Source organism: Pseudonocardia sp. ICBG1293 (assembly GCF_020131355.1).
GTDB lineage: Bacteria > Actinomycetota > Actinomycetes > Mycobacteriales > Pseudonocardiaceae > Pseudonocardia.
Window position 1 is genome coordinate 166,879 of the sequence record NZ_JAHLEL010000038.1, and the last position, 114,259, is coordinate 281,137.

Annotated in this window: 108 protein-coding genes and 5 pseudogenes (2 of these 113 running past the window's edge); 75 read left to right on the forward strand and 38 right to left on the reverse strand. The window is 74.2% G+C overall.

What is annotated here, in order from left to right; genetic code table 11:
- Positions 1–70, reverse strand: the 5' end (the start) of a protein-coding gene (locus KPF47_RS14545) for a TetR/AcrR family transcriptional regulator (RefSeq protein WP_224389335.1). It extends 1,148 nt beyond the left edge of the window; 70 of the gene's 1,218 nt are visible here — the first part of the coding sequence; it begins with the start codon at positions 68–70; the stop codon falls past the left edge of the window.
- A 349-nt stretch (positions 71–419) separates the two neighbouring features.
- Here KPF47_RS14545 and KPF47_RS14550 point away from each other — a divergent pair, with 349 nt between their 5' ends.
- From KPF47_RS14550 to KPF47_RS14560, 3 genes are read left to right on the forward strand one after another with little or no spacing between them, the layout of a single operon-like run.
- Positions 420–911: a GNAT family N-acetyltransferase gene (locus KPF47_RS14550; protein WP_060713214.1), complete on the forward strand. Its 492-nt coding sequence runs from the start codon at positions 420–422 to the stop codon at positions 909–911.
- Positions 905–1,393 carry a GNAT family N-acetyltransferase gene (locus KPF47_RS14555; protein ID WP_060713213.1) on the forward strand — a complete coding sequence of 163 codons (489 nt, stop codon included), beginning with the start codon at positions 905–907 and terminating at the stop codon, positions 1,391–1,393. The genes KPF47_RS14550 and KPF47_RS14555 overlap by 7 nt, the downstream gene beginning before the upstream one ends.
- 47 nt (positions 1,394–1,440) lie before the next feature.
- Positions 1,441–1,860, forward strand: a complete 420-nt coding sequence (locus tag KPF47_RS14560; RefSeq protein ID WP_224389336.1) for a hypothetical protein — start codon at positions 1,441–1,443, stop codon at positions 1,858–1,860.
- Between the two features lie 11 nt (positions 1,861–1,871).
- Here the strand turns inward: KPF47_RS14560 and KPF47_RS14565 are convergent, their stop codons facing one another.
- A complete protein-coding gene (locus KPF47_RS14565; protein WP_224389337.1) occupies positions 1,872–2,942 on the reverse strand; it encodes a 3-deoxy-7-phosphoheptulonate synthase in 1,071 nt (356 codons plus the stop codon).
- Positions 2,943–3,142: 200 nt separating this feature from the next.
- Here KPF47_RS14565 and KPF47_RS14570 point away from each other — a divergent pair, with 200 nt between their 5' ends.
- On the forward strand, positions 3,143–3,937 hold the full coding sequence (locus KPF47_RS14570) for a carbon-nitrogen hydrolase family protein (RefSeq protein WP_224389338.1): 795 nt from the start codon (positions 3,143–3,145) through the stop codon (positions 3,935–3,937).
- A 79-nt stretch (positions 3,938–4,016) separates the two neighbouring features.
- Here KPF47_RS14570 and KPF47_RS14575 read toward each other — a convergent pair whose 3' ends face one another.
- From KPF47_RS14575 to KPF47_RS14585, 3 genes are all read right to left on the reverse strand, one after another.
- Positions 4,017–4,316 (reverse strand): 4a-hydroxytetrahydrobiopterin dehydratase, encoded by a 300-nt coding sequence (locus KPF47_RS14575; RefSeq protein WP_224389339.1) that lies wholly within the window; start codon positions 4,314–4,316, stop codon positions 4,017–4,019.
- 83 nt (positions 4,317–4,399) lie between these two features.
- A complete protein-coding gene (locus tag KPF47_RS14580) occupies positions 4,400–5,479 on the reverse strand; it encodes an ABC transporter permease (protein WP_224389340.1) in 1,080 nt (359 codons plus the stop codon).
- Complete coding sequence (locus tag KPF47_RS14585) at positions 5,476–6,606, reverse strand: ABC transporter ATP-binding protein (protein WP_224389341.1); 1,131 nt, start codon at positions 6,604–6,606, stop codon at positions 5,476–5,478. The genes KPF47_RS14580 and KPF47_RS14585 overlap by 4 nt, the downstream gene beginning before the upstream one ends.
- 4 nt (positions 6,607–6,610) lie before the next feature.
- Here KPF47_RS14585 and KPF47_RS14590 point away from each other — a divergent pair, with 4 nt between their 5' ends.
- Together KPF47_RS14590 and KPF47_RS14595 are read left to right on the forward strand one after the other, a co-directional pair.
- Positions 6,611–7,186, forward strand: coding sequence for an NUDIX domain-containing protein (locus KPF47_RS14590; RefSeq protein WP_224389342.1), 576 nt, complete (start codon positions 6,611–6,613; stop codon positions 7,184–7,186).
- A 78-nt stretch (positions 7,187–7,264) separates the two neighbouring features.
- On the forward strand, positions 7,265–8,248 hold the full coding sequence (locus KPF47_RS14595) for a hypothetical protein (RefSeq protein WP_224389343.1): 984 nt from the start codon (positions 7,265–7,267) through the stop codon (positions 8,246–8,248).
- Positions 8,249–8,503: 255 nt separating this feature from the next.
- On the opposite strand, the gene KPF47_RS14600 is transcribed toward KPF47_RS14595, so the two are convergent.
- A complete protein-coding gene (locus KPF47_RS14600; protein WP_224389344.1) occupies positions 8,504–8,653 on the reverse strand; it encodes a hypothetical protein in 150 nt (49 codons plus the stop codon).
- Between the two features lie 124 nt (positions 8,654–8,777).
- Between KPF47_RS14600 and typA the strand changes: the two genes are divergently transcribed.
- From typA to KPF47_RS14650, 10 genes are all read left to right on the forward strand, one after another.
- Positions 8,778–10,673: a translational GTPase TypA gene (typA, locus tag KPF47_RS14605; RefSeq protein WP_224389922.1), complete on the forward strand. Its 1,896-nt coding sequence runs from the start codon at positions 8,778–8,780 to the stop codon at positions 10,671–10,673.
- Between the two features lie 106 nt (positions 10,674–10,779).
- On the forward strand, positions 10,780–12,636 hold the full coding sequence (locus tag KPF47_RS14610) for an ABC transporter substrate-binding protein (RefSeq protein WP_224389345.1): 1,857 nt from the start codon (positions 10,780–10,782) through the stop codon (positions 12,634–12,636).
- Between the two features lie 320 nt (positions 12,637–12,956).
- Positions 12,957–14,660: an ABC transporter substrate-binding protein gene (locus KPF47_RS14615; protein ID WP_224389346.1), complete on the forward strand. Its 1,704-nt coding sequence runs from the start codon at positions 12,957–12,959 to the stop codon at positions 14,658–14,660.
- An 86-nt stretch (positions 14,661–14,746) separates the two neighbouring features.
- Positions 14,747–15,679, forward strand: coding sequence for an ABC transporter permease (locus tag KPF47_RS14620; protein WP_224389347.1), 933 nt, complete (start codon positions 14,747–14,749; stop codon positions 15,677–15,679).
- 21 nt (positions 15,680–15,700) lie between these two features.
- A complete protein-coding gene (locus KPF47_RS14625) occupies positions 15,701–16,675 on the forward strand; it encodes an ABC transporter permease (RefSeq protein WP_224389348.1) in 975 nt (324 codons plus the stop codon).
- A 3-nt stretch (positions 16,676–16,678) separates the two neighbouring features.
- Positions 16,679–18,757: an ABC transporter ATP-binding protein gene (locus KPF47_RS39690; protein ID WP_224389349.1), complete on the forward strand. Its 2,079-nt coding sequence runs from the start codon at positions 16,679–16,681 to the stop codon at positions 18,755–18,757.
- Between the two features lie 67 nt (positions 18,758–18,824).
- Complete coding sequence (tsaD, locus tag KPF47_RS14635; protein WP_224389350.1) at positions 18,825–19,940, forward strand: tRNA (adenosine(37)-N6)-threonylcarbamoyltransferase complex transferase subunit TsaD; 1,116 nt, start codon at positions 18,825–18,827, stop codon at positions 19,938–19,940.
- Between the two features lie 9 nt (positions 19,941–19,949).
- A complete protein-coding gene (mshB, locus tag KPF47_RS14640; protein ID WP_224389351.1) occupies positions 19,950–20,837 on the forward strand; it encodes an N-acetyl-1-D-myo-inositol-2-amino-2-deoxy-alpha-D-glucopyranoside deacetylase in 888 nt (295 codons plus the stop codon).
- On the forward strand, positions 20,834–21,223 hold the full coding sequence (locus KPF47_RS14645; RefSeq protein WP_224389352.1) for a hypothetical protein: 390 nt from the start codon (positions 20,834–20,836) through the stop codon (positions 21,221–21,223). The genes mshB and KPF47_RS14645 overlap by 4 nt, the downstream gene beginning before the upstream one ends.
- Positions 21,220–21,999: a hypothetical protein gene (locus tag KPF47_RS14650; RefSeq protein WP_224389353.1), complete on the forward strand. Its 780-nt coding sequence runs from the start codon at positions 21,220–21,222 to the stop codon at positions 21,997–21,999. The genes KPF47_RS14645 and KPF47_RS14650 overlap by 4 nt, the downstream gene beginning before the upstream one ends.
- A 19-nt stretch (positions 22,000–22,018) precedes the next feature.
- Here KPF47_RS14650 and KPF47_RS14655 read toward each other — a convergent pair whose 3' ends face one another.
- Positions 22,019–22,999 carry an N-acetyltransferase gene (locus KPF47_RS14655; protein WP_224389354.1) on the reverse strand — a complete coding sequence of 327 codons (981 nt, stop codon included), beginning with the start codon at positions 22,997–22,999 and terminating at the stop codon, positions 22,019–22,021.
- A gap of 128 nt (positions 23,000–23,127) precedes the next feature.
- On the opposite strand from KPF47_RS14655, the gene fdxA reads away from it, so the two are divergent.
- The 3 genes from fdxA (at position 23,128) to KPF47_RS14670 (ending at position 25,947) form a co-directional block, all read left to right on the forward strand.
- Entirely contained in the window at positions 23,128–23,454 is a 327-nt protein-coding gene (gene fdxA / locus KPF47_RS14660; RefSeq protein ID WP_224389355.1) for a ferredoxin, read from the forward strand.
- Positions 23,451–24,554, forward strand: a complete 1,104-nt coding sequence (gene dapC / locus KPF47_RS14665) for a succinyldiaminopimelate transaminase (RefSeq protein WP_224389356.1) — start codon at positions 23,451–23,453, stop codon at positions 24,552–24,554. Before fdxA ends, dapC begins: the two co-directional genes overlap by 4 nt.
- A gap of 205 nt (positions 24,555–24,759) precedes the next feature.
- Positions 24,760–25,947: a CynX/NimT family MFS transporter gene (locus KPF47_RS14670; RefSeq protein ID WP_224389357.1), complete on the forward strand. Its 1,188-nt coding sequence runs from the start codon at positions 24,760–24,762 to the stop codon at positions 25,945–25,947.
- 96 nt (positions 25,948–26,043) lie between these two features.
- Here KPF47_RS14670 and KPF47_RS14675 read toward each other — a convergent pair whose 3' ends face one another.
- From KPF47_RS14675 to KPF47_RS14685, 3 genes are all read right to left on the reverse strand, one after another.
- On the reverse strand, positions 26,044–27,012 hold the full coding sequence (locus tag KPF47_RS14675; RefSeq protein ID WP_224389358.1) for a CHAD domain-containing protein: 969 nt from the start codon (positions 27,010–27,012) through the stop codon (positions 26,044–26,046).
- Between the two features lie 63 nt (positions 27,013–27,075).
- Positions 27,076–28,011 carry a 2,3,4,5-tetrahydropyridine-2,6-dicarboxylate N-succinyltransferase gene (dapD, locus tag KPF47_RS14680; RefSeq protein WP_224389359.1) on the reverse strand — a complete coding sequence of 312 codons (936 nt, stop codon included), beginning with the start codon at positions 28,009–28,011 and terminating at the stop codon, positions 27,076–27,078.
- A 155-nt stretch (positions 28,012–28,166) separates the two neighbouring features.
- Positions 28,167–29,021, reverse strand: coding sequence for a hypothetical protein (locus KPF47_RS14685; protein ID WP_224389360.1), 855 nt, complete (start codon positions 29,019–29,021; stop codon positions 28,167–28,169).
- A gap of 30 nt (positions 29,022–29,051) precedes the next feature.
- Between KPF47_RS14685 and KPF47_RS14690 the strand changes: the two genes are divergently transcribed.
- Entirely contained in the window at positions 29,052–29,321 is a 270-nt protein-coding gene (locus tag KPF47_RS14690) for a hypothetical protein (protein WP_224389361.1), read from the forward strand.
- A gap of 62 nt (positions 29,322–29,383) precedes the next feature.
- Here the strand turns inward: KPF47_RS14690 and KPF47_RS14695 are convergent, their stop codons facing one another.
- Positions 29,384–30,241 carry a helix-turn-helix transcriptional regulator gene (locus tag KPF47_RS14695; protein ID WP_224389362.1) on the reverse strand — a complete coding sequence of 286 codons (858 nt, stop codon included), beginning with the start codon at positions 30,239–30,241 and terminating at the stop codon, positions 29,384–29,386.
- A 130-nt stretch (positions 30,242–30,371) separates the two neighbouring features.
- Here KPF47_RS14695 and dapE point away from each other — a divergent pair, with 130 nt between their 5' ends.
- The 8 genes from dapE to KPF47_RS14735 all read left to right on the forward strand — a co-directional run bounded on the left by dapE (position 30,372) and on the right by KPF47_RS14735 (position 35,857).
- Positions 30,372–31,445, forward strand: coding sequence for a succinyl-diaminopimelate desuccinylase (dapE, locus tag KPF47_RS14700; RefSeq protein ID WP_224389923.1), 1,074 nt, complete (start codon positions 30,372–30,374; stop codon positions 31,443–31,445).
- Positions 31,446–31,525: 80 nt separating this feature from the next.
- Entirely contained in the window at positions 31,526–32,308 is a 783-nt protein-coding gene (locus KPF47_RS14705; protein ID WP_224389363.1) for a TIGR00730 family Rossman fold protein, read from the forward strand.
- Entirely contained in the window at positions 32,308–32,904 is a 597-nt protein-coding gene (locus KPF47_RS14710) for a TIGR00730 family Rossman fold protein (protein WP_224389364.1), read from the forward strand. The genes KPF47_RS14705 and KPF47_RS14710 overlap by 1 nt, the downstream gene beginning before the upstream one ends.
- 4 nt (positions 32,905–32,908) lie before the next feature.
- Positions 32,909–33,895, forward strand: coding sequence for a glucosyl-3-phosphoglycerate synthase (locus tag KPF47_RS14715; protein ID WP_224389365.1), 987 nt, complete (start codon positions 32,909–32,911; stop codon positions 33,893–33,895).
- A 35-nt stretch (positions 33,896–33,930) separates the two neighbouring features.
- A complete protein-coding gene (locus KPF47_RS14720) occupies positions 33,931–34,293 on the forward strand; it encodes a DivIVA domain-containing protein (protein ID WP_224389366.1) in 363 nt (120 codons plus the stop codon).
- A complete protein-coding gene (locus tag KPF47_RS14725) occupies positions 34,268–34,843 on the forward strand; it encodes an SRPBCC family protein (RefSeq protein WP_374108848.1) in 576 nt (191 codons plus the stop codon). Before KPF47_RS14720 ends, KPF47_RS14725 begins: the two co-directional genes overlap by 26 nt.
- A 33-nt stretch (positions 34,844–34,876) precedes the next feature.
- Positions 34,877–35,518, forward strand: a complete 642-nt coding sequence (locus tag KPF47_RS14730; protein ID WP_224389367.1) for a DNA-3-methyladenine glycosylase I — start codon at positions 34,877–34,879, stop codon at positions 35,516–35,518.
- Between the two features lie 171 nt (positions 35,519–35,689).
- Positions 35,690–35,857, forward strand: a complete 168-nt coding sequence (locus tag KPF47_RS14735; RefSeq protein WP_010241564.1) for a DUF3117 domain-containing protein — start codon at positions 35,690–35,692, stop codon at positions 35,855–35,857.
- 82 nt (positions 35,858–35,939) lie between these two features.
- Here the strand turns inward: KPF47_RS14735 and glgA are convergent, their stop codons facing one another.
- Positions 35,940–37,103: a glycogen synthase gene (gene glgA / locus KPF47_RS14740; protein WP_224389368.1), complete on the reverse strand. Its 1,164-nt coding sequence runs from the start codon at positions 37,101–37,103 to the stop codon at positions 35,940–35,942.
- Between the two features lie 137 nt (positions 37,104–37,240).
- On the opposite strand from glgA, the gene glgC reads away from it, so the two are divergent.
- Positions 37,241–38,476 carry a glucose-1-phosphate adenylyltransferase gene (gene glgC / locus KPF47_RS14745; protein ID WP_224389369.1) on the forward strand — a complete coding sequence of 412 codons (1,236 nt, stop codon included), beginning with the start codon at positions 37,241–37,243 and terminating at the stop codon, positions 38,474–38,476.
- 53 nt (positions 38,477–38,529) lie between these two features.
- On the opposite strand, the gene KPF47_RS14750 is transcribed toward glgC, so the two are convergent.
- Entirely contained in the window at positions 38,530–39,162 is a 633-nt protein-coding gene (locus KPF47_RS14750) for an O-methyltransferase (RefSeq protein ID WP_224389370.1), read from the reverse strand.
- A 167-nt stretch (positions 39,163–39,329) separates the two neighbouring features.
- Between KPF47_RS14750 and sigE the strand changes: the two genes are divergently transcribed.
- From sigE to tatB, 4 genes are all read left to right on the forward strand, one after another.
- Entirely contained in the window at positions 39,330–40,004 is a 675-nt protein-coding gene (sigE, locus tag KPF47_RS14755; protein WP_224389371.1) for an RNA polymerase sigma factor SigE, read from the forward strand.
- Positions 40,001–40,651 carry an anti-sigma factor gene (locus tag KPF47_RS14760; protein WP_224389372.1) on the forward strand — a complete coding sequence of 217 codons (651 nt, stop codon included), beginning with the start codon at positions 40,001–40,003 and terminating at the stop codon, positions 40,649–40,651. Before sigE ends, KPF47_RS14760 begins: the two co-directional genes overlap by 4 nt.
- Before the next feature lie 127 nt (positions 40,652–40,778).
- Positions 40,779–42,353, forward strand: coding sequence for a S1C family serine protease (locus tag KPF47_RS14765; protein ID WP_224389373.1), 1,575 nt, complete (start codon positions 40,779–40,781; stop codon positions 42,351–42,353).
- An 18-nt stretch (positions 42,354–42,371) separates the two neighbouring features.
- Positions 42,372–42,818, forward strand: a complete 447-nt coding sequence (tatB, locus tag KPF47_RS14770) for a Sec-independent protein translocase protein TatB (RefSeq protein ID WP_224389374.1) — start codon at positions 42,372–42,374, stop codon at positions 42,816–42,818.
- A gap of 73 nt (positions 42,819–42,891) precedes the next feature.
- Here tatB and KPF47_RS14775 read toward each other — a convergent pair whose 3' ends face one another.
- A complete protein-coding gene (locus tag KPF47_RS14775; protein WP_224389375.1) occupies positions 42,892–44,295 on the reverse strand; it encodes an amidase in 1,404 nt (467 codons plus the stop codon).
- A 5-nt stretch (positions 44,296–44,300) separates the two neighbouring features.
- Positions 44,301–45,287 carry a D-2-hydroxyacid dehydrogenase gene (locus tag KPF47_RS14780; RefSeq protein ID WP_224389376.1) on the reverse strand — a complete coding sequence of 329 codons (987 nt, stop codon included), beginning with the start codon at positions 45,285–45,287 and terminating at the stop codon, positions 44,301–44,303.
- Between the two features lie 96 nt (positions 45,288–45,383).
- Between KPF47_RS14780 and KPF47_RS14785 the strand changes: the two genes are divergently transcribed.
- The 5 genes from KPF47_RS14785 (at position 45,384) to KPF47_RS14805 (ending at position 49,990) form a co-directional block, all read left to right on the forward strand.
- On the forward strand, positions 45,384–45,881 hold the full coding sequence (locus KPF47_RS14785; RefSeq protein ID WP_224389377.1) for a DUF3830 family protein: 498 nt from the start codon (positions 45,384–45,386) through the stop codon (positions 45,879–45,881).
- A 40-nt stretch (positions 45,882–45,921) separates the two neighbouring features.
- The gene (locus KPF47_RS14790) at positions 45,922–46,650 is read left to right on the forward strand and encodes a maleate cis-trans isomerase (RefSeq protein WP_224389378.1); all 729 of its coding nucleotides are present in this window, start codon (positions 45,922–45,924) and stop codon (positions 46,648–46,650) included.
- 3 nt (positions 46,651–46,653) lie between these two features.
- Complete coding sequence (locus KPF47_RS14795) at positions 46,654–47,331, forward strand: GntR family transcriptional regulator (RefSeq protein WP_308015400.1); 678 nt, start codon at positions 46,654–46,656, stop codon at positions 47,329–47,331.
- A 65-nt stretch (positions 47,332–47,396) separates the two neighbouring features.
- On the forward strand, positions 47,397–48,326 hold the full coding sequence (locus KPF47_RS14800; protein WP_224389379.1) for an AEC family transporter: 930 nt from the start codon (positions 47,397–47,399) through the stop codon (positions 48,324–48,326).
- A gap of 407 nt (positions 48,327–48,733) precedes the next feature.
- Positions 48,734–49,990 (forward strand): aspartate aminotransferase family protein, encoded by a 1,257-nt coding sequence (locus tag KPF47_RS14805; protein WP_224389380.1) that lies wholly within the window; start codon positions 48,734–48,736, stop codon positions 49,988–49,990.
- 78 nt (positions 49,991–50,068) lie between these two features.
- Here KPF47_RS14805 and KPF47_RS14810 read toward each other — a convergent pair whose 3' ends face one another.
- A complete protein-coding gene (locus KPF47_RS14810; RefSeq protein ID WP_062400483.1) occupies positions 50,069–51,217 on the reverse strand; it encodes an Mrp/NBP35 family ATP-binding protein in 1,149 nt (382 codons plus the stop codon).
- Between the two features lie 143 nt (positions 51,218–51,360).
- On the reverse strand, positions 51,361–52,425 hold the full coding sequence (locus tag KPF47_RS14815) for an IS630 family transposase (RefSeq protein ID WP_255658826.1): 1,065 nt from the start codon (positions 52,423–52,425) through the stop codon (positions 51,361–51,363).
- Between the two features lie 74 nt (positions 52,426–52,499).
- On the opposite strand from KPF47_RS14815, the gene KPF47_RS14820 reads away from it, so the two are divergent.
- The gene (locus KPF47_RS14820; protein ID WP_224389381.1) at positions 52,500–52,982 is read left to right on the forward strand and encodes a MarR family winged helix-turn-helix transcriptional regulator; all 483 of its coding nucleotides are present in this window, start codon (positions 52,500–52,502) and stop codon (positions 52,980–52,982) included.
- Positions 52,983–52,986: 4 nt separating this feature from the next.
- On the opposite strand, the gene KPF47_RS14825 is transcribed toward KPF47_RS14820, so the two are convergent.
- On the reverse strand, positions 52,987–53,526 hold the full coding sequence (locus tag KPF47_RS14825) for a DUF1003 domain-containing protein (RefSeq protein WP_224389382.1): 540 nt from the start codon (positions 53,524–53,526) through the stop codon (positions 52,987–52,989).
- Positions 53,519–54,835 carry a magnesium transporter MgtE N-terminal domain-containing protein gene (locus KPF47_RS14830; RefSeq protein ID WP_224389383.1) on the reverse strand — a complete coding sequence of 439 codons (1,317 nt, stop codon included), beginning with the start codon at positions 54,833–54,835 and terminating at the stop codon, positions 53,519–53,521. Before KPF47_RS14830 ends, KPF47_RS14825 begins: the two co-directional genes overlap by 8 nt.
- Before the next feature lie 66 nt (positions 54,836–54,901).
- Between KPF47_RS14830 and KPF47_RS14835 the strand changes: the two genes are divergently transcribed.
- The 7 genes and pseudogenes from KPF47_RS14835 to KPF47_RS14865 all read left to right on the forward strand — a co-directional run bounded on the left by KPF47_RS14835 (position 54,902) and on the right by KPF47_RS14865 (position 62,081).
- Positions 54,902–55,828, forward strand: a complete 927-nt coding sequence (locus KPF47_RS14835) for a PhzF family phenazine biosynthesis protein (RefSeq protein WP_224389384.1) — start codon at positions 54,902–54,904, stop codon at positions 55,826–55,828.
- A 165-nt stretch (positions 55,829–55,993) separates the two neighbouring features.
- Positions 55,994–56,953, forward strand: coding sequence for a CoA ester lyase (locus KPF47_RS14840; RefSeq protein ID WP_224389385.1), 960 nt, complete (start codon positions 55,994–55,996; stop codon positions 56,951–56,953).
- A gap of 40 nt (positions 56,954–56,993) precedes the next feature.
- Complete coding sequence (locus KPF47_RS14845) at positions 56,994–58,187, forward strand: acyl-CoA dehydrogenase family protein (RefSeq protein WP_224389386.1); 1,194 nt, start codon at positions 56,994–56,996, stop codon at positions 58,185–58,187.
- Between the two features lie 166 nt (positions 58,188–58,353).
- Positions 58,354–58,875 carry a general stress protein gene (locus tag KPF47_RS14850; protein WP_224389387.1) on the forward strand — a complete coding sequence of 174 codons (522 nt, stop codon included), beginning with the start codon at positions 58,354–58,356 and terminating at the stop codon, positions 58,873–58,875.
- 144 nt (positions 58,876–59,019) lie between these two features.
- Positions 59,020–60,180 (forward strand): annotated as a pseudogene (locus KPF47_RS14855) (carbon starvation CstA family protein); the annotation flags it as partial.
- A gap of 249 nt (positions 60,181–60,429) precedes the next feature.
- Positions 60,430–61,272 carry an IS5 family transposase gene (locus tag KPF47_RS14860; RefSeq protein ID WP_224386276.1) on the forward strand — a complete coding sequence of 281 codons (843 nt, stop codon included), beginning with the start codon at positions 60,430–60,432 and terminating at the stop codon, positions 61,270–61,272.
- Between the two features lie 215 nt (positions 61,273–61,487).
- Entirely contained in the window at positions 61,488–62,081 is a 594-nt protein-coding gene (locus KPF47_RS14865) for a plasmid pRiA4b ORF-3 family protein (protein WP_224386178.1), read from the forward strand.
- 31 nt (positions 62,082–62,112) lie between these two features.
- On the opposite strand, the gene KPF47_RS14870 is transcribed toward KPF47_RS14865, so the two are convergent.
- Positions 62,113–62,958 (reverse strand): IS5 family transposase, encoded by an 846-nt coding sequence (locus KPF47_RS14870; RefSeq protein ID WP_224386179.1) that lies wholly within the window; start codon positions 62,956–62,958, stop codon positions 62,113–62,115.
- Positions 62,959–63,154: 196 nt separating this feature from the next.
- A complete protein-coding gene (locus tag KPF47_RS14875; protein WP_374108783.1) occupies positions 63,155–64,378 on the reverse strand; it encodes an IS701 family transposase in 1,224 nt (407 codons plus the stop codon).
- Between the two features lie 285 nt (positions 64,379–64,663).
- Here KPF47_RS14875 and KPF47_RS14880 point away from each other — a divergent pair.
- The 5 genes and pseudogenes from KPF47_RS14880 (at position 64,664) to KPF47_RS39695 (ending at position 68,676) form a co-directional block, all read left to right on the forward strand.
- Positions 64,664–65,521, forward strand: a pseudogene (locus KPF47_RS14880) (IS5 family transposase).
- A 136-nt stretch (positions 65,522–65,657) separates the two neighbouring features.
- A pseudogene (locus KPF47_RS14885) lies at positions 65,658–65,804 on the forward strand (carbon starvation CstA family protein); the annotation flags it as partial.
- 124 nt (positions 65,805–65,928) lie between these two features.
- Positions 65,929–66,774, forward strand: coding sequence for a carbon starvation CstA family protein (locus tag KPF47_RS14890; RefSeq protein ID WP_224389388.1), 846 nt, complete (start codon positions 65,929–65,931; stop codon positions 66,772–66,774).
- A 2-nt stretch (positions 66,775–66,776) separates the two neighbouring features.
- Complete coding sequence (locus KPF47_RS14895) at positions 66,777–66,986, forward strand: YbdD/YjiX family protein (protein WP_224389926.1); 210 nt, start codon at positions 66,777–66,779, stop codon at positions 66,984–66,986.
- A 154-nt stretch (positions 66,987–67,140) separates the two neighbouring features.
- Complete coding sequence (locus KPF47_RS39695; protein WP_308015401.1) at positions 67,141–68,676, forward strand: methyltransferase domain-containing protein; 1,536 nt, start codon at positions 67,141–67,143, stop codon at positions 68,674–68,676.
- Between the two features lie 8 nt (positions 68,677–68,684).
- Here KPF47_RS39695 and corA read toward each other — a convergent pair whose 3' ends face one another.
- Positions 68,685–69,791 (reverse strand): magnesium/cobalt transporter CorA, encoded by a 1,107-nt coding sequence (corA, locus tag KPF47_RS14905; protein ID WP_224389389.1) that lies wholly within the window; start codon positions 69,789–69,791, stop codon positions 68,685–68,687.
- A gap of 367 nt (positions 69,792–70,158) precedes the next feature.
- Here corA and KPF47_RS14910 point away from each other — a divergent pair, with 367 nt between their 5' ends.
- Entirely contained in the window at positions 70,159–70,662 is a 504-nt protein-coding gene (locus KPF47_RS14910; RefSeq protein ID WP_224389390.1) for a MaoC family dehydratase, read from the forward strand.
- A 111-nt stretch (positions 70,663–70,773) separates the two neighbouring features.
- On the opposite strand, the gene KPF47_RS14915 is transcribed toward KPF47_RS14910, so the two are convergent.
- Positions 70,774–71,178 (reverse strand): NUDIX hydrolase, encoded by a 405-nt coding sequence (locus tag KPF47_RS14915; RefSeq protein ID WP_224389391.1) that lies wholly within the window; start codon positions 71,176–71,178, stop codon positions 70,774–70,776.
- Positions 71,179–71,287: 109 nt separating this feature from the next.
- On the opposite strand from KPF47_RS14915, the gene KPF47_RS14920 reads away from it, so the two are divergent.
- The 5 genes from KPF47_RS14920 to KPF47_RS14940 all read left to right on the forward strand — a co-directional run bounded on the left by KPF47_RS14920 (position 71,288) and on the right by KPF47_RS14940 (position 74,659).
- The gene (locus KPF47_RS14920) at positions 71,288–71,440 is read left to right on the forward strand and encodes a hypothetical protein (RefSeq protein ID WP_167379107.1); all 153 of its coding nucleotides are present in this window, start codon (positions 71,288–71,290) and stop codon (positions 71,438–71,440) included.
- Positions 71,441–71,444: 4 nt separating this feature from the next.
- Positions 71,445–72,002, forward strand: coding sequence for a PH domain-containing protein (locus KPF47_RS14925; protein ID WP_224389392.1), 558 nt, complete (start codon positions 71,445–71,447; stop codon positions 72,000–72,002).
- Positions 72,003–72,158: 156 nt separating this feature from the next.
- Positions 72,159–73,046, forward strand: a complete 888-nt coding sequence (locus KPF47_RS14930) for a PHP domain-containing protein (protein ID WP_224389393.1) — start codon at positions 72,159–72,161, stop codon at positions 73,044–73,046.
- A 57-nt stretch (positions 73,047–73,103) separates the two neighbouring features.
- Positions 73,104–73,985: a PD-(D/E)XK nuclease family protein gene (locus KPF47_RS14935; protein ID WP_224389394.1), complete on the forward strand. Its 882-nt coding sequence runs from the start codon at positions 73,104–73,106 to the stop codon at positions 73,983–73,985.
- Positions 73,982–74,659 carry a hypothetical protein gene (locus tag KPF47_RS14940; RefSeq protein WP_224389395.1) on the forward strand — a complete coding sequence of 226 codons (678 nt, stop codon included), beginning with the start codon at positions 73,982–73,984 and terminating at the stop codon, positions 74,657–74,659. Before KPF47_RS14935 ends, KPF47_RS14940 begins: the two co-directional genes overlap by 4 nt.
- 4 nt (positions 74,660–74,663) lie before the next feature.
- Here the strand turns inward: KPF47_RS14940 and KPF47_RS14945 are convergent, their stop codons facing one another.
- The 4 genes from KPF47_RS14945 to KPF47_RS14960 form a co-directional block, all read right to left on the reverse strand.
- The gene (locus KPF47_RS14945; RefSeq protein WP_224389396.1) at positions 74,664–75,998 is read right to left on the reverse strand and encodes an NAD(P)/FAD-dependent oxidoreductase; all 1,335 of its coding nucleotides are present in this window, start codon (positions 75,996–75,998) and stop codon (positions 74,664–74,666) included.
- Positions 75,999–76,091: 93 nt separating this feature from the next.
- Positions 76,092–76,709, reverse strand: a complete 618-nt coding sequence (locus tag KPF47_RS14950) for a PadR family transcriptional regulator (protein ID WP_224389397.1) — start codon at positions 76,707–76,709, stop codon at positions 76,092–76,094.
- A 46-nt stretch (positions 76,710–76,755) separates the two neighbouring features.
- Positions 76,756–78,006 carry a PQQ-binding-like beta-propeller repeat protein gene (locus KPF47_RS14955; RefSeq protein ID WP_224389398.1) on the reverse strand — a complete coding sequence of 417 codons (1,251 nt, stop codon included), beginning with the start codon at positions 78,004–78,006 and terminating at the stop codon, positions 76,756–76,758.
- Between the two features lie 8 nt (positions 78,007–78,014).
- Complete coding sequence (locus tag KPF47_RS14960) at positions 78,015–79,673, reverse strand: DEAD/DEAH box helicase (protein ID WP_374108849.1); 1,659 nt, start codon at positions 79,671–79,673, stop codon at positions 78,015–78,017.
- A 456-nt stretch (positions 79,674–80,129) separates the two neighbouring features.
- Between KPF47_RS14960 and KPF47_RS14965 the strand changes: the two genes are divergently transcribed.
- A complete protein-coding gene (locus KPF47_RS14965) occupies positions 80,130–80,786 on the forward strand; it encodes a ferritin-like fold-containing protein (RefSeq protein ID WP_224389399.1) in 657 nt (218 codons plus the stop codon).
- A gap of 85 nt (positions 80,787–80,871) precedes the next feature.
- Positions 80,872–81,102 carry a DUF3107 domain-containing protein gene (locus KPF47_RS14970; RefSeq protein WP_020625913.1) on the forward strand — a complete coding sequence of 77 codons (231 nt, stop codon included), beginning with the start codon at positions 80,872–80,874 and terminating at the stop codon, positions 81,100–81,102.
- A gap of 78 nt (positions 81,103–81,180) precedes the next feature.
- Here the strand turns inward: KPF47_RS14970 and KPF47_RS14975 are convergent, their stop codons facing one another.
- Positions 81,181–81,504: a DUF4873 domain-containing protein gene (locus tag KPF47_RS14975; protein WP_224389400.1), complete on the reverse strand. Its 324-nt coding sequence runs from the start codon at positions 81,502–81,504 to the stop codon at positions 81,181–81,183.
- On the reverse strand, positions 81,501–82,142 hold the full coding sequence (locus tag KPF47_RS14980; protein WP_224389401.1) for a TetR family transcriptional regulator: 642 nt from the start codon (positions 82,140–82,142) through the stop codon (positions 81,501–81,503). The genes KPF47_RS14975 and KPF47_RS14980 overlap by 4 nt, the downstream gene beginning before the upstream one ends.
- 162 nt (positions 82,143–82,304) lie before the next feature.
- Between KPF47_RS14980 and KPF47_RS14985 the strand changes: the two genes are divergently transcribed.
- Positions 82,305–83,219, forward strand: coding sequence for a diiron oxygenase (locus tag KPF47_RS14985; protein ID WP_224389402.1), 915 nt, complete (start codon positions 82,305–82,307; stop codon positions 83,217–83,219).
- Positions 83,220–83,233: 14 nt separating this feature from the next.
- On the forward strand, positions 83,234–84,145 hold the full coding sequence (locus KPF47_RS14990) for an alpha/beta fold hydrolase (protein ID WP_224389403.1): 912 nt from the start codon (positions 83,234–83,236) through the stop codon (positions 84,143–84,145).
- 27 nt (positions 84,146–84,172) lie between these two features.
- On the opposite strand, the gene KPF47_RS14995 is transcribed toward KPF47_RS14990, so the two are convergent.
- The 3 genes from KPF47_RS14995 to KPF47_RS15010 all read right to left on the reverse strand — a co-directional run bounded on the left by KPF47_RS14995 (position 84,173) and on the right by KPF47_RS15010 (position 87,653).
- A complete protein-coding gene (locus KPF47_RS14995) occupies positions 84,173–84,799 on the reverse strand; it encodes a TetR/AcrR family transcriptional regulator (RefSeq protein WP_224389404.1) in 627 nt (208 codons plus the stop codon).
- Between the two features lie 102 nt (positions 84,800–84,901).
- On the reverse strand, positions 84,902–86,701 hold the full coding sequence (locus tag KPF47_RS40125; protein ID WP_308015402.1) for an HAD family hydrolase: 1,800 nt from the start codon (positions 86,699–86,701) through the stop codon (positions 84,902–84,904).
- 7 nt (positions 86,702–86,708) lie between these two features.
- Positions 86,709–87,653, reverse strand: a complete 945-nt coding sequence (locus KPF47_RS15010) for a hypothetical protein (protein ID WP_224389406.1) — start codon at positions 87,651–87,653, stop codon at positions 86,709–86,711.
- 153 nt (positions 87,654–87,806) lie between these two features.
- Here KPF47_RS15010 and KPF47_RS15015 point away from each other — a divergent pair, with 153 nt between their 5' ends.
- The 4 genes from KPF47_RS15015 to KPF47_RS15030 all read left to right on the forward strand — a co-directional run bounded on the left by KPF47_RS15015 (position 87,807) and on the right by KPF47_RS15030 (position 93,663).
- Positions 87,807–88,796: an alpha/beta fold hydrolase gene (locus KPF47_RS15015; RefSeq protein WP_224389407.1), complete on the forward strand. Its 990-nt coding sequence runs from the start codon at positions 87,807–87,809 to the stop codon at positions 88,794–88,796.
- A gap of 61 nt (positions 88,797–88,857) precedes the next feature.
- Positions 88,858–90,030 carry an adenylyltransferase/sulfurtransferase MoeZ gene (gene moeZ / locus KPF47_RS15020; RefSeq protein ID WP_224389408.1) on the forward strand — a complete coding sequence of 391 codons (1,173 nt, stop codon included), beginning with the start codon at positions 88,858–88,860 and terminating at the stop codon, positions 90,028–90,030.
- Between the two features lie 226 nt (positions 90,031–90,256).
- Entirely contained in the window at positions 90,257–92,665 is a 2,409-nt protein-coding gene (locus KPF47_RS15025) for a hypothetical protein (RefSeq protein WP_224389409.1), read from the forward strand.
- Positions 92,666–92,835: 170 nt separating this feature from the next.
- Positions 92,836–93,663, forward strand: coding sequence for a TIGR02569 family protein (locus KPF47_RS15030; protein WP_224389410.1), 828 nt, complete (start codon positions 92,836–92,838; stop codon positions 93,661–93,663).
- Positions 93,664–93,985: 322 nt separating this feature from the next.
- Here KPF47_RS15030 and KPF47_RS15035 read toward each other — a convergent pair whose 3' ends face one another.
- Complete coding sequence (locus KPF47_RS15035; protein ID WP_224389411.1) at positions 93,986–94,843, reverse strand: IS5 family transposase; 858 nt, start codon at positions 94,841–94,843, stop codon at positions 93,986–93,988.
- A gap of 200 nt (positions 94,844–95,043) precedes the next feature.
- On the opposite strand from KPF47_RS15035, the gene KPF47_RS15040 reads away from it, so the two are divergent.
- From KPF47_RS15040 to nirB, 4 genes and pseudogenes are all read left to right on the forward strand, one after another.
- Entirely contained in the window at positions 95,044–96,417 is a 1,374-nt protein-coding gene (locus KPF47_RS15040; RefSeq protein ID WP_224389412.1) for a NarK/NasA family nitrate transporter, read from the forward strand.
- Between the two features lie 3 nt (positions 96,418–96,420).
- A pseudogene (locus KPF47_RS15045) lies at positions 96,421–98,567 on the forward strand (molybdopterin oxidoreductase family protein).
- A gap of 216 nt (positions 98,568–98,783) precedes the next feature.
- A complete protein-coding gene (locus KPF47_RS15050; RefSeq protein WP_224389413.1) occupies positions 98,784–100,223 on the forward strand; it encodes an FAD-dependent oxidoreductase in 1,440 nt (479 codons plus the stop codon).
- Positions 100,224–100,459: 236 nt separating this feature from the next.
- Positions 100,460–103,006, forward strand: coding sequence for a nitrite reductase large subunit NirB (gene nirB, locus KPF47_RS15055; RefSeq protein WP_224389414.1), 2,547 nt, complete (start codon positions 100,460–100,462; stop codon positions 103,004–103,006).
- 140 nt (positions 103,007–103,146) lie between these two features.
- On the opposite strand, the gene KPF47_RS15060 is transcribed toward nirB, so the two are convergent.
- Positions 103,147–104,379 (reverse strand): IS110 family transposase, encoded by a 1,233-nt coding sequence (locus KPF47_RS15060; RefSeq protein WP_224386690.1) that lies wholly within the window; start codon positions 104,377–104,379, stop codon positions 103,147–103,149.
- 217 nt (positions 104,380–104,596) lie between these two features.
- Here KPF47_RS15060 and nirD point away from each other — a divergent pair.
- From nirD to KPF47_RS15080, 4 genes and pseudogenes are all read left to right on the forward strand, one after another.
- Positions 104,597–104,884: pseudogene (gene nirD, locus KPF47_RS15065) on the forward strand (nitrite reductase small subunit NirD); the annotation flags it as partial.
- Positions 104,885–104,990: 106 nt separating this feature from the next.
- Positions 104,991–106,181, forward strand: coding sequence for a uroporphyrinogen-III synthase (locus KPF47_RS15070; RefSeq protein WP_224389415.1), 1,191 nt, complete (start codon positions 104,991–104,993; stop codon positions 106,179–106,181).
- Complete coding sequence (locus KPF47_RS15075) at positions 106,178–106,885, forward strand: sirohydrochlorin chelatase (RefSeq protein ID WP_224389416.1); 708 nt, start codon at positions 106,178–106,180, stop codon at positions 106,883–106,885. The genes KPF47_RS15070 and KPF47_RS15075 overlap by 4 nt, the downstream gene beginning before the upstream one ends.
- A 2-nt stretch (positions 106,886–106,887) precedes the next feature.
- Positions 106,888–107,679 carry a putative protein N(5)-glutamine methyltransferase gene (locus KPF47_RS15080; RefSeq protein ID WP_224389417.1) on the forward strand — a complete coding sequence of 264 codons (792 nt, stop codon included), beginning with the start codon at positions 106,888–106,890 and terminating at the stop codon, positions 107,677–107,679.
- Positions 107,680–107,856: 177 nt separating this feature from the next.
- Here the strand turns inward: KPF47_RS15080 and KPF47_RS15085 are convergent, their stop codons facing one another.
- On the reverse strand, positions 107,857–108,810 hold the full coding sequence (locus KPF47_RS15085; RefSeq protein ID WP_224389418.1) for a zinc-binding alcohol dehydrogenase family protein: 954 nt from the start codon (positions 108,808–108,810) through the stop codon (positions 107,857–107,859).
- Positions 108,811–108,890: 80 nt separating this feature from the next.
- Here KPF47_RS15085 and KPF47_RS15090 point away from each other — a divergent pair, with 80 nt between their 5' ends.
- Complete coding sequence (locus tag KPF47_RS15090) at positions 108,891–109,520, forward strand: TetR/AcrR family transcriptional regulator C-terminal domain-containing protein (protein ID WP_224389419.1); 630 nt, start codon at positions 108,891–108,893, stop codon at positions 109,518–109,520.
- A 7-nt stretch (positions 109,521–109,527) separates the two neighbouring features.
- Here KPF47_RS15090 and KPF47_RS15095 read toward each other — a convergent pair whose 3' ends face one another.
- Positions 109,528–109,809 carry an MGMT family protein gene (locus KPF47_RS15095; protein ID WP_224389420.1) on the reverse strand — a complete coding sequence of 94 codons (282 nt, stop codon included), beginning with the start codon at positions 109,807–109,809 and terminating at the stop codon, positions 109,528–109,530.
- Between the two features lie 44 nt (positions 109,810–109,853).
- On the opposite strand from KPF47_RS15095, the gene KPF47_RS15100 reads away from it, so the two are divergent.
- Positions 109,854–113,402 carry an ATP-dependent DNA helicase gene (locus KPF47_RS15100; protein ID WP_224389421.1) on the forward strand — a complete coding sequence of 1,183 codons (3,549 nt, stop codon included), beginning with the start codon at positions 109,854–109,856 and terminating at the stop codon, positions 113,400–113,402.
- Between the two features lie 64 nt (positions 113,403–113,466).
- On the opposite strand, the gene KPF47_RS40130 is transcribed toward KPF47_RS15100, so the two are convergent.
- On the reverse strand, positions 113,467–114,141 hold the full coding sequence (locus tag KPF47_RS40130; protein WP_224389422.1) for a phosphatase PAP2 family protein: 675 nt from the start codon (positions 114,139–114,141) through the stop codon (positions 113,467–113,469).
- Between the two features lie 10 nt (positions 114,142–114,151).
- Positions 114,152–114,259: the 3' portion of an LLM class F420-dependent oxidoreductase gene (locus KPF47_RS15110; protein WP_224389423.1), read on the reverse strand. Its footprint extends 741 nt past the window's final position; only the last 108 of its 849 coding nucleotides appear in the window; its start codon lies off the right edge, out of view; it ends in the stop codon at positions 114,152–114,154.

Below are 114,259 nucleotides of genomic sequence, written 5' to 3' on the forward strand. Positions count from 1 at the left end.
TCGTGCGGCGTGGTCCGGTGGACAGGGCGGACAGGTGCGTCCGGGCGCGGTGGCGTGGTTCGGGCAACATGTCTGGAGTTCGTACCGAATCGGGCGTCCGGTTGCCTGTCGGGCGGGATCACCGGCATCCGGCGGTGGTCCAGGCCGCGGAGCAGCAGGTACCGGCGGCGGCCGGACCGGCCACCCCCGGCCCGGCCCGGCCAGGGTGAGGACGAGAACGGCCCCGGCCAGCAGCAGGCGGGGCCCGGCGGGGCGGGTGCGGCGGCGCGGCACGGTCATGCCGGTCCTCTCGCCGGAGGGCGGGCCGGTGTTGCGCCGTCCGGACCACCGTCATCAGGATTGCCGATCGCCGGACACGCCGCGGCTCCGCTGCGGCGCGCTGCTACCTTCGGCGCCTCCGTCCGTCCGGGAGGCCATCCGTGATCACCGTCCGGGAGCTGGGACCCGACGCCTGGGAGACCTGGCGCGACCTGCGCCTCGCCGCGCTGGCCGAGGCCCCCGAGGCGTTCCACAGCAGGCTCGCCGACTGGCTGGGCGCGGGGGAGCGGGAGTGGCGCGACCGGCTCGCCGCGCCCGGCCGCTACCTGGTGGTCGACGTCGACGGCCGCCCCGCGGGGCAGGTCGTGGCCGTCCCGCCGGACGGCGAGGGTGTCGCCGACCTCATCGCCCTGTGGGTCGCCCCGCACGCGCGCGGCGGCGGAGCCGCGACCGCCCTCGTCGACGCCGTGCTCGACCGCGCAGCCGGGTGGGGCGCGCGGACGCTGGCCCTGCACGTGGTGATCGGCAACGACCGCGCCGCGGCCTTCTACCGGCGGCTCGGGTTCGTCGACCGGGGTGTCGTGGACCGACCCGACGGCATCAGCGAGACGCGGATGGACCGGCCCGTCGGGCGCCCGGCGTCCCGGTGCTGACGGTCCGTCCGGCGACGCCCTCCGACGACCCCGCCCTCACCCGGATCGACGCCCTGACCTGGACCGCGCAGGTCAGCCCCGCCCCGCCGCGGCCCGAGCCGTTCCTGGAGCGGACCCCGGTCGGGGAGGTGCTCGTCGCCGACGACGACGGCGTCGTGGCCGGGTACGTGATCGTCGGGACCGCACCGCCCGCCGTCCCGGCGCACGACCACGTCCGCCACGTCGACGGTCTCGCGGTGCATCCCGGGCACGCCGGCCGCGGTGTCGGCCGTGCCCTGGTCGACGCCGCGGTGGCCCGGGCCCGCGACACCGGAGGGCGCAAGCTCACGCTGCGGGTGCTGGGCCCGAACACCCGGGCGCGGGCGCTGTACCGGCGCTGCGGTTTCGTCGAGGAGGGCGTGCTGCGCGGCGAGTTCGTCGTCGACGGGACGCCCGTCGACGACGTCCTGATGGCACGGCACCTCGACCCGGCGCCGCCCTGACCGGCGACGGCCCGGAACTGTCGGGGGCCGGTCGTAGCGTCGTCGCCATGACCACCGCGCCGTCGTCGCCCCCGGCCTCGCCCCCCGTCCCGGCCCGGGTGGCCGCCGCGCTGCGTGCCTCCTGGGGGCGTGACACCTGCGACGTCGCGGACGTGGCGACCTGGTCGCCGGGCCGCCCGTCGCGGGGCCAGTGCGGGGCGACGGCGCTCGTCCTGCACGACCTGTTCGGCGGTGACCTGCTGCTGGCCGAGGTGTGGCACGCCGACGGCCGGCTGCAGGGCTACCACTGGTGGAACTGGCTGCCCGGCGGCGCCGAGGTGGACCTCACCCGGGACCAGTTCGGTCCGGGCGAGACGGTCCACCCGCCCCGGGTGGTCGTCCGGCCGGCCGGCCCGCCGCGACGGTGCCGCGCGCAGTACGAGCTGCTCCGCCGCCGGGTGCTCGACCTGCTGGACGGCCCGGGGTGAGCGGGACGGCCTCAGCGGCGGCCTCGGCGCACGGCGTCGGCGAGGGTGCCCAGCAGGTCGTCGGTGGTGTCCCAGGACATGCAGGCGTCGGTCACCGAGCGGCCCCGGACCATGTCCGGCCCCAGCTCCTGGCGGCCCGCCTCCAGGAAGCTCTCCATCATCAGGCCGGTGACGGCGCGCTCCCCGCCCGCGATGCGCTCGGCCAGGTCCGCGACGACGGTGGCCTGCCGCACGTGGTCCTTGCCGCTGTTGCCGTGGCTGGCGTCGACCACGACGCGCTCCGGCAGCCCCGCCGCGCGCAGCCCGTCGGCGGTGGCGGTCACGTCGGCGGCGGAGTAGTTCGGCACGGCCCCACCGCGCAGGATGACATGGGTGTCCGGGTTGCCCGTGGTGGTGACCAGGCCGGCGAGCCCGTCGGCGTTGACCCCCATGAACACGTGCGACGCCGCGGCCGCGCGCATCCCGTCGATCGCCGCGCGGATGTCCCCGTCGGTGGCGTTCTTGATCCCGACCGGCATCGACAGGCCGCTGACCAGCTGGCGGTGGACCTGGCTCTCCGCGGTGCGGGCGCCGATCGAGCCCCAGGTGACCACGTCGGCGATGTACTGCGGGGTGATCGGGTCGAGGAACTCGCAGCCGACCGGCATCCCGAGCGCCGAGATGTCGAGCAGCAGCTTGCGGGCGGTGCGCAGGCCGCGGTTCACGTCGAAGGTGCCGTCCAGGCCCGGGTCGTTGATCAGGCCCTTCCAGTCGACGGTCGTGCGTGGCTTCTCGAAGTAGGTGCGCATCACGATGCACAGCTCGCCGGACAGCTCCTCGGCGCGGGTGGCGAGGCGGCGGGCGTAGTCCAGGGCGGCGTCCGGATCGTGCACCGAGCACGGCCCGACGACGACGAGCAACCGGTCGTCGTGGCCGTCGAGGACGTCGGTGACCGCGGCGCGACCGCGGGTGACGGTGTCGGCGACCCGGGGATCGCAGGGCAGGTCGTGACGCAGCAGCGCCGGCGAGATCAGCGGGCTGATCCGCTCGATGCGACGGTCGTCGGTCGGGGCGACCTGCAGAGGGGTGGTGCTCGCACTCATCGGAGACGATGGTCCTTACCCGGCGGACCGCCCCGGATCACCTCGACCGAGCCGGTCCGACATGCCGGCTCGAGGGGATGGAGGTCAGCGCGCTACGGCACCTGCCAGCCCATCCCGGGCCGGCCGGCGAAACCAGTAGTACGCGTTCAGCACGCCACGACCGTACCCCACGTCTGCGGCAGGCGTGGTACCACCGGCACATGCGGATCGCCCTCGCCCAGATCGTGTCCACCCCGGATCCGGAGGAGAACCTCGCCGAGGTGGAACGCCGCACCCGTGCCGCCGCCGACGCCGGCGCGCAGCTCGTGCTGTTCCCCGAGGCCACGATGTGCTGCTTCGGGGTCCCGCTCGGCCCGGTGGCGCAGCCGCTGGACGGACCCTGGGCCACCCGGGTCCGCGAGGTCGCCCGTACGGCCGGGATCACCGTCGTCGCGGGGATGTTCACGCCGTCCGGGGACGGCCGGGTACGCAACACGCTGCTCGCGACCGGCGGCGGCGTCGACACCCACTACGACAAGATCCACATGTTCGACGCGTTCGGGTTCGCCGAGTCCGACACCGTCGAGCCCGGCACCGAGCCGGTGGTGGTCGGCGTGGGTGACGAGCCGGTCACGGTGGGCCTGTCCACCTGCTACGACGTGCGCTTCCCCGGCCTGTACCAGCGTCTCGCCGACGACGGCGCCACCGTCCTGCTGGTGCCGGCCTCGTGGGGTGCGGGTCCGGGCAAGCGCGAGCAGTGGGAGCTGCTGGTGCGGGCCCGTGCCATGGACACCGGTTCGTTCGTCGTGGCCTGCGACCAGGCCGACCCGACGACGGTCGGCCGCGAGCACGGCAGGGCCCCGACCGGGATCGGGTACAGCCTGGTCGCCGGTCCGCGTGGTGAGATCGTCGACGCGCTCGGGGCCGAGCCCGGTCTGCTGGTGGTCGACGTGGACCCGGCCGCGGCCGCGACCGTCCGCGAGCAGATCCCGGTACTGGCGAACCGGCGGTTCTGAACCGCGCCCGGCCGGTCCCGGTCCTGCGGACGCCGAGCGCGGTCCGGCCGCCCGCAGCACCGCGGCGCCCGGGGGTGGCTCAGCCGCCCGCGGCGCTGACGCGGTCGGAGATCTGGGCCGCGAGGTCGACGTCCTTCGCGGTCAGTCCGCCCTCGGAGTGCGTGGACAGCCGGAAGGTCAGCGTGTCGTAGCGGATGTCGATGTCCGGGTGGTGGTCGGCGGCCTCCGCGTCCTCGGCGACCCGGTCCACCACGTCGATCGCGGCCCCGAAGTCGGGCAGGGTGGCGGTGCGGACGATGGAGTCGCCGTCGCGATCCCAACCGGGCAGCTTCTGCAGCGCGTCGGCGATCTCGGCGTCGGTCAGCGTCGGGGTGGACATCGCCCCATCGTGGCGCAGACGGCGCACCCCGTCGCGGTGGGAGGTGTCCGGATGGTCCCGGTCCGGGCCCCGGGCCCGAGCGCTCAGCCGTCGCGGCGGGTCAGGGCGAACACGGCGACACCGGCACCGGCGACCACGAACCCGGCCGCACGCGCGGTGGTCGCCCACAGGGGCGACGGGTCGACGGGCGCCGCGAGCACCCCGGCGAGGACCTCGTGCCAGTGCCCGGTCGGCAGGACCGGGGCGACCGGCTCCCACAGCACGGTCGCCAGCGGTGCGACGGTCAGCGCGGCCAGCCCGGTCGCCACCACCCCCGCGGGTCGCCGGACCAGTGTGGACAACGCCAGGAGCAGCATCCCGAGCCCGCACAGCTGCACCGCGGCCCAGCCGGTGAGCACCAGTGCGCGGAGCAGGGTGGCGCCGGCCCCGAACGGGCCCGCGCCCAGGACGAGCCCACCGCAGACCAGGGCGACGACGACCGTCGTCGCGGCGGCGAGCAGCGAGGTGACCGCGACCGCCGCCGCCTTGAGCCCGAGCAGCCGCCCCGGCGTGACGGGGGACAGCCGCAGGGCGTCGAGGGTGCCGCGGGCCCGCTCCGCGGCGAACGCGTCGGCCGCGACGAGTACGACGGGCATCCCCAGCGCGAACGCCGCGGGCTCGGACAGGGCGACGGTCAGGGTCCCGAGCGCGAAGGACAGCCGGCCGGTGTCGGTGCCGAGCGCGATCGTGGCGAGCAGCGGCACGAGGGCGGCCGAGACGAGGACGACCGCGGTGCGCGGTCGCAGCAGGGCGAGCTCCAGCTCGGAGCGGAGCAGCCGTCCGAACGGGGCGGAGGTGGGGCGTCGCGGGGAGCGCCCGCCCACCACCCGCGACCGGGGCCGGGCGGGGCCGGCCGGGGCGGACCGCGTCCCGGCCTGCGGCTGCGCGGACGCCGGGCCGGTCGGGGGGACCGCCCGCACGCCGGGCGTGCCCGGCGCCCCGCCGGCCGGCCCGGGCGCCCGGCCGGCGGTGGGGCCCGGTGTGGTGCGGTGCGGTGCGGTCCGGTCGGTGCCGTGTTCGACGTGGTCGTCCCACGGGCCGGCGGCCGCGGGGTGCGCGGCCCAGTCGTCGGCCCGGGAGGAGGCAGCGCCCCAGGTGTGCTCGGGACGCACCCCCGCGCTCACCGTCGGGCTCCGTGCCCGGCGCCCACCGGGTCCGGGTCCTCGGTGAGCCGGGCGAAGAACTCCTCCAGCCGGGCGGCGGGCCGGGTCACCCTGTGCACGGCGACGCCGGCGTGGACCAGCGTCGCGACCACGTCGGGGGCTGCGGTCCCGGCCGGGACGAACACCCGGTCCCGGGCACCGTGCTCGGCGTCGATCCCCCGGGCCAGCAGGGCCGCGACGGCGCGCTCGCCGTCCGGGGTCGTCACGACCAGCGCCGACGGGCCGGAGTCGACGAGCTCGTCGAGCGGGCCCGCGCAGAGCAGGCGCCCGGCCTGCAGCACCGCGACGTGGCTGCAGGTCGCCTCGATCTCCCCGAGCAGGTGCGAGCTGACGACGACGGTCGCGCCCGCGGCGTTCATCTCCGCGATCAGACGGCGCACCTCGCGGGTGCCCGCCGGGTCGAGCCCGTCGGTCGGCTCGTCGAGGACGACGAGGCGCCGCCGGGTCAGCAGCGGCACGGCCAGCCCGAGGCGCCGTCGCATCCCCGAGGAGTACTCGCCGGCCCGGCGGTCGGCCGCCTCCGCGAGCCCGACCCGGCGCAGCACGGCGTCGACCGCGCCCGGGATGCGCGCCGAGTCCAGCAGCGGTTCGGCGGCCGCGGCCCGCAGCAGGTTCTGCCGGCCGGTGCGGTGCGGGTGCAGGGCCGGCGCGTCGATGAGCGCCCCGACGTGCGGCAGCACCTCCGCCGCGCGCTGCGGCAGCCGTCGCCCGAGCAGCTCGACCTCGCCGTGGGTGGGGGCGAGCAGCCCGAGCAACATCCGCATCAGCGTCGTCTTGCCCGCACCGTTGGGTCCGAGCAGCCCCAGGACCGAGCCCATCGGTACGTCGAGATCGACCCCGTCGACCGCGCGCACCGCCCCGAAATCGCGGGTCAGGCCGATGGCGCGCACGGCGGGCGGGCGGGCCGCGCAGGGCGGTCCGGCGGAGTCGTCGGGGGTGGACGTCGCGTACACGGCACCCAGCGTGACCGTGCGGCGGCGCGAGCGGGCCGTTTCGGCGAGATTGGCCGCGACGGGCCCGACCCGCCGCCGTGGGAGCGTCGGCGGGCCCGCGGCCCGGCCGGTCGCGGAGCCGGCTGCGAGGATCATCGGTGTGCCGGTGCTGAGCCTGGACCATCATGTGGACGGACCGCCCCGACTCGTCGCGGGGGTGCTGCGGGAGTCCGGTCCCTCGGCCCGCGCGGTCGCGCGGGTGGGAGCCCGGTTCACCGCACCGGCGGCGCTGCTCGTGGCCGGGGACGAGATCCGGGTCGCGCTGCCCGGCGGGTTCCTCGCGTGCCGGACCCGGATCACCCGCGCCGGGGCCGACGGCCTGTGGTCGGAGCTGGCGGCGGGTCCGGCGGCGGTGCTGCGGCACTCGACACGGGTCACGCCCGCCGCGGGGGGCGGCGTCGAGGACGGGGAGGGCGAGCCGCACGCACTGGCCCGGGAGTGCGCCGAGGAGCTGGGCGCCCGGGTGACCGTCGGGGAACGGCTGGGCACCGACCTGCCGATCGGACGGCGCGTGCTGCGGATCCACACCGCCCGGCTCGATGCCGGGTCCCCGGAGCCCGCGGCCCGCGAGCACCGCGCGCTGCGCTGGGTGGGGCCGCGGGAGGTGGCGGCGCTGGGCTGGCTCGACGCCGACCGGGCCGTCGTCGCGGAGCTGGTGGCCCTGCTGCGCACCTGACCCGCGGTCACCCGTGCCGGAACGGCGGTCGTCGCGGATCCGGTGGAACCGATCGGGCCCGGGCGTCGTCCAAGCCGCATGAACCGCAACGCCACCGCCCCCACCCCGTCCGCCGTCCGCACCGCACCGGTGGGCCCCGGGAGACGGCGCGACACCGATCCGCTCACCCGGCTCGTGGCCGGGCAGGACGGTCTGGTCACCCGCGCCCAGGCGCTCGCCCACGGCCTGTCCACCGACCAGGTCGACCGCAGGCTCGCCGCGCGGCGGTGGACACCCGTGCACCCCCGCGTCTACCGGGACGCCGCCCACCCGCCGACCGAGCGGTCGCGGGTCCGTGCCGCCGCACTGTGGGCGGGGGAGGACGCCGTGCTGAGCGGGGCCGCGGCGGCCTGGTGGTGGGGTCTGCTGCCCGGCGCACCCGAGGTCGTCACGGTCACCGTCCCGCGCAGGCGGGCGCCGCGGTCGCGCGCGGGGATCCTCGTCCGGCGCCGCGAGCTGGACCCGTGCGACGTCGTCGTGCGCGACGGGGTGGCCGTCGGCCGGCCCGCGGCCGCCGTGCTGGAGGCGGCCGCCGACCCGTCGGTACCGGGGGAGGCGCTGCTCGACCACGTCCTGACCACCGGCGTCCTCGACGTGGACGAGCTACTCGGGACGCACGCCCGCGCCACCGGCGCGCACGGGTCGGTGGCCGTCGGCCGGATGCTGACCGGGGCGTCGCGACGCGTCGCCGTCCGTGCCCGCCACGGGCTGCGGACGCTGCTCGTCGCACGCGGTGTGCGGGGTGCGCGGACCGACGTCGTGGTGGCCGGGGTGGTGCTGGACCTGGCGTTCCCCGCCGCCCGGCTGGTCGTCGAGGTCCACGACCCGGTCGACGCCGGAGCCGGCGCCGACGGCTGCGGACCCGCGTGGCGGCGGGCGGTGCTGCGCCGCCACGGGTGGCGCACGCTCGTCGTCGAGCCCGCGGAGCTCCGGTGCCCCGAGCAGCTCCTGGCCCGCCTGCGCGAGGCCGTCACCGGGCACCCGGCCGGTCCCGGTGGTGCCGCGGGCCGGGCCGCCGGGTGAACGGCAGGCGAACGCCACGACGCACGGTGTCGCCGGACCACCCGGCCGACTGTGATTCCGGCCATGCCCGGCCCGGCCGCCGGTCGTCTCGGCGCAGCGTACGGAACGGGTACGAAGATCCGTCCGAGGTCCGGGCACAGCCGGGTCCGGAGCTGCCGGACTCCGCCGCCCGGCCTGCCGCGGCCCTACCGGACCGGCGGTGCGCACGCAACCCGGACCGCGACGTCCTCGCAGGTCAACGGGTCATACGTCCGTTCAGTAGATACGCGCGATCTTGATCGCCCGGTCCAGTGCCTTACCGCTCAGATCGTCCGCACCCGCCTTGCGCAGGCGTAGCGCGACCACCGGACAGCTCTTGCACCGCTTCGGCTTGGACCGACAGCACTTCTTCTTGACCTTGCCCATGATGAGGTCAGGCTAACCTGCGCCCGGGGCGTGGTGAAGGACTTGCAGCGGATACCGTTGGGGTGTGACCATCCCTCGTTCCGCCTCGGCCCTCGACGCTCGTTCCTCGCTCGAGAGCGACGCCGTGCCCGATCGGGCAGGCCGACCCGAGCTGCGCAACGTCGCGATCGTCGCGCACGTCGACCACGGCAAGACCACGCTCGTGGACGCGATGCTCCGCCAGTCCGGTGCGTTCGCCGAGCGCGCCGAGCTCGTCGACCGGGTCATGGACTCCAACGACCTGGAGCGCGAGAAGGGCATCACCATCCTCGCCAAGCACACGGCGGTGAACTGGCACGGCACGACGATCAACGTCGTCGACACCCCCGGCCACGCCGACTTCGGCGGTGAGGTCGAGCGCGGCCTGTCCATGGTCGACGGTGTGGTGCTGCTCGTCGACGCCTCCGAGGGGCCGCTGCCGCAGACCCGCTTCGTGCTCCGCAAGACCCTGACCGCCGGCCTGCCCGTCATGCTCGTGGTCAACAAGACCGACCGCGGCGACGCCCGGATCGCCGAGGTCGTCGACGAGTCCCTGGAACTGCTGCTGGAGCTGGCCGACGAGCTGGAGCTCGACGAGTTGGTCACCGCGCACCTGCTCGACCTCCCGGTGGTCTACGCCTCCGGGCGTGCGGGCAAGGCCTCCCGGATCCGCCCCGCCGACGGCGAGCTCCCGGACTCCGACGACCTCGAGCCGCTCATCGAGACCCTGCTCGACGTGGTCCCGCCGCCCGCCGACGACGTCGACGCCCCGCTGCAGGCGCACGTCACCAACCTCGACGCGTCCAGCTTCCTCGGCCGTATCGCGCTCTGCCGCGTCCGCGCCGGCGTGCTGCGCCGCGGCCAGCAGGTCGCGTGGTGCCGCGAGGACGGCACCACCCCGCGCGTCAAGATCACCGAGCTGCTGCGCACCGAGGCACTGACCCGGGTCCCCGCCGACGAGGCGCGCGCCGGTGACCTGGTCGCCGTCGCGGGCATCGCCGAGGTCACCATCGGCGACACCCTCGCCGACCCGGAGACCCCGGTCGCGCTGCCCCGCATCCACGTCGACGAGCCCGCCATCTCGATGACGATCGGTACCAACACCTCCCCGCTGGCCGGTCGCGACCCGATCCCGGGCAAGAAGCTGACCGCCCGCCTGGTGAAGGGCCGGCTCGACGCCGAGCTGGTCGGCAACGTGTCCATCCGCGTGCTGCCGACCGAGCGTCCCGACGCCTGGGAGGTCCAGGGCCGCGGTGAGCTCGCGCTGGCCATCCTGGTCGAGACCATGCGCCGCGAGGGCTTCGAGCTGACCGTCGGCCGTCCGCAGGTGGTCACCAAGACCATCGACGGCAGGCTGCACGAGCCGTTCGAGCAGCTGTCGGTGGACGTCCCCGACGACAGCCTCGGCGCCGTCACCCAGCTGCTCGCCGCCCGCAAGGGCGAGATGGGCGACATGGTGCACGGTGAGGGACGGGTGCGGATGGAGTTCCGGGTGCCCTCGCGCGGCCTGATCGGCTTCCGCACCGAGTTCCTGACGATCACCCGTGGTGCGGGTATCGCCAGCCACGTCTTCGACGGCTACGCCCCGTGGGTCGGTGAGATCCGCACCCGCAACAAGGGCTCGCTGATCTCGGACCGCACGGGCCCCGTCACCCCGTACGCGATCGACCAGCTCGCCGACCGCGGCACGCTGTTCGTCGGGCCGACCACGCTGGTCTACGGCGGGATGGTCGTCGGGGAGTACACCCGCAACGAGGACCTCGAGGTCAACATCACCCGGGAGAAGAAGCTGACCAACATCCGCTCGTCGACGTCCGACGTGCTGGTCAAGCTGATCCCGCCGACGATCCTGAGCCTCGAGCAGTCGCTGGAGTTCTGTGCGACCGACGAGTGCGTCGAGATCACGCCGCAGAACGTCCGGATCCGCAAGATCGAGCTGGACCCGAACCTGCGGGCTCGTGCCCGGTCCCGCGCGAAGGCCGCGGCCAACGCCACGAAGTGACCCGTACGGCCCGTGCGCTGCGGTGTTGCGTATCGGTGAGCAGAGCGGAGACGCCCGCCGGACCCCGTCCGGCGGGCATGCCCGCCCCGGTGGGGATACTGCGGACGTGAGAGCACGTCGACGCTTCCGGGCGCTCCCGGCCCTCCTGCTGGTCGCCCTGCTGGCGCTGACGGGCTGCGCCGCGGACCCGCAGCCGGCGCCCCCGCCGGAGACGAACCGCCCGACCGAGCCGGTCACCGCGCCCACCCGGGTGGTGGTCGGGGTCGACGACCTCGGGCCCGGGTTCAACCCGCACCTCCGGTCGGACCAGTCGGCGGTCACCACGGCGATCGCGTCGATGACGCTGCCGTCGGTGTTCCGGCCCGACGCCCGCGGCGTGCCGCAGCTCGACACCACCGTCGCCACGTCCGCGACGGTCACCTCGCAGAGCCCGTTCACCGTCAGCTACGAGCTCAACCGCGACGTCGGGTGGTCCACCGGCGCGCCGATCGCCGCCGAGGACTTCGTCTACCTGTGGCAGCAGATGCGCAGCCGGCCGAACACGATCGGCGCCGCCGGCTACCGGGAGATCACCGACGTGCGCTCGCGCGCCGCGGGCAAGGCGGTCGACGTCGTGTTCCGCGAGCCCTACCCGCACTGGCAGGAGCTGTTCGCCGACCTGCTCCCCGCGCACCTGCTCAAGGACGCGCCCGGGGGCTGGACCGCCCCGTTCGCGGGCGGCGTGCCCGCGTCCGGCGGGCCCTTCCGGCTGATGCAGGTCGACCGCCTGCGCGGCGAGGTCCTGCTCGCCCGCAACGACCCGTACTGGGCGACCGCGGCAGTCGTCGACGAGATCATCCTGCGCCGGATCCCGGCGAACACCCTGCCCACGGCGCTGGAGAGCCAGGGCGTCGACCTCGCCCTGCCCGATGCCCGGCCGGAGATCACCCAGGCCCTCGAGGTCCTGGCCCGGGGCCCCAAGCCCCCGACGGTGCAGCGCGGGCCGCGTCCGGCCGTCGAGCAGCTCGAGTTCCGCACCGCCGACGGTCCGCTGGCCGACCCCCGGGTCCGCGAGGGTGTCGCGGCGCTGCTGGACCGGGACGCGATCCGCGAGCGCGTCAACCCCGACGCCGTGGCGGTGGACGCCTTCGGCGCGGCCCCGTCGGACGCCGGCTACGTCCCGACCGCGCCCGCGGGAGCCCCCGGCCGTCCCGACCCGGCCGCGGCCGCGGCGGCGTTCACCGAGGCCGGCTACGTCCGGGGTCAGGACGGCCGGTGGACCCTCGCCGGGCGCCCGCTCGCCGTGGTCATCGGTGCCGGAGCCGAGCGGACCGAGGACGTGGACGTCGCCCGCGTCGTGGCCGAGCAGCTCAAGGCGGGCGGGATCGGGGCCACCATCGTCGCCCCGCCGGCACCGGACCTGCTCACCGACCCGAGCGTGGCCCCGACGACGCCGACCCCCACCGCCACGCCCGCACCGGGCGCGGGCCCGGTCCCCGGCGACGGCGCCGCGCCGGCGACCACGCCGCCGGCGGCCCCGGCCACGACGACCGCCGCCCCGACGACGACGGGTGCCCCCGACTCCGGGGCGCCGGTCGCCGTCGACGTCCTCGTCGCCCCCCGTGCCGCCTACGGCGCGATCGGGCCCCGGCTGGACTCCGACTACGGCTGCCCGGCGGACGCGGTGCCCGGCGAGCTCCCGGGTGTCGCCTGCTTCCCCGCGCTGCAACCGCTGCTCGCCGAGCTGCTGGTCGCAGACAGCCCGGACCCGGCCGTCGTCGCGGAGGCCGAGCGGGTGCTGTGGCGCCAGCTGCCCGCGCTGCCGCTCTACCAGGCACAGGGTCTGGTCGTCAGCAACGCGCCGACCGACGCGGCCACCCGGGTCACCCCGGGCCCGATCGCGACCGGCCCGATGTCGGACGCCCGGACCTGGGCGGAGCCGGAGGGCTCCGGCGAACGCCCGACCGGCGACGACGCCGACTGACCCGGCCGGACGCGTCCGTTCGGACGCACTCCGCTGCTACCCGGTGACGGCGAGTGGTACGTAAGTACCAACTGTGTTTCGGCGTGCATCGAGGGCTGTGCGACGCAACGGTCCCGTTGTTACTGTCCGGTCCGGCTGCGAGTCCGTTACGCCGATCAACGGTCACCGTTTCACCACGATCGGCTGCGGGGCTCGCCGCTGGAGCGCCGCGATTCCTAGCGTGCCTCCCGACGGGCCCCGGCACACATCTGGCGGTCCGCCGCGTCCCGGACGGGTGCGACGACGGCGTGCACCCCATGACATCTCGAGAGGCACGGCAGATGAGGGGAAGAAGGGCGGCCGCCTCGGCCATCGCCCTGACCGCGGTCGTGGGGCTCGTCCTCACGGGCTGCAGCCAGCAGAGCAACACGGGGGGCAGCGGCGACACCGCCGCCGGGTTCGAGGAGACCCCGGACCAGCCGGAGGTGCCCGGCAAGCCGGGTGGCACGTTCCGGCTGGCCATCACCGAGCCGACCGCGATCGACCCGTACAACACCCAGGAGTCCGAGGGCACCCTCGTGAACCGGGCGCTGTTCACCGGGCTGATCAAGGTCCGGCCCAACGGCGACGTGTACGACGGCGTGGCGTCGAAGTGGACGCCGAACCAGAACTGCACGCAGTGGGTGTTCGACCTCAAGCCGGACCAGAAGTTCTCGAACGGCGAGGTGCTGAACTCCGCGTCGTTCAAGCGCGGCTGGGAGCGCACCGCGGCCAAGGCGTCGGCCTCGGAGGTCTCCTACCACCTCGACGAGGTCCAGGGCTACGCGGAGATCCAGGCCGGCACGGCGAACGCGCTGGCCGGGGTGGACGCGACGAACCCGAACCAGCTCAAGGTCACCCTGTCCAAGCCCGACTGCGAGTTCGAGCTGCGGACCTACCACCCGGCGCTGAGCCCGGTCCCGACGTCCGCGGGCGCGGCCGACAACAAGACCTACAACGACCTGCCGGTCGGCAACGGTCCGTTCAAGATGGACGGCCCGTGGCAGCACGACCGCGGCATCCGGCTGGTCCGCAACGACGCCTACACCGCGGGGACCAGGGCGAACCTCGACTCCGTCGAGATCACCATCGTCCCGTCCGGTGAGGGCGGCGGCGTCACCGCCGAGTACAACGGGTTCCAGAACGGCCAGTTCGACTGGGCGCGCATGCCCACCCCGGTGCTCAACCAGGCCAAGTCGACCTACGAGCCCCAGGGCAAGTGGCTGAACAAGAAGACCAACGGCAACAACTACCTGCTGGTCTCGGTCACCACGAAGCCGCTGGACAGCGCGGACGCCCGCAAGGCCGTCTCGATGGCGATCGACCGCAAGGCGATCGTGCAGGGCGTGCTGCAGAACTCGACCTCGCCCGCCGACGCGCTCATCCCGCCGAACTTCCCGGACGCCTACACCTCCGGTGTCTGCACCGCGTGCACCTACAACCCGGACGAGGCCAAGCGGCGCGCGCAGCAGGCCGGTCTCACCCCCGGTACCGAGGTGAAGCTGCAGTACAACACCGGTGCCGGCCACGAGGAGTGGACCGCGGCGGTCAAGCAGCAGCTCGAGCAGAACCTCGGGCTGAAGGTCACCTACACCGGTGTCCCGTTCCGTGACCTGCTCGACAACGAGCAGCAGCCCGAGGCCTCCGGCCTCTGGCGCGCGGCCTGGAGCGCGGACTACCCGACGCCGGGCAACTACCTGTTCCCGCTGCTGGCCACCCAGTCGATCGGGGCCACCTCGCCGAGCGAGCCGGCCCAGGGCGACAACCGCGGCCGCTACTCCAACCCGGAGTTCGACGCGCTGCTGGCGCAGGCCGCGCAGACCCAGGACGAGGCGGCCCGCAACGACCTCTACAAGCGGGCCGAGAAGATCGCGATCGGTGACGACCTCGCGCTGATCCCGCTCTGGTTCCGCCAGCAGTCCCGCCTGGTCAACACCGAGAAGTTCGGCAACGTGAACATGGACTTCTCCGAGGACCCGACGTTCGACACGATCACCCTCAAGTGACGTCCCGCTGACGCGGCCCGCGTCCCGGTGACCCCGGGACGCGGGCCGTCGTGCGGCGTTCCCACCACACGAAAGTCCGTGCTTCCATGGGCAGATTCATCCTCCGGCGGCTGCTCCAGGGGATCCTGGTCGTCGTCGTCACCGCGTTCCTGATCTTCATCGCCACGTTCTCGCTCGGGGACCCGTTCGCCTCCACCGGCGAGAAGGTCGTCCCGCCCGAGGTCGCCGCGATCAACCGCGCCAAGTTCGGTCTCGACCAGCCGCTGCCGGTCCAGTTCGTGAACTACCTCGGCAACATGGTCACCGGCGACTTCGGTCTCGACTTCGACCAGCGGCGCCCGGTCTCCCAGCTGCTCGCCGAGACCGTCCCGAACACGATCCTGCTGGCCGTCGTGGCGCTGCTGTTCCTCGTCCTGTTCGGGGTGACGGCCGGCGTGATCGCCGCCGTGCGCCGCTACTCGTTCTGGGACGTGTTCGTCACCGTCGTGTCCACCATCGGCATCGGTGTCCCGGTGTTCGTCGTCGCGATCTTCCTGGTCGCGAACGTCTCCGGGGTCGGTCCGTTCCCACCGGTGCCGCGCAGCTTCCTCGAGGAGGTGCCCTGGTACTGGGACGTGGTCCTGCCCGCGTTCACCCTCGCGATCATCGAGTCGGCGTTCGTCGCCCGGCTCATGAGGGGGTCGATGCTGGAGGTCCTGCAGGCCGACTACATCCGCACCGCACGCGCCAAGGGGCTGTCCGAGCGCACGGTCATCGGCCGGCACGCCATGCGGACCTCGCTGCTGCCGGTCGTCACGTTCGTCGGGCTCACCCTGGGCACCTACATCGGCGGCGCGATCGTCACCGAGACGGTGTTCCAGTACAACGGCGCGGGGTTCCTGCTGGCCCGCGCGATCACGAACAACAACGCGCCGGTCATCATGGCGGTGGTCGTCTACAGCGTGGTGGCCTACGTGCTGCTGTCCATGCTCGTCGACATCCTCTACGCCTACCTCGACCCGCGCATCCGCCTGAGCTGACTGAGTGAGGCGATCCCTCGCATGAACCCACCACCCACCCCCGGAGCGCCGGCCACCGATCCGGCCGCCGCGCTCGGACTGCCGGGCGGCGACCCCGCCGAGGCCGTCGCGCCGGCCCCCGGCGGTCCCCGTCGCGCGCGGTCGAACGGCCAGTTCGCCGAGATCTGGCGGCGCTACCGGCGCAACAAGCTCGCGATGGCCGGGCTGGTCATCGTCGCGTTCGAAATCGTCATGGCGATCATCTCGCCGTTCTCGACGCCCTACGACCCGTTCGAGCAGAACCTGCTCAACACCCTGCAGCCGCCGTCGGCGGCGCACTTCTTCGGCACCGACGTCCTGGGCCGCGACCTGTACTCCGGGATCATCTACGGCGTCCGGCTCGCGATGATCGTCGGTCTGTCCGTGGTCTTCTTCTCGCTGGTCCTCGGGCTGACCCTGGGCGCGCTCGCCGGCTTCAAGGGCGGCGCCTGGGACGCGGTGATCGCGCGGATCATCGACATCTTCCTCGCGTTCCCACCGCTGGTGGGCGCGCTGGTGATCGTCCGCGCGGTCGGCGGTGGCACGCTGCCGGTCGTCATCGCGCTGGTGGCCCTGGGCTGGATGACGACGGCCCGGCTGATGCGCGGTCAGGTGCTGGCCCTGCGCGAGGCCGAGTACGTCGAGGCCGCCCGCTCGATCGGGGCGGGCACCCGGCGGATCCTGACCCGGCACATCCTGCCCAACGCCGTCGCACCGGTGCTCGTGTACTCCTTCACCTCGATCGGCGTGGTCGTCGTCGCGATGGCGACCTTGTCCTACCTGGGGGTCGGCGTCCCGCCGGACGTCCCCGAGTGGGGCCGGTTGATCTCCCAGGCGTCCCAGTACCTGTCGGTGCCGGGCAAGAGCTTCCTGTGGATCTTCCCCTCCGCCGCCATCGCCATCACCACGCTGGGCTTCGCGTTCGTGGCCGACGGCCTGCGCGACGCCCTCGACCCCAAGCTGCGCGGGAGGAACTGACCCGTGACCGAGAACCGGAGCGAGCACATGCTCGAGGTCCGCGACCTGCGGGTGCACTTCGCCACCGACGCGGGCGTGGTCAAGGCCGTCGACGGTGTCAGCTGGCACGTCGACCGCGGTGAGACCCTCGCGATCGTGGGGGAGTCGGGGTCGGGCAAGTCGGTGTCGGCGATGAGCCTGATGGGTCTCGTCCCGACCCCGCCCGCGACGTTCCCCAGCGGCGAGGTGCTGCTGGAGGGACGCTCGCTGCTGACGATGCCGGAGTCCGAGCAGCGCAAGCTGCGCGGCAAGGACATCGCGATGATCTTCCAGGACCCGCTCACCGCGCTGAACCCGGTCTACAAGGTGGGCGACCAGATCGCCGAGATGATCCGGGCGCACGACCGGCAGGCCGGCAAGGTCACCGCGCGCCGCCGCGCCGTCGACCTGCTCGGCGAGGTCGGCATCCCGAACCCGGCCGCGCGGGCGTCGCAGTACCCGCACGAGTTCTCCGGCGGGATGCGTCAGCGCGCGATGATCGCGATGGCGCTCGCGAACGACCCGAAGGTCCTGCTGGCCGACGAGCCGACCACCGCGCTCGACGTCACCGTGCAGGCCCAGATCATGAACCTGCTGGAGAAGCTGCAGGAGCAGCGCGACACGGCGATCGTCCTGATCACCCACGACCTGGGCCTGGTCGCGGCGCACGCCGACCGGATCATGGTCATGTACGCGGGGAAGGTCGTCGAGACCGGCACCAACGACGAGATCTTCGCCGAGCCGCGGCACGCCTACACCTACGGGCTGCTCTCGTCGCTGGCGCGGATGGACCAGGCCCGGCCGGAGAAGCTGGAACCGATCCCCGGCCAGCCGCCCAACCTCGCGCACGTCCCGTCGGGCTGCGCGTTCCACCCGCGTTGCCGGTTCGCCACGTCGTCCTGCGCGGAGAGGACCCCGGAGCTGGTCCAGCTCACCGACCGGCCCGGTCACCTGCACGCCTGCCTGCACGCCGACGAGGTCGGCGAGGCCGCCGCCACGCCGCGCGAGCCGGCCGTGCCGGGATCCGAGGCGCACGTCGCGGAGACGGCGAGCGGCGAGCCGATGCTGCGCACCGCGGGGCTGACCAAGTCGTTCCCGATCCGCTCCGGCGTGCTCATCCAGCGCACCGTCGGTGTGGTGCAGGCCGTCGACGGCATCGACCTGGAGATCCCCGAGGGGCAGACGCTGTCGCTGGTCGGTGAGTCCGGCTGCGGCAAGTCGACCGCGGCCCGGGCGATCCTGCGGCTGCACGAGCCCACCGCGGGCAGCGTGCACATCAACGGCCGCGACGTGACCGCGCTCGGGCAGTCCGAGCTGCGCTCGGCCCGGGAGGACATGCAGATCGTCTTCCAGGACCCGTACGCGTCGCTGAACCCGCGCATGACGGTCCGGTCGATCCTGTCGGAGAAGTACGAGCTGCTCGGCGGCGAGCTCACCGACACCACGATCCCGGAGCTGCTCGAGACCGTGGGGCTCTCGGCCGAGTACGCCGAGCGCTACCCGCACGAGTTCTCCGGCGGGCAGCGCCAGCGCGTCGGCATCGCCCGCGCGATCGCGCTCAACCCGAAGTTCGTGGTGCTCGACGAGCCCGTCTCGGCCCTGGACGTGTCCATCCAGGCCCAGGTCCTGAACCTGCTCGAGCAGCTGCAGCGCGACTTCGGCCTGACCTACCTGTTCATCGCCCACGACCTGTCGGTGGTGCGCCACATCTCCGACCGGGTCGCGGTGATGTACCTGGGCAACGTCGTCGAGGTCGCCGACCGCGACGACCTGTTCGACCGGCCGCAGCACCCCTACACCCAGGCGCTGATCTCGGCGGTGCCCGTCCCGGACCCGGAGGTCGAGCGGGTACGGGAGCGGATCGTGCTGACCGGGGACGTGCCCAACCCGGCCGACCCGCCGTCGGGCTGCCGGTTCCGCACCCGGTGCTGGAAGCACCTGGAGCTGTCCGACGCCGACAAGGCGCGCTGCATCGACGAGAAGCCGGTCCTGGAGATCGCGTCCGGCCCGGGGCACCGGGTGGCCTGTCACTTCGCCGAGGAGCGCGCGCTCCTGCGGACCTGACCGAGCACGACCCGTCCGAGCAGGACCCCACGGCCACGACACGCCACCCGGTGCGAAACTGGGTGGCGTGTCGCTGGTTCTGGGGATCGAGACGTCGTGCGACGAGACCGGTGCCGGTCTCGTCCGGGACGGGGTGCTGCTCGGCGAGGGGCTGGCGTCGTCGGCGGACGAGCACGCCCGTTTCGGCGGTGTGGTCCCGGAGGTCGCGGCCCGCGCCCACGTGAGCGCGGTGACGCCGATGGTGCGCGCGGCGGTCGAGGCGGCCGGGGTGTCGCTGTCCGACGTCGACGCCGTCGCCGTCACGGCGGGGCCGGGGCTCTCGCCCGCGCTGCACGTCGGCGTCGCCGCGGCGAAGGCGTACGCGGCGGCGCTGGACGTGCCGCTGTACGGGGTGCACCACCTGGCCGGGCACGCCGCCGTCGACGTCCTGGAGCACGGGCCGCTGCCCGACCGCTGCGTCTGCCTGATCGTCTCGGGCGGGCACACCTCGCTGCTGGCACTGGGGGACCTGGCCCGGGACCCGGTCGAGCACCTCGGCGACACCGTTGACGACGCGGCGGGCGAGGCGTTCGACAAGGTCGCGCGGCTGCTGGGGCTGCCCTACCCGGGAGGACCGTCGGTGTCGCGGGCCGCGCTGGACGGTGACCCGGCCGCGATCGCGTTCCCACGCCCCATGACCGGCCCGCGCGATGCCGCGTTCGGGTTCTCCTTCTCCGGGCTCAAGACCGCCGTGGCGCGGCACGTGGAGGCGGCCCAGGACGCGGGCCGGGCGGTGCCGGTGGCCGACGTCGCCGCGTCGTTCCAGATGGCCGTCGTCGACGTCCTGGTCCGCAAGGCGCTGCGGGCCTGTGCCGAGCGCGGCGCGGACACCCTGCTCATGGTCGGTGGGGTCGCGGCGAACCGCGTGCTGCGCAGCGAGATGGAGCGCGCCTGCGCCGGTGCCGGGATCACCCTGCGGGTGCCCGTGCCCCGGCTGTGCACCGACAACGGGGCGATGATCGCGGCCCTGGGGGACCTGCTGGTCCGCGACGGGGTGGAGCCCGCGGGGCTGGCCGGGACCGCGGTGCCCACCGTGCCGCTGACCGGCGCGACGATCACGTTCCCGCCCGCGACGGGGGAGGCGGCGGAGTTCCCGCTGCCCGTCGTCCCCCACACCGCGGCGGGGTCGATCATCGCCCCGTAGGCTCCCCCGGTGCCTGCTCGTCGCCTCCTGCTCGTCCACGCCCACCCGGACGACGAGACCCTGACCACCGGTGGGACCGTCGCCCGCTACACCGCCGACCCGGACTGCGAGGTCACCGTGGTGACCTGCACCCTCGGCGAGGAGGGCGAGGTGATCGGCCCGGAGCTGGCCGAGCTCGCCCCGGACCGCGGTGACCAGCTCGGCGGCTACCGCATCCGCGAGCTCGACGCCGCGCTGGCGGCCCTCGGCGGCCCCCGGCACCGCTGGCTCGGCGGCCCCGGCCGGTGGCGCGACTCCGGCATGGTGCTGGTGGGGCACGGCACCCGCGCGGCGCTGCCGCCGGAGCTGCACCCGCGGGCGTTCGCCGCCACGGAGCCGTTCGGCACCCAGCTCGCGCAGCTGCTGGAGATCATCGACGAGGTCCGCCCGCAGGTCCTGGTCTCCTACGCCGCGGACGGCAGCTACGGCCACCCCGACCACGTCCGCGCGCACGAGCTGGCCGTCGCCGCGGCCGGGGCACGACCGGACGTGGTGGCCAAGCTGTACTTCGCCGTGCGGTCGAGCTCGCTGCTCGACGAGGGGCTGACCGAGCTGCTGTCCGCCCTCGGCGGGGACCCGGACCGCACCGGGCTGCGCTGGCCGGAGCCCGACGAGCACCCCGGTCACGACGCCGCCGCCGTCACCACACGGGTCGACGTCGGCGCCCACGACGCCGAGCGCGTCGCCGCGATGCGGGCGCACGCCACCCAGATCGACGTCCGCAGCGGCGACGGCTGGGTCGCGTTCGCGATGAGCAACGGGATCGTCCAGCCGCTGCTGGGCACCGAGGAGTACGTGCTGGCCGGCGCGCCGCCCGGCACGACGGAGTCGGATCTGTTCGAGGGGGTCGACGGGTGAGCGACGTGACGAGGCTGCCGCTCGCGCTGGTGCTGCTGGTGATCTCGCTGCTGCTGGTGGCCTTCGAGCTGATGTTCCAGATGCTCTACATCGGGCCGGTCCCGGTGCCGCTGGGCACGCTGATCGTGGTGGTCTCGCTGCCGTGGCTGGTCCACACCACGGCGACCGAGATCCTCCCGACCCCCGCGGGTGCCGCCGCCCCGCTGGTCGTGTGGTTCGGCGCGGTGCTCGTGCTCGGCTTCTTCGGACCGGGCGGGGACCTCCTGCTCCCGGTGAACTGGGAGTCGCTGCTGCTGCTCGTCGCCGGCGCCGTGACCGGCGTGGTGTCGTTCCGCAGGGCGCTCGACCGGCTGGCGGACGGCCGCGACCGGAAGGTGACCCGATGACGATCTCCGACGACGACCTGGTGCGGGTCCTGCGGCCGTTCGTGCGGGCCACCCGCCCGGTGCTGGACGGGCTGCGCGAGGCCGACCCGTTCGGGCTGCGGGCCAGGGTGGCGCCCGGTTCGGGCGGCCCGCAGGGCGCGACCGACGAGGAGCGCTCCCTCGCCGACAAGATCCTCGACGCGCTGGCGTCGGTGAAGGTCCCCGGTACCTCGGCGTGGGCGGCGATGGACGTCCCGGCCCGCAGCGACTGGTGGGTCTACCGGGTCGGCCGGTTCACGACGCTGATCGCCGCGATCCCGGGCCTGGGCGGCGCGCTGGCGCGCACGCTGCCGGTGTCCGACGCCGTCGGCGCGGCGGGCGAGGGGCTGCTGCTCGTCGCGATCGCGGGCGAGCACGGAGTGCGGTCGGAGGACCGGCTCGTGGAGCTGCTGGCGTCGGTGCTGTTCCGGCGCGAGCTCGACCTCGACGCCCGGGAGCTGTCCGCCGCCGAGGACGCCGCTGCCCAGGCCCGCGCCGAGGAGCTCACCGGCGACCTCGCCGGGGACGGCAGGCGGGCCACGCTCCAGCGCGTCGGCAGCGCGGTCTGGCGCCTCGGGCGGGCGCTGTGGGGTGTCGAGGACGAGCTCGACAAGCGTCCGCACGGCCGCTTCTACCACCAGTGGCTCGGCCTGCTGCCGGTCGTCGGCGTCGTCGGGAAGTACCTGGGGGAGTGGTCGGGTCTCAAGCGCGCCGCCCGGCAGGCCCGTGAGTGGCTGGCCCGCCGCGGGTTCGCCTGAGCCCGACCGTCCGGACGGGTCAGTCCGCGGGCACCAGGTAGTGGTAGCGATGGTGGTCGGTCCACCCGGTGCCGCGGTAGAGCGCGAGCGCGGCGGTGTTGTCGTCGGCGACGTCGAGCATCCCGTGCCGCGCCCCGTGGGCGGCGCCCCAGGCCAGCGCCTCCCGGGTCAGCCGGGACGCGTGGCCGCCCCGGCGCGCGGCCGGGACCACCCACAGCCGTGACACGTAGACGTGCGCGTCGACGACGGCGGCACGCACCGAGGCGACCGGTGTCCCGTCGCCGTCGTGCAGCGTCCCGAACCCGATCGGGACGGGGTCGCTCCGGGTCGCTGCGCTCTGCTCACCAGGACGCAGCACCCCGGTCAGCACCGCCCACGCGGGCGCGCCGGGCGGGGGCTCCGGCTCGCCCTGGGCCGCCCACCAGCCGGGCCCGGGCGTCGCGGGCCACCGCGGCGCCGGGCCGTCGGACGCGGCGCCGGTGACGAGCACGGTGCAGGTCCCGGGGCTCGCGTCCCGTACCCAGCCCGCCTCGGCCACCCGGTTCGACCAGGGCGCGTCCACCGGTGCCTGCACCGCCGGGGCGATGCCGTGCCGCCCGGCGAACCCCCGCACCCGTTCCAGGGCGCGTTCCACCGGCATCCCCGGGTCCCCGAGCGCGAGCGCGGAGTTCGCCCGCCGCGTCCAGCCGCCCGCCGCGCGCAGCAGCCAGCCGCCCAGCTCCTCGACGACCGGGGCCGGCCAGGCGGCCGCGCGCACCCGTTCCAACCGGTCCACGGCGGCCCGGGACGCCCGCCGCGCCGGGGCGGGCGGCACCTCCCGGACCGCGACGACGGCGTCGCGGCGCACCCGGACCGGCCCCGACCGGGTGTGCACGACGACGGCGTCGGGCCCGTCGTGCTCCAGCTCACCGACCGCGTCGGTCAGCCCGGGACCCGGCGCGGTCTCCGGTGCGATGCGGTGACGCAGGGACACGCGCCGTCCTGCCAGCTCGTCGAGCATGAAGCCGACCACCTCACTCCTGCCCCGCCGGGGGGCGCGGGTTAACCTGCGGGCGTCCCAGTTTGACCGGGCACCCTTCCACCACGTGATCTCCGGGTGCCCGCTGCTCCGAGTGGAGGACCACCGAAGTGACCTACGTGATCGCCGAACCCTGCGTCGACCTGCTCGACAAGGCGTGTATCGAGGAATGCCCGGTGGACTGCATCTACGAGGGTGGACGCATGCTCTACATCCACCCCGACGAGTGCGTCGACTGCGGTGCGTGCGAGCCGGTCTGCCCGGTCGAGGCCATCTACTACGAGGACGACGTCCCCGACCAGTGGGCCGCCTACACGAAGGCCAATGTGGACTTCTTCGACGAGCTGGGCTCGCCCGGCGGCGCCTCGAAGCTGGGCAAGATCGACCGTGACGTGGAGCCGGCCAAGAGCCTGCCCCCGCAGGAACACGACGAGTGAGCAGGCTCGACCTCCCCGATTTCCCGTGGGACTCGCTGACCGGGGCGCGTGAGCGCGCGTCGGCGCACCCGGACGGCATCGTCGACCTGTCGGTCGGCACCCCGGTGGACCCGGTCCCCGCGGTGCTGCGGGAGGCGCTGTCCGGGCCCGCCGCCGCCGAGCCCGGCTATCCGACGACACACGGTCCGGCGTCGCTGCGCGAGGCGGTCGTCGCCTCGCTGCAGCGGCGTTTCGGCGTGTCCGGGACCGACCCGGCCGCGGTGCTGCCCACGATCGGCTCCAAGGAGCTGGTCGCGTGGCTGCCGACGCTGCTGGGCCTCGGGACGGGCGACACCGTCGTCATCCCGGAGCTGGCGTACCCGACCTACGAGGTCGGGGCGCGGCTGGCGGGTGCCGGGCACGTCCGTTCCGACGGGCTCACCGCCGCCGGTCCGGCCCGGGTCCGGCTGGTGTGGCTGAACTCTCCGTCGAACCCGACCGGCCGGGTCCTGCCGGTCGAGCACCTGCGCAAGGTGGTCACCTGGGCGCGGGAGCGGGGCGCGGTCGTGGCCTCGGACGAGTGCTACCTCGGCCTGCCCGGGGACGCGGACCCGGCACCGCGGTCGGTGCTGCACCCCGACGTCTGTGACGGCGACACCACCGGTCTGCTGGCGGTCCACTCGCTGTCGAAGGTCTCGAACCTGGCCGGGTACCGCGCCGGGTTCGTCACCGGTGACCCGGCGCTGGTCGCGGGGCTGCTGGAGGTCCGCAAGCACGCGGGCATGATCGTTCCGCGTCCGGTGCAGGCCGCGCTGGAAGCGGCCGTCTCCGACGACGCGCACGTCGCGGACCAGGCCGCCCGCTACGACGCCCGTCGCACCCGCCTGCGGGCCGGGCTGGAGAAGGCCGGGCTGACGATCGAGCACTCGCAGGCCGGGCTGTACCTGTGGGCGAGCGCGGACGAGCCGTGCCGCGAGACCGTGGACCGGCTGGCCGGCCTGGGGATCCTCGTCGCCCCCGGCGAGTTCTACGGTCCCGCCGGGGCCCGGCACGTCCGGGTCGGGCTGACCGCGCCGGACGAGCGGATCGACGCCGCGGTCGAGCGGCTGGGCGCGGCCTGAACCCCACGGTCGTTGCGATGAGCAAGGATCCCGGGAGAGGATCGGCCCGGTAGCGACGACATCGGCGCAGCGATCCGGTGCGCCCGGCAGGCGAAGGAGCCGTCGAATGCAGGCACCGCGTCCCGGCGGCCCGGGAGGCGCCGATCCGGCCGCGCCCTCCGGCACGGGGCCGGGGTCCGGTCGGGCGGCCGGGAGGCACCCGGCCGTGCGGCCCGCGCTGGTCCTGTTCGGGGTGCTGGCACTCGCGGTCAACCTGCGGGCCGGGCTGGCGGGCTACCCGCCGCTGTTGGAGACCGCCCGTGCCGACCTCGGGATCGGGGCGGGCGCGGCCGGTCTCGTCCAGGCCGGAGCGGTGCTGATGATGTCGGCGGGCTCGTTCGGCGCCGCCGCCGTCGCGGCCCGGGTCGGACGCGAGCGGCTGCTCGGCATCGCCGTCGCGACGATCGGGGTCGGCAGCCTGCTGCGGTCGGTGGTGGCGCTGCCCGCGCTGGTCGGCGGTTCGGTGCTGGTCGGACTCGGCATCGGGGTCTCCGGCGTGCTGCTGACCGGGGTCGTGAAGGAGCACCTGGCCGAGCGTGCGGGTGCGGTGACCGGCGCCTACGTCGTCTCGATGATGATCGGTGCGACCGTCGCGTCCGCGGTCGCGGTGCCGCTGGCCGTCGCGCTCGGCGGCTGGTCGTGGTCGCTCGCGGTCTGGGCGGTGCCCGCGGTGCTCGCCGTCGCGGTGTGGGCGCCGGTCGCGAGCCGGATCGGGCACGCCCGCCGGGAGCCGGTCGGCGCGCCGGGGGTGGCCGACGACGGTCCCTCGCTCGCCGAGGAGGTCCGGGTCCGGCACGATCCGTTCGCCCGCCGCATCGCCTGCTACCTGGCCGGCTCGTCGACCGTCTTCTACGGCTGGCTGACCTGGCTGTCGCCGTTCTACGAGTCGCAGGGCTGGTCCCCGCAGGGTGCCGGGCTGCTCCTCGCCGCGTGGAGCATCGCCCAGATCCCCGCCGCGCTGCTGTTCCCGGCCGCGGCCGAGCGCCGGCGCCGGTGGCGGTTCTGGGCGGCGCTGACCGTGCTCAGCTCGGCGGCGGGGACGCTGGGGGTGCTGCTCGCCCCGGCGCCGGGGACGCCGCTGCCGTGGCTGTGGGCGGTGCTGATCGGCATCGGGGTCGGTGCCGGCTTCCCGCTGGGGCTGACCGTGATCGCCTGGCGGACGCCGACCCCGGCCCGCAGTGCCGCGGTCAGCGGCTTCGGACTCGGGATCGGCTACCTCTCGGCCGGGCTCGGGCCGCTGGTGATGGGCGTGGTCATCGACTCCGCCGGGTTCCCGCCCGCGATCGCGTTGCTGCTGATCGGTGCGGTGCTGCAGGGCGCCGCGGTCGTCCGGATCGGGGACCGTCCGCGCTGAGCGGGCCCGGCCCGGCGGGTACCCGCAGCGGTGGCCGGCGCGCGGTACCGGGCGGTCCCGGCGCGTCCGGGAACGGCCGCGCGGGCGGGCGACCGCTCAGAGGGCCTCGGCCTGCTCGGCCAGGTGCTCCCACGCGGCCCACCACTGCTCGCGCAGCGCCTCGGCACGGGCCCGCTCACGCTCGACCAGCCGGCCGCCGACGAAGACCTCGTGGGCGTCGGGGCCCGGGCCCAGCCCGTCGAGCAGCGCGCGGATCCGGTGCTCGGCGACGCAGGCGTCCTGGTGGTCGCCCAGGACCTCCTGCAGCCCGGCGGCGGCCTTGAGCATGCGCCGGACCTGACGGGCGTCGTCGGTACGGGCTCCGCGCTCGTCGCGCATCGCCGGCTCGACCAGCTCCCCGGTGTAGCGCAGCCGCTTCGTGCGGATCCGCAGGTCGTGCAGGGTCATGTCCGGCGGGTTCGGCCCGGCCCGGCGCACCGCCTTGACGAGCTTGCGGGTCTCGGCCCGGACCAGGTCGATCAGGTCCGGGCGCGCGACCTCGGCGGGCGGCTCGGGCAGCGGAGCGGAGACCGCCTCGACCAGCGCACGGCGCAGCGCGGCGTGCCGGTCGGAGTCCAGCTCGTCGAGCATCTCCGCACGGGCGCCGACGCGTTCGGCCTCCAGCACCGCGACGAGGCGCTCACCGGCGGCCAGCTCGGCGGACGGCAGCGTGGCGACCTCGCCCCGCAGACGACCGATCATCACGTCGAGGTCGCGCACCGGGCCGAGGGCCCGTCCGAGCCGGCCGAGCTCGGCCCGCAGCCGGTCCGCCCAGGCGGGGTCGAGCAACGGCCGGGCGGCCTTGAGCGCCGCCCGCATCCGCCGCACCGAGACCCGCATCCGGTGCAGGTCCTCGATCTCGGACCCGTCGCGCACCCCGGGCTCGTGCCGCAGCATCGCGCGCAGCCGCTTGTCCAGCAGCGCGCGGACGTGCGCGACCGCCGGGTCCTGCGGTCCCGCCGTCAGCGGTGCGCCGAGGTCGGCGGCGCCGTAGAGGTTGCCCGGAGGCTGCGCAGCCCCGTCCATGCCCACCATGTCCCTGCCGTCCTGCTCCTGTGGGTGTCCTGCCGCGAACCGTTGCCGGACGGGTCAGTTGGCGTGCAGCGCGGCGTTGAGGGCGATGCCGTCCCCGGTGCGGGCCAGCGCCTCGACGGCGCCGGACACCGAGTTGCGCCGCAGCAGCAGCCCGTCCTGGCCGGACAGCTCGCGGGCCGCGGCGGTGCCGCCGCCGGGCAGCGTGACCTTGGTGCCCGCGGTGAGGTACAGACCGGCCTCGACCACGCAGTCGTCGCCGAGGGAGATCCCCAGGCCGGCGTTCGCGCCGAGCAGGCAGCGGCGGCCGATGGAGATGACCTCCTTGCCGCCACCGGACAGCGTCCCCATGATCGACGCCCCACCGCCCACGTCCGAACCGTCCCCGACGACGACACCGGCGGAGATCCGGCCCTCGACCATCGACGCGCCGAGGGTCCCGGCGTTGAAGTTGACGAAGCCCTCGTGCATGACGGTCGTGCCCTCGGCCAGGTGCGCGCCGAGCCGGACCCGGTCCGCGTCGCCGATCCGGACACCGGCGGGGATCACGTAGTCGACCATCCGCGGGAACTTGTCGACGTGGGTGACGGTCACCGGCCCACGGCCGCGCAGCCGTGCCCGGGTCAGCTCGAACCCGGGCACGGGGCACGGGCCGTGGTTGGTCCAGACGACGTTGGCGAGCAGGCCGAACTGACCCTCGAGGCTCACCTGGTGCGGCTGGACGAGGCGGTGGCTGAGCAGGTGCAGCCGCAGGTAGACGTCGGCGGCGTCGGCGGGCGCGTCGGCGAGCGAGGCGATCTCGGTGCGGACGACCTCGGTCCGGACCCCGCGCAGCTCGTCGGTCCCGGCGAGGGGCGCCAGGTCGACGGCGTCGTCGGACGCGGCTCCCGCCAGCACCGGGGCCGGGTACCAGACGTCGAGGACGGTGCCGTCGGTCGTGACCGTGGCCAGGCCGGTTCCGGAAGCGCCTTCGCGGCGGTACTCGGTGCTCACGGGCCCCGAACCTACCGTCCCGTCCTCGCCCGCGGCGCGCCGCGGTGGGTGCGTCGGGACACGTCCCCGTGACCGGTGGGCGGGACCGGGGCGGCCGGGCCGGGAGACGCCGGTGCCGTTGGTGCAGGAGAACCCCTCGCCCGGCTGAGCGGGTCTCATCCGTCGATGAGCCGAGCCACCCTCAGCGCGGGGCGGTTCCCCTCCCGGAGCGCACCGTTGCTGATGAACACGGTGTCGTCGAGGACGACCACCGCCGTCGTGTTCTGAAGGCCGTCGTCGCCGTCGAGCAGAATCCGATGCGTGCCGTCCGCCGCGATGCCCACCAGCTCGCTCGTGTCGTTGAGTGCGGCGAGGATCTCGTCGTCCCGGCCGGTGAAGTCGAAGTCGTCGATTCCCGCCAGGCCCGTGGCGTACACGGCGGCCGGTCCCGAGGCACCTGATGACTCCACGGGGACGCGCACGATCGTGCCGAGATCGTAGTTGCCGACCCACACCGCTCCTGCGTGGACCTTCAGCCCGTTCGCCCCGAAGAAGCCGGACGGAGCGAGGGTGGGGTCCGAGCTCCATACCGACGGTTCGCCACCGGCCAGCGGTGCCTCCCACACCCGCCCACCGGTCGAGTCGGTGACGAGGAAACGGCTCCTGGCCCGGTCGATGACCAGCGCGTTCGGCATGGTGTCCGCCGGCATCGGGGCGATCAGTACCGGATCGTCCGACCCGGGTGTCAACCGCCAGATGCCGGTCAGTCCACCCCGCCCTGCCGCGTAGAGGAAGAACACCGTGCCGTCGTGATCGCGCGCCACGCCCGTGACCTGCGAATGCCCGACCACCGGTGTGGTGCCGGCCCCGTCCGCGGGCACCGGCATGGTGGCCAGTACCTCGGTCGCGCCGTCCGCTCGAACCCTGACGACCTGGCGTGCGCCGATCATGCCGACGACCGCTCCACCACCCGGTTCGAGCGCGATGCTCTCGGTGTTCTGCCCGGCGGACGTGTCGAACTCCGCCAGCACCCGTACATCGGCCAACGCACTGTGTCCGGTGTGGGCCGGGGCCCCCGCCGGCGCGGCGGGCTCGCCGGAGGCGCACGCGCCCGCACCGAGTGCGGTGCCGATCGTCAGGAGGATGCCGACGACGGTCGACGACAGGCGGGTGTGTGCGCCGGGCGGCGACGATCGCATCATGATGTCCTCGGATCTAAGAGGTCATTTCAGAACGAGGTCGACGTGTCTGTTGTAGACGACAAGCGGCTATCTGACCTGCCGTTTGATCTGTCGTCGAGGGGTCAATGGAAACTCGACAAGTCGTTCTGAAACGACCTCTAAAGTGGACTGTGCTGGCGGTGTGGTGGGGCCCGCCGGTCCGCGAGGTGCGGTCAGGGCCCCGTGCCCGGCCCCGTGATGTCGAAGGACTCCCGGCCGAGCGCCGCGATCAGTTCGAGTTTCCCCACGGCGTCGCTGCCGGGAGCGGGTGAGTACACGATCAGCCGCTGCCCTTGGGTGGTCGCCAGAACGTCGAAGTCGAGTTCCACCAACCCGACCAGCGGGTGGATGATCCGCTTACGATCGCTCCGGCGGACGGCGACGTCGTGGTCGTCCCACAGCCGCGTGAACTCGGGGCTCGCGACGTGCAGAGCTCGCACGAGGTCCGTGGCGGTGCGGTCGCCGGGCCGTGCGGCGACCGTCGCACGCAGGTCCTCGACCTGAGCCCGGCCCTCGTCCTCGTGATCCTCGGCCGGCAGGCGGGCGCGGAACGCCGGGTCGGTGAACCACCGATAGGTACAGCTGCGGGCAGGGCATCGTCGTGGGGCCTGCTCTCCGAGAAGTGCGTCGGCGAGTTCGTTCCGGGCGAGCTCCACGTTGAGGTCGGTGGCGATCAGTGCGGGGAGAGTGGCCAGGTCGTCGAGCAGCCGCAGCAGAGCCCGGTTCACGTGTTCGTCGGAACCCGGCGCAGGCGGAGCGGGGTGTCCCGAGAGCCGGAACAGGTGGTCGCGCTCGTCCCGGTTCAGTCGTAGGGCACGGGCCAGGGCTGCGATGAGGGTGGCCGAGGGCGCGGCGACCCGGCCCTGTTCGATCCGGGCGAGGTAGTCCGGTGACATCCCGGTGAGCTGGGCGACCTCGAGGCGTCGCAGGCCCGGCGTCCGCCGCCGGGACCCGACGGGCATTCCGACGTCTGCAGGCTGCAGCAATGCCCGCCTGCTGCGGAGGAAGCCGCCGAGCTCGCTCTGCTCCATGCGCTCCAGCATGATCCGCCGGCAGCCGGACAGCCAGGACCTGTCAGGTCCACGGTCCGGCCCGCCGATGCCGGGTCGCGGGGGAGCGGCCGCGGGACGGATCGGTAGCGTCGGCCCGGTGACGACGACGCTGCCCGCGCTGGACCTCACCGCCGACCCGGTGACCCTGACCGCCGCGATGGTCGACATCGCCAGTGTGTCCGGGGACGAGCGACGCCTCGCCGACGCGATCGAGGCGGCGCTGCGGACGCAGGCACCGCACCTGGAGGTGCTGCGGTCGGGTGACGCGCTGCTCGCGCGCACCGACCTGGGGCGGCCGCACCGGGTGCTGCTGGCCGGGCACATCGACACCGTGCCGATCGCGGACAACGTGCCGTCGCGCCGGGCCGACGGGATCGTGCACGGCTGCGGCACCTCCGACATGAAGTCCGGTGATGCCGTCTTCGCCCACCTCGCGGCCACGCTGACCGAACCGCGGCACGACCTCACCCTGGTCCTCTACGACTGCGAGGAGGTCGAGGCGGAGCGCAACGGGCTCGGTCGGATCGAGCGCGAGCACCGCGACTGGCTCGACGCCGACCTCGCGATCCTCGGCGAGCCGACCGACGGCACGCTCGAGGCGGGCTGCCAGGGGACACTGAGGGTCGAGCTGCGGACCACGGGGCGGCGCTCGCACTCGGCACGCTCCTGGCTCGGGGACAACGCGATCCACCGGGCCGGGGAGATCCTCGCGCGGCTGGCCGCCTACCGGCCGCGGTGGGTCGACATCGACGGCTGCGAGTACCGCGAGGGACTGCAGGCCGTGCGGATCGGCGGCGGGGTCGCGGGCAACGTGGTCCCCGACGAGTGCGTCGTGACCGTCAACTTCCGGTTCGCCCCGGACCGGTCGGCCGAGCAGGCCGTCGAGCACGTCCGGGAGGTGTTCGACGGGTTCGCGCTCGTCGTCACCGACCTGTCGCCGGGGGCGCTGCCGGGGCTGTCCGCGCCGGCGGCCGCGGAGTTCGTCGCCGCGACCGGGGCCGTGCCGCGGGCCAAGTACGGGTGGACCGACGTCTCCCGCTTCGCCGCGCTGGGCATCCCGGCGGTCAACTACGGGCCCGGCGACCCGAACCTCGCCCACACCCGCGAGGAGCACGTCGCCGAGGACGCGATCACCGCCTGCACCGCGGTGCTGCGCCGCTACCTCGCGGGCCCGTCCGCCTGAACCGGGGGCCGGACGGCGGGAGTGCGCGGTGGGGACCACCGGCGGGGCCGGGTCGCCGCGGCCCGAATACCGTGATCGCCATGGCCGACGAGAACGCCGATCCCCGGACGCTGCACGAGAAGCAGCCCGAGAAGCAGCGTGGGCCGGTGGTGCTGCGCGGCGAGCGCAGCATCGAGCCGACCACCACCGACCAGCGGCTGCTGGACTCGCGGGGCCCGGCCGACTGGGTGCACACCGACCCGTGGCGGGTGCTGCGCATCCAGGCCGAGTTCGTCGAGGGCTTCGGGATGCTCGCCGAGCTCCCGCGCGCGGCGACCGTGTTCGGCTCGGCCCGCACGCCGGTCGGCTCCCCGGAGTACGAACTGGGCCGTGAGCTGGGCGCCCGGCTCGCCGGTGCCGGGTTCGCCGTGATCACCGGGGGCGGCCCGGGCGCGATGGAGGCCGCGAACCGTGGCGCCTCCGAGGCGGGCGGTCTCTCGGTCGGGCTCGGCATCGAGCTGCCGTTCGAGCAGGGCCTGAACCCGTGGGTCGACCTGGGTATCAACTTCCGCTACTTCTTCGCCCGCAAGACGATGTTCGTGAAGTACTCGCAGGCCTTCGTCTGCCTGCCCGGCGGGTTCGGCACGCTCGACGAGCTGTTCGAGGCACTCGTCCTCGTCCAGACCAAGAAGGTCACCAAGTTCCCGGTCGTGCTGCTCGGCAGCGACTACTGGGGCGGGCTCTACGACTGGATCGCCAAGACCGTCCTGCGGGACGGCAAGATCGGGGAGAAGGACCTGGACCTGCTGCACGTCACCGACGACATCGACGACGCCGTCGACGTGGTCAACGAGGCCTACCACGCCTGGGAGGAGACGCACTGATGTCCGGTCCGGAACCCGGCTTCGCCGTCTGCGTCTACTGCGCCAGCTCCGACGGCGTCGCCCCGCACTACCTCGAGCTCGCCCGCGAGGTCGGCCGTGCCGTCGCGGCCCGCGGCTGGACGCTCGTCTCCGGCGGCGGGCGCAAGTCGATGATGGGCGCGGTGGCGGCCGGTGCCCGGGAGGCCGGCGGCCGCACGGTCGGGGTCATCCCGCGGTCCATGGTCGAACGCGAGTGGGCCGACCACGACAGCGACGAGCTGCGCGTCGTGGAGAGCATGCGTGAGCGCAAGCAGGAGATGGAGGACCGCGCCGACGCGTTCCTCGCCCTGCCCGGCGGCATCGGGACCTGCGAGGAGCTGTTCGAGGTCTGGACGGCGGGGTCCCTCGGGCTGCACGGCAAGCCGGTGGTGCTGCTCGACCCCGACGGCCACTGGGACGGCCTCGTCGACTGGGTCGCGGGCCTCGCCGACCGCGGGTTCGCCTCGCGGGCCCCGATCGAGCGGCTGCGCCGGGTCCGGGGCGACGACGGCGCCCCGGCCGACCCCGCCGGGCTGGCCGGTGCGGCGCTCGACGAGTGCGCCCGTCCGCTCGCCTGAGCCGGTGACCCTCTCCGCCCGGCTCGCCGCCCGCAAGGACGGCCGGCGCGTCGCCGTCGTCCTGCCCGCCCTGGACGAGGAGGCGACGGTCGGTCCGCTCGTCGCCGGGCTGACCCGGCTGTGCGACGGGAGCCGCCCGCTGGTCGACGACCTCGTCGTCCTCGACTCCGGCAGCACCGACCGCACCGCGGAGCGTGCCGCCGCGGCCGGTGCCCGGGTGCTCGGCCGGGAAGGGGCGGTACCCGGCGTCCCGGTGCTGCCGGGCAAGGGCGAGGCCATGTGGCGCGCCGTCGTCGCGCTGGGTGCCGGACCACGCCCGGCCGACCTGGTCTGCTTCGTCGACGCCGACCTCGTCGACCCGCACCCCGAGCTCGTCGAACGGCTCCTCGCCCCGCTGCTCGTGCGGCCCGGGACAGCCCTGGTCAAGGGCTACCACCGACGCCCGCTCACCGGCTCCGGCGGTTCCGGGGACGCCGACGACACGGGCGGGCACGAGGGCGGACGGGTCACCGAACTGCTCGCCCGACCGCTGCTCGCCGCCCTCCGGCCCGGTCTGCGGCACGTCCGCCAGCCCATCGGCGGTGAGTACGCCGGGACCCGCGAGCTGTTCGACCGGCTGCCGTTCGCGACCGGCTACGGCGTCGACATCGGTCTGCTGCTCGACACCGACGCCGACACCACCGTCGGTGGGACGGCGGCGATCGCGCAGGCCGACCTGGGGGTGCGGCGGCACCGCAACCGCCCGCTGCACGAGCTCGGCCGCACCTCCCGCGAGGTGCTCGCCACGGCCCTGGCCCGCTGCGGGATCGAGGACTCCGGAGCGGGGCTCACCGCGTTCCTCCCCGCCGACGTCCGCTCCGGCCACGGCGCGGAGACGGGATGGCGTACCGAGACCCGTCCGCTGAGCCAGGTGGACCGGCCCCCACCGGGCCGGGTGCGCGACGGAGGGTCCGCCGAGCCGGTGGTCGCACCGTCCGCCCGCGTGGGGTGAACCCGGTCGTCGGACCGGCGTGATGAGATGGCGGCATGGGGACCGCACTCGCGTACGTGCTCGTCCTCGCCGGCGTCGCCGCGCTGGTGTTCGTGTTGGCGGCCGCGGTCTTCGGCCGCGGGGAGGAGCTCGCCCCGCTCGCCCCGGACGCGACACCCACCCGGCTGCCCGCCCGCGAGGTGGCCGGCACCGATGTCCGTGACCTGCGTTTCCAGCAGGTACTGCGCGGATACCGGATGGCTGAGGTGGACTGGGCGCTCGACCGGCTCGCCGGCGAGCTGGACCGGGTCCGGACCGACCGGCACGAGCTGGCCGACCGGGTGGCCCGGTTGGAGGCGACGATCGCGCGGATGCGCGCCGAGGAGGACCCGGTTGACGAGCAACGACGGCAGCGGTGACGGCGGGAGCGCGGACGGGAGCGACGGGGGAGTGGGCGACCGCACCCCCGGCGTACGGCCGGCCGGCGGTGACCGGGTGGAGCTGACCGTCCCAGTCGACGTGAACGTGCCCGCCGACGTCCTGTGGGAGGTCGTGTCCGATCTGGAGGGCCAGTCGGACTGGATGCTCGGCACGACCGTCGCGATCACCGCGGGCGACGGCCGCTCGGTCGGCACCGAGCTGCGCGCGGTCACCGGGGTCGGGCCGCTCGGCGTCGCCGACACCATGCGGGTCACCGAGTGGACCGAGCCGCCCGCCGGAACGGCGGGGGAGCGCCGGATCGTCGTGACCCACACCGGCACCGTGATCCGCGGCGACGGTGTGTTCGCCGTGCTGGAGCTGGGTCCGGCGCGGTCTCGGTTCGTCTGGACCGAGCTGCTCGACCTGCCCCTCGGGGCGCTGGGCCGGCTCGGCTGGCCGCTGGTGCGCCCCGCGTTCCGGGCCGGGGTGGCGCACTCGCTGCGCGGCATGGCCGAGCGCACCGAGGACCGTCACCGGGCCGGCCGGTGACCCGGCGCGGGTCCCGTACCTGCGGTGCTGCGCATGGGTGAGCAGAGCAGTGGACGGGCCGAGCCCACCCCGCCCGACGACCGCCCCCGCTGCGACTGGGCGCTGTCGGCTCCGGACTACGTCGCCTACCACGACGACGAGTGGGGTCACCCCGTCCACGGCACCGCCGCCTGGTTCGAACGGATGAGCCTGGAGGCCTTCCAGTCCGGGCTGTCCTGGATCGTCGTGCTGCGCAAGCGCCCGGCGTTCCGCGAGGTCTTCGCCGGCTTCGACCCGGAGACGGTGGCCCGTTTCGGCGACGACGACGTGACCCGCCTGCTCGGCGACGCCCGGATCGTGCGCAACCGGCAGAAGATCGAGGCGACGATCTCCAACGCCCGCGCCGTGCTCGACATGACCGACGCCGGTGACGACCTCGGTGCCTTCCTCGCCTCCTACGCGCCCGCCCCGGCCGACCATCCGCGCCCGGCCCGGCTCTCCGACGTCCCCGGCTCCACACCCGCGTCGACGGCACTGTCCAAGGCACTCAAGAAGCGCGGTTTCCGGTTCGTCGGCCCCACCACCTGCTACGCGCTCATGCAGGCGACCGGACTGGTCGACGACCACGTCGCGTACTGCTGGCGCGCCGCGGCCGGCCCCCGGGACACACGGAGGACCGGACGGGGACCGTCGTAGGGTCACCCGGCCGTTGCGCTGCGTGAACGCCGTGGGTATCGCCGCCGAGCCGTGATCGCCTCGGTTGCACCTCGACGCCGGTGATGGGGGACAATGTGGTCCCACGGTCGGCGCGTGCCCCGAGCGCGCACCGGGGAACGACAGTTGTGGATGTTGACGGAGGACGGACGAATGGCCGCGATGAAGCCCCGCACCGGCGACGGGCCCATGGAAGTCACCAAGGAGGGCCGGGGCATCGTGATGCGCGTCCCGCTCGAGGGCGGCGGGCGTCTCGTCGTCGAGATGACCCCGGACGAGGCCACCGACCTCAGTGAGGCGCTGAAGTCCACCGTCGGCTGACGGGCGGACGGACGGACACGACACGGCGGGACCGGGGAACCGGTCCCGCCGTCGTCGTACCCGGCGCCCGCCGGCGCGGGTCTCAGGCGACCGACTCGTAGACCTCCAGCGTCCGGCGGGCCATCTCCGCCCAGGCGAACTCGGCGACCGCACGCTCCCGGCCCCGCTCGCCCATCGTCGCGGCCCGCCCCGGGTCCGCGACGAGCGCGTTCACCTGCTCGGCCAGCGCGGCCTCGAACGCCGCGGTGTCGGCGGGGTCGTAGTGCGCGAGCAGCCCGGTCACCCCGTCGTCGACGACCTCCGGGATCCCGCCGACGTCGGAGGCGACCACCGCGGTGCCACAGGCCATCGCCTCCAGGTTCACGATGCCCAGCGGCTCGTACACCGAGGGGCACACGAACACCGTGGCCGCGGACAGCAGCTGGCGGACCTCCGCGGTCGCGAGCATCCGCTGGATCCACACGACGCCGTCGCGCGTGGCCGACAGCTCCGCCACCGCCCGCTCGGTCTCGGCCGCGATCTCCCGGGTGTCCGGGGCGCCGGCGCAGAGCACGACCTGCGCCGCCGGGTCGAACCGGTGCGCCGCCGCGACCAGGTGCCCGAGGCCCTTCTGCCGGGTGATCCGGCCGACGAACACGACGAGCGGACGGTCCGGGTCGATGCCGTGGGCGAGGAGCGCGTCGCGGGCCGGGTCGGGCGCGTAGAACTGTGTGTCGATGCCGTTGTGCACCACGTGCACCAGGTCCGGGTCGATCGCGGGGTAGGCGGCCAGCACGTCGCGGCGCATGCCGTGCGAGACGGCGATGACGGCGTCCGCCGCCTCGTAAGCGGTCCGCTCCACCCACGACGACAGCCGGTACCCGCCGCCGAGCTGCTCGGCCTTCCACGGGCGCAGCGGCTCCAGCGAGTGCGCGGTGACCACGTGCGGCCGCCCGTGCAGCAGCCCGCCGACGTGACCGGCCATGTTGGCGTACCAGGTGTGGGAGTGCAGCACGTCGCAGCGCTCCAGCTCGGCGGCCATCGACAGGTCCACCCCGAGCGTGGTCAGCGCCGCGTTCGCCCCGTCCGGCAGCGGCGGCGCGGAGTGCGCGCGGGCGTCGGCCGGGGCGTCGCTGCCCGGTTCGGCGAAGCAGTGCACGTCGACGTCGACGAGCTCCCGCAGGGCGGGGACGAGATGTCCCACGTGGACTCCGGCGCCGCCGTAGACGGCGGGCGGGTATTCACGGGTGAGGAGGCCGACGCGCACGGCCCGGGACGCTACCGGGGCGGGCGGACGCCGCGCGAGGAGTCCGCCGGAGCGGCCTGCGTCCGATCCGGTCCGACCCCCGTCCGGCGCGGACGGACGTATGGCCCCGCCACCATGCGCCCACTAGTGTTCACCCCATGCGACCGACCGCGTCCGGACGTCTTCCCGGAAGGGTTCTCGGCATCGTGCTGGCCGGTGGCGAGGGGAAGCGGCTCTGGCCGCTCACCGCGGACCGCGCCAAGCCCGCCGTCCCGTTCGGTGGCAACTACCGGCTCATCGACTTCGTGCTGTCCAACCTCGTGAACTGCGGGATGGACCGGCTCTGCGTGCTGACCCAGTACAAGTCGCACTCGCTGGACCGGCACATCTCCACGACGTGGCGGCTGTCGTCGGTGCTCGACCAGTACATCACCACGGTCCCGGCCCAGCAGCGGCTCGGGCGGCGCTGGTACACCGGCTCGGCGGACGCGATCTTCCAGAGCCTCAACCTGGTCTACGACGACCAGCCCGAGTACATCGCGGTGTTCGGCGCCGACCACGTGTACCGGATGGACCCGGCGCAGATGATCGCCCAGCACGCCGAGTCCGGGGCGGGCGTCACCGTCGCGGGGATCCGGGTGCCGCGGGCCGAGGCGAAGGCGTTCGGCTGCATCGCCTCGGACGAGTCCGGCCGCATCACCGAGTTCCTGGAGAAGCCGTCCGACCCGCCGCACGTGCCGGACGACCCCGAGGTGACCTTCGCCTCGATGGGCAACTACGTGTTCACCACCGAGGCGCTGCTCGACGCGCTGAAGTCCGACGCGGCGAACGCCGACTCCGACCACGACATGGGCGGGGACATCATCCCGGCGCTGGTGGCCAGGGGGGAGGCGCACGTCTACGACTTCGCCGACAACGTCGTGCCCGGCGCCACCGAGCGCGACGCCGGCTACTGGCGCGACGTCGGGACCATCGACGCCTACTACGACGCGCACACCGACCTCGTCTCGGTGCACCCGATCTTCAACCTCTACAACCAGCGCTGGCCGATCCGCACCGCGGTGCCCGCGCTCCCGCCGGCGAAGTTCGTCGAGGGCGGCATCGCGCAGGACTCGATCGTCGGCGCGGGCACGATCATCTCCGGGGCGATCGTGCGCCGGTCGGTGATCAGCCCGAACGTGTCGGTCTCGGGCGGCGCGGAGGTGTCGGACTCGGTGGTCCTGCCGGGCGCCCGGATCGGCCGGGGCGCCGTGGTGCGCCGGGCGATCCTCGACAAGAACGTCGTCGTCCCCGACGGCGCGCTGATCGGCGTCGACCTCAACCTGGACCGCAGCCGCTACACGGTGTCCAACGGCGGCGTCGTCGTCCTGGGCAAGGGCGTGACGGCGCAGTAGCGGTTCCGCGTCCGCTCCGCTCACCTGCGGTGCGGATGCCGCGTTCGCTCCGCTCACCTGCGGACGGCGCAGAGCATCCCGTCCGAGACCGGCAGCAGCGCCGACAGCAGGCGCTCGTCGTCGCGGACCAGGGCGGCGGTCTCGCGCAGTGCGGCCGTGCCCGGACCGTGTCCGGCGCCGTCCTCGGCGACCCGGCCGCCGTCGAGCACGCCCTCCAGCACCAGCACCCCGCCGGGACGCAGCAGCCGGATCGCCTCGGCCAGGTAGCCCGGGTACTCGGCCGGGACGGCGTCGGCGACGACGAGGTCGTAGCCGCCGTCGGTCAGCCGCGGCAGCACCTCCAGCGCCATCCCGTTGATCAGCCGGGCCCGACCCGGCCCGTACCCGGCGGCGACGAAGGTGCGACGCGCCGAGCGCTGCAGCTCCGGGTCGACGTCGATGGTGGTCAGCGTCCCGTCCGCGGCCATGCCGCGCAGCAGGTACAGCCCGCTCACCCCGGCACCGGTGCCGATCTCGACGACCGCCCGCGCGGAGATCGTCGCGGCCAGGACCGAGAGTGCCGCCCCGCCCGCCGGGGAGATCGGGTGCGCGCCCGCCGCCGTGCCCAGCGCGCGTGCCTCGCCGCACGCGTCGTCCTCGGCGAGATAGCCCTCGACGTACGCGGCCGCCCCCGCCGGTGTGCTCATGGCGCAAGATTATCGCCGCATGATCCGTCGACGGTTTCACAGACTTCTCTCAGACGGGTTTCACATCCTCCTCATGGGTGGCGGGCAGTCTGTGCTGCAACGAACGAGTCCTCGCGTCCGATCGACATCACGACACGGTCGCGACTCGACGGAGGTGCCCCGCCCCGATGTCCGCCCCTCGCACCACCGACGACGCCCCGTTCCGGGACGCCGCCGCCGGTACCCGCCCCGGTGAGGGTGCCGACTGGACCCCGCCCACCTGGGACGAGGTCGTCCGGGAGCACGCCGACCGCGTCTACCGCCTCGCCTACCGCCTGTCCGGCAACCAGCACGACGCCGAGGACCTGACCCAGGAGACCTTCATCCGGGTGTTCCGGTCCCTGGCGTCCTACAAGCCCGGCACGTTCGAGGGCTGGCTGCACCGCATCACCACGAACCTGTTCCTGGACATGGTCCGCCGCCGCGCCCGGCTGCGGATGGAGGGCCTGCCCGAGGACACCGACCGTCTCCCGGGCGGTGGTCCCGAGCCCGAGACGGTGTTCGCCATCAACCACCTCGACCCGCACCTGCAGGCGGCGCTGGACGAGCTGCCCCCGGACTTCCGCGTCGCGGTCGTCCTGTGCGACGTCGAGGGCCTGTCCTACGAGGAGATCGGCGCGACCCTCGGGGTCAAGCTCGGCACCGTCCGCAGCCGCATCCACCGCGGGCGGACCGCGCTGCGGGCGTCGCTGGAGCGCCACCGCGCGGCCGACGCCGAGCCGGCGGAGCGCCGTGCCGGCACCGGTCCGCGGACGCAGCCGGTGGCATCCGACGGCGGTCCGGTGGCAGAGTTGGTCCCGTGACCGAGCGACGGCGTTTCCAGGTCGTCCCCCCGAACTGGGGGGAGACCCACCTGACGCTCGAGGCGGTCGTCGCCTTCGTGGACGACGAGCTGGCCGCCGGTCCGCACGACCGCGCCACCCGCCACCTCGAGCGCTGCCCCGACTGCGCGGCGGAGGTCGCCGAGCAACGACGGGCACGGTCTGCGCTGCGGGGTGCGGACGCGCCCACGCTGCCGCCGTCGCTGATGTCGACGCTGCGGGCCATCCCGCAGGACACCGAGCTGCCCCCGCCGCCCGCGGGTCTGTCGCTCACCCCGGACGGCCAGCTGGTCTCCGTGCTGCGACCGGCCCCCGTCGACGGGGACCACGGCCGGCGGGCGAGCCGGTCGCGACGGGTCCGTCTGGGCACCGGTGCCGCCGTGTCCGGGCTGGCGCTCGGCGCACTGGCGTTCGGGCTGCCGGCCGCGCCGACCGGCGCTCCGGCCGCACCGGCCGTGCCCGGCCCGGGGGCCGCGGCCGTCGCCCGGTTCGCGGCCACCCCGGTGCCCGCCTCGTCGCGGCGGACGGCCGTCCCGGCCACCGGGACGACGGGCTCGTCCGGGGCGCCGCTGTCACCGACCACCTCGGCCGTGCCGACCGGAGAGGCCGACCTGTCCTCGATCCCCTGAGACGTCGAGGGGTCACCGATACACCGACTTCACCACCCGGCGGGCAGGCTGTGCGGGTGTACTGGGTGGTCGCCGTGCCGGCGCGACGATCGTCGGGAGCAGTCTCCCCGTCCCCCGGGACGACCCGGTGAGCGACGACCGCGGGGCGCCCCCCGACGACGCCCCCGACCCGGGCCCCTCCGGCTCCGCCCCGCCGCGGTTGCGCCCCCGTCCGCTCGAACGCCCCGCGACCGACCCCGGCGAGCGTGCGACGTTCGGCCGCCCGGACGGCGTCGACAGCTCCTTCGCGCCGCCGCCGTCGCAGCGGGGGTCGACGGGGTCGCTGCCGACCGGGGCCCCGCCGACCGCCGCCGTCGCCCGCGCGTTCGGGCGCCCGGACCGGACGCAGGACGGCGAGCCCGCCGGTGGTCTGCAGCGCCCGCCGGGTGCGGGCGACGCGCTGCGCCACGGTGAGCAGAGCGACGAGCAGGACCCGTTCTGGCCCGGAGGCTCGGCGGGCGACCCGTGGCGCGATCCGGGGACACCGGTCGTCGCCGCCCCGCCCCCCGGCGACGGCGCGGACACCGACGACGGCCCCCGGCCCGACGGCCCCCGGCTCAGCGTCCGCGAGGTGCTGTTCGGCAAGCGGGTGCAGCCGCGCGCGCTGGCGCTGCTCGGGGTGCTCGCCCTCGTCGTCGGCGCGGCGGGTGGGCTGGTCGGGCACTGGACCGCCACCGCGGCAGGCGCCCTGACCAGCCCCGGAGCCGTGATCGGCGCGACGGAGCCCGCCCGTGAACGGCCGCCCGGCTCGGTGTCGGAGGTCGCCTCGCGGGTGCTGCCCGCCGTGGTCTCGCTGGAGGTGACCGTCGGGAACCAGGCGGGCAACGGGTCCGGCGTCGTGATCGACCCCGAGGGCTACGTGCTCACCAACGACCACGTCGTCGCGCCGGCGACCGGGCCCGGTCAGGGCACGATCGAGGCGCTGTTCTCCGACGGCTCCCGGGTCCCGGCCACCGTCGTCGGGGCGGACCCGATGACCGACCTCGCCGTGGTCAAGGTGCCCGTCGCGAACCCGACGGTCGCGGCGGTCGGCCGTTCCGGCGAGCTCGCCGTCGGTGACGCGGTGATCGCCATCGGGTCGCCGTTCGGGCTGGCGGGCACGGTGACGACCGGGATCGTGTCGGCCGTCGACCGTCCGGTGCGGCTCGACCCCGAGGGCAGCGCGGGCGACGCGGTGATCGACGCCGTGCAGACCGACGCCGCCATCAACCCCGGCAACTCCGGCGGCCCGCTGGTCGACGCCACCGGCGCCGTCGTGGGGATCAACACCGCGATCCGCAGCGCGGGCAGCGCCGAGTCCGGTGGCCAGGGCGGCTCGATCGGCCTGGGCTTCGCCATCCCGATCGACGACGCCCGCGCCATCGCCGAGGAGCTCATCCGCACCGGCCGCGTCGCGCACGCCGACCTCGGCGTCAACGCCCGGTCGGTCACCGACGGCGCCACCGACGGCGCCCAGGTGCAGAACGTCGTGGCGGGCGGACCGGCGGCCGCCGCCGGGATCGCCGACGGCGACGTCGTGGTCGACGTGGCCGGGCGCCCCATCGCCAGCGCCGACGAGCTCGTCGTCGCCGTCCGCGAACACGGCCCCGGGGAGCAGGTCCCGGTGGGCCTCGTCCGACAGGGACGACCGCTCACCGTGACCGTGACGCTCGGGCAGCGCTAGTACCCGTAGGCTGGCGCTGTGTTCGAGAACGTCGGCATGCCGGAGCTCCTCGTCCTGGTCGTGGCGGGGCTGTTCATCCTGGGCCCGGAACGGCTGCCGGAGGCGGCGGCCTGGGTCGGTCGTGCGGTCCGCCAGGTCAAGGAGTTCGCGAGCGGCGCGCAGAACCACCTGAAGAAGGAGCTGGGTCCGGAGTTCGACCAGATCCAGCAGCCGCTCAACGACCTGCGCAGCCTGCGGTCGCTCAACCCGCGGACCGCGATCACCCGCAGCCTGTTCTCCGACAACGACGCCTACACCCCGCCGGTCAAGCCCAACGGGTTCGCCCCCGGGCCGGGTGGCACCGCGGCCGCCGCCGGCGCCGCGGCCCTGGGCGGGGCCGCGGCGCCGGCGGCGGCCCCGGTCCGCGCGCCCCAGTCGCCGCTGGCCGCGGATGAGCGCCCCCCGGTGGACCCGGACGCCACCTGACCTGCGGCCCGCCCCCCGGGCGGTGCGACGACGGTGCCGCACCCCGGCCGGGCGCGGCACCGTCGTGGGCGGGTCAGCCCAGCAGCGGCGGGCGGCGCAGGTGGTGCGTCGTCGCGCGCTGGTAGGCGTGGGCGGCGGCCAGCACCGTGGCGTCGGCGTGCCGCGGCCCGACGACCTGCAGCCCCACCGGCAGCCCCGCGGAGGTGAAGCCGCACGGGACCGACGTCGCGGGCTGCTGGGTCATGTTGAACGGGTAGGTGAACGGGGTCCACGACGTCCAGCGCGGGTCGTGCCAGCCCTCGGGCACCTCCCGGCCGCCCTCGAAGGCGGTGATCGGCAGGGTCGGGGTGAGCAGCAGGTCGTACTCGGTGTGGAAGCCGCCCATCAGGGTGCCCAGCTCGTTGCGGACGGCCATCGCGCCCAGGTAGTCCAGCGCGGACACCCGCGCACCCTGCTCCGCGATCTCCACCAGCGCCGGGTCCATCGCCGCCCGCGCCTCCGGGCCGATCGGCTCCAGCGACTTCGCCGCGGCGGCGAACCACAGGGTGTGGAACGGCTCGATCGGGTCGGCGAATCCGGGGTCGGCGGTCTCCACGGTCGCGCCCAGCTCCCGGGAGAACACCTCGACCGCCTCGGCGACGAGCGCGGCGACCTCGGGGTCGACGTCGACGAAGCCCAGGGTGGGGGAGAACGCGACCCGCAGTCCCTGCGCCCCACCCGCGAGCCGCGCCACGGCGGACTCGCGCGGCACGTCGAACACCCAGGGGTCGCGGGTGTCGGGCTGGGCGACGACGTCGTACAGCAGTGCGGCGTCGTCGACGGTGCGGGTCATCGGGCCGACGTGGGCCAGGGTCCCGAACGCCGAACCCGGGTAGTGCGCGATCCGCCCGTAGGTGGGCTTGTGCGCGACGGTCCCGGTGAACGCGGCCGGGATGCGGACCGAGCCGCCCGCGTCGGTGCCCAGCGACAGCGGGCCCATCCCCAGCCCGACGGCCGACGCCGACCCACCGGACGACCCCCCGGCCGTCCTCGTCGGGTCCCACGGGTTGGTGGTGACGCCGGTCAGCGGCGAGTCGGTGACGCCCTTCCAGGCCAGCTCGGGCGTGGTGTTCTTGCCGATCAGCACCGCGCCCGCGGCGCGGACCCTGGCCACCGGCGGGCCGTCGACCTCGAACGGCCCGTCCGGCGATGTCGTCGTCGAGCCGCGGCGGGTGGGCCAGCCGATCGTGAGCAGCATGTCCTTGATCGAGGTGGGCACGCCGTCGAGCGGCCCGACCGGCTCCCCGGCCTGCCAGCGCGCCTGCGAGTCCTTCGCCTGGGCGAGGGCGGAGTCGGCGTCGACCAGGCAGAACGCGTTCACCGCACCGTCGTGGGCCTCGATCCGGTCCAGCGCGTCCCGGGTGGCCTGCACCGGGGAGATCTCGCCGCTGCGGTAGCCCGCCAGCAGCTCGGTCGCGCTGAGGTCTGCAGTCGTCACAGCAGTCACACCTTTCCTGCGGATGAGCTCACGTACCCGCGTTCGGGGTCCACCACGTTGCGCAGCTCCCGGCCGTCCGCGAAGCGCGCGAGGTTGTCGGCGAACAGCTCGACGAGCATGTCCTTCCACCCGACGACGTCGCCGGACATGTGCGGGGAGAGCAGCACGTGCTCCATCGTCCACAGCGGCGAGGTCGCGGGCAGCGGCTCGACCTCGAACACGTCCAGCGCCGCCCCGGCGAGCCGTCCGGACGCGAGCGCCTCGGTCAGGTCGTCCTGGACGACCAGCGCGCCCCGACCGACGTTGACCACCCGGGCCCGCTCGGGCAGCAGGGCGATCGTGCCGGTGTGCAGCATCCCGCGGGTCGCGTCGGTCAGCGGCGCCGCGAGCACCAGGTGGTCGGTGTCGGGCAGCAGCCCGGGCAGCTCCTCGAAGGCGTGCACGCCGTCCGCGGCGCGCCGTCCGACCAGCCGCACCCGCATCCCGACCGCGCCCAGCAGGTCGGCGACGGCACGTCCGATCGGTCCGCTCCCGACGACCGTCGCGACCTTCCCGGCGACGGTCTCGGTCTCGCGGTGGCGCCAGGTCCGCTCCCGCTGCAGGGCCAGCGAGCGGGCGGTGTCCTTGGCGAAGGCGATCACTGCGCCGAGCACGAACTCGGCGATCGGGCGGTCGAAGACCCCGCGCGAGTTGGTGAGCGTCGCGCCCGAGGCGAGCAGCGCGGGGAAGGCGACCCGGTCGACGCCGGCGCTGGCGGTGTGCACCCAGCGCAGGGCGGAGGTGTCGGTCGTCCCCCAGACGTCCTTGACGGCGTCGGAGGTGAAGTCCCAGGTGAGCAGGACGTCACTGCCCGGCAGTGCGTCGGCGAGCTCGCGCGCGTCGACGGCGAAGCGGAGACGTGCGTCACCGACGTGGCGCTCGATGCCGGGCGGCGTCTCCCCGCCGTGCAGTACGGCGACGGTGATGGGTTCCTGACCAGCGGAAACCGGCAACGGAAGATCCTGTCGGTAGGGAGGTCGGGCGGCGTTGACACGCTAGGAAGCGCACCTACGATTGTCAACAATCCGCGTATCGGACAGGGGGATCGGATGTCGAAGCTGATCAGGATCGAGCTCGAGAAGCGGGGCGTCGCGTGCACCGCCCGGCTGCTGGAGGCTGAGGCGCCGCGCACCTCGGCGGCGGTCTGGGAGGCGCTGGCCGACGGCCCGAAGGGCGGCGACGCCCAGCACGCCAAGTACGCGCGCAACGAGGTCTACACCATCGTCGGGCGGTTCGGCCCGCGCATCGGACAGGAGAACCCGACCGTGACGCCCATCCCGGGCGACGTCTGCTACTTCGACTTCCACGGCGGGATGCTCGACAGCGCCTTCAGGGACGACCAGGGCATCGACGCGGCCGAGGGCGGTATCGACCTCGCGATCTTCTACGGCCGCAACAACCTGCTGCTCAACGGGGACGTCGGCTGGGTGCCGGGCAACGTGTTCGCCACCATCGTCGAGGGCCTCGACGCGATGGCGACCGCCTGCCACGACGTGTGGCGTGCCGGCAGCGTGGGGGAGCGGCTCGTCTACTCGCGGGCGTCGTGACCCTTGCGGCGGCCCGGGTGTCTGTAGGATTGTCGACAACATGAGCACGGTCGGATTCCTGTACCCCGGCTTCTCCGCGGAGGACGACTACCCGCGTGCCGAGAAGCTCCTGCACGACGGCAGCCGGCTCCCCCTCGTCCACACCGAGATGGCCGTCGACGCCCACCGCGAGGACGCGTTGCTGGCCATCGGCGGCGACGAGGTCCTCACCGACGGCGCACGCCGGGTCGCCGCGGAGGCGGGGCCGCTGGACGCGGTCGTCTGGGCCTGCACCTCGGGGTCGTTCATCTTCGGTCCCGAGGGTGCCGCCCGGCAGGTCGCGGAACTCGAGCGGGTGTCGGGAGTACCGGCGTCGAGCACCTCGTTCGCCTTCGTCGACGCCTGCCGGCGGCTCGGGATCGGGTCGGTGGCGGTCGGGGCGACCTACCCGCCCGACGTCGCCGGGGCGTTCGTGCACTTCCTGACCCACCACGACATCTCGGTGCACACGCTGTCCGCGCGCGACATCATCACCGCCGCCGAGGTCGGGACGCTGCCGCCGGAGACCGTGCTGGAGTTCGCCGCCGCGGTGGCCTCGGACGCGCCCGGCGCCGACGCGGTGCTGCTGCCCGACACCGCGCTGCACACCGTCGACGTGCTCGACGCGCTCGACGCCCGGGTGGGCAGGCCGGTGCTGACGGCGAACCAGGTGAGCATCTGGCAGGGCCTGCGGCTGGCCGGATCCGACGTCGACCGTCCCGGACTGGGGACGCTGTTCCGGAGAGGGTGAGTCGTGGGCCTGGACGTCTCGGACCTGGAGCCGGTGAGTCGCCGTTCCACCGCGGAGATCGTCGCCGACCGTATCCGGTCCGCGATCATGCGCGGCACCTTCGCGCCGGGCACCCAGCTCGGCGAGGTGGACCTCGCGAACCGGCTGGGGGTGAGCCGTGGCCCGCTGCGCGAGGCGATGCAGCGCCTGGTCGCCGAGGGGCTGCTGCGCAGCGAACGCCACCGCGGACTGTTCGTGCGCGAGCTCGGCCCCGACGACGTCCGTGACGTCTACCTGGCCCGGACCGCCGTCGAACGGGCCGCGGCGCTCCGGGTGCTGGAGGGGGACCGGTCGGCCGCCGTCGTCGCGCTGGAGATCCCGCTGGGGGTGATGGCCGCCGCGGCCGAGGCCGGCGACGCCGTCGCGCTCGCCGACGCCGACCACGACTTCCATGCGGCGCTCGTCGCCGCGTCGGGGAGCCCGCGGCTGCGGCGGATGACCGAGGGGCTGCTCGTGGAGACCCGGATGTGTCTCGCGGCGTTCCAGCAGACCGCCCCGCCCGCCCGCGCGCTGCTCGCCGAGCACGAACGGCTGCGCGACGCCCTGCGCGACGGTCGCACCGAGCTTCTGCTCGACCGCCTGGCCGCCCACATGGACGACGCCGTCACCCGCATCCTGGCCGCGATGCCGGGTGCGGCCTGAGCCCGCCTGTGAACCGCGCCGCCGAACGCCCCGGAGAGTAGTTCGCATACGTAACATACCGGGACGTGGTGGGCGTCCTCGAGGGTTTCCTGGTCATCGGCGTGGTCGTGACCGTCGGGTACGTCCTCGGCCGCGGCCGCCTGCTCGGTGACCAGGGGTCGAAGGTCCTCGCCCGCACCGCCTTCTTCGTGGCGACGCCTGCCCTGCTGTTCACCACGCTCAGCCGCTCCGACGTCGGTGCCGTCCTGTCCTCGGGCCTGGTCGTCACCGCGCTGACCAGCACCCTGGCCTGTCTGCTGTTCGTGCCGGTCGCGCTCCTGCGCCGCCGCCCGGCCGGCGAGGTCGTCGTCGGTTCGATGGCCTCGGGCTACGTCAACGCGGGCAACCTCGGCATCCCGATCGCGGCCTACGTGCTGGGCGACTCCGCCGCGGTCGCGCCGGTGCTGCTGTTCCAGCTGGCGATCCTGACGCCGCTGTTCACGACCCTGATGGACGTCCTCCCCGGCGACGGCCGTGGCGAGCGCCCGGGGTGGGTCCGGGTCGCGTTCGCCCCGCTGCGCAACCCGATCGCGATCGCCACCGCCGCCGGGCTGACCGTGTCGGCGACGGGCGTCGTGCTGCCCGAGCCGGTGACCGCCCCGGTCGAGCTCCTCGCCGACCTCGCGGTGCCCGCCATGCTGCTGGCCTTCGGCATCTCGCTGCACGGGGCCCGGCGCCCCGGGACGGGAGAGACCGCGGGCTCGGTGTGGACCGCGGTCCTGATCAAGAACGTGCTGCATCCGCTGCTCGCCTGGGCCCTCGCCGCGGGCGTGCTCGGCCTGACCGGACCGGCGCTGCTCGCCGCGGTGGTGCTGGCCGCGCTCCCGACGGCGCAGAACGTGTTCGGCTACGCCGTGCGCTACGACCGTGCCGTCCCGCTGGCCCGTGACGTGGCTCTGGCCTCGACCGTCGTCGCCGTACCGGTGCTGCTGGTGATCGCCGCTCTGCTGACCTGACCAGCGCTTTCCTCGTCGCGACGGCCGGGACGAGGGGGGCCTCCGCCTGTCCCCTTGCTCTGCTCACCGATACGCAGCACCGGCCCCACGCCGGTGCCGGGCGGCTCCGCGGCGTGCCGGCCACTCGCGTCGCGCCCGCGCCGAGATGCAGCCCACCGGGCGGTGGAGATCGACAACTCCCGCTGAGCCGCATCTCGACGCCGCCGAGCGGTGTCCGCCCGGCCGCGCGGGCCCGTCCGGGGCCCCGGCGCCGGGGCGGTCCGGGCGCGTGCTGCGTATCGGTGAGCAGAGCAAGGGCGGGCCCGTCGCACCCTTGCCCGGAGCTGCCCGCCCGTGCTTCCCTAGGATTGTCGACAACTCGACAACCCGAGATGCACCACCCTCGACGCATCAGGAGCTGCGAACCCATGGCACAGCTGTCCCCGCTGCTGAAGCAGGCCACCCCGGTCCAGGCCGCCCGCGGTGAGGGCGTCTACCTGTACGACACCGACGGGCGCCGCCACCTCGACTTCACCGCCGGCATCGGCGTCACCTCCACCGGGCACTGCCACCCCGCGGTCGTCGCGGCGGCGCAGGAGCAGGTGGCCACGCTGATCCACGGCCAGTACACGACCGTGATGCACCAGCCACTGCTGACGCTGGTCGAGCGGATGGGCGAGGTACTGCCCGCGGGCATCGACTCGGTGTTCTTCACCAACTCGGGTTCCGAGGCCGTCGAGGCGTCGGTGCGCCTGGCGCGCCAGGCCACCGGGCGGCAGCTGATCGTCGCGTTCGACGGCGGCTTCCACGGCCGCACCATGGGTGCGGCGGCGCTCACCACGTCCGGGGCGAAGATCCGCGCCGGGATCGGCCCGATGATGGGCGGGGTCGCGTTCGCGCCGTTCCCCTACGCCTACCGCTACGGCTGGTCCGAGGAGCAGGCCGTCGCGTTCGCCCTGTCCGAGCTCGACCGCCAGCTGGCGAGCACCGCACCGGCGTCCGACGTCGCCGCGTTCATCGTCGAGCCGGTCCTCGGCGAGGGCGGCTACGTCCCCACCCCGCCCGCGTTCCTGCACGGGCTGCGCGAGCGCGCCGACCGCCACGGCATCCTGCTCATCGCCGACGAGGTCCAGACCGGCTACGGCCGCACCGGGAAGTTCTGGGGCCACCAGCACGCTGAGGGGCTCACCCCGGACATCATCGTCACCGCCAAGGGGCTCGCCTCCGGCTTCCCGCTCTCGGCCATCGCCGCGCCCAAGGCCCTCATGGAGAAGGCCTGGCCCGGCTCGCAGGGCGGCACCTACGGCGGCAACGCCGTCGCCTGTGCCGCCGCGCTCGCCACGCTCGAGGTCGTGCAGGGCGAGGGCCTGGTCGAGAACGCCCGTGTGCAGGGCGAGAAGCTGCTCGCCGGCGTCCGGGACGCCGCGCAGGGCATCGCCGCCATCGGCGACGTCCGCGGCCGGGGATTCATGATCGGCATCGAGTTCGTCGACCCCGACGGCAAGCCCGACGGCGCCACCGCCGCGAAGGTGCACGCCGCGGCCGCCGCGCAGGGTCTGCTGCTGCTGACCTGCGGTGTGTACGGCAACGTCGTCCGGATGATCCCGGCGCTGGTCGTGACCTCCGAGCAGGTCGACGAGGGACTGGCGCTGTGGACCAAGGCGCTCAACGACGCGCTGTCCTGAGACCCGCCCCGGGGGACGGACGAGGCCCCGCACACCGGTCGGGTGTGCGGGGCCTCGTGGCGTCGGGGGGTGTGCGGGTCAGCGCCCGACGGGGGAGATGTTCAGGCTCATCCCGGCCAGGCCGCGGGCCTTCACGGTCAGCTTCTCCGCGATCGCGTCGAGGGCCTGCGCCGCGGCCGACTCGGGCTTGCCGAGCACGATCGGGGTGCCGGCGTCGCCGCCCTCGCGCAGCGCCACGTCGAGCGGGATCTGACCGAGCAGCGGCACGGTGGTGCCGACGGTGCGGCTCAGCGAGTCCGCGACGATCTGCCCGCCGCCGGAGCCGAAGATCTCGTTGCGCGAGCCGTCGGGCATCTCCATCCAGGACATGTTCTCCACGACACCGGCCAGGCGCTGGCGGGTCTGGGTGGAGATCGACCCGGCGCGCTCGGCGACCTCCGCGGCAGCCTGCTGCGGGGTGGTGACGACCAGCAGCTCGGCGTTCGGCACGAGCTGCGCGGTGGAGATGGCGACGTCGCCGGTGCCCGGGGGCAGGTCGAGCAGCAGCACGTCCAGGTCACCCCAGAACACGTCGGCGAGGAACTGCTGCAGCGCGCGGTGCAGCATCGGGCCACGCCAGACGACCGGGGTGTTGCCGTCGGTGAACATGCCGATCGAGATGACCTTCACGCCGTGCGACTGCGGCGGCATGATCATGTTCTCGATCTTGGTGGGCCGGTCCGCGGCGCCGATCATGCGGGGCACCGAGTGGCCGTAGATGTCGGCGTCGACCACGCCGACCTTCATCCCGCGCCGTGCCATGGCCGCGGCCAGGTTGACGGTGACCGAGGACTTGCCGACGCCGCCCTTGCCGGACGCCACGCAGAACACGCGGGTCAGCGAGCCGGGCTGGGCGAAGGGGATGACCGGTTCGTCGGCGTCGCCGCGCAGCGACCGGCGCAGCTCGGTGCGCTGCTCGTCGCTCATGACGTCGAGCTCGACCTCGACGCGCTCGACGCCGGGGACCTTCGAGACCGCCTCGGTGACGCGGGAGGTGATCGTCTCGCGCATCGGGCAGCCGGCGACGGTCAGGTAGACCCCGACGTGGGCGAGGCCGTCGGCGGAGACGTCGACGCTCTTGACCATCCCCAGCTCGGTGATCGGCTTGTGGATCTCCGGGTCCTCGACGGTGCCGAGGGCTGCGCGCACGGCCTCGACGACGGTGCTGGTGCTGCCGGTGACGGACATGGGCTCCTACGACCTCTTTCCTCTCGCGTCACCCCATGCTACGTGGGTGCTCCCGGGCGCTCCGGCTCCCCGGCGGTGTCGCCCGGCACGTCCGCGAGCGGGTGGGTCGACGAGGTGGTGGCAGCATCGGCGGCCCTCGGTCTCTAGTGTCGCGTAAACGATGTTCTTTGACCGGGTCGGCAGTGGTTGAGTAGGTGGTCTGCGGGTTTGGTCCAGATGAACGGGTGGCAGCGTTCGTTCCAGCCGTCGATGAACCGGCCGATCGCGCCGATCAGTTCTCTGACGCTGCCGAAGCTGCCACGGCGAATGGCCTGGCGGGTGATGACCCCGAAAAAGACCTCGACCATGTTCAGCCACGATCCCGAGGTCGGGGTGAAGTGCAGGGTGATCCGCGGGTTGCGGGCCAGCCAGGCCTTCACTGCGGGGTGCTTGTGGGTCGCGTAGTTGTCCACCACCAGGTGCAGCTTGCGCCGCGGGTAGGCCTTCGCGACCTGCTTGAGGAACCGCAGGAACTCCTGATGGCGATGCCGCGGCAGGCACGCCTGCTCGACCCGCCCGGTCGCGACCTCTAACGCCGCGAACAGCGTGGTGGTGCCGTGACGGACGTAGTCATGCGTCCGTTTCTCCGGGATACCGGGCATGATCGGCAGGATCGGCGCTGTCCGGTCCAGGGCCTGGACCTGGGATTTCTCGTCGACGCAGAGCACGACGGCCTTGTCCGGCGGGTTCAGATACAACCCGACGATGTCGCGGACCTTGGCTTCGAGCTCGGGATCGGTGGAGAACTTGAACGTCTCGGACTTCCACGGCTGCAGCCCCCACCGCCGCCAAATCTTGCCGATCCACACGTGGGAGATCCCGAGCTCGGCACCGAGCAGCCGTGACGACCAGTGCGTGACTCCGAGCCGCTCAGGCGGCGGTTCCAGCGTGGCGAGCACGACCGCGACCTCGTCGATCACCGGCGGCCGGCCCGCCTTGGGCCGGTCGGCCAGCCCGGCGATCCCCTCAGCGGCGTAACGCTTCTTCCACCCGATCACCGTCGCCTTCGACGCCCCGACCAGTGTGACGATGTCCTTGACCGCCACCCCGTCCGCGGCCAGCAACACGATCCTGCCCCGTCGGGCCAGTCCCGCCGAAACCGACGAGGAACGCAGCCAGGACTCCAGCACCTCGCGGTCGGCGGCCGGAACGTCCACGGTCACAGTCAACGGCACAGCTCATGATCCCGTAAACCAGCCCGTGAGTAAAGTAACCTAGTTACCGCAACACTAGCATCTCTGCGATGGACGAGACGAGCGGCGCCCCCACGCGCGAGCACCCGGTGCGCCGCCGTGTGGTCCCCACCCCGGTCGAGCTCGCGTCGTGGCGCAGCTTCCTGCGCGCACACGCGGGCATCACCAAGCAGCTGGAGACCGAGCTGGAGGGCGAGCAGCAGCTGTCGCTGGCGGCCTACGACGTGCTGGTCCAGCTGTCCGAGGCACCCGGCCACCTCCTCCGGATGACCGAGCTGGCCGACGCCGTGCTGCTGTCGCGCTCCGGCGTCACCCGGCTGGTCGACCGGCTGGAGCGGGCCGGGCTCGTCGCCCGGGCCAAGGTCGCCGACGACGGCCGCGGCGTCGCGGCCCGGCTGACCGACCTCGGCTACGAGCGCCTGCGCACCGCCGCGGTCACCCACCTGCGCGGGGTCCGGACGCACTTCGTCGAGCGGCTCGACGCCGACGACCTCGCCGACCTCGAACGCATCATGGGCCGTCTCGTGCCCTGAACGCTCAGCGTTCCTTCCTGCGCATCTTCTTCCGGGCACCCGGGTCGACCGGAAGGTCCTCCCCGCGGCTGCGGGCGACGGCGTCGTCGAGCCGGTCGCCCAGCTTCTCCAGCTCGCCGCGCAGGTAGTCCCGGCTCGCGGTCTCCCCGACGGCCAGGCGCAGCGCCGCCAGCTCCCGGGCGAGGAACTCGGTGTCGGCCTTCGTCCGCTCGGCGCGCCTGCGGTCCTCGTCCAGCGCGATCCGGTCCCGGTCGTCCTGCCGGTTCTGGGCCAGCAGGATCAGCGGAGCCGCATACGCGGCCTGGGTGGAGAACGCCAGGTTGAGCAGGATGAACGGGTACGGGGCCCACTGGATCGACCAGGCGACCAGGTTCAGCGCGATCCACACCACGACGATCACCGTCTGGATGGCGAGGAAGCGGCCCGTCCCGAGGAACCGGGCGATCCGCTCGGAGAACCGGGCGAACCCGTCCGGGTCCACCTCGAACCGCCGACGGCCGACGCGCGGCTGGTCCAGCCGCCGTCCGATCCCGGGCTCAGGCACCGTGCACCTCCCCGGCACGCGTGCGGCCCGCGCCGCCGTTCGCGGCCCGCGCCGAGCCGCCGTGCACCTCGCCCGGGGCGAGGTCGCGGTCGCGCCAGCCCTGCGGCAGCAGGTGGTCGAGCACGTCGTCGACGGTGACCGCGCCCAGCAGGTGGTCCTCGGCGTCGACCACCGGGCCCGCGACGAGGTTGTAGCTGGCGAAGTACCGGGTCACCTCGCCGAGACCGGCCTCCGGGCCCAGCTGCGGGAGGTCGGCGTCGACCATGCCCGCGACCAGCTCGAACGGCGCCGCCCGCAACAGCTGCTGGGCGTGCACGCAGCCCAGGTAGCGCCCGGTCGGCGTCGCCGTCGGCGGGCGGACCACGAACACCATCGACGCCAGCGCGGGCGGCACCTCCGGGTGGCGGACCCGGGCCAGCGCCTCGGCCACGGTGACGTCCGGCCCCAGCGTGATCGGCTCGGGGGTCATCAGGCCGCCCGCGGTGTCCCACTCGTAACGCAGCAGACGGCGCACGGGCTCGGACTCGTCGGGCTCCATCAGCTCCAGCAGCCGGCCCGCCTCGTCGTCGTCGAGCTCGCCGAGCAGGTCCGCCGCGTCGTCCGGGCTCATCGCCTCCAGGACGTCGGCGGCGCGGTCGTCGTCGAGGTACCCGAGCAGCTCGCGCTGGTCGGACTCGGACAGCTCCTCGAAAACGTCGGCGAGCCGCTCGTCGTCCAGGGCGTCGACGACGTGGCGCTGCCGGTCGTCGGGCAGCCGGGACAGCGCCGCGGCGACGTCGGCCGGGCGCATCGAGTCGAACACCGCGAGCAGCCGGTCCGCGCCCTGCGCGGCGGCGACGTCGAGTCCGGAGACGGCCTCCCAGCCGTACACCTCGACCCGCGGCCTGCGGGCCAGCCGGGTCCGCCGGAACCGCAGCGCCACCTTGGTGATCACCCAGTCGCGGGTCCGGCTCGGCTCGATCGCGACGTCGACGACCGACCCCTCGGCCCCGCCCTCGCGCACGGTCGCGGGGGAGTTCAGCAGCTGGCCGAGCACCAGGGTCTCGTTGGGGCGCTGGTCGAACGACCGCAGGTTCACCGAGCCGCTGGCCAGCGTCACCGCGCTCGGCGCGATGTCGGTGACCCGCAGCATCGGCACGAAGATGCTGCGGCGCGCGGACAGGTCCACGACCAGGCCCAGCACCCGCGGCGGATGGCTGTCCACGCGCAGCGACACGACGACGTCGCGGACCTTGCCGATCCGCTCACCGTCCGGGCCGTAGACGGCCAGGCCGGCCATCCGCGCGACGAACACCCGTACCGAGGCCATGGCGCCGAGACTAGAACCACGGGCGGGCCCGCGTCGGTGCCGGTCGGGTGACTAGGCTCGCCCGCCGTGAGCGAGCCGCAGCACGATCCCGGCCAGGCCCCCGAACCCCTCCGCTACGACGTCGTGGACGTGTTCACCGACCGTCCGTACGCCGGCAACCCACTGGCCGTCGTCCACGGCGCCGAGGCGTTGTCGGCCGCCCGGATGCAGGCGATCGCGGCCGAGTTCAACCTGTCGGAGACGACGTTCCCACTGCCCCCGACCGGTGACGCCGAGGGCGGTGCGGACTACCGGGTACGGATCTTCACCCCGCTCGCCGAGCTGCCCTTCGCCGGGCACCCCAGCGTCGGCACGGCCTGGGTACTGGCCCGCGACGGCGTCATCGGCGAGGGCGACCGGGTGCAGGAGTGCGGGGCGGGCCTGCTGCCGGTCCGGGTCGACGACACCGGCGCGCGGGTGTGGGGTGGCGCTCCGTCGGTCGGCGCCGAGCTGGACGCCGTCCGGCTGGCGGCCGCGGTCGGTCTCGGTCCCGACGACGTCGACGGCGCCGCCGTGCCGGGCGTCGCCGGTGCCGGGACCGACTTCGCGATCCTGCTCGTCACCGCCGCTGCGGTCGCCCGCGCGGTCCCCGACCCGACGGCCCTGGCCGCCGCGGTGGCGGGCAGCGGCGCGACCGGGCTGCTGGTCGCCGCCGTCGACGCCACCGCGGAGCGGGTGCACGCCCGCATGTTCGGCGTCGGGATCGGCGTGCCCGAGGACCCCGCGACGGGCTCGGCCGCCGTCGCGCTGGGGATCTTCCTCGCCGACCGCGGTCTGGTCACCGATGACGGCGAGCACTCCTTCGTCGTCGTCCAGGGCGTGGAGATGGGCCGCCCGTCCACGCTCTACGCCGGCGTCCGCACGGAGGACGGGCGAGCCGTCGCCAGCTGGGTCGGCGGGACCGTCGTGGCGGTGGCCAGGGGCTCGCTGACCCCACCTCCCGAACAGGGGTGACCGACGGGTAACCCCATCTGACCACCGGCGGGTGAGAAACCAATCACCTGGACGGGGCGCCGCGGCCGTCGTCGTGCCAGCATCGGACCCCAGCCCGAGCGCCCGTGTCACGACGACGTCGTCGCCGCGACCCGGGCGAGGACGATCTCGACGAGGAGCCCGCCTGTGAGCACCACCCTCCGCGCCCGCCGGTCCTGCCTGGCCGTGCCCGGATCGAGCCAGAAGTTCATCGACAAGGCTCGGACGCTGAACTCCGACCAGGTGTTCCTGGACCTGGAGGACGCCTGCGCCCCGCTGGCCAAGCCGGGTGCCCGGAAGACCATCGTCGAGGCGCTCAACGAGGGCGGCTGGGGCGAGAAGATCCGCGTCGTGCGGGTCAACGACTGGACCACCGAGTGGACCTACCGCGACGTCGTGGAGGTCGTCGAGGGTGCCGGCGCGAACCTCGACGCGATCATGCTGCCGAAGGTGCAGACCCCCGAGCAGGTCGTCGCGCTCGACCTGCTGCTGACCCAGTTCGAGAAGACCAACGGTCTCGAGGTCGGGAGGATCGGCATCGAGGCACAGATCGAGAACGTGCTCGGCCTGACCAACGTGAACGCGATCGCCACCGCGTCGCCGCGGGTCGAGACGATCATCTTCGGCCCGGCCGACTTCATGGCCTCGATCAACATGAAGTCCCTGGTCGTCGGCGAGCAGCCCCCGGGCTACGACGTGGGCGACGCCTACCACCACATCCTGATGTCGATCCTGATGGCGGCCCGCGCCCACGACAAGCAGGCCATCGACGGTCCGTACCTGCAGATCAAGGACGTGGACGGTTTCCGCCGGGTCGCCGGCCGCTCGGCCGCGCTCGGCTTCGACGGCAAGTGGGTGCTGCACCCCGGTCAGATCGACGCCGCCAACGAGACGTTCTCCCCGGCGCAGTCGGACTACGACCACGCCGAGAACATCCTCGACGCCTACGAGTACTTCACCTCCGAGGCCGGCGGCAAGCGCGGTGCGGCGATGATCGGCGACGAGATGATCGACGAGGCCAGCCGCAAGATGGCGCTGGTGATCTCGGGCAAGGGCCGGGCCGCGGGCATGACCCGCACCGACAAGTGGACCCCGCCGGAGTCCTGAGCGACCCCGCCCCCGACACCGACGTCCAGGAGGAACACCCATGGCCCGGCTCGCCCAGACCGCCGGTCTGACCGACATCCAGACCGAGATCCTGTCCACCGTCCGCAGCTTCGTGGACAAGGAGATCATCCCGCACGCGACGGCGCTGGAGCACGCGGACACCTACCCGCAGGACATCGTCGACGGGATGAAGGAGATGGGGCTGTTCGGCCTCATGATCCCCGAGGAGTACGGCGGCCTCGGCGAGTCGCTGCTCACCTACGCCCTGGTGGTCGAGGAGATCGCCCGCGGCTGGATGAGCGTCTCCGGCGTCATCAACACCCACTTCATCGTGGCGTACATGCTCCGCCAGCACGGCACGCAGGCGCAGAAGGAGAAGTACCTGCCGAGGATGGCCACGGGCGAGACCCGCGGCTCGTTCTCGATGTCCGAGCCCGACCTCGGCTCGGACGTCGCGGCGATCAAGACCCGCGCGAAGCAGGACGGCGACGACTACGTCATCGACGGCGCCAAGATGTGGCTGACCAACGGTGGCACGTCGAACCTGACCGCGGTGCTGGTGAAGACCGACGAGGGCGCCGAGCGCCCGCACCAGAACCTCACCACGTTCCTGGTGGAGAAGCCCACCGGCTACGGCGAGGTCGCCCCCGGCCTGATCGTCCCGGGCAAGATCGACAAGATGGGCTACAAGGGGGTCGACACCACCGAGCTGGTGTTCTCCGACCACCGGATCTCCGGTGAGCAGATCCTCGGCGGGGAGCGTGGCAAGGGCTTCGCGCACATGATGGACGGCGTCGAGGTCGGCCGCGTGAACGTCGCCGCCCGTGCCTGCGGCATCGCGATCCGGGCCTTCGAGCTGGGCGTCGAGTACGCCCAGCAGCGCTCCACCTTCGGCAAGCCGATCGTCCAGCACCAGGCGATCGCATTCAAGATCGCCGAGATGGCGACCAAGGTCGAGGCCGCGCATCTGATGATGGTCAACGCCGCGCGCCTCAAGGACCGCGGCGAGCGCAACGACGTCGAGGCCGGCATGGCCAAGATGCTCGCCTCGGAGTACTGCAAGGAGGTCACCGAGGAGGCGTTCCGCATCCACGGCGGCTACGGCTACTCCAAGGAGTACGAGATCGAGCGCCTCATGCGCGAGGCGCCGTTCCTGCTCATCGGCGAGGGCACCTCGGAGATCCAGAAGACGATCATCTCCCGGGGTCTGCTGCGCGACTACAAGCTGCGCTGACCCCCGTCGGCGTCACGGCCCCGTACCCCGTCCCGGGGGACGGGGCCGCGTCGTCCGGTCGGCCGGGTGTGACCTGGGGCTCCGCGACTAGTCTTCGGGGCACGTCGCGGTCGGGTCGAACGTTGCACCGACGACGAGACAGGACATCTTCCACGAGGAGCACGCCATGACCAACCCCTTCGGCGGCCAGACTCGTCCGGCTCCGGGCCTGCCGCAGCTGCCCACCCCGCCGACCGGGTGGCCGGTGGGCTCCTACGCCACCTACGAGGAGGCGCAGCGGGCCGTCGACCACCTGGCCGACTCCGACTTCCCCGTCGCCGACGTGACCATCGTCGGCGTCGACCTGATGCTCGTCGAGCGGGTCATCGCCCGCCTGACCTGGGGCCGGGTGCTCGCCTCGGGTGCGGCGCAGGGTGCCTGGCTGGGCCTGTTCGTCGGCATACTGCTGTTCGTGTTCTCCCCGGACGGCAACGTCCTGCCGATCGTGGTCGGCCTGGTGTCCGGCGCGGTGTTCTTCATGGCCTTCGCCGCGGTCAGCTACCGCGCGAGCAAGGGCCGCCGGGACTTCCAGTCCGCCAGCCAGATGGTGGCGGGCCGCTACGACGTCCTGTGCGAACCGCGCAACGCCGAGCGGGCCCGCGAGATGCTGGCCAAGCTGGCGATGAGCGGCCCCGGCGGGGGTTTCTGACCGGCGCCGGACGCGCCCGCACGACCCACGGCCGTCGTCACCCGACCGGGTGGCGGCGGCCCCGTGCGTCGGCGGTCGGACGGATGTTCCCACCGGGCGCACCGACTCCTATAGTTCGCGGGTCGGACATATCGGAGGGGCGCGATGACACAGGTGTCGGGCGGACCGGCGGAGCGCGAGCTGCCGCCTGCTGCGGTGGACGAGGAGGTGCTCCTCGCCGAACAGCGGGCGTGGACCCCGCTCAAGATCGCGGTGTGGGCGGCGATCGCCCTGCTGGGCGGAGTGGCGTGGGTGATGCTCGCGCTGGTCCGCGGGGAGACGGTGAACGCGATCTGGTTCGTGTTCGCCGCGGTGAGCACCTACGCGATCGCGTACCGGTTCTACTCGCGCTACATCGAGAACAAGCTCCTGCGGCCGGACGACCGGCGCGCCACCCCGGCGGAGTACAAGGAGAACGGCCAGGACTTCCTGCCGACCGACCGGCGGGTCCTCTACGGCCACCACTTCGCCGCGATCGCCGGTGCCGGGCCGCTGGTCGGGCCGGTCCTCGCGGCGCAGATGGGCTACCTGCCCGGCACGATCTGGATCATCGTCGGCGTCATCGTCGCCGGCGCGGTCCAGGACTACCTGGTGCTGTTCTTCTCGATGCGCCGCGGTGGGCGCTCGCTCGGCCAGATGGCGCGCGAGGAGCTCGGCCGGGTCGGTGGCATCGCGGCCATCATCGCGACCCTGGCCATCATGATCATCCTGATCGCGGTGCTCACGCTGGTCGTGGTGAACGCGCTCGGGGAGAGCCCGTGGGGCGTGTTCTCGGTCGCGCTGACCATCCCGATCGCCCTGTTCATGGGCGTCTACCTGCGCTACCTGCGTCCGGGCAAGGTCTCCGAGGTCTCCTGGATCGGCTTCGCGCTGCTGATCGGTGCGATCGTCGCCGGCGGCTGGGTCGCCGAGACCGAGTGGGGCCAGACCCTGTTCACCCTGGACCGCACCACCATCGCCTGGGGTGTGATCGTCTACGGCTTCGTGGCCGCGGTGCTCCCGGTCTGGCTGCTGCTCGCGCCGTGCGACTACCTGTCGACGTTCATGAAGATCGGCACGATCGTGCTGCTCGCGGTCGCCATCATCGTGGTCCGGCCCGAGCTCGCGGCGCCCGCGTTCAGCGAGTTCGCGGGCAGCGACGACGGCCCGGTCGTCGCCGGGTCGCTGTTCCCGTTCCTGTTCGTCACCATCGCCTGCGGCGCGCTGTCCGGCTTCCACGCCCTGATCTCCTCGGGCACCACCCCTAAGAGCGCCCGGCAAATGAGGTCGTGGGGGTGTCGTTGCAGGTAGAGGCACGGACTCTCCAGGCGACCATCAGGACATCAGCAATCCCATGATCACTTGCAGGTCCGTGTCTCTACCAACACCGACACACGGCCACCTCTACTGCCGGGCGCTCTAAGAGGTCGCGCGGATTGGTCACAGCTTGGCCGCGGTCGAGTGTCTGGGGGCGAGGGCGGGTACGGGCCTGCCGATCATGAAGTTATCTACGCTTCGTGATCGTCTGGAGGCCGCGTGCCCACCCTGCCATCATGGCTGACCGAGCCGTTGTGGGACCAGTTCACCGCGCTGCTGCCTCATCGAGACGAGTTCGATCCCACCCATCCGCTGGGCTGCCATCGCCGCCGGATCGCGGATCGGATCGTGTTCGACAAGCTCCTGCAGGTACTGCGGTTCGGCTGCTCGTATGAGGGCATCGCTGACAGCACCTGCTCGGCGACCACCATCCGCGATCGTCGTGACGAGTGGATCAGGCTCGGGGTCTTCGCCCAGCTGCGTCGGATCGTCCTGGACGCCTACGACCGCATCGTCGGTCTGCTGCTGCACGACATCGCCGTCGATGGCGCCATCACCAAGGCCCCCGGCGGCGGCGAGGTCGCCGGTCCGTCGCCGGTGGACCGGCGCAAACAGGGTATGAAACGTTCGGTGCTCGTCGAGGGATACGGCATCCCGCTGGGCCGAGTCCTGGCCGGAGCCAACCGGCACGACTCCCCGCTACTGGGCCCCACCCTCGACCGCCTCGATGCTCTCGGCCCGCTGCCCGACGACATCACCGTGCACCTCGACGCCGGCTATGACTCCGGCAAGACCCGCGACACGCTGGCCGAACGAGGCCTGCACGGCGAGATCGCGCACAAGGGTGAGAAAGCGCCGATCCAGGCCACCCGCCGCTGGCACGTCGAGCGGACCAACGCTTGGCACAACAGCTTCAACCGGCTGCAGCGCTGCTACGAACGACGAGAAATCGTCGTCGACGCGTTCTTCGACCTCGCCGACACGATCGTCACACTCCGTAGCTTGATTCGGCAGGCCTGGACCACACACCGCTGGAACGCCCGACCTGCACGACGTCCATGATCACCAACCAATCCGCGCGACCTCTAAGAGGTCGTTTCAGAACGACTTGTCGAGTTTCCATTGACCCCTCGACGACAGATCAAACGGCAGGTCAGATAGCCGCTTGTCGTCTACAACAGACACGTCGACCTCGTTCTGAAATGACCTCTAAGACGTCGTTTCAGAAGTGGTGGGCCCGGTTCTGCCGGTGACGGCGGGGCTGGCAGCATCGGCTGATGGTCGCGCCTCGTGTGTCTGAGAAGACGAAGATTTTCGAGTTGGAGATCGTCCTGACCGAGGTGGTGCCGGCGGTCCGGCGTCGGGTGCAGGTGCCGGGCGAGGTCGACTTGGCGGTGTTGCACGAGGTGGTGCAGTCAGTGATGGGCTGGACGAACTCTCATCTGCACGAGTTCGAGATCGTCGGGCGCCGCTACGGGATCCCAGACCCGGACTGGCCCGGACAGGATGTCGCCGACGAGACGAAAGAGAAGCTGTTTCGGCTGGTCAAGGCTGGTGACCGGTTCGGTTACGTCTACGACTTCGGTGACAACTGGGCCCACGAGATCACCGTCGAGGCGGTCGCGGCCGTCGAGCCGGGAGTGTGCTATCCGCGATGCGTCGCCGGGCAGGGGGCGTGCCCGCCCGAGGACGTCGGCGGGATCGGGGGGTATGAGGACTTCCAGGCCGTGCTCGCCGACCCTGACCATCCCGACCGCGCCGAGCGCCTGGAGTGGGCGGGCGGGCCGTTCGACCCGCACCGCTTCGACCCTGACGAGGCCGACCGGGCCTTGGAGTGGCTGGCCTGGCGGCCGCTGGCCCCGACCTCGTAGGCGAGTGCCTCAGCGAGGGCTGGGTCGACCATCACTTCGGCTTCGGCTTCGGCTTGGTGAGGCGGCGGTGGCAGATCAGGGCGCAGGCCAGCGATAACAGCGCGGTGATCGTGGATTCGGCGCGGTCGTAGCGCAGCGCGAGGCGGCGGAAGTCCAGCAGCCAGGACATGGTGCGCTCGACGACCCAGCGGACCCGCCCGAGCCGGGTGGAGTCCTCGATCCCGCGCCGGGCGATCCGCACCCCGATCCCACGCCCACTCAGGTAGCGGCGGCAGCGGGGATAGTCGTAGCCCTTGTCGGCGTGCACCTTGTCCGGCCGACGTCGCGGACGCCCCGGCTGTCCCGCCCGTTCGCGGACGCCGGGGTTGGTGTCCAGCAGCGGGGCGAGCATCCGACTGTCGTGGGTGTTCGCCCCGGTGACCAGCGCATGCAGCGGGAGCCCGCCTCGGTCGCAGAGCACGTGGTACTTGCTGCCCGCCTTCCCGCGATCGGTCGGCGAGGGCCCGGTGGCCTCGCCGCGGCGCTTGGCCCGCACGCTCACGCTGTCCACCGCCGCCCGCGACCAGTCCAGCAGGCCCTGCTGGGCGAGGCGGTCGAGCATCACCCGGTGCAGCTGGGCCCAGACCCCGGCCTGCTGCCACTGCCGTAGCCGCCGCCAGCAGGTCACTCCGGACCCACAGCCGAGCTCGGCGGGCAGCGCGTTCCAGCTGATCCCGGTCTTGAGCACGAACACGATCCCGGCCAGAGCGGCCCGATCCGGCACCCGCGGACGGCCTGTCCGTCCCCGCTTGTGCTTGCGCGGCTTGGGCAGCAGCGGCTCCACCAGCGCCCACAGCTCGTCGCTCACCAATCGCTCGACACAAGATCGCCGCGCCACGACCGGACATGATCAGCTACCAGCGCCGATCCACACAGGACCGACACGCCGACTTCTGAAACGACCTCTAATACTCCAGCCGCACTTCGTTAGCTGAGCTGTCTTCGTCGTCGATAGTGGCTTTCGCGGGCTCGGTGTTGGTGGCGACGTCGCCAGGTCGACCAGGCCCAGCACGGCGCCTGGGTGGGAATGTGGATCAGAGGTGCCAGGAGACGTCGGATCTCGGCGAGGGTGAGCGGGATGAGCCCGTGATCAGGTCTTTTGGGGCGATCGCCGCGGTGACCGAGAGGTAGGCGTGGGCGAGAATAGCCAGGGTGACGTGGCGGTACCAGGCGTCGTAACGCCGCACTTGATAGTGGTCGAGCCCGACCTCGTTCTTCGCGGTCTGGAAGCACTCCTCGATCGCCCACCGCGTGCCGGCGACGCGGATGAGATCGTCGTCGGTGGTGCCGGGCGGGCCGGCGCACAGGTAGTAGGCCAGATCGGGCTCCTCGCCGGCGGAGAGCTGTGTGTCGGTGAGGATCTGACGTCGGACCAGTAGCCATCGGCCCCATCCGGCCGGGGCGTTCTCGGGCGGATACAGCGAGGCCACGGCCCAGTCGTAGAAGCGTTCTCCCTTCACACCCGGACCGGCTGAGCGGCGCTTCCACGCCCGTCCGGGAGCGCGGGCGACCAGGTCGTCGGCCCGTCGTGAGCCGCTGATCTGACAGATGTCGGCGTCCAGGGACAACGGGACGGACTGGCTGCGCGGAACCGCGACGACGTAGCCGATCCGGCGCTGCTCGCACCAGGTGCGGAACTTGTAGTCCTGCCCGTATGCCTCGTCCGCGGTCACCCATCCTGCGGGAACCCCGGCATCGAGGGCACGGCCGAGCATTTCCTTGGCCAGCGTGGCCTTGGTGGCGAACTCGATCTCCTCAGGCACCGCCGCGGCTCGGCAGCGTTCCCGATCACCGGTCCAGGACTTGGGCAGGTAGAGCTCGCGGTCGATCAACGTCCGGCCCTTGCTCGTGGCATAGGCACAGAAGACTCCGAGCTGGCAGTTCTCCACCCGCCCGGCAGTGCCCGAGTACTGGCGCTGCACCCCCGCCGACTTCGTCCCCTTCTTCAGGAACCCGGTCTCATCGACGATCAGCACCCCACCGGACTCGCCGAGGTGCTCGACGACGTAATCCCGCAGGTCATCACGGACACCGTCGACATCCCAGGTCGCGGAGTTGAGCAGCCGCTGCATCCCATCCGGAGTCGTGTCACCGGCGACCTCGGCCAGCGTCCACCCGTTCTTCCCCGCCAACGGCGCCAACAACCCCCGCACATACGCCCGCGCCCGACGCCGCGGTTCCGTCCGGAAGAACCGGCCCGCCACCAGCCCGAACAGCCCATCCAGGCCACCGGCCCACGCCTCGAGATCCTCCTCCACCTGCACAAGATCGAAGCTTAGCGCACATCAACATCACAAACTGCGGCTGGAGTACTAAGAGGTCGTTTCAGAACGACTTGTCGAGTTTCCATTGACCCCTCGACGACAGATCAAACGGCAGGTCAGATAGCCGCTTGTCGTCTACAACAGACACGTCGACCTCGTTCTGAAATGACCTCTAAGAGCGTCCGGCAGTAGAGGTGGCCGTGTGTCGGTGTTGGTAGAGACACGGACCTGCAAGTGATCATGGGATTGCTGATGTCCTGATGGTCGCCTGGAGGGTCCGTGCCTCTATTGCCAGAATCGCTGATCGACCCCCTCTGGGTCGAGTTCGCTGCCCTGATCGAGGCAGAGCGGCGCCCGGAGTTCGACCCGGCCCATCCGTGGGGATGTCACCGCCGCCGTATCCCCGACCGCCTGGTGTTCGAGCACGTGCTCGCGGCGTTGGTGCACGGCAGCGGCTACGAACGCATTGCCACCCCCGGCTGCTCGGACCGCACGATCCGCCGCCGTCTCGCCCAGTGGGCCGCCGCTGGCGTCGGGGAGCAGGTCCTTCGGGCCGCGCTGGCCGGCTATGACTAGATGATCGGTCTCGACCTCGACGATCTGTCTGCCGACGGAGCGATCACCAAGGCTCCCTGCGGTGGCGAGGTCGCCGGCTGTAACCCGGTCGACCGGGGCAAACAGGGCACCAAACGCTCCGTGGTCTGCGACGGTGCGGGGATCCCGCTGCACCTGATCAGCGCCCGCGCCAATGACCACGACTCGCCGTTGCTGAAACCGACCCTGATCGGGATCTACGACATGATCGGGCCGCTGCCCGAGCGACCGTGCCTGCACCTGGACCGGGGCTATGACTCAGGCAAGACCCGCGATCTGCTCGAACGACTCGGGTTCGACGCACAGATCGCCACCAAGGGCCGGCCCGCCCCGATCCAGGTCGGTAAGCGGTGGCCGGTCGAGCGCACCCATTCCTGGATGAACGGCTACGGCAAGCTGCGCCGGTTCACCGATCGCCGGAAGATCATCGTCGAGTTCTACCTCGACCTCGCCGCCGCGCTCACCGTGATCCGCCGGCTGATCAACCGTGCCCGCAGCCGCTACCGCTGGACAACCCGACCCACGACCCGTCGACTCCGATAACCATCAATCGCCGGACGCTCTTAGAGGTCGTTTCAGAACGACTTGTCGAGTTTCCATTGACCCCTCGACGACAGATCAAACGGCAGGTCAGATAGCCGCTTGTCGTCTACAACAGACACGTCGACCTCGTTCTGAAATGACCTCTAAGCTGGTCGAGAAGGAGCGCCAGACCCGGTTCATCGGCTACGGCGGCATGCTGATGGAGTCCTTCGTCGCGATCATGGCGCTGGTCGCGGCGCTGTCGATCGACCGCGGGCTCTACTTCGCGATGAACGTGCCCACGTCGCTGACCGAGGGCACCGTCGAGGGTGCGGCCGCGTTCGTCAACTCGCTCGGCCTGATGAACGTCAACGTCACCCCCGGACCAGCTCGCGACGACCGCGGCGCTGGTCGGCGAGGAGTCGATCGTGTCGCGCACCGGCGGCGCGCCGACCCTGGCCGTCGGCCTGGCGAACATCATGCAGCAGTTCATCGGCGGGCCCGCGATGATGAGCTTCTGGTACCACTTCGCGATCATGTTCGAGGCGCTGTTCATCCTCACCGCCGTCGACGCGGGTACCCGGGTGGCGCGCTTCATGCTCCAGGACGCGATCGGCACCGTCGTCCCGCGGTTCAAGGACACCTCGTGGCGGCCGGCGGCCTGGATCTGCACCGGCCTGATGGTCGGGGCGTGGGGCGCGATCCTGCTGATGGGCGTGAGCGACCCGCTCGGCGGGATCAACACGCTGTTCCCGCTGTTCGGCATCGCGAACCAGCTGCTCGCCGCGATCGCGCTCGCGGTCTGCCTGGCGATCGCGGCACGGCGCGGGCAGGTGCGCTATCTGTGGATCATCGTCGTGCCACTGGCCTTCGCCGCGGTCGTCACGGTCACGGCGTCGATGTACAAGATCTTCTCCTCGAACCCGAAGATCGGGTACTGGGCGCAGCACCTCGCCTTCCGCGAGGCCATCGCGTCCGGGGAGACGAGCTTCGGCACCGCGGGCACCCCACAGGCGATGGCGGCCGTCGTCCGCAACACCTTCGTGCAGGGCTCGCTGTCGATCCTGTTCGTGACGCTTGCGCTCGTCGTGATCGTCGCCGCGGTGCTGGCCGCCTGGAAGTCGATCTCGGTGGGTGGCCGTCCGGACCACGAGGAGGAGCCGGTGGCATCGCGGCTCTACGCCCCGGCGGGCCTGGTCGCGACCCCGGCGGAGAAGGAGCTGGAGAAGGAGTGGACCGAGGCGGTCGGCACACCGGCGCGGTCGGGGCACTGACCGTGACCGTACCGACCGTGACGGCCAGGACGCTCACCCGGCTGCGGGCGCTGCACGGCTGGTGGCGCGGGGTGATCGGGGCGGACCTCTACGACCGCTACCTCGACCACCACCGCCGCACCGGGCACGACCACCCGCCGATGACGGAGCGGGAGTACTGGCGGGCCCGCAGCGAGTACCAGGAGAGCAACCCGCAGGGACGCTGCTGCTGAGCCGGCGCCCGCCCCGGCGCCGCGCCCGCTGCGCCGCACGGGTGGCTCCGGAACCACGTTCGGCCCAGCGCGCCCTCCCGGGTGGGTGTCACACCCCATCCGGGAGGGCGCGTCGGGTTCCGGACGCGGGGCGCTGCGGGCAGGATCAGGCCCCGTGAGCGGCGAGGCGTGGCAGGAGAGCGACCAGATCCGCCCGGCCACGGTGCACCGTGCCTACGGGCGAGGGGCCGCGGGCTTCGACGCCTTCGTCGCCACCCTGCCCGGCTACCGCACCCACCTGCGGGTGTCGGCGTCCCGGATGGGCCTCGGCGAGGGACACGGCCTGCGGCTGCTGGACGTCGGCTGCGGCACCGGGGTGTCCACCGAGGCGCTGCTGACCAGCGTCGGGGGTGCCGAGGTGGTGGCGGTCGACGCGTCCGCGGAGATGCTCGCCGTGGCCCGGCGGAAGAACTGGTCGCCCCGGGTGACGTTCGTGCACTCCCGGCTGGAGACCCTTGCCGAGGCCGGTGTCGAGGGGCCGTTCGACGGCATCCTCGCGTCCTTCCTCGTGTCGAACCTGCCCGATGCCGAGCACGGCCTGCGACGCCTGCTGAGCCTGCTCGAGCCCGGCGCCCCGCTGGCCGTGCACGACTACGCCGTCGGCGGGAGCCGGAACCGGGTGCGGTGGACCACCGCGAACTGGACCTGGATGCTGCCGATGGCCTCGCTGCGCTGGGGGGTCGCCGACCTGGCCCGCTACCGGGCCAAGCGGATCGCGACGGCCGGCGGGCCGGAGCAGATGGTGCACCGGATGGAGCGCGCCGGATTCGACGACGTCCGTGTCCAGACCGTCGGCGGGTCCCAGCAGCACCTGGTGCACACCTTCCTGGGACGGCGTCCCGACGAGCCCGACGTGGTGGGGGAGCGCCGGGAACGCCGCGCCCGCCGCTCGGCCATCGCCGCCGCCGGGTGGCGGCCCCTGCGCGAGGACACCGGCCCGGCCCCCGACGACGCCGCCGAGCCCGTCGCCGAGGGCGGGCCCGAGGACCCCGGCTACGCCGAGGCGCTCCCGGAACGGATCGGCGACGACGTCGAGGTGGGGGAGGGCGACGCCCCCGGGCGCACCACGCCCCCCGCGGACGCCGCGGACACCGCGGACACCGCGGACACGGCCGCTCCCGCACACCCCGACGGCACCGACCGCAACGGCACCGACCGCAACGGCACCGACGGCACCGACGACGCGCCCCGGGGGGCGGACGACCACGTTCCGGACACGTCCCGCCCGGGACCCGGCCCCGCCTCCGACGACGACGCGGACACCCGGCCGCGCGGGCACGCCGTCGCCCGGGCGTTGCGGTACGGACTGCCGGGAACCGGGCCCGGCCGCGCGGGAGCCGGCGCGTCCGGGCCGGGGGAGCCGGGCTCCGCCGGAGCCGACGCGTCCGGACCCGCGGAGCCCGGCGCCACCGGGTCCGGTCCGTCCGGGGCCGCGGGTCCCGCCGGGGCCGGGACCGACGACCCCGTGCCCGGGCCCCGGCCCGACGACCCGGTTCCCGGGGGACCGCGGCGGCCGACGTCCGGCCCCCGGCCGCGGCGCCCGGTCGGCCTGCGCCGCCCCGGCCCGCCGAGGCCGCGCCCGGAGGAGACACCCCCGCCCGCGGGTGACGACGAGCCGCCGACCCCGCCGACGGGCACCCGCCGGGTCTGAGCGGAGGCCTACAGCCAGCCGTTGCGGCGGAAGTTGCGGTAGAGCAGACCGCACAGCGTCGCGATGACCAGCAGGACCATCGGGTAGCCGAAGTCCCAGTGCAGCTCGGGCATCGAGTCGAAGTTCATCCCGTAGACGCCGGCGATCATCGTCGGCACCGAGATCAGGCCCGCGTAGGCGGTGATCTTCCGCATGTCGTTGTTCTGCCGCATGCTGATCTTCGCCAGGACCGCGTCGACCAGGGTGGTCAGGAGCTCGTTGAAGCCGGCCACCTGCTCGGCGACGCCACCGAGGTGGTCGTCGACGTCGCGGAAGTAGGACCGCACGTCGTGCGGGACCAGCGCGCTGTAGCCCTCGGCGAGCTTGCGCATCGGCCCGACCAGTGGCATCACGCAGCGGCGCAGGTCGAGGATCTCGCGCTTCATGACGTAGATCTGCTCGGGGTTCATCGTCGAGCGCGGCGAGAACACCTCCGCCTCGACCGCGTCGATGTCGTCCTCGATCTGGCCGCAGACCTCGATGTAGGAGTCCACGACGTGGTCGGCGATCGCGTGCAGCACCGCGGCCGGGCCGAGCTGGAGCTGTTCCGGGTCGTCCTCGAGCCGCCGCCGGACCTCACGCAGGCCGGTGTGGCGGCCGTGCCGGACGGTGACGACGAAGTCGCGTCCGAGGAAGGCCATGACCTCGCCGGTCTCGACGATCTCGTTCGACGTCGTCGGGTCGGCGTGCCCGACGTAGCGGACGGTCTTGAGCACCATGAACAGCGTGTCGTCGTAGCGCTCGAGCTTGGGGCGGTTGTGGGCGTGCACCGCGTCCTCGACGGCGAGCTCGTGCAGCCCGTAGGTCTCGGCGCCGCCCGCGATCTGCTCGGAGTCCGGCTCGTGCAGGCCGATCCAGACGAAGCCCTCGCCGCGCTCGCGGACCTCGGCGATCGCCTCGTCGTGGGTCCAGCGACCGGCGAGCCGGTGACCGCCGACGTAGACGGCGCAGTCGACGACGTAGGCCGACAGCGGGACGCGCAGCCGGACGGGTGGGCTCGCCGCGGCCCGGGCGGCGGCGCGCTCGGCACGGCGGGACGGGCGGATGGTGGGACGGAGCTGGGAGAGCGAGGGCATCACGAGGACCACCTCCGGGCATGCCGGTACGGCTCGAGGGGGCGAGCGGTACCGGGGATCGGTGCGACCGCACGCGGCGGCCGCCGGGCCGGAACTCGCCTCCCGCCGGGATCAGCCCCGGACGTACCCCGGGGCCGTGCGCAGCGGGAGGCGGCACCTACTGCTCGCCGGTGTCTGGGACGCGGACACCGCACTCACCTCCCTGCCGTTCGGCGGACCGTCCTGTGTCTCGTCCGTGCGCCGGCGGAGGTCACCGAGATGTGACATCCCCGACCGTGCACGTGTGAGCCGGACCGCCCTTCCTCGCGCGGGCCACCGGATAGGTTACTCCCGCAACGGAGGACACGGCGTGATGGGAGCGTGAACGGTGCAGTTCGGGCGCTACTACGAGGAGTTCGAGGTCGGTGCGGTCTACAAGCACTGGCCCGGTAAGACGGTCACCGAGTACGACGACCACCTGTTCTGCCTCCTCACCATGAACCACCACCCGCTGCACATGGATGCGCACTACGCGGAGGAGACGACCGACTTCGGCAAGAACGTCGTGGTCGGCAACTACATCTACTCGCTGCTGCTGGGGATGTCGGTGCCCGACGTGTCGGGCAAGGCGATCGCGAACCTGGAGGTCGAGTCGCTCAAGCACACCAAGCCGACCTTCCACGGCGACACGATCTACGGCGAGACCGAGGTCCTCGACCGGACCCCGTCGAAGTCGAAGGACGACCGCGGCGTCGTGTACGTCGAGACCCGCGGCTACAAGCAGGACGGCACCGTCGTCTGCACGTTCCGCCGCAAGGTCATGGTGCCCAAGCGGTCCTACGGCGACAGCCGTGGCGGCGAGCAGCCGGGCCGCCCCACACCGCAGGTCTGACCCGGCGGGGTCCGTCCCCGCGGTACCGGCCCCCGACTCCGCCCGGAGCCGGGGGCCGTCCTGTGTCACCCACACGCCGACCGCGGATCCGGGTGGGCACCCGGCGTGGCGTCAGGACCGGGGCAGGCAGTCCCACCCACCGAGGGTCTCGGTGAGCCCGTCGACGACCGCCAGCGCCGCGTAGTCCGCCCGGTCGACGAACCGGGCGTCGGTGGCGTCGTCGCCGGCCCGCGGGGCGCCGCCGCCGGGCGCGAGGGTGCACACGTAGTCGGCGATCCGGTAGGGACCGCGGAACACCACACCGGCCAGCCGACCGGGGACGACGTCCAGACCGGTCTCCTCGGCGAGCTCGCGGACGACGGCGGCGTGCTCGCTCTCCCCGGCCTCGACCCGCCCGCCCGGAACCGACCACAGGCCCCGGCCGGGCTCGTTCCCTCGGCGGACGAGGAGCAATCGTCCGTCCGGGTCGAACACGATTCCACCCACGCAGGCGACGTGTCGGCTACTGTCGGTCATCCGGAACGACGGTACGCTGCTCGGGTGCCGGTACCGGGGCCAGTCGGCCCTCCGGTACCAATGACATGTCTGTGTGTCCGACACACCGAGAAACGGGTGGGCAGGGAACGTGAAGAAGATCCTGATCCTGGTAGCGGTGGCGCTGGGGATCTTCCTGGTGATCACCAATCCCAACGGTGCAGCCGGTTCGGTCTCGAACGTGGGCAACATCCTCTACGACGCGGCGCAGTCCGTCTCGACCTTCGTCACCAACCTGATCTGAGCCCGTGCTCGCGCCCCGGGAGATCGACGAGTACCTGCTCCCCACGGAGCGACGCGTCATCCGTGTGCGCCAGCACTGGGCCGTGATGGTCCGACACATCTGGCAGACCGCGCTGTTCATCGTGGTCGTGGTCGGGATCGAGCAGCTGCTCGACCGTCCCGGGATCGACCCGGTGCTGGACGCCGTCATCGACAACCTGGCGTTCTACCTGGTCGTCGTGGCCGTCCTGCGGTACACGGCGCTGTCGATCCTCTGGTGGATCGAGCGGATCGTGATCACCGACAAGCGGGTGATGATCGCCCAGGGGATCATCGTGCACAACGTCGGCATGATGCCGCTGGGCAAGGTCACCGACCTGACGTTCCAGCGTTCGCTGTCCGGTCGCATGCTCGGTTACGGCACGATGGTCGTGGAGTCCGCGGGCCAGATCCAGGCGCTCAACCGCATCGACTACATGCCGCGCCCCGAGGAGATCTACGAGGCACTCTCCGAGCTGGTCTTCGGGGAGAAGGGCAAGACGCGCGCGACCGGCATGCTCGCCAAGCCGCGCTGGCGACGCTGACCCCGGCACCGGGGCGGGCGTCCCGCCCCGGTCGGCGCGGGACGTCGTCCCCGGGCTCGACCGTGCCCGCCGACCGGTCCGGGTCGTCCTGACCGACCGGAGGGTGCGGCCGCGTCCCGGGGTGCACGTGGCGTGCGCCGGGCTAGGGTCGGCGGCGTGTCCGTCATCGACCTGCACGCCCACTCCACCGCGTCCGACGGCACCGACTCCCCGGCCGAGCTGGTCCGGGCGGCCGGGGCCGCGGGGCTCGACGTCGTCGCGATCACCGACCACGACACCACGGGCGGGTGGGCCGACGCCGCGGCCGCGCTCCCCGCGGGCCTCGACCTGGTGCGCGGCGCCGAGTTCTCCTGTCTCAGCCCGACCGACCGGACGGGCGAGCCGCGCTGCTCGGTGCACCTGCTCGGCTACCTGTTCGACCCCGGGCACGCCGCGCTCGTGGCGGAGCAGGAGCGGCTGCGGGGGGAGCGGGTGCAGCGGCTGGAGACGATGATCGGCCGGATGGCCGCGGACGGGTACCCCGTCGACGTCGACACCGTGTTCGCGCACCTGCCCGAGGGGGCCAGCGCGGGCCGCCCGCACCTGGCCCGTGCCCTCGTCGCGGCCGGCGTGGTCGGGTCGGTCGACGAGGCGTTCGCCGAGCTGCTCCACAACGACAGCCCCTACTACGTGCCGCGGGCCGACACCCGGGTCGAGACGGCGGTCGAGATGATCGTCGCGGCGGGTGGGGTCGCGGTGTTCGCGCACCCGCTGGCCCGCGCGCGCGGTGTCGTCGTGGAGCCCTCGGTGCTCGTCGACCTCGTCGGTTGGGGCCTGGGCGGGGTCGAGGTCGACCACCCGAACCACGCCCCGGCCGACCGGGAGCTGCTGCGGGGTCTCGCCGCCGAGCACGGCCTGTTCGCGACCGGGTCCAGCGACTACCACGGCACCAACAAGACGACCCCGCTCGCCGAGGAGACGACCGACCCGGAGGTCTACGCGGCGCTGGCCGAGCGGGCCACCGGCGTGCCGGTGCTGCACGGCGGATCCGGCGGCGCCCCGTGACGACGCGTCGCCGGGAGTGATCGACGGTCGGTGACCCTCCGGGAGTACCGTGGCGCCATGGCCCGGACCACCGCTCCCGCCACCGGGGCACCGGACGGTCAGCTCGGCCTGGACCTGCTCGACCCGGACTTCGGAGCGACCGCGCTGCACCGGGTCACCCCGGCCCGGCTCGACACCTGGGACACCTGCCCCCGCCGCTACCGGATGCTGCACGTCGACCGGCCGGCCCCGTCGCGGGGCGGCGGATTCGCCCACACCTCGCTCGGCGCGGTGGTGCACCTGGCGCTGCGCTCGCTGGCGGCCCTGCCCGCGTCGCGGCGCACGCCGGAGCAGGCCGCGGCGCTGGTCGACCGGCACTGGACCGGGGAGGGTTTCGCCGACGACGCCCAGGCCGCCCGGTACCGCCTGCGGGCCCGGGACTGGCTGGCCGCGGCCGTCGACGGGCCGGTCGGGCGTGACGAGCCGCTCGCCGTCGAACGGTGGGTGCGCGCCCCGGCCGGGCCGTTGCTGGTGGAGGGCCGGGTCGACCGGATCGACGCGCGCGACGGCGAGGCCGTCGTGGTCGACTTCAAGACCGGGCGCCGGGTACCGACCGACGACGACGCGGCGGCCTCCCGCCAGCTCGCGCTCTACGCCGTCGCCACCGCCTCGGTGCTCCGCCGTCCCTGCCGCACCGTCGAGCTGCACCACGTGCCCAGTGGGACCGTCGCCGCACACACCCACGACCAGGCCTCCCTCGACCGGCACGTCACCGCCGCCGCCGCGACCGCCGACGCCGCCACGCGGGCGACGACGGCACTCGCCGCAGGCGGCGACGCCGCCGCGCTGTTCCCGGCCCGCACCGGTGGGCACTGCGGGACCTGCGCGGTCCGACGGCACTGCGCGCCCGGCCGCGCCGCCGTCGCCGAGCCCCGACCGTGGGACCTGCTCGCCCCGTGACCGCCGACCCGCCGTTCCCCGGCCCGCCGCGGCACGGCCGTCCCGCGCTCCCGCCACGCCCGCCCGCCCCGTACCGGGCGCGACCCTCGTACGGGCGCCCGCATCCCGGGCCCGACGGCTACGACCCCCGTCCGCCGGGCCCGCCGTCGGGTCCGCCCGGCCGGCGCGGAGCCGTCGGCCCGCCGGCCGGCCCGCGGCCCGCCGAGGCGCTGCCCGAGTCCCGCCGCGCACCGCGCCGGGGCGACGGGGCCCCGGCCCCGCGCCGCGAACCGTCCGCCGGCGCGGCCGGGCGACCGGGCGACGACGAGCACCCCGCCGCCTGCGCCCCCGGCCGGCCGGTCGACCGCCGGAGCGCCGGGGAGGGCACGCGGCGCCGCGGCGCCGGACCGGGTGGCGACGGTGTCGGGACCCGGCTGCTGCGCGGTCTGTCCGGGGTACTCGCCGGTGGACTGGTCGTGCTGGCGCTGGGACTGGTCGTGGTGGAGTGGGCGGCAGGGAACAGCGGGGTGCCGGGGCCCGGGGCGGGTGCGATCGTCGCGCACGTCGGCGCGGCGGTCGTCGCCGTCGCCGGCCAGGTCGTCGCCGACCGGCGGCGGGACCGTACCGGGTCGCTCGCCGCGCTCGTGGTGGTCGTGACGGCGTCGCTGGTGCTCGGGTTCGGCTGGTTCCTGTAGCCGGTCAGGCGCCCTCGGAGTCGCGGACCCGCTGCATGCTCCTGGCCATCCGACGGCGCAGCGCGGGGACCCGGTTGACCAGCTGCAGCCCGCTCCGCTGCGCGACGGTCCCCAGCGCGCGGAGGACCGGGCCGCGGCCGGACCCGTCGTGCATCTGCTGCAGCGACTCGCGCACCGCGGCCGCCGAGTAGCGGCGCATCCGGGCCTCGTAGCCGCCGATGGCGGTGTGCAGGTCGAGGTCGCCGTCGAGCACCCGGACCAGGCGCTCGCCCAGCTCCCGGGCGTCGCGCAGGGCGGTGTTGGCGCCGGCGCCGCGGCCGGGGGTCATGGTGTGCGCGGCATCGCCGAGCAGCGTGACCGGGCCGGGCTCCCAGTGCGGCAGCGGGTCGGAGGTGCGGATGTCGATCCACAACGCCGACGCCGGGTCCGACCGGTCGAGCAGCTCCCGCCAGCGCGGGTCCCAGTCCGCGGTGACCTGCTGCGCCAGGGTGAGCAGAGCGGAGCCGTCCGCGGTGGCGGGACGCCCGCCCGGCAGCACGGTGTGCGAGACGGTCACCCCCCAGGAGACGAAGTCGTCGGTCGGGTCCCCGGCCAGGCCGGGCCAGCCGCGCAGCGTCGCGGCGCGCGCCGGGTCGAGGCCCGGGCGGGGGACCCGGTCCTCGTCCCAGGGCATCCGCATGACGTGGCTGATGCCCATCGTCCCGGTGCGGCCCAGCACCAGGGCCATGCCGTCGGCCCCGGGCAGCAGGGCCGTCGTGGTGGCGTCGAGCGGGGCCCGGCCGCCGATCGCGACGAGCCCGGTGGAGGTGTGCCCGGCGCCGGGCAGGAACCGCCCGCGGACCCGGGAGTGCGCGCCGTCGGCGCCGACCAGGAGGTCGCCGGTGACCGTGTCCCCGGCGCCGGTCCGCACGACCACGGTGCCGTCGTCGCGTACCTCGTGGGAGGCGTACGGGCTGCCCCACCGGACGGTGTCCTCGATGCCGGTCAACAGCACCCGGCGCAGCGTGGTGCGGCTGACGTTGAACTCCTCGGCCCCGCCGCCCGGCATCTCGGCGAACGGCAGCGACAGCAGCTCGCGGTAGCGCTCGGTGCACATCAGCAGCCCGGCGTAGGCCCCGGCCGTGGTCGCCTCGAACACCGCGTACAGCTCCGCGGGCAGGCAGGCCCGCAGGGCGCGGGAGCCGTCGGGGGAGATGCCGACCCGGTAGCCGCGCAGCCCGGCCGGGCGCGGGTCGGCGTCGCGTTCCAGGACGACGACCTCGGCCCCGGCCCGGTGCAATCGCTGGGCCAGGCACAGGCCGCCGGTGCCGGCACCGGCGACGATCACTCGGACGGACATGGTGGACCTCCGTGTCGGAGCAGGACGGGTCGCGGCCGGTCGCGGACGCGACGGCCGTGCGTGCGGTGCGGCCGGGACACCCCCGGCGCCGGGTCAGGGGACGCCGGGCGGCGCGGGGCCACCGCGTGCGGCGGCCAGGCGCAGCAGCTCCTCGCGGCTCCAGGTGAGACGGCCGCTACGGACGTCGTCGACGAGCGCGGCGACCCAGGAGGTCTCGGCCTCCAGCATCGCGATGGTGTACTCGAGCTCGACGAGCACGACCCGCGGCAGCAGGCCCACGACCGACTCGTGGTTCGCCCGGGCGCCGGCCGAACGCCGTCGCAGGGTGTCGAGCCGGGTCTCCATCGCCGCGGCGGCGTCGGCGGGGGTGAGCTGGGGCAGGTGCGCGAGGCCGACGACGAACTCGGGGAAGTCCGGCCGCGGCGCGGTCAGCATCTCCCGGGTCCACTCCTCGGCGGTCTCGCGACCGGCGTCGGTGACCGCGTACAGGGTGCGTTCCGGGCGGGCGGTCTCGCGCTCGGTCGTGTGCTCGACGATCAGGCCGTCGCGCGCGAGGCGGTCGATCGTCTTGTAGAGCTGCGACCGCTGCCCGACGTTGACCACGTCGTCCTTGCCCCGCTCGCGGACGAGCTGCTGCATCCGGTACGGGTGCATGGGCGCCTCGGTGAGCAGGGACAGCACGGCGAGAGCGAGGCCGGACCGCTGCGTCATGGTGTCGAAGATACTAGTGTCTCCGACACTACGGCAACGTCGGTTCTCAGCCGCCCGGACCCAGTACGACGACCTCGTCGCCCCGCAGCTCCACGAGCAGGGCGCCCTGGGCGGCGAGCAGGACCGGGGCGGTGACCGGGCCGCGGTCCACCGGCAGGGTCCGGGCGACGGCGCCGGTCGCCGGGTCGACGTCGGCGACCCCGCCGGGGACGGGGACGAGCAACCGGTCGCCGTAGCGGGTTCCGGGGCCCAGGGTGCCGGGCAGACTCCAGCGTGGCTGCAGGCTGCGGGTGTCCAGCGCGACGGTCGCGCCGCCGGTCCACCAGTAGCGGCGCTCGTCGGCGGCGGTGCGGGCGACGCCGTCGGAGGGGGCGGCGACCGTGCCGCCCGCGTCGACGGGGAACTCGCCGATGCTGCGCCCCATCCGGTCGTAGAGGGCCAGGCGGGGCGCGCCCGGCAGCAGCAGGGCGACGCGCTCGGGGGAGGTGGCGACCACCTGGGCGCCGTCGGTCCCGGTGACCGACGACGAGTCGAACGCCGGGCGGTCGCCCTCGGTGCCGCTGGGGCGCAGCACCGTCAGGCGCTCGGAGGGCTCGCCCGGGCAGCGTTCCAGGATCACGGCGCGGTCCTCGGCGGCGGCGAACGACCCGAAGGTGCACCCCGACCGCGGCTGCGAGCCGGGCTCCTCCAGTGCGCGCACCGTGCCGTACTCCGCGGTGCGGACCAGGTCGGAGCGGAAGGTCTCGACGTAGTCCTGACCGGTCGCGAGCACCGGGTCCTGGCCGATCAGCCGGGTGCCGGGCCGGGCGTCGAGGGTCCGGGCCGGTCCCCGCGCCCCGGAGTCGGGCTGCAGGGTCGACAGCTCGGAGCAGTACTCGTCGTTGCGGTAGAGCGCGAGCACCCGGCCGTCGGCGAAGCCGGTGGTGCACAGCGGCAGGTCACGCCGGTAGCTCCAGCGCTCGGCGCCGGTGCGGGCGTCGCGCCCCGAGACCCGGGACCTCTCGGCCACGACGACGCCGTCCCCGACCGCCAGTGGCACCGGCGTGTCCGGGCTGGCCGCCCGCCACAGCTCGGTGAACCCCGCCGGGACCGGGCCGGCCGGAGGGGGCGGGACGGGCGCGGCCGCGGCCGGCACCGACTCGGTGTGTGCGGCCGGGCTCTGCACGGCGTAGAGCACCGCGACCCCGACCACCAGCAGCACGAGCACCGCGGCGACCAGTCGGTCGCCGCGGTGTCGTCGTTCGGCGGGGACGCCCGGGAGCGGGAGCCGGTCCCGCAGCGGTCGGCCGCGCAGCACGCGTGGGGTCAGCTGGCGGCCGCGTCGGCCCCGTCGGCGGACTCGCCGCCACCGGGCCCGCGACGCGACCCGCCGCGACGGCGACGGCGGCGCGGCTTGGCCGCCCCGCCCTCGTCCGACGTGCCGGTGTCCGGCCCGTTCTGCGGGGCGCCCTCGGCAGGAGCCGCGACGGCACCCTCGGCGGGGGCCGAGCCGCCCGCCTCGACCGCGACGCCGCCGCGGGTCCGGGAGCGGGAGCGGTTGCGGCGCGGACGACGGCCACCCTCGTCCCCGTCACGACTGCCGCCGTCGCGTCCACCGCCGTCGCGCCCGCCACCGTCACGGCGGCTGGTGCGCGGCTTGCGGGCGCCCTGGTGGTCGCCCTCGGAGTCGATGTACTCGGCGTCGAGCCCGGCGCGGGTGCGGGCGGACAGCGGGAGCCGTCCGGACGCCGTCGTCGGGATGTCGAGGTCGGTGAACAGGTGGTCCGAGGTCGAGTAGGTCTCGACCGGCTCGTCGATGCCCAGCGACAGGTCGTCGGAGATCATCTTCCAGCGCGGGGTCTCGTCCCAGTCCACCAGCGTGACCGCGACGCCCTCGCGTCCGGCGCGGCCGGTGCGGCCGATCCGGTGCACGTAGGTCTTGGCGTCCTCGGGGCACTGGTAGTTGATGACGTGGGTCACGCCGGTGACGTCGATCCCGCGGGCCGCGACGTCGGTCGCGATCAGCACGTCGACCTTCTCCGCGCGGAACGCGCGCAGCGCCTGCTCACGGGCACCCTGACCGAGGTCACCGTGCACCGCCGCGGCGGCGAAGCCACGCTCGGCGAGGTCGTCGGCCACCCGCTGGGCGGTCCGCTTGGTCCGGGTGAAGATCATCGTCAGGCCGCGGTCCCTGGCCTGCAGGGCCCGGGTCACCAGCTCGACCTTGTCCATCGCGTGGGCGCGGTAGACCAGCTGCTTGGTCCGCTCGTGGATGGAGCCCTGGTCGGCCTCCTCCGCGCGGATGTGGGTCGGGCGGGTCAGGAACGCGCGCGAGAGCTGGACGATCGGGCCCGGCATCGTCGCCGAGAACAGCATCGTGTGCCGCTCCTCGGGGAGCATGCGCAGGATCCGCTCGACGTCGGGCAGGAAGCCCAGGTCCAGCATCTCGTCGGCCTCGTCCAGGACGAGGGCCTTGACCCGGCCGAGGACCAGGTGGCGCTGCTCGGCGAGGTCGAGCAGCCGGCCCGGGGTGCCGACGATGACGTCGACACCCTTGCGCAGGGCCTCCAGCTGCGGCTCGTAGGCGCGGCCGCCGTAGATGGCGACGACGCGCACGCCCAGGTTCTTGCCCGCGGCGGCGATGTCCCGGGCGACCTGCACGCACAGCTCGCGGGTCGGGACGACGACGAGCGCCTGCGGCACGTCCTTGGTGCGGTCGGCGGCCTCGCCCTCGGCGGTGGCGGCGGCGCGCTCACCGGGCGGGGTGATCCGCTGCAGCAGCGGGACGCCGAAGCCCAGCGTCTTGCCGGTGCCGGTGCGGGCCTGGCCGATGACGTCCTCGCCGGCCAGGGCCAGGGGGAGCGTGAGCTCCTGGATCGCGAACGTGCGCACGATGTCGTTCTCCGCGAGCGCGGAGACGATCTCGGGCCGGACGCCGAGCTCGGCGAAGGTCGGGGGGAGCTTCTCGCCGCCGGGGTTGGTCACGCCGAGCGGGGTCTCGCTGGGGGTGATGCCGGTGGGCAGGAAGCCCAGGTCGGCCTCGGGGGTGTCGGTGCTGTCGACTCGGGACAGTGTGATCGCCTCTCTCCGCGCACAGGAGCCGTGGCGTGGCTCGTCGACCGGCCCCGGTCCGTCTACGACGGTTCGGGCGGGAGAGCCGCCGAGGCGCTGCGCGCACCAGTTCTGGTGCGGGTCCCGGTGAGACGCGTTCGGCCGTGTCGGCCGCTCGTCCCGTTACCCGGTCCCCGCGCGGTGGGCGCGTCCGCAGGGAGCTCCAGGATCTCGACAACCTCCGGACACGCTGTCCGCATGATACCCGCCACGGCGCCCGAACACGACGGCGCGGCCGTCCCCGGGTGTGGTGAGTTGGCTCGCCCCGTGGTCGGCGTGGCCGTCGCGGGCCACCCGGCGGGCCCGCGCCGCCCGGTTAGGGTGACGGCCATGACCACTGGAGGCGACGCGCCGACGGCCGCGACCGTGGAGCTGCTCGGCGTGCTGGCCTACGGCGAGCTCTCCGCGTTCGACCGGCTCGCCGAGGACGCCCGGGCCGCGCCGACGCTGGCCGGCCGCGCCCAGCTCTCGACGATGGCGGCCGCCGAGATCGGTCACTTCCGGCTCATCGAGGACCACCTGGGTCACCGTGGGATCGCCGTGGCCGACGCGATGGCGCCGTTCGTCGCGCTGATCGACAGCTACCACGCCTCGACCGCCCCGCGGAGCTGGCTGGAGTCGCTGGTCAAGGCCTATCTCGGCGACGGGCTGGGTGCCGACTTCTACCGGGAGGTCGCGGGCTGGGTGGACCCCGGCACCGGCGACCTGGTGCAGCGCGTGCTCGCCGACACCGGGCACTCCGCGTTCGCCGAGCGCGAGGTGCGCGCCGCCTGCACCGCCAACCCGGCGCAGCGCGACCGGCTGGCCCTGTGGGGCCGGCGGCTGCTGGGCGAGGCCGTCACCCACGCCCAGCGGGTCGTCGCCGAGCGCGACGAGCTGGCCGAGTTCATCGTGCTCGGTTCGGGGGAGAAGGGCGGCGTGGCCGGACTCATCCGGACGGTGCAGACCGCGCACGGCCGTCGGATGGGCCGTCTCGGACTCGACTGAGCGCGACCCGGCGATGCTCGGGGCCGATCTCGACTAGCCTGGCGCCGGCAAGGAGATCAGTAGTGAGGGATCGGGAGGACCACCGGTGAAGGTCAAGATCGGCATCGCGGAGACCCCGCGGGAGCTCGTGGTGTCCAGCGACCGCACGCCGGACGAGGTGGCCCAGCTCGTGAGCGGGGCGATGAAGTCCGACGACGGGCTGCTGGACCTCACCGACGACGAGGGCCGTCGTTACGTCGTCCCGGTCGCGCGGATCTCGTACGTGGAGATCGGCCCGTCCGAGGAGCGCCGGGTCGGGTTCGGCCTCAGCGGCTGAGCGCACACGGAGTCGTCCGGGCCCGGTTCCCCCGTCCGCGGGGCCGGGCCCGACGCGTGTGCGGGGCCGGTGGGCGGGTCAGTCGGTCTCCGGCGGGGGCGGCCCGTCCAGCGCGAACGGCGGCCTGCCGGTGCCGGTGATCCGGAACCGGTCCCACACGTCCGGCTCGGACAGCGTGCCGACCGCCGCGTACCCGGGCGTCCGGACCTCGGCGGTACCGCCGCGGCTCCCCAGCAGCGCGGTGAGCCGGGGGTGCGCGACCACCCGCCCCGACCAGTGCAGCCGCCCGTCGAAGGGCTCGTGCCGGGCGTCGAGCAGCACCTCGACGTCGACGGTCTCCTCACCCAGCACCAGGGTGGCCGGGCCGCGGTAGCCCTCGTCGTGATCGTGGTCCCCGCTCACCGGTCGCCCTCCGCGACGTCGGCGCCGGTCCCGGTGACCTGCGGGTCGGGGACCAGCCGCAGGATGTCGGCGTTCGCGGTGGGCGAGTCGATCCCGGCGACGCCGGCGATCCCGCCCCAGATGAGCGCGGACAGGTAGTTGGTCAGCGCGTCGCGGCTCATCGTGCGGCGCTCCAGCCACCACTCGCCCGCGGTCTGGACCATCCCGATCAGGCCGTGTGCCCACGCCTCGGCGCCACCGGAGTCGCGGCCCTCGGCGCGCAGCCGCTCGCCGAACAGCGTGGCGAGCAGGGCGCCGATCTGGCCGCGGACGTCCTGGGCGATCTCCGCGCCCGGCACCGGTTCGGCCGGGTTGGCGACGACGAAGCGGTAGAGCTGCGGCTCGTCCTCGACCATGCCGAGGTAGGCGTCGATGACCGCGGCGACGTGCTCGATCGGCTCGGCGTCGATCGCCAGCACCGGGTAGATGCGCTGCATCAGCATGTCCGCCGCGTGCTCGCCGACCGCGCGCTGCAGGTCGGCCCGGTCGGCGAAGTGCCGGTAGAGCACCGGCTTGGTGATCCCGGCCGCGGCGGCGATCTGGGCCACCGAGACCCCCGGGCCGTGCTCGCGGATCGCCTCGACGGCGGCGGCGACCATCTCGGTCCGCCGTTCCTCCCGTCGGCGGCTGCGCGCGTCCGGCTTGACATCCCTGGAGTCGTGGGGCACGTTACCAGTGGTAACCGTTACCGGCGGTAACAGCAAGGGTTCCGTGTGTGGAACCCGCCACCGCAGGCCCCTCCCAGCAGGAAGGCGCGACCGATGAGCGCTCCCGCCCGCACCGGCAGCAAGACGAACCTCGCCGACCGCGAGGACACCGCCCGCCGGCTGCTCAAGAGCTCGGTCACCACGTCCTACAACCCGTCGATCGACATCGACTGGGAGGCCCCGCTGGTCGAGGGCCGGTACGGGATCGTCCCCGAGCGGGTGTCGCTCTACGGCACGCCGCTGTGGGAGGGGATGACCGAGGAGCAGCGGATCACGCTGTCGGTGCACGAGTTCTGCAGCGTCGCCCGGATCGGGCTGTGGTTCGAGATGATCCTCATGCAGATGCTGCTGCGCTACGCCTACGACCGCGACCCGCGTCGCGCACACATCCAGTACGCCCTGGTCGAGATCGCCGACGAGTGCCGGCACTCGATGATGTTCGCCAAGGCGACCGAGCGCTACGGCGTGCCGGACTACGCCCCGCGGCGGCTCACCCACGAGCAGGGCCGGTTGATGAAGACCATCGGGACCGGCCCGGCGATGTTCGCCGGCACCCTGTTCGTCGAGGAGATCCTCGACCAGCTCCAGCGCGAGGGCATGCGCGACGAGCGCGTCCAGCCGCTGTCCCGCATGATCAACAAGATTCACGTGACCGAGGAGGCCCGGCACGTCCGGTACGCCCGGGAGGAGCTGCAGCGGATCATGCCGAGGACCAACCGCGCCGAGCGCGCCTGGGCCCGCTACCTCACCGCGCGGATCGCGTTCGTCGTCGCCCGCAACCTCATCCACCCCGAGGTCTACCGCAGCGTCGGGATCGCCCCGGCCGTCGGGCGGAAGGCGGCGCTGGCCAACCCGCACCACCACGAGATGCTGCGCTGGTCCTCGCGCAAGCTCGTGCCGTTCCTGCGTGAGCAGGGGATCGTCGGCGGCCCGACGGAGACCCTGTGGAAGCGCGCCCACCTGATCTGAGGAGGCACCCCGCGATGAGCACACGGATCGTCACCCGGGACGGGACCGGCCTGTTCGCCCGGGTCTCGGGCCCGGAGTCGGCGCCGGTCACGGTGCTGCTGGCACACGGCTGGACGCTCGACGAGCGCTGCTGGGCCCCGGTCGCCGACGCCCTCGCCGTCGGTGCGCCCGGCGGCGGCCCCGCCCCGCGGGTGATCCGCTACGACCACCGCGCGCACGGTCGCTCCGACGACACACCCGACGAGCTCAAGACCCTCGACGTCCTCGCCGACGACATGGCCGAGGTGATCGGCCGGCTCGCCCCCACCGGCCCGCTGGTGATCGCCGGGCACTCGATGGGTGGCATGACGGCGATGGCGCTGGCCCAGCGGCACCCCGAGCTCGTCGCGTCCCGGGTCACCGGCGTCGCGCTCGTCGCCACCGCCAGCGGCGGGCTCGGTGCCGCGGCGACGCTGGGGATGACCGGCAGGCCGGCGAAGCTCTTCCTGGCCGGCAAGGACAAGGTGACCGTCAGCCCGCTGTGGACCGGGCGCCGGGCGCTGTCGACCCACCCCACGCTGCTGCGGGCCGGGCTGCAGCCACTGCTGCTGGGCACCCGGCCGGACCGGCTCGCCGTCCGCGCCACCTGCGAGGCGATCGCCGACTGCCGTCCGACGACGGTCTCCGGATTCACCCCGACCCTCACCACCCACGAGCGCGACGAGGCGCTGGCCGCGTTCTCGTCGCTGCCGGTGGAGATCCTGGTCGGGACCCGGGACCGGCTCACGCCGCCGCGGTTCGCCCGGCGGATCCACCGCAGCCTGCCGCGCGCCGAGCTGACCGTGTTCCCCGGCGCCGGGCACATGCTCCCGGTGGAGCGGGTCGGCGGGGTCACCGGCCGGATCGCGGCGCTGGTGCGCCGCGCCGGGGCGGAGCAGGCGGCTTGAGCCGCCCGCCCCGTCGCCGGGCCGGGGTCAGATCGGGTCGAGGCCCTGCTTCGGGAACCCGGCGATGCCCCGCCAGGCCAGCGAGGCCATCAGTGCCACCGCCTCGTCGCGCGGGACCCGCTGGTCGGAGTCCAGCCAGAACTGGGCGCCGACCTGACTCAGTCCGACGAGCCCGACGGCGAGCAGCCGCGCCCGGTCCTGGTCCAGCCCGGCGTCGGTGGTGACGGCGCCGGCGACCGCGTCGATGCAGCGGTCGAGCGCGCTCTCCACCAGCGCCGCGGCCTCCGGGTCGCCCCGCAGGTCGGACTCGAACACCAGCCGGTAGGCCTTGCCCTCGCCGGCGACGAAGTCGAAGTACGCCGCGACGGCCGCCTGCACGCGCTCCTTGTTGTCGTCGGTCCGCTCGATCGCGTGCGAGACCCGTTCGACGAGCTCCTCGGCGTAGGTCGTGAGCAGCGCCTGGTACAGCTCCAGCTTCCCGGGGAAGTGCTGGTACAGCACGGGCTTGGAGACGCCCGCCCGCTCGGCGATGTCGTCCATCGCGGCGGCGTGGTAGCCCTGGTCGGCGAACACGTCGCGGGCGGCCAGCAGCAGCTGGGCGCGGCGCGCGCCGCGGGACAGTCGTGCGCCCCGTAGCGTGGCGGTTCCGGTCATGGGCCCCCTACCTCTCACCCGTCGTGGGAATACCCTACTAGCAGGTAACCGCGTTGACGAACGATCCGTGAACGGGCTTCGCCGCAGAAGGGTGACGCCCCCTCACGATCGGCGGTGCAGGCCGCGGGCGGCGAGCCCGAGCGCACCCAGGACCGGTACGGCGGCCACCACGACCGCGGGCGTCCCCAGCACGGCGAGGACCACGCCGGCGACGGCGAGGACCACGGCCGCACGGACGTGCGAGCGGACCTGTGCCCGCGTCCGGCGGGCGATCAGCAGGGCGGCGGCCACCTCCGCGGGGCCGCCACGGGCGGAGATCCTCTCCGATCCGGGGGCGGGCACCACGACCGGGTCCGGTCCGGGACGCGCGGCGTCCTGCGGGTGGTCCGCGACCCCGGCGTCCGCGGTGCGGCCGGCGGGCCAGGGGACCAGCTCCACGGCCAGGTCGGCCGCGGCCAGCGCGGCGGCGTCGGTGGCCGGGTCGGCCGCCACCGCGACGGTCCGGCCCCGCACCCGCAGCCCGGCGACGGCCGCGGCCCGCGCCGCCCCGTCCAGCCCCGGCCGGACCGCGTCGGGGTCGGCCGGGTCGAGACCGGTCGCCGCCGCGAGGGCGCGGGCGGCGCCGTCGTCGTCGGGGGTGAGCAGCACGGGCGCCAGTCCTGCCGCCACCAGTTCCGCCACCCCCGGGCGCGCCTCGGGGTGCGGCGCCCGGGGCAGCGCCAGCACGGCGCGGGCACACCCGTCCCAGGCGACCAGGAGGACGGCGCGGCCCTCGGCCACCGCCCGCTCCCGTTCGACCGACAGCGACGGCGGCAGCCGGATCCCGTGCTCGGCCAGCCAGTCCGGGCCGCCGAGCAGCACCGCGTGGGCGACCACGGTGGCCGTCGTGCCACCACCCGGCTCCGGATCCCGCAGCTCGGCCACCAGGCCGGACACCCCGAGGCCGGGCAGTTCGTCGGCCTCGGCCACCTCGGGCACCGGGCCGTCGACGGCGGCGGCCAGCGCCCGTGCCGCGCCACGCAGGTCCGACCCGGGACGGGCGCCCGCGGCGACCGACGCGGCCAGCCGTAGCACCAGCGCCGGGTCCTCGCCCCGGTCGGCGTGCACGGTGACCGCCGCGGCTCCGGTGCCGGTCAGCACGTCCGGCCCGGCCAGGGCGACGGTGTCCACCCGGCCGGCGGGACCCGGGCCGCCCGCGGGCCCGGCCCAGCCCAGCGGATCGCGTCGGCCGGGCAGCGGCGACGGCAGTCGGACCGCGGTGCCCCCCCCCGACCGGTCCGCCGCCCGCAGCGCCGTCGGCAGGACGGCCAGCAGCGGCAGCGGGCAGGCGCCCAGCAGCACGGCGATGCCGGCCGGGACCGCGGCGGGCCACGGGGTGCCGGTACCGGCACCGAAGGCGGTGACCGCGACCGCGGTGAGCACCGCGGGCGGGGTGAGCAGCGCGCTCCACCGGTCCGCGACGGTGCGCAGGCCCGCGCGGACCTCCTCGTCGTGCCCGACGGGCGGGCGGCCGGTGCGCTGCACCGCGGCCGCGACGACGGTCAGCACCGCGGCGGCCCCGGGCAGCAGGACGGGCCCGGCGAGCGGGTCGGGCGGCACCGCCGCGGGGCCCGCGGGGGAGACCGCCGCCACGGTCAGCACCGCCGCCGACCACCCGAGCGCGGCGAGGACGGCCACCGCGACGCCGGTCTCGGCGGTCACCGTGCCCTCCCGCAGTCCGCGCCCGGCCACGCGCAGGCCGGGCCACCCCGTCGTTGCGACGACGGCGACGGCGACGAGCAGGGCCGCCACCGTGCAGGCCGGAGCCCGGTCCGGGCCGACGAGCGCCGGTCCGGCCACGGGGAGCAGCAGCGCGAGCAGTGCCGCCAGGGGTGGGACGGCGCTGCGCAGGACCCGACGCACCCGGCCGTCAGCTCCCCGGTGCGGTCGGGAGCGTGAACTCGCAGGACCGCAGCACACCGCCGGAGCGGTAGTCGAGGAACAGCCGGTAGCTGCCGGGGGCGGGGACCGCCACCGCGAACGCCACCCCGGGGCCGGACCGGTCGGTGGCGGCCGCGCCGCTGATCTCGGGCCGGACCGGGAACCGGGCCAGGTCGCCCTGGCGGACCGCGGTCATCCGGCCGAACGCGCCGTCGACGGGCTCGAGGTCGGTGACCGGGGTGCCGTCGCGCCCGACCGTGGCGAACAACCGGGACTCCCCACCGGGGACCAGGGCGCCGTCGAGGCGGACCTGCTGGTCGCTGCCGCCGCAGAGCCCCGCCCGGTTCTCGACCGGGAAGGTGAAGGCGCCGTAGGTGCCGGGCACGTGCAGGTCGGTGCCCAGGTTGAGGTGCGGGCCGCCGGTCGGGGTGAACCCGGCGTAGAGCCGCCACACCCCCTGGCCGGGGAACCGGACCGGGGCCCGCCAGACGCCGTCGGGGCCCTGGGTGGCGCGCAGCCGCATGTACCCGGCGACGTCACGGCGGAGCACGGCCACGTCCATGACCCCGGAGTCGCCGGACGGGGTGTCGAACCGGGTGACCGGGGCGCCGTCGGAGCCGGTCACGGTGAAGGCGACCTCGGTCGGCTCGCGCCAGGGGTGGACGGTCCCGAGCGGGGTCAGCGTGTAGCCGGCCGCGGTGGTGAGCACCCCGCCCGCGCCGGTCGTCGGGTCACCGGTGGCGAGTCCGGCCGCCAGCACGCCGTCGTCGCCGCGTTCGTCCCCGGTGTCGCCCGCGGCCCGCGCATCGCCGGCCGGGGGCACCGCCAGGGCCCCCACGGCGGCGCCCGCGGTCCAGGCCGCCGTGAACACCAGCACCGACGCGGCGCCGAACCCGGCCAGCCGGGCCGCGGCCGAACCCGCGATCCGCCCCATGCCGACCTCCCGTCCGTCGTGCGTCCACGGGGTACAACGTCCGGGGGTCCATCCCGTTGCGCTCCGTGGAGCACCGGATGCGGACGGTGATCACAGCGAGACGGGGATCACCCGGCCCGGCGGGTGACGCGCGCGACACGTCATGCTGGTCGGATGGTCGCCGCCGCGTCGATGTCCGTTCACTCGCCCGTCACCGTGCCCGCGCCGGTGCCGGCCCCGGGTGCCGGGACGTCCCCGGCTGCGGAGATCCCGCCGTGGCCGGGCCGTGCGGTCACCTCCGGCGGGGTCACCCTGCACGTGCGCGAGACGCCCGGCTCCGCCGACGCCGACGCCGTCTACGTCCACGGGCTGGCCGGCTCGGCCACGAACTGGACCGACCTCGCCGGGCTCCTCGCCCCGCGCGCGGCGGGCCTGTCGGTCGACCTGCCCGGCTTCGGGCTGTCCGAGCCGACCGCCGTCGCCGACTTCGGACCGGACGGCATGGCGGACGCGCTGCTCTGCTGGCTGGCCGGGCGCGACCGGCCGGTGCACCTGGTCGGCAACTCCCTCGGCGGAGTGATCGCGACGACGGTGGCGGCGCGCCGCCCCGAGCTCGTCCGCACCCTCACCCTGGTCTCGCCCGCGGTGCCCGACCGGCGTCCCGACCCGCGCCGGCTGTCGGACCCGCGGATGGCGCTGGCCATGGTCCCGGTGCTCGGCCGCGGCGCGCGGCGTGCGCTCGCCGAGGAGCCGCTGCGCGCCCGGGCCGAGCGGATCGTGAAGGTCTGCTTCGCCGACCCGCAGCGCGGCTCGGCCCGTCGCCTCGAGGAGCTGATCTCCGAGCACGAGCACCGCGCGACGCTGCCCTGGGCCGGTGCGGCCACCGACGGTGCCACCCGCGGCCTGCTCGGCCTGTGGGCCGGGCGTGAGATCTGGCGCCGGATGGCCCGGGTGCGGGTGCCCTCGCTGGTGGTGTGGGGCGAGCAGGACCGCATCGTCTCCCCGCGGCTGGCCGCGCGGACCGCGGCCACCCTGCCCGGGGCGCGGCTGCTCGTCCTGCCCCGGGCCGGCCACGTCGCGCAGATCGAGCGGCCCGCGGCGGTGGCCGACGCGGTCGCCGCGCTGTGGGACACGGTGCCGGTCGCGGCGGGTGCGGGAAGATGACGCGCACGTGGCGCGTTGAGACGCCCTGAGACCCGCACGCAACCTGCGAGGAGTGGACGAGATGGCGCTACCGCCGCTGGTGGAGCCGGCAGCCGAGCTCACCAAGGAGGAGGTGGAGCGGTACAGCCGCCACCTCATCATCCCCGACGTCGGGATGGACGGGCAGAAGCGGCTGAAGAACGCCAAGGTCCTGGTCGTCGGCGCGGGCGGCCTCGGCTCGCCCGCCCTGCTGTACCTGGCCGCCGCGGGTGTCGGCACCCTCGGCATCGTCGAGTTCGACGTGGTGGACGAGTCGAACCTGCAGCGTCAGGTCATCCACGGCCAGTCCGACGTGGGCCGCCCGAAGGCCGAGTCGGCGCGTGACTCGATCCGCGAGGTCAATCCCTTCGTCGAGGTCCGGCTGCACGACGAGCGACTCACCAGCGAGAACGTGCTGGACGTCTTCCGGGACTACGACCTGATCCTGGACGGCACCGACAACTTCGCCACCCGTTACCTGGTGAACGACGCCGCGGTGCTGCTCGGCAAGCCCTACGTCTGGGGTTCGATCTTCCGGTTCGAGGGCCAGGCGTCGGTGTTCTGGGAGGACGCCCCGAACGGGCAGGGCCTGAACTACCGCGACCTCTACCCCGAGCCGCCGCCGCCCGGGATGGTCCCCTCGTGCGCCGAGGGCGGCGTGCTGGGCGTGCTCTGCGCGTCGATCGGCTTGATCATGGTCAACGAGGCGATCAAGCTGCTCACCGGCATCGGCGAGCCGCTGCTCGGCCGCCTGGTGATCTACGACGCGCTGGAGACCACCTGGCGCCAGGTGAAGATCCGCAAGGACCCGGAGACGCCGAAGATCACCGAGCTGATCGACTACGAGGCGTTCTGCGGCACCGTGACGCAGGAGGCCCAGGACGCGGCCGCCGGCAGCACGATCACCGTCGGCGAGCTCAAGCAGATGATCGACGCGGGCAAGGACTTCCAGCTCATCGACGTCCGGGAGCTGCACGAGTACGAGATCGTGAAGATCCCGGGCTCGGTCCTGATCCCGAAGGACCGGATCCTGTCCGGCGCCGCGCTGTCGGAGATCGCGCAGGACCGCCCGGTCGTGCTGCACTGCAAGTCCGGTGGACGGTCCGCCGAGGCCCTCGCCGCCCTGCACCGGGCCGGGTTCCGCGACGCCGTCCACGTCGGCGGCGGGGTGCTGTCCTGGGTCAAGCAGATCGACCCGTCGCAGCCCACCTACTGAGCACCACCCACGTTCGGCCCTACACGACGGCCGCCGGCACCGGTACACCCGGGACGGCGGCCGTCGTCGTTTCCGGTGTGGCACAAAGTGACCGATTGTCGCTTGCGCACGACCGTCCGGGTGAAACCTCCCCGTTCGGCGTCGGAAAGGCCCCGTCCGGCGAAACATCTCGACCGATCGCCGCGACATGGGGATGCACGCGATCACTAGGTCGGGAGGACGCTCGGTGGAGGACTCGCTGCGCACATGCGCCCTGCAGGGGTGCGACGCACCGCTGGCACCCACCGGGGACGTGTCCGGCGACCGGCCACAGCGGCGCTACTGCTCGGCCGCCCATCGACTGGCCGCCCGCCAGGTCCGGCGCGCCGCGGCGCAGGCGGGGGACCAGCGTCTCGCCGACACGCTGCCGTGGCTGCGCGAGCCCGAGGTCGTCGAGGCCGCCGGTGCGACCGCTGCGGCCGAGGACGACGACCGCGCGGTCCCGGCGCGCCGGGGCGCGCCGCCCCGCCGTCCCGTCGCCGCGCGGCCGACCGGCCCGGACCGGCCCGGACCGCTCCGTGCCCCGCGCAGCCCGCTGCGGCACCGGCGGACACTGGCCCTGATCGGGGCGACGGCCGTCCTGCTCGGCGGGTACGCGCTGACGTCCTCGCCGTCGGTGACCGGCACCCCGGCGCCGCAGGAGCGCACCGCCGACCAGTGGGCGGGGCAGGCCCGCGTCGCGTTGGCCGCCCTCGACGAGCGGCTCGGGACGCTCAACGCGAGCGAACGGACCTGGCAGGCCTCCACGCACGGGACGAGCCGGACCCCGGCCGCGGTCGCGAAGCTGCACCAGCAGCGCGACACCCTGCTCCAGCAGCGCGCCGCACTGCAGTCGCAGCTGCAGGTCTACACCTCCCGGCAGGACGCCGTGGACTCGCTGGCCGCCGCCGAGCAGCAGCTCGCCGAGCTGGACCGGATCGTCGCCGACCTGCCACCGGCGACCCGGCGCACGCCCGACCAGATGGCCGCGGCCGCCTCACTGGAGGAGCAGCGCGATCTGCGTGCCCGTAACCGCGACGCCTGCGCGGAGCGACTGACCGCCATCGACGACGGGATCGACCGGGCCCGCACCGCGCCGCTGCCCGGCGACGGCGACGACACCGAGAAGGTCTCCGACGACGTCCTGGCCCTGGCCCGCGGCGAGGAGCCCGCCACCCCGGAGCCGTCCGGGGTGCGGCGCAACCCCGCGGTCCTGGCCGGTGGCCGGGAGACCGGCGGAGACCGTGAGCGCGACGACGTCGGCACCAGCGGTCCGCCCGATCCGCGGGGACCGCTGGACGAGACCCGTCCGCGCGCCGAGGGGCCGGAGGGTGCCTCGGGCCGTGGCCCGGGCAGCACGCCCGGCCGGGACGCCGGACCGGGGGAGCGGCTGGGAAGGGCCGTGTCCGGTGCCGCGGACGGTGTCGCCGGCCTGACCGGCACAGGGGCGGGTCCCGGGGACGAGGCAGGTCGTCCCGGGGGCGAGGCCGGTCGTGAGGCGGGGAGGACGCCGCGGCCGGACCGGGACCGGCCCGAGGTCGTACCGGCGTCGTCCGGCGGACCGGTGAAGAAGGTCGGCGACGCGGCGAAGGACGCCGGGGACGGCGTCGGCGAGGCCGCGAAGGGTGTGGGGAAGGGTGTCGGTGACGCCGCGAAGGGCGTCGGCGACACGGCCGAGACGCTGGGCCGGGGCGTCGACGACGTCGCGGGTGGCCTGACCGGGAGGAAGTCCGGCGGTTCCGGCTCGTCCGACTCCGCCGGTACGCGCTCCTCCGACGAGACCCCGGCCGCATCGCCTGCCGCGCCGCGGAAGACGTCCACCCCGCGGGCGACCCCCGCCCCGAGCTCACCCGCCTCGGCGGCCCCCTCGGACAGGTCCGGCTCCGACCGGCCGGGCACCGAGCGGTCCGCCGTCCAGCTGCCCGTCACCGAGCTGCCCGCCACGGACCGCTCCGCCACGACCCGGTCCGGCGGCGAGCGGTCCGGCTCGGACGCGCGGGGTACCGGCGGGAGCGGCGGCTCCGGTGGCTCCGGTGGGATCGTCAGTGCCGTGGCGGGGTCCTACGTCGAGTCCGTCATGGGCCGGGAGGCGGCCGCACCGGTGCTGGCCGAGGCCGACCGGCAGGCGGCGGAACAGATGGCCGAGCGCAGCGGCTCCTCCGGCTCGCGCTCCGCGGGATCCTCGTCCGGCTCCTCGTCCGGGTCCTCCGACGGTTCGGGCTCCCGGTCGTCGCGGTCGTCGGACTCGGATTCCGGCGCGTCGGGGTCGGGGTCGCGGTCGTCGCGGTCGTCGGAGTCGGGTTCGTCGGGGTCGCGGTCCTCGGGTTCGGACTCGGGCTCCGGGGCGTCGGGGTCGCGGTCGTCGGACTCGGACTCGCGTTCCTCGGGTTCCCGGTCCTCCGGTTCGGACTCGGACTCGGGTTCCCGGGCCTCGGGTTCGCGGTCGTCGGACTCCCGTTCCTCGGAGTCCCGGTCGTCCGGTTCCTCGTCGGACTCGGACTCGGGCTCGTCGGGCTCCTCGCGTGGGGAGTCCTCCCGCGGCGGCAGCTCGGACGGCTCCCGGTCGTCGGATTCGGGATCGGACTCGGGATCGGACTCCGGGGACAGCTCCTGGTAGGTCGGGTCGCCGGGAGCCGGCCCGTACGGGACCGGCCGACGCAGGGTCCGCCGCGGCGCGCCCGACCGGCCCCGATCGGCGTGCCGTTCACCCGATCGGTCGTGGCGCGTCGCGCGGCTTCGGGCGTGGCGCGGCGATCGCGGACCGGTGACGCGGGTACCGTCCCCGCTGTGACCGCTGCCCGCACGCTCGCCACCGCGCCGGCCGCGAGCGTCCTGCCCGAGCACGTCCGCACCGCCTTCGGGGTGCGTGAGACGTCCCCGCGTCCCGTCGTGTGGGCGGGCCAGCGGGCCTGGCAGTGCGGCGACGTGCTGCTGCGGCCGGTGTCCGACCACGTCGTCGCCGCCTGGTCGGCGACAGTGCTGGAGAACCTCGAGGTCGACGGTGTCCGCCTCGCCCGCCCCGTCCGCAGCTCGGACGGCCGGTGGGTGGTGGGCGGCTGGGCCGCGTCCCGGCACGTGCCCGGTGTGCCCGAGCCACGCCACGACGAGGTCGTCGCCGCATCGCTGCGGCTGCACACCGCCACCGCCACCGTGCTGCGCCCGCGTCTGCTCGACGACCGCGACGACCTGCTGTCCCGGTCCGCGGCCGCCGCGTTCGGTGAGCGCCGCCTGGAGCTCCACCCCGAGACCGGTGGCCGGCTGTTCGCCGAGCTCGCCGCGCACCGCCGCACGATCCGGCTCACCCCGCAGGTCGTGCACGGCGAGCTGTTCGGGGCCATGCTCTTCGACCCGACGGGCCGCCCCGCCGTGCTCGACCTCGTGCCGTTCTGGCGGCCCGCGGAGTGGGCGTCCGCGGTCGTCGTCGTCGACGCGGTCGCCTGGGGCGGCGCCGACGAGGAACTGATCGAGCGCTGGTCCGAGCTCCCGGAGTGGCCGCAGTCGCTGCTGCGCGCCGTGCTCTACCGGCTGGCCCTGCACGCCCAGCACCCCGACGCGACCACCGAGTCGCTGGCCGGGATCGAGCGGGTCGCGAGCCTGGTCAGCCGCCGCCTCTGACGGTCCCCCCGGCGCACCGCCGGACCGGCCCGCGCGCACGTGCTGCGCGGCGCGGCCACGCCCGACCTGCCCTCGCCCGACGAGCTGGGGACGGATCACCGCCGTGACCGGTGGTCCGGGACCCGCGACGACGCCGCGTCCCCCGGCGGCTCGGCCCACCGGGCGTCCGGCTCCGCCGGTGAGCGGGACACGACGGCCGGGGCGGGCCGACCGCGGCCGTCGTCGCGAGGGCCCGTCCCGGGAGACGAGGGCGGCCCGGGACCGAGGCGGCTCACAGCCTCCGCGGTCGTCGTGTGAGATAAGAACGCCCGGCAATTGATCGTTACCGCAGCCGGCGGGTGGTGGGCCTATCCGGCCAGCGGTAGCGGTTGCGGGCCGCGTTGATCAGTCTGCGGATCACGGTGAGTGCGGCGGCGAGGTCGAGGTAGAACTCGACGATGATCTTCCGGCGATCGGTGAACCGGCGCAGCTTGCCGTAGCCGTTCATCCAGGAATGGGTGCGCTCGACCGGCCACCGCTTACCGACCTGGATCGGGGCGGGCCGGCCCTTGGTGGCGATCTGTGCGTCGAACCCGAGTCGTTCGAGCAGATCGCGGGTCTTGCCTGAGTCATAGCCCCGGTCCAGGTGCAGGCACGGTCGCTCGGGCCGCGGCCCGATCATGTCGTAGATCCCGATCAGGGTCGGTTTCAGCAACGGCGAGTCGTGGTCATTGGCGCGGGCGCTGATCAGGTGCAGCGGGATCCCCGCACCGTCGCAGACCACGGAGCGTTTGGTGCCCTGTTTGCCCCGGTCGACCGGGTTACAGCCGGCGCCCTCGCCACCGCAGGGAGCCTTGGTGATCGCTCCGTCGGCAGACAGATCGTCGAGGTCGAGACCGATCATCTGGTCATAGCCGGCCAGCGCGGCCCGAAGGACCTGCTCCCCGACGCCGGCGGCGGCCCACTGGGCGAGACGGCGGCGGATCGTGCGGTCCGAGCAGCCGGGGGTGGCGATGCGTTCGTAGCCGCTGCCGTGCACCAACGCCGCGAGCACGTGCTCGAACACCAGGCGGTCGGGGATCCGGCGGCGGTGACATCCCCACGGATGGGCCGGGTCGAACTCCGGGCGCCGCTCTGCCTCGATCAGGGCAGCGAACTCGACCCAGAGGGGGTCGATCAGCGATTCTGGCAATAGAGGCACGGACCCTCCAGGCGACCATCAGGACATCAGCAATCCCATGATCACCCGAGGTCCGTGCCTCTACCTGCAACGACACCCCCACGACCTCATTTGCCGGGCGCTCTAAGCGTTTCGGGGGTGTCACACGGGGCCACCCGTCGGAAACTGGGGCTCCCTAGCGTCGTCGTCGACGTGACCGCCGGCGATCAGGAGACCGATCCGTGACCACCACCTCTGCCCCGGGGCGCCGCATCGGAGGCCGCTGGATCGAGCACTGGGACCCGGAGGACGAGGGGTTCTGGCAGCGCACCGGCAAGGCGATCGCGCGCCGCAACCTCTGGCAGTCGATCTTCTCCGAGCACATCGGGTTCTCGATCTGGACGATCTGGTCGGTCCTGGTCCTGTTCATGGGCCCGGAGTACGGGTTCACCGCGGCCCAGAAGTTCTTCCTGGTCGCCGTGCCGACGCTGGTCGGGTCGATCCTGCGGCTGCCCTACACCTTCGCCGTCGCCCGCTTCGGCGGCCGCAACTGGACGATCTTCGCGGCGTCGCTGCTGATCGTGCCCACGATCCTCGCGATGGTGGTGCTGGAGCCGGGCGTCTCGTACACGACGCTGCTGGTCGTCGCCGCGGTCGCCGGCGTCGGCGGCGGCAACTTCGCCTCGTCCATGGCGAACATCAACGCGTTCTTCCCGGAGAAGGAGAAGGGCTGGGCGCTCGGGCTCAACGCCGGCGGCGGCAACCTCGGCGTGCCGGTCGCGCAGCTGCTCGGTCTGCTCGTGATCGCCACCCTCGGTGCGGGGGCCCCGCGGGTGCTGCTGGCGGTCTACCTGCCGTTCATCGTGATCTCGGCGTTCCTGGCCTGGAAGCGGATGGACAACATCGCCGCGATGTCCAACGACACCGGCGCCTTCACCGAGGCCTGTCGCGACCGGCAGACCTGGATCATGTCGTTCCTCTACATCGGGACGTTCGGCTCGTTCATCGGCTACTCGTTCGCCTTCGGCCTGGTCCTGCAGAACCAGTTCGACCGGACGCCGCTGCAGGCCGCCGCGGTCACCTTCATCGGCCCGCTGATCGGGTCGCTGATCCGGCCCTACGGCGGCAAGCTCGCCGACCGCTTCGGTGGTGCGGTGGTCACCCTGTGGAACTTCGTCGGGATGGCCGTCGCCACACTGGTGATCATCTTCGCCTCGGGGATCGAGTCGCTGACCCTGTTCACGATCGGCTTCATCGCCCTGTTCACGCTGTCCGGCGTCGGCAACGGGTCGACCTACAAGATGATCCCGGCGATCTTCACCGGGCGGGCCCGGGTCGCGATCGCCGAAGGAGCGGACCGGGACACGTCGTTCGCCACCGCGCGCAGGCTGTCCGGCGCCGTCATCGGTATCGCCGGCGCGGTCGGCGCGCTGGGCGGGCTGTTCATCAACCTCGCCTTCCGCCAGTCGTTCATGACGGTCCAGTCCGGCACGCCCGCGTTCTGGAGCTTCCTGGCGTTCTACGTCCTCTGCATCGGCGTCACCTGGGCGGTGTACCTGCGGCCGCGCGCGGCCCGGGTCGGCAACACCGAGGCCGCCGCGATGGCCCGGGTCTGACCCGTGGGTCCGGACGACCGGACCGCCACCCACTGCCCGTACTGCGCCCTGCAGTGCGGGCAGTGGGTCGGCCCGTCCGGTGAGGTCGACGCCCGTGAGTTCCCGACGAACGCCGGGGGGATGTGCCAGAAGGGCTGGACCTCCGGCGCTCTGCTCGCCCATCCGCAACGCCTGACATCGCCGCTGGTCAGGACCTCGCGGGAGGCCGGATTCACCGAGACCGGCTGGGACGACGCCCTCTCCGGGGTCGCGGGGCGGCTCGCCGCGCTGCGGGCCGAGCACGGTCCGGACTCGGTCGCGGTGTTCGGCGCGGGCGGGCTCACCAACGAGAAGGCCTACCTGCTCGGCAAGTTCGCCCGGGTCGCGCTGGGCACCAGCCAGATCGACTACAACGGCCGGTTCTGCATGTCCTCGGCCGCGGCCGCGGGCAACCGCGCCTTCGGGGTCGACCGCGGGCTGCCGTTCCCGGTCACCGACCTCGACGACGCCGACCTGGTCGTCCTCGCCGGCGCCAACGTCGCCGAGACCATGCCGCCGCTGATGTCGCACCTGACCGGGGCGCGCCTGGTCGTCGTCGACCCGCGGCGCACCCCGACCGCGGAGCGGGCGATCGCCTCCGGCGGGCTGCACCTGGCGCCGCGCCCGGGCACCGACCTGGTCCTGGCGCTGGGGATGCTGCACGCCGCCGTCGTCGACGGGCACCTCGACCTGACCTACCTCGACGAGCGGACCACCGGTTTCGACGACGTCTGGGCGACCGCCTCGCAGTGGTGGCCCGAGCGCGCGGAACGTGTCTGCGGGGTCGCCGCCACCGACATGCGCACCGTCGTGGGGTGGCTCGCGGAGTCCTCCCGCCGCTACGTCCTGACCGCGCGCGGCGCCGAGCAGCACGCGCACGGCGTCGACACCGTCGCCGCGTGGATCAACCTGTCACTGGCGCTCGGTCTGCCGGGCCGTCCCGGATCCGGTTTCGGCACGATCACCGGGCAGGGCAACGGCCAGGGCGGGCGCGAGCACGGGCAGAAGTCCGACCAGCTGCCCGGCTACCGGCACATCACCGACCCGGTCGCCCGGCAGCACGTCGCCGGGGTGTGGGGGTTCCCGAGGCCTCGATCCCCGGGCCCGGCCGCAGCGCGGTCGAGCTCCTCGACTCCCTCGGCCGTCCCGGCGGGCCGAGGGCGCTGCTGGTCTTCGGGTCCAACGTGCTGGTCTCCGCGCCCGACGCCCGCGCCGTCGCCGAGCGGCTCGACGCGCTGGACCTGCTCGTCGTCGCCGACGTGCTACCCGGCGAGACGGCGATGCGCGCCGACGTCCTGCTGCCGGTCGCCCAGTGGGCGGAGGAGGAGGGGACCATGACGAACCTGGAGGGACGGGTGCTGCGCCGCCGCCGCGCGCTCGCCCCGCCGCCCGGGGTACGCACCGACCTCGAGGTGATCGCCGGGCTGGCGTCCGCCCTCGACGCGCCGGGGGAGTTCCCCGCCGACCCGCGCACCGTGTTCGACGAGCTGCGCCGCGCCTCGGCCGGCGGCATCGCCGACTACGCGGGCGTGTCCTACGACCGGCTCGACGCGGGCGAGGCCCTGCACTGGCCGGTCCCCGCCGACGACCACCCCGGCACCCCGAGGCTGTTCACCGACCGCTTCGGCCACCCCGACGGGCGTGCCCGGATGCTGCCGGTCGACCACGTCGAGCCGGACGAGGGCACGGGCGGCGGGTACCCGCTGACCGCGACCACCGGCCGGGTGCTGGCGCACTACCAGTCCGGCGCGCAGACCCGCCGGGTCGCCGAGCTCGCCGAGGTGTCGCCGGAGGTGTTCGTCGAGGTGCACCCGGACACCGCCGCCCGGCACCGTCTCGCCGAGGGCGACCTCGCCGACGTCGTGTCCCGGCGCGGGACGACGACGGCGCGCGTGCGCTGCGTCCCCACCCTCCGCCCGGACACCGTCTTCCTGCCCTTCCACTTCGGCGGGACGGGAGCGGCGAACAACGTCACCAACCCGGCCCTGGACCCGGTGAGCCGGATGCCGGAGTTCAAGGTGGCCGCGGTCCGTCTGGAACCCGCCCCGACGGGCCGGGACACGTCCGACGCCGCCGGGGCCCGCCCCGAGGCCGAGCCGAGTCCCACCGGCGCGGGTCGGTCCGCGCGCTGATCCGCTCCTCGCGCGCGTCCGGACGCGCGCGGAGCACGGATCACCGCGCGGTCCGCGGATCACCGCCCGGTCCGCGGATCACCGTGGGGCGCGGCACGTCGCCCGACGCCGCGGGGCCCCGGCTCACGGACGGCGCTCGCCGAGGATGAGGACCTCGTAACGCCCGGGCAACCCCCGGCGTTCTCCGCGTAACCCCCCGTTCCTACCGTCGGTGTCATGAGCAGGCGCGTGGTGGTGGTCGGACACGGGATGGTGGGTGCCCGCGTCGTCGAGGAGATCCGGCGGCGCGATCCGGACGGGGAGCGGGTGACGATCACCGTCCTCGGCGCCGAGGCCCGCCACGCCTACAACCGGGTCCTGCTGTCCACCGTGCTCGCCGGCGGCCTGCGGCCCGCCATGGTCGCGCTGCCCGCCGTCGAGGGGATCGACCTGCGCACCGGCGTCGCGGCGACGGCGATCGACCGGGCCGCCCGGGTCGTGCACGCCGAGGACGGCACCACCCACCCCTACGACGAGCTGGTCCTCGCCACCGGGTGCCGGGCCTGGCTCCCGCCGGTCGACGGTCTCGCCGACGCGGGCGGCGGCGACGTGCCCGCCCGCGGTGTGAGCCTGTTCCGTGATCTCGACGACTGCGAGCGCATCCTCGACGCGGCCGTGCCGGGCGCGCGGATCGTCGTCGTCGGGGGTGGCCTGCTCGGGGTCGAGGCCGCACGCGGGCTCGCCGGGCGCGGCGTCGCGGTGACGCTCGTGCACCCCCGCACCCACCTGATGGAACGCCAGCTCGACCCGGGCGCGGGCGAGGTGCTCTCGACGGCGCTGCGCGAGCTCGGTGTCGCCGTCCGCTGCGGGGTCGGCGCCAAGGCCTGGGACCCCGACACCGGACTGGACTGCGACGACGGCTCCCGGGTCGCGGCGGACGCCGTCGTCGTCGCCGCCGGGGTGCGTGCGAACACCGCGCTGGCCGCCGACGCCGGGCTCGCGGTGGACCGCGGGATCCTCGTCGACGACCGTCTCGCCACCGAGGACGGCCGGGTGCACGCCGTCGGCGACTGCGCCCGGCACGCCGGCGCCCCCGGCGGGCTCGTGCAGTCCGGCTGGGAGCAGGCAGCCGTGCTCGCGGACCTGCTGACCGGCACCGATCCCGCCGCGCGCTACCGCGGTACCCGCCCGGTGACCCGTCTCAAGGCCCGCGGCCTCGACCTCGCCGCGCTGGGCGACCCCGCCTCCGGGGACGAGGAGCTGCGTGTCTCCGACCCGCGTCGCGGCCGCTACGGCGTCCTCGCGCTGCGCGACGACCGTGTGGTCGGCGCGGTCCTGATGGGGCTGCCCGACGCCGCCGCCATGATCACCGGGCTGTACGACTCCGGCGCCCCGGCCCCCGCCGACCGGCTCGCGCTGCTGCTCGGCCGCGCCCTGCCCGGCGACGCGTCGCCGGCCGCCGACCCCGGGCGGATGCCGGGCGACGCCGTGGTCTGCCGCTGCAACAGCGTCTCCAAGAACGCGCTGGTCACCGCCTGGCGTGCGGGCGCCCACGACGTCGACGCGCTGTCCCGGCGTACCCGGGCCGCCACCGGGTGCGGGAGCTGCCGCGACGCCGTCTGCGGGATCCGGGACTGGCTGGCGGAGGCCGATCCGCCGGAGCCGAAGGTCGCCTGACACCCCGTCCGGGGCGACCCCGCCTCCGTGGACGGGGCCGGGCGGGCCGGGTGGTTCCGTGGCGGCCGCGGCCGCGGACGGGGCTGCGGTGCGTCGACCCGTCCCGGGCAGCCGGCTCACAGTCCGCCGACGCCGGGAATGAGGACCTCGTAACGGCGCTGCAATCGCGCACAGTCCCCGTGTAATCCCACGTTCCTACCGTCGTTCTCCGAGCGATCGTGACGGAGGAGATGCACATGAGCCGCCACCTGGTGGTCGTCGGGAACGGCATGGTGGGCCATCGCCTGGTCGCCGCGATGCGGGACCGGGACACCGCGGGGGACTGGGAGATCACCGTCCTCGGCGAGGAGACCCGCCGCGCCTACGACCGGGTCGCCCTGTCCTCCTATGTGGACGGCAAGTCCGAGGAGGAGCTGCGCCTCGACGACGACGACCTGCGCGGCGACCCGCTCGTCACCTACCACCTCGGCGACGCCGTGGCGTCGGTCGACCGCGACGCCCGCCGCGTCGTCACCGCGTCCGGCCGCACCCTGGGCTACGACGCGCTGGTGCTCGCGACCGGGTCGTACCCGTTCGTCCCGCCGGTCCCCGGCAAGGACCTGCCCGGGTGCTTCGTCTACCGCACCCTCGACGACCTCGACGCGATCAAGGAGGCCGCCGCGGCCGCCGCGGACGACCCGGCGCGCAAGGGGCGGCCGTCGGCGATCGTCGTCGGCGGCGGGCTGCTCGGCCTGGAGGCGGCCCGCGCGATGCGGCTCCTCGGCCTGTCCCCGCAGGTCGTCGAGATCGCGCCGCGGCTGATGCCGGTCCAGGTCGACGAGGGCGGTGGCGCCCTGCTCAAGCGCCTCGTCACCGACCAGGGCATCGCCGTCCGGACGGGGGTGTCGCTGTCGGGCGTCTCCGCCGACCGCGGACGCCTCGTCGGGACGCTGTCCGACGGTGTCGAGCTCGACGCCGACCTGGTCGTCTTCTCCGCGGGCATCCGCGCGTCCGACCAGCTCGCCCGCGACTGCGGCCTGCCCGTCGGCGAACGCGGCGGGGTGTGGGTCGACGACCGCTGCCGCACCGGTGACGACGCCGTGTGGGCGATCGGGGAGTGCGCCGCCCTGGAGGGCCGCACCTACGGCCTGGTCGCGCCCGGCTACGCGATGGCCGAGGTCGTCGCGGACCGGCTGCTCGGCGGGCAGGCCCGGATGACCCCGGAGGAGCTGGACATGTCCACCCAGCTCAAGCTGCTGGGCGTCGACGTGGCCAGCTTCGGCGATGCGCACGCGACCTCCGAGGGCGCGCTGGAGATCGTCGTCAACGACCCGGTCGAGGGCACCTACTCGAAGCTGGTGGTGTCCGACGACGCGTCGACGCTGCTCGGCGGGGTGCTGGTCGGCGACGCCTCGCGCTACGGCTCGCTGCGCCCGCTGGTCGGGGCCCGCCTGCCCGACGACCCGGTCACGCTGATCTCCAAGGGCGGAGCCGAGCCGGACGCGTCCGCGCTGCCGGACTCGGCGCAGATCTGCTCCTGCAACGCCGTCACCAAGGGTCCGCTGTGCGCGGCCATCGACGACGGCGCGCACACCGTGCCGGAGCTGAAGGCGTGCACCCGGGCGGGTACCACCTGCGGCTCCTGCGTCCCGGCGCTCGCCCGGATCCTGGCCCAGCAGGGCGTCGAGGTCTCGACGGCGCTGTGCGAGCACTTCGACCACTCCCGCGCCGAGCTGTTCGAGATCGTCGCCGGCGCGGGCATCACGTCGTTCTCCGCGCTCATCGAGGGCTACGGCCGCGGGGCGGGCTGCGACATCTGCAAGCCGGTGGTCGGGTCGATCCTCGCGACGCTCTACAACGAGCACGTCCTCGACGGCGAGCGGGCGACCCTGCAGGACACCAACGACCACTTCCTCGCCAACATGCAGCGCAACGGCACCTACTCGGTGGTCCCGCGGATCGCCGGCGGCGAGGTGACCCCCGAGGGACTGATCGTCATCGGCGAGGTCGCCCGGGACTACGGGCTCTACACCAAGATCACCGGTGGGCAGCGGATCGACATGTTCGGCGCCCGCGTCGAGGACCTGCCCGCGATCTGGCGACGCCTGGTCGACGCGGGGTTCGAGTCCGGGCACGCCTACGGCAAGTCGCTGCGCACCGTGAAGTCCTGCGTCGGCACGACCTGGTGCCGTTACGGGGTGCAGGACTCGGTCGGCCTCGCCGTCGAGCTGGAGCTGCGCTACCGCGGGCTGCGCAGCCCGCACAAGCTCAAGTCGGGCGTCTCCGGCTGTGCCCGGGAGTGCGCCGAGGCCCGCTCCAAGGACTTCGGCGTGATCGCGACCGAGCACGGCTGGAACCTCTACGTCGGCGGCAACGGCGGCTTCACGCCGCGCCACGCCGAGCTGCTCGTCTCCGATGTGGACACCGAGACGCTGGTCCGGACGATCGACCGGTTCCTGATGTTCTACGTCCGCACCGCCGAGCGGCTGCAGCGCACCGCGCCGTGGATCGAGGCGATGGACGGCGGCCTGGACCACCTGCGCGCCGTGATCGTCGAGGACTCGCTCGGCATCTGCGACTCCCTCGACGCCGCGATGGCCCGTCACGTGGACTCCTACGCCGACGAGTGGGCCGGTGTGCTGGCCGACCCGCAGAAGCTGGAGCGGTTCGTGTCCTTCGTCAACGCGCCCGACACCCCCGACCCCACCGTCCGCTTCGTCGAGGAGCGGGGGCAGAACGTCCCGGCCCCCGGCCGTCCCGACGAGCCCGTCCTGATCGGCCTCCCGGAGGTGTCCCCGCGATGACCACCCGGCTCGACGCATCCACCACCACGACCGGCACGACGACCGCGCCCGCCCCCGCCGGGACCGAGCCCGCCGGCTGGCTGACCGTCTGCCCGGTGGACCGGCTGCAGCCCGGCCGGGGGGGTGTCTCTATGGGTTCGTCAAGCGGCGGCGAGTTCTGGATCGGGGTTGTTGACCGTGGGCGGGTTGTAGGGGCGGCGGTCGCGGAGCATGGCGTAGATGACGTCGGTGCGGCGTCGGGCGAGGCAGATCAGGGCGGCGTTGTGTCGTTTGCCGGCGGCTCGTTTGCGGTCGTAGTAGGCGCGGCTGGCGGGGTCGGCCAGGGCGGCGAATGCGGACAGGAACAGCGCGGATTTCAGGGCGTGGTTGCCGCGCTGGGATCGGGTTTCGCCTTTGATCGAGGTGCCGGAGCGGCGGGTGACTGGGGCGAGGCCGGCGTAAGCGGCGAGGTGCCCGGCGGTGGGGAACCCGGAGCCGTCGCCGACGATGGTGAGGATCTTGATGGCGGTCCTGACCCCGAGTCCGGGCATCGAGGTCAGGACCGGTCCAAGAGGGTGGGCCTCCAGGCGGGCTTCGAGCTCGTCGGCGAGCTGGTCGCGTTCGGTGTGGACCTGGCGCAGCTGCCCGGCGACGCCGGTGATGACACGGGCGAACGCGGCCGTGCCGGGAACGGTCAGGCTCTGGGCGTCGAGCGAGGTCAGGATCTGGGCGGGAAGGGTGCGGGCCAGTCGAGGCGACCGGGCCCGCATCGTCTCGGCGATCCCGTCAGCGCCGAGCTCTCGCAGGGCTTGCGGGGTGGGCGCGGCCGCGAGCAGGTCGAGCACGCCACCGCGGTCCAGGCGTGGCCCGAGCAGGCGTTCCAGGGCGGGATGAACATGCAGCAGGGCGTCGCGCAGCCGGTTCGTCAGCCGGGTGCTCTGCCCAGCCAGGTCATCGTCGTAACCGGCGAGCACAGTGAGTTCGGCGAGGGTCTCGTCGTCGGTGCCGACCCGGCGCAGGGTGTGCGGCATCGTCCGGGCGGCCTCGGCGATCACGTGGGCGTCGCGGGCGTCGGTCTTGGCCTGCCCGGGATGCAGGTCGGCGATGCGGCGCATCGCCAGCCCGGGCAGGTAGGCCACCGTGATCCCCAGATCACGAGCGACGGCGATGGCCAGCGCTCCGATCGAGGCGGGCTGGTCGATGACCATCAGCACCGCGCCGTGCTCGGCCAGCCCGGACAGCACGGTGCGCAGCGCCGATTCGTCGTTGGGCAGGGCCTTGTCGTGCACCCGCTTCCCGTTGGTGTCGACCGCGCAGGCGTGGTGTTCGGACTTGCCCACGTCCAGGCCGCAGAACACCGCGAACCCGGTCGGGTGCTGGTCAGGATCGGGCAACCGCCGCTCCCTTCTCGTCGCGGCAGGCCGACCACGAGCACCCGCGCCGGCAGCCACGTTACGAGCAGACCACACGGGTCAGGTCTCTATCAGCGGTCGTTGGCGCCCTCCGGCCACGGCGACAACACCCCCCAGATCATCGGGCGACAGGGGCAGTCAGTCATACCGCGGCCGGCGGCCTGCAAGCCCTCAGCGGGCTTGATCAAGAAGGTAACGGGGGGGCGCCGCGCTCGTCGGTGACACCCAGGTCGCGTTGTTCCGCCTCGCCGACGACTCCGTGTACGCCCTGGGCAACATCGACCCCTTCACCGGGGCCGCGGTCGTGTCGCGCGGCATCGTCGGCGACCGCGGCGGCGAACCGACCGTCGCCTCGCCGCTGTACAAGCAGATCTTCGCCCTGCGCGACGGCCGCTGCCTCGACGGGGCCGACGAGGGCGAGGCTGTGAGCCTGCCCGCGTTCGTGGTCCGGGTGATGGGCGACGCGCTGCAGGTCGGGCTACGGTGAACAGGCCTTCCCGCACCGTCGTGCCCACCACCACCCGCGACGTCCCCGGCGACCTCCGTGCGTCCTGCGCGCCGGACGGCCGGGGTATCGGAGGAACGGAGAACCGGTGACCCGATCCGCCGCCCGAGACACCGCCGCCGCGCCCGACGCGGCCCCGGTGCCACCGCTGGCCGGGTTCACCGTCGGCATCACCGCGGCGCGCCGTGCCGAGGAGCTCGCCACGATGCTGGAGCGCCGTGGCGCGAGCATCCAGCACGGGCCCGCGCTGCGCATCGTCGCCCTCGCCGACGACGCCGACCTCGAGAACCGGACCCGCGAGCTCGTCGCCGCGCCGCCGGACATCACCGTCGTGACCACCGGGATCGGCTACCGCGGCTGGATCGAGGCCGCCGACGGCTGGGGGCTGGGCGAGGAGCTGCTCGTCGCGCTCGGCCGGTCGGAGATGCTCGCCCGCGGACCCAAGGCCCGCGGCGCGATCCGCGCGTCGGGCCTGGTCGACGCCTGGTCCCCGGAGTCGGAATCCACCGCCGAGGTACTGGAGCACCTGCTCGACCGGGGCGTCGAGGGCACCCGGATCGCGGTGCAGCTGCACGGCGAGCCGCTGCCCGACGTCGTGGACGCGCTGGAGATGGCCGGCGCCGAGGTCGTGACGGTGCCGGTCTACCGGTGGGCGCCGCCGCTGGACCTCGGCCCGCTGGACCGGCTGATCGACACCGTCCTGACCGGCGGGATCGACGTCCTGGCCTTCACCAGCGCGCCCGCCGCGGCCGGCATCCTCGCCCGCGCCGGCGAGCGGGGGCTGCGCGAGGACCTGCTCGCCGCGTTGCGCGGCCCCGTGCTGGCACTCTGCGTCGGTCCGGTCACCGCCGCCCCGCTGGAGTCGCTCGACGTCCCGACCGTGCAACCCCAGCGTTCCCGGCTCGGCGCGATGGTGCGCACCTGCGAGTCCGTCGCGCCGGCCCGGGCCCGCAAGCTCCCGGTCGGCGGCCACCAGCTGGAGCTGCGCGGACACGCGGTGCTCGTCGACGGCAGGCTGTGCCCGCTCCCGCCGACGCCCATGACGCTGCTGCGGCTGCTCGCGAAGCGTCCGGGCCGCGTCGTGTCCCGGGCGGAGCTGCTCGCCGCGCAGCCCGGTGGGGCGGGCGACGAGCACGCCGTCGAGAACGCGATCGCCCGCCTCCGTGCCGCACTCGGCGTCCCCGGGCTGGTGCAGACCGTGGTGCGCCGCGGCTACCGGCTCGCGCTCGAGCCCGAGCACGGCGCGCACTGCGCCGAGGACCCGGAGGCGACCCGGTGACCGGGCTCCCGCTGCTCCTCGTCGCGCACGGGTCACGCTCCGACGACGCCGACGCGGTGATCCGGTCGCTCGCCGCGGCCGTCGCCGAACGCGGCCCGGAGGTCGAGGTCTGCTACGTCGACGTCCGCGGGCCGAAGGTCGTCGACGCGGTCATCGACCTGCAGGACCGTGGGTGCGACGGCGCCGTCGTCGTCCCCGCGTTCCTCGCCGCCGGCTACCACGTGCGCACCGACCTGCCCGCCCAGCTCGCCGAGGCAGGCGCCGACCCGGCCCGGTTCCCGGTGACCCGTTCGATGGGCCCCGACCCGCTGCTCGCCGCCGCGGCGCTGGACCGCCTCCGCGCGGCAGGCCACCGCGACGGGGACGCCGTCGTCCTGGCCGCGGCCGGGTCGTCGGACCCGTCGGCGGTCGCCCAGGTGCACGCCAGCGCGGGGATGCTCGCCCGCCGGGTCGGCCGTCCGGTCCCGGTCGGGTTCGCCGCCACCGGCACCCCCTCGGTGGCCGAGCTGGTCGCCCGCCTGCGCGACGCCGGGGAGCAGCGGGTCGCGGTCGCGTCCTGGCTGCTCGCCCCGGGGGTCTTCCAGACGCGGCTGCTCCGGTCGGGGGCCGACGTCGTCGCCGACCCGCTCGGCGTGCACGACGACGTCGTCAGCTCCGTGCTCAAGCGCTACGCGGCCGGAGCCGCCGCGGTGCTCGCGGCCTGACGGTGCCCCGGGCCGGCCCGGACCTCGTCGCCCGGCTGCGTGCCGCGGGCTGCGTGTTCGCCGAGGACGAGGCCGCGCTGCTCGCCGCCGCGGCCGACGGCCCGGAGCTGGAGGCGTTGGTACGGCGCCGGATCGGCGGCGAGCCCCTCGAGCACCTGCTCGGCCGCGTCGTGTTCGACGGGCTGACCGTGCGGATCGGGCCCGGGGTGTTCGTACCGCGCCGTCGCTCCGAGGCGCTGGTGCACGCGGCCGTCGCCGCGCTCCCGGGTACCGCCCGCCCACGGGTCGTCGACCTGTGCTGCGGCTGCGGCGCGCTGGGTCTCGCCGTCGCCCGCCGGGCGGCCCGGCGACGGGGTACGACCGTGGAGCTGCACGCCGCGGACACCGACCCGGTCGCCACCGCCTGCGCCGCGGACAACTTGGCGGGGACCGGCAGCGTGCACACCGGTGACCTGTTCGCCGCGCTCCCGGCCGCCCTGCGCGGACGGGTCGACGTGCTGGTCGCGAACACCCCCTACGTCCCCACCACCGCGATCGGCTCGATGCCCCCGGAGGCCCGCGACCACGAGCCCCGCGCCGCGCTCGACGGCGGCGCCGACGGCCTCGACCCCGCCCGCCGCGTCGCCGCCGGGTCGGAGGAATGGCTCGCGCCGGGCGGCACGCTGCTGATCGAGACCGGTACCCCTCAGGCGCCGGTGCTGGCCGAGGTGTTCACCGCGCACGGCCTCACCGCCCGGATCGGCACCGACGACGACCGTGGCGCGACCTGGGTGCAGGGCCGGGCCCGCCGCTGACCGGGGTCCGGGTCGTGGCTCCGCTCTTCTGACCCCCGCGCAGCACCGGCCGGGGCGCCGCCGGGAGTCGCCCGGTCGTGGTCGTGTCCAGGGGGTCGCGACGCTCGACCCCGCGTCGACGAGCACGTTCCCGCCCCGGGGAGGGCGCGGACGTGCGTGTCGGTCGGCGACGGTGGATCAGCCGGTGGCGATCACCAGGCGTCCGGGCCCGTCGGCGGACCAGGCCCGCTCGACGTCGGCCAGGTCCGCCACCCGCAGCGGTACGTCCAGGTCCTCGGACACGACCGCGTCGAGCAGCCGGGGCAGCTCGGCGAACAGCAGCGCGGGGTCGATGCTGCCGCCGCCGCTGCCGGTGACCTCGATCCGGCGGGCGCGCAGGATCGCGGCGTCCAGCTCCACGGTCCGTCCGGCGAGCGAGCCGATCTGCACGTAACGCACCGCGCGCCCGCCGTGCTGCAGGCTGTCCGCGCGCAGCGCGTCGAACGCGGCCCCGGCGACCGGGCCCCACAGGTAGTCGAGGACGAGGTCGGGACCGCCGTCGAGGGCGGCCAGGAGCGCGGCGGTGGTCGTCGTGGGGTCGTCGGAGATCCGGACGCCGACGACGCGGTCGTCGGCGCAGACCCGCTCCAGCGCGGCCGGGTCGCGCCCGGCCGCGATCACCCGGCCCGCGCCGTGGTGCAGTGCGATCCGCACGGCCAGCGAGCCCGAGGCGCCGGTCGCGCCCAGGACCAGCACGGTGCCGCCCGCCGGGACACCGCGGTCGGCCAGGGGCATCCACGACGACATTGCCGGGTTCACCACGGCCGCGGCGAGCTCGGTGGACAGCGCGTCCGGGACCGGCACGGTCCAGCCTGCCGGGACCAGGGTGCGTTCGGCGATCGTGCCGTAGGGGGCCGGGCAGCCACCGGTGTAGACGCGGCGGCCGTCGAGCTCGGCGATCCCGTCGACGCCTGCGACGAACGGCAGCCGGTCCCCGGCGGAGTAGTGGGAGCCCGCGGCGACCGAGCGCACCAGCTGGTGCACGCCGGCGGCGAGCATGCGCACCACGACCGTTCCGGCGCCCGGCCCGGGCACCGGGAAGTCGGCGCAGGCGGGCGCGGTGGCGAACGACGTGACGACAGCGGCCTTCATGGCACACCTCCATTGAACAGTGTTCAAAAACAGTGTCGCCTACACTGCTCTGAACATTGTTCAACGTCAAGGGGGCACGGGTGGCGCTGCACCGCGAGGCCATCGTCGACGCCGCGTTCGAGCTGCTGGCCGACGGCGGACTCGACGCGATCACCGCCCGTGCGCTGGCGGCCCGGCTCGGGGTGCGCGCGGGAGCGCTCTACTACCACCTCCCGGACATGGCGGCGCTGCGCGACGAGATGGCGACGCGCGTCGTGCGGCGGGTCCTGCAGCGCGTCGGTGAGGCGGCCGGGTCGGACTGGGCGACGCTGCTGCGGGCCGCGGCGGCCGGTACCCGGGACACGCTGCTGGGATACCGGGACGGGGCGATGCTCGTCGCCGGCACCCACCTGCTCGACGACGAGGCCCTGCGCTCCCTGGAGGTCCCGCTGGCCGCCCTCGTCGCCGAGGGGTTCGCCCCGCTCGACGCCCAGCGCGCGCTGGCGACGGTGAACGCCTACGTCGTCGGGTTCGTGATCGAGGAGCAGGAGCGACGCGACCCGGTACGCGGCGCCGCGTACACCACCGAGCGCCGCCGGGCCCGGCTCGACCCGGACGCGCAGCCGCTCAGCCACGCCCTGAGCGACGAGGTCGCCGCGCTGCCGGAGGAGGCGTTCACCTGGGGGGTGGAGGCGATCGTCGCCGGGATCGGGGCGCGTCGCGGCGGGTGAGGAGCGGTCAGCGTCCGCGGTGCTCGCGGGGCAGCCGGCCGTCGACCATCAGGATCCCCTCGGCGCGCAGCCGGGCCGCCTGCTCGACGGCGATGTGCGGGGCCGAGCGCCCGTCCGCACGCAGCACCCGGTGCCACGGCAGGTCGTGACCGTCCTCGGCGAGGATCCGGCCGACCAGCCGCGCCGAGCGGATGCCGGCGAGGTCGGCCACCTCGCCGTAGCTGAGGGTCTGTCCGGCCGGGATCGACCGGACGACCTCGCGCACCCGTTCCAGGATCTCCTCGTCCACGCCTGCAGTCTGACGCTGTCGGTGCCCCGTGGTCTCATCGCCCCATGAGCCGAACAGCCCCCGAGCAGGCGTCGCCGCGCCTGGTGCGCGCGGCCCCCCGGCCCGCGCCCGCGAGGGAGTGGACCGGTGCCGCCGCGCGGGTGCTCGCGCACGAGCGGGGTGCGCTGCGCGTGCTGGGCGGCCCGGGCACCGGCAAGACGAGCCTGCTGCTCGACGCGGTGGTCCGCCGGATCCGGGCCGGGGAGCCGCCCGGATCGGTGCTGCTGCTGGTGGGCAGCCGCCGGGCCGCGGAGGAGCTGCGCGGTCGGCTCACGTCGCTGCTGACCGAGGGCGGCGGTGACCTCGCGGGGGACTTCGGGGTCCGCACCACCCGCGAGATGCTGGTCCGCACGGTGCACTCCTACGCCTTCGGCGTGCTGCGGCTGCACGCCGCGCGCCACGAGGACCCGCCGCCGCGGCTGCTGGCGTCGGCCGAGCAGGACGTGGTGGTCCGCGAGCTGCTCGCGGGCGAGATCGACGGCTGGCACGGCACCGTGGCCGGCTCGGGCTGGCCGGAGCGGCTGGACCCGGCACTCGGGCTGCCCGGGTTCGCGGCGGAGCTGCGCGAGCTGCTGCTGCGGGCGGCCGAGCGCGGACTGGGTCCCCGGGAGCTGGCGGAGCTGGGGCGCGAGCACGGGCGCGAGGAGTGGGTCGCCGCGGCCCGGTTCTTCCGTACCTACGAGGAGGTCACGCTGCTGCGCGGGGCGGCAGGACGGGGCGCGCCGCAGGCCACGGCGCCGGCCCTGGACTCGGCCGAGCTCGTCGCCGCCGCGCTGGACACGCTGGCCGCGGACCCGGACCTGCGCGAGCAGGAGCGGCGCCGGGTGCACCACCTCCTGGTCGACGACGCGCAGGACCTCGACCCGCAACAGATGGAGCTGGTCGCGGCGCTGGCCGAGCACGCCGGGTCCACGCTGCTCGCGGGCGACCCCGACCAGGCGGTCCTCACCTTCCGCGGTGCGGACCCGCAGGGCCTGACCGTGCTGGACGCGCCCACCGAGGTCCTCACCGTCGACCACCGCCAGCAGTCCGGGGTGCGGGCGGCGGGGCTGCGGGTGGCGGAGAAGCTGCCCGGCGCCGGGGTGACGCGGACCCGGCGCGGTCCCGAGCAGGACGACGGGTCCACGGCGGCCGTCGCCTCCCCCACGGACGCCCGGGACGCGACGGCCGTCGCCTCCCCCGGGGACGCCCGGGACGCGGCGGGGGTCGGTGAGCCCGTGCAGGTCCGGGTGTTCGGGTCGCCGTCGGCGGAGGCGGGCTGGATCGCCGACCGGCTGCGCCGCGCGCACCTCGTCGACGGCGTCCCGTGGTCGGACATGGCGGTGCTGTCCCGGTCCGCCCGGCGCACCCTGCCCGCGCTGCGCCGCGCCCTCGCCGCGGCCGGGGTCCCCCTGGCGGCGCCACCGGACGAGGTGCCGCTGCCGCGTCAGCCCGCCGTCGTGCCGTTGCTGCTGGTGCTGCGCGCGGCGTGGCGGCCGTCCGCGGTGGACGCCGACCTGGCGACCGCGCTGCTCACCTCCCCACTCGGTGGCGGCGACCCGATGCGGATGCGACGGCTGCGCCGCGGCCTGCTGCGGATGCACGCCGCCGCGGGGAACGACGTCCGCGTGTTCGCCGACGACGAGCGGGTCGAGACCGGTGGGATCGACCCGGCGGCGGCGAGCAGCGACCCGCTGCTGGTCGAGATGCTGCGCGACGCGGTGGCGGGCCGGCCGGACCCGCTGCCGATGCTCTCGCCCGCCGAGGCCGCCCCGATGCGCGACGTGGGGCGCCTGCTCGACACCGCCGCGCGCTCGATCGGTGCGGGTGAGCAGGTCGAGGAGACGTTGTGGAAGGTGTGGCGGCGCACCGGCCTGGCGAAGCGCTGGAGCGAGGCGAGCGCCCGCGGTGGTCCCGGTGGTGCGGCCGCCGACCGGGACCTCGACGCGGTCCTGGCCCTGTTCGATGCCGCCGCCCGCTACACCGACCGGCTGCCCGGCGCCGATGTCGGCGGTTTCCTCGAGTACCTCGTCGACCAGCAGCTGCCGGGGGAGACACTGGCCCCGCAGGCGCCCCGGGGTGGGGCGGTCGAGCTGCTCACCGCGCACGGCGCCCGTGGCCGGGAGTGGGCGGTCGTCGCGGTGCCCGGGGTGCAGGAGGGGCTGTGGCCCGACGTGCGCCTGCGCGGCAGCCTGCTCGGGCACGAACGGCTGGTCGACCTCGTCGGCGGGGTCGCCGCCCCGGACGACGCGGTGTCCCGCACGGCGCCGCTGCTCGCCGAGGAGCGCAGGCTGTTCTACGTCGCCTGCACGCGTGCCCGGACGACCCTGCTGGTCAGCGCCGTGCAGGGGGAGGACGAGCAGCCCTCCCGGTTCCTCGACGAGCTCGACCCGCGCCCCGCCGACGCCGCCGAGGCCCGCCCGGTGCACCGGCCGGAACGGTCCCTGGTGATGGCCGAGCTCGTCGGGGAGCTGCGCCGGGCGGTCACCGAACCCGACCGCGGCGACCCGGGGCGCGCCGCGCGTCGCCGCCGGGCTGCGGCCCAGCTGGCGCGGCTCGCGGCCGACGACGTCCCCGGCGCCCACCCCGACAGCTGGTACGGCACGGCCGAGCTGTCCGACGCGGCCCCGCTGCGCGCGGACGGCGAGCTGGTGCCGATCTCCCCGTCCGACGTCGAGACGATCGCGGGCTGTCCGCTGCGCTGGGTGCTGTCCCGGCACGGCGGCGACGAGACCGGTGCGCTCTCCGCGGTCACCGGGTCGCTGGTGCACGCGCTGGTCCAGGCCCGCGCCGCCGGCGCCGACCCGGTGGAGCTGGAGGAGGCGCTGCGCTCGGCGTGGCGGCGGCTCGACACCGGGGCGCCCTGGTTCGGGCGTCGCGAGCTGGTGCGGGTGCGCGAGATGCTCGCCGCCTTCGACGACTGGGTCCGGCGCAGCCGTGCCGAGGGGCTGGAGCTGGTGGCCGTCGAACAGCCGGTCCAGCTGGACCTGGACGGGGAGGACGACAGCGAGGGCGACGATCCCGGCCCGCCCACCGGTGGTGCCGGCGCGAGCGACGGCGACCCGGCGGGGGCGGCCCTCCTGCCGGTCGACACCGACGGCGACGGGGCGGGTGGCCGTGGCGGCGGGGCCGCGCGTGCGGCCCGGCGGGTCCGGCTGCGGGGACGCGTCGACCGGCTCGAACGTGACGACCGGGGCCGTCCGGTCGTGGTCGACGTCAAGACCGGGAAGACGGCCACCTCGGCCAGGGCCACGGCCGAGCACCACCAGCTGGCCGTGTACCAGCTCGCAGCCTCGCTCGGTGCGTTCGACCAGCTCGTCGGGGGCGGGGTGGAGCCCGGCGGAGCGCGGTTGCTGTTCCTGGCCGACCGCAAGGCCGGCGGCGAGGCGAAGGAGCCGAAGCAGGAGGCGCTGCGCCCGGAGGAGATGGGGCACTGGCGCGACGTGCTGATGACCTGCGCCGAGGACTCGGCGGGGGCGGTGTTCGTCGCCCGGGCCGGGCCGGACTGCGAACGGTGCCCGGTCCGCACCAGCTGCCCGGCGGTCGAGACGGGCCGGACGGTGGTGGACGGGTGAGGTGGTGCCGGCCGGGTCCCCGCGCCCGGCCGGGCCGCGACGGCCGGCCGTCGTGCAGGCGCGGTCAGGCCGCGGGTGCGGGCCGGGCCCGGCGGTCGGCGATCCGGTCGATGACCGTCGCCGCGCCCAGACCGAGGGCGAGCGCGGAGCACAGCCCCCCGACGGTGTCGGTCGGGTAGTGCGCCCCGATCCGCACCATCCCCGCGCCGACGGCTCCGCCGGCCACGAGCGTCGTCGCGGCCAGGACGGCGACGGCCGGGCCGGTGCGGACCACCGGCAGCAGCCCCACCAGCAGCAGGGCGACCAGGAGCCCGATCGACACCGCCCCGCCGGTGTGGCCGGAGGGGAAGGCGTAGCCGGCCGCGGTGGGGGTCGCGATGGTGCGCCCGACCAGTGGCTTGAGCACCGTCGTCGTGACGCCGGTCAGACCGGGACCGACGACGGCCAGCGCGGCCAGGCGTGGCCGTCGCAGGACCAGGGCCGCCCCGGCGAGCAGCAGCGCGGACAGCACGACCACCGGCGGGGAGCCGAACGGCACCGCGTGGGTGAGCAGGGTGCCCGGACCGCGCCCCAGCGCATCCAGCACGGCGTCGGCGCCCCGGTCGAGTCGCCCGGCGGCCGCGTCACCGCGGTGGATCCCGGCCAGGACCACGACGACGGCGACGGCCGCCGCCACGATCAGTGGCGCCGGCCGTTGCAGCGGTCCCAGCAGGGACGGGTCGTCGGGGGTGGGGCGCACCCCGCCCAGGCTAGCCCGCGCTGGACAGGCCCAGCGCGCTCGCGAGCCGCCGCAGGTCGCCCTCCGGCTCGCGCATCCCGGGTGTGATGACCTGGGCGCAGACGTGGTCGGCGCCCGC

Bases quoted from the DNA above. Each gene is read 5' to 3' on its own strand.
- KPF47_RS14935 (WP_224389394.1), top strand. From the start codon at position 73,104: ATGGCCCGGACCACCGCTCCCGCCACCGGGGCACCGGACGGTCAGCTC.
- KPF47_RS15085 (WP_224389418.1), bottom strand. From the start codon at position 108,810: ATGAAGGCCGCTGTCGTCACGTCGTTCGCCACCGCGCCCGCCTGCGCC.
- KPF47_RS14850 (WP_224389387.1), top strand. From the start codon at position 58,354: ATGACCAACCCCTTCGGCGGCCAGACTCGTCCGGCTCCGGGCCTGCCG.
- KPF47_RS14595 (WP_224389343.1), top strand. From the start codon at position 7,265: ATGAACCGCAACGCCACCGCCCCCACCCCGTCCGCCGTCCGCACCGCA.
- KPF47_RS14695 (WP_224389362.1), bottom strand. From the start codon at position 30,241: ATGGAGCAGAGCGAGCTCGGCGGCTTCCTCCGCAGCAGGCGGGCATTG.
- KPF47_RS14730 (WP_224389367.1), top strand. From the start codon at position 34,877: ATGGGTGAGCAGAGCAGTGGACGGGCCGAGCCCACCCCGCCCGACGAC.
- KPF47_RS14655 (WP_224389354.1), bottom strand. From the start codon at position 22,999: ATGCTCGACGAGCTGGCAGGACGGCGCGTGTCCCTGCGTCACCGCATC.
- KPF47_RS14990 (WP_224389403.1), top strand. From the start codon at position 83,234: ATGAGCACACGGATCGTCACCCGGGACGGGACCGGCCTGTTCGCCCGG.
- KPF47_RS14915 (WP_224389391.1), bottom strand. From the start codon at position 71,178: ATGACCGACAGTAGCCGACACGTCGCCTGCGTGGGTGGAATCGTGTTC.
- KPF47_RS14585 (WP_224389341.1), bottom strand. From the start codon at position 6,606: ATGATCCTCGCAGCCGGCTCCGCGACCGGCCGGGCCGCGGGCCCGCCG.
- KPF47_RS14705 (WP_224389363.1), top strand. From the start codon at position 31,526: ATGGCCGACGAGAACGCCGATCCCCGGACGCTGCACGAGAAGCAGCCC.
- KPF47_RS14735 (WP_010241564.1), top strand. From the start codon at position 35,690: ATGGCCGCGATGAAGCCCCGCACCGGCGACGGGCCCATGGAAGTCACC.
- KPF47_RS14980 (WP_224389401.1), bottom strand. From the start codon at position 82,142: ATGGTCGCCGCCGCCGTCGAGGCGATCCGCGAGCACGGCCCGGGGGTC.
- KPF47_RS14785 (WP_224389377.1), top strand. From the start codon at position 45,384: ATGTCGAAGCTGATCAGGATCGAGCTCGAGAAGCGGGGCGTCGCGTGC.
- KPF47_RS14675 (WP_224389358.1), bottom strand. From the start codon at position 27,012: ATGGACGGGGCTGCGCAGCCTCCGGGCAACCTCTACGGCGCCGCCGAC.
- KPF47_RS14710 (WP_224389364.1), top strand. From the start codon at position 32,308: ATGTCCGGTCCGGAACCCGGCTTCGCCGTCTGCGTCTACTGCGCCAGC.
- nirB (WP_224389414.1), top strand. From the start codon at position 100,460: ATGAGCCGCCACCTGGTGGTCGTCGGGAACGGCATGGTGGGCCATCGC.
- moeZ (WP_224389408.1), top strand. From the start codon at position 88,858: ATGGCGCTACCGCCGCTGGTGGAGCCGGCAGCCGAGCTCACCAAGGAG.
- KPF47_RS14845 (WP_224389386.1), top strand. From the start codon at position 56,994: ATGGCCCGGCTCGCCCAGACCGCCGGTCTGACCGACATCCAGACCGAG.
- glgC (WP_224389369.1), top strand. From the start codon at position 37,241: ATGCGACCGACCGCGTCCGGACGTCTTCCCGGAAGGGTTCTCGGCATC.
- sigE (WP_224389371.1), top strand. From the start codon at position 39,330: ATGTCCGCCCCTCGCACCACCGACGACGCCCCGTTCCGGGACGCCGCC.
- KPF47_RS15050 (WP_224389413.1), top strand. From the start codon at position 98,784: ATGAGCAGGCGCGTGGTGGTGGTCGGACACGGGATGGTGGGTGCCCGC.
- KPF47_RS15100 (WP_224389421.1), top strand. From the start codon at position 109,854: ATGAGCCGAACAGCCCCCGAGCAGGCGTCGCCGCGCCTGGTGCGCGCG.
- KPF47_RS14950 (WP_224389397.1), bottom strand. From the start codon at position 76,709: ATGACGCAGCGGTCCGGCCTCGCTCTCGCCGTGCTGTCCCTGCTCACC.
- KPF47_RS14600 (WP_224389344.1), bottom strand. From the start codon at position 8,653: ATGGGCAAGGTCAAGAAGAAGTGCTGTCGGTCCAAGCCGAAGCGGTGC.
- KPF47_RS14720 (WP_224389366.1), top strand. From the start codon at position 33,931: ATGGGGACCGCACTCGCGTACGTGCTCGTCCTCGCCGGCGTCGCCGCG.
- corA (WP_224389389.1), bottom strand. From the start codon at position 69,791: ATGCCCTCGCTCTCCCAGCTCCGTCCCACCATCCGCCCGTCCCGCCGT.
- KPF47_RS14615 (WP_224389346.1), top strand. From the start codon at position 12,957: ATGAGGGGAAGAAGGGCGGCCGCCTCGGCCATCGCCCTGACCGCGGTC.
- KPF47_RS14830 (WP_224389383.1), bottom strand. From the start codon at position 54,835: ATGGCCTCGGTACGGGTGTTCGTCGCGCGGATGGCCGGCCTGGCCGTC.
- KPF47_RS14985 (WP_224389402.1), top strand. From the start codon at position 82,305: ATGAGCGCTCCCGCCCGCACCGGCAGCAAGACGAACCTCGCCGACCGC.
- KPF47_RS14790 (WP_224389378.1), top strand. From the start codon at position 45,922: ATGAGCACGGTCGGATTCCTGTACCCCGGCTTCTCCGCGGAGGACGAC.
- KPF47_RS14945 (WP_224389396.1), bottom strand. From the start codon at position 75,998: ATGTCCGTCCGAGTGATCGTCGCCGGTGCCGGCACCGGCGGCCTGTGC.
- KPF47_RS14805 (WP_224389380.1), top strand. From the start codon at position 48,734: ATGGCACAGCTGTCCCCGCTGCTGAAGCAGGCCACCCCGGTCCAGGCC.
- KPF47_RS14625 (WP_224389348.1), top strand. From the start codon at position 15,701: ATGAACCCACCACCCACCCCCGGAGCGCCGGCCACCGATCCGGCCGCC.
- KPF47_RS14565 (WP_224389337.1), bottom strand. From the start codon at position 2,942: ATGAGTGCGAGCACCACCCCTCTGCAGGTCGCCCCGACCGACGACCGT.
- KPF47_RS15010 (WP_224389406.1), bottom strand. From the start codon at position 87,653: ATGGGGCGGATCGCGGGTTCGGCCGCGGCCCGGCTGGCCGGGTTCGGC.
- KPF47_RS14965 (WP_224389399.1), top strand. From the start codon at position 80,130: ATGACCACTGGAGGCGACGCGCCGACGGCCGCGACCGTGGAGCTGCTC.
- KPF47_RS15015 (WP_224389407.1), top strand. From the start codon at position 87,807: ATGGTCGCCGCCGCGTCGATGTCCGTTCACTCGCCCGTCACCGTGCCC.
- KPF47_RS14810 (WP_062400483.1), bottom strand. From the start codon at position 51,217: ATGTCCGTCACCGGCAGCACCAGCACCGTCGTCGAGGCCGTGCGCGCA.
- KPF47_RS14995 (WP_224389404.1), bottom strand. From the start codon at position 84,799: ATGACCGGAACCGCCACGCTACGGGGCGCACGACTGTCCCGCGGCGCG.
- KPF47_RS14750 (WP_224389370.1), bottom strand. From the start codon at position 39,162: ATGAGCACACCGGCGGGGGCGGCCGCGTACGTCGAGGGCTATCTCGCC.
- KPF47_RS14650 (WP_224389353.1), top strand. From the start codon at position 21,220: ATGACGATCTCCGACGACGACCTGGTGCGGGTCCTGCGGCCGTTCGTG.
- KPF47_RS14560 (WP_224389336.1), top strand. From the start codon at position 1,441: ATGACCACCGCGCCGTCGTCGCCCCCGGCCTCGCCCCCCGTCCCGGCC.
- KPF47_RS14620 (WP_224389347.1), top strand. From the start codon at position 14,747: ATGGGCAGATTCATCCTCCGGCGGCTGCTCCAGGGGATCCTGGTCGTC.
- KPF47_RS14865 (WP_224386178.1), top strand. From the start codon at position 61,488: ATGGTCGCGCCTCGTGTGTCTGAGAAGACGAAGATTTTCGAGTTGGAG.
- KPF47_RS14575 (WP_224389339.1), bottom strand. From the start codon at position 4,316: ATGTCCACCCCGACGCTGACCGACGCCGAGATCGCCGACGCGCTGCAG.
- KPF47_RS14570 (WP_224389338.1), top strand. From the start codon at position 3,143: ATGCGGATCGCCCTCGCCCAGATCGTGTCCACCCCGGATCCGGAGGAG.
- KPF47_RS14820 (WP_224389381.1), top strand. From the start codon at position 52,500: ATGGACGAGACGAGCGGCGCCCCCACGCGCGAGCACCCGGTGCGCCGC.